This is a genomic window from Streptomyces dengpaensis, assembly GCF_002946835.1.
In the GTDB taxonomy this organism is placed as follows: domain Bacteria; phylum Actinomycetota; class Actinomycetes; order Streptomycetales; family Streptomycetaceae; genus Streptomyces; species Streptomyces dengpaensis.
This window is the reverse complement of sequence record NZ_CP026652.1, coordinates 7,032,984-7,144,941: the sequence shown is the minus strand read 5'-3', so window position 1 is coordinate 7,144,941 and position 111,958 is coordinate 7,032,984. Positions and strand designations below refer to the sequence as shown.

The window sequence follows — 111,958 nt, the reverse complement described above, 5'->3', positions numbered from 1 at the left end:
TCACGGCGCAACTCCGATCGTCGTCAGCCCGGTGGCCTCGTCGAGCCCCAGGGCGATGTTCATGCTCTGGACGGCACCGCCCGCGGTGCCCTTGGTCAGGTTGTCGATGGCGCTGATCGCGATGATGCGGTGCGCGGCGGCGTCGTACGCGACCTGGATCTGAACGGCGTTGGAACCGTAGACGGACGCCGTGGCGGGCCACTGCCCCTCAGGGAGGAGGTGGACGAAGGGCTCGTCCGCGAACGCCTTCTCGTACGCGGTCCGTACGGACTCGGCGGTGACGTCGGGCTTCGCCTTCGCGCTGCAGGTGGCGAGGATGCCGCGGGGCATCGGCGCGAGCGTCGGCGTGAAGGAGACGGTGACGGGCTCACCGGCGGCCGCGCCGAGGTTCTGGATCATCTCGGGGGTGTGCCGGTGGACGCCGCCGACGCCGTACGGGGACATCGAGCCCATGACCTCGCTGCCGAGGAGATGCGCCTTGGGCGCCTTGCCGGCACCAGAGGTCCCGGAAGCGGCGACGATCACGGCTTCGTTCTCCGCGAGGCCGGCCGCGTACGCCGGGAAGAGGGCCAGCGAGGCGGCCGTCGGGTAGCAACCGGGCACCGCGATGCGCTTGGACCCCTCCAGCGCGGCGCGGGCACCCGGCAGTTCGGGGAGGCCGTACGGCCAGGTCCCGGCGTGCGCGGAGCCGTAGAACTTCTCCCAGTCGGCCGCGTCCTTCAGCCGGAAGTCGGCGCCCATGTCGACGACGAGGACGTCCGGGCCGAGCTGTTCGGCGACGGCGGCGGACTGCCCGTGGGGCAGTGCGAGGAACACGACATCGTGTCCGCCGAGCACGTCGGGATTGGTCTCCTGGAGGACGCGGTCCGCGAGCGGCAGCAGATGCGGCTGCAGTGCGCCGAGGCGCTGGCCCGCGTTGGAGTTGCCTGTCAGGGCGCCGATCTCGATCTCGGGGTGCACCAGGAGCAGACGCAGCAGTTCCCCGCCCGCGTACCCACTTGCTCCGGCCACCGCCGCACGTACCGCCATGGAACCCTCCTCTTAGATGGCATGACTATACGTATCGCCGCACGTTTATGCAATCCGTCGTGCTCATCCGGTCGCCGCGGCTACCCTCCGCCCATGGTGGAGCAGGAGCACCCCCTCGTCCGCGACGTCTATCCCAGCCTCGTCGCCGAGCTGGTGACGCTCCTGGAGGATCAAGGTGAACGTGAGCTGGCGATCTGTGCGTGGGATCTTCGTATGGCCGGCGAGTGCGGGTGCGGCGACGACTTCTGCCAGAGCATCCGGACGGCAGATCATCCGCAGGGGCAGCCGTATGGCGCGGGCCACCGGTGCGTGCTGCTCCTGCCCTCCGAAGGCATGCTGAACCTGGACGTCGTGAACGGCCGGATCATGTACATCGAAGTACTCGACCGGGCAAAGATGCACCGCCAGGACGCGCAGCCGTGACGTTCGCGGGCGTCCGCAGCGGGCGGGCCGTGGGCCGGGATAGCGGCGATACGAGACGAGATACCGGCGATACGAAGATGCGAGGCGCTCCGTCGCGTTCCGCGATGCCGACGAGGACGTTCCCCAGCGAGCGGACAGCCCCGAGAAAGGTGATGTCCCTGCCCCGAGGCCGGTGACCGGTCTCGGGGCAGGGACATCACCTTTCTCGGGTCAGGAACGCGCGTCGCCGGACTGGGCGGCGCGTTCCGCGTTCTTCTCCTCGATGCGGTCCGCTTCCTTGCGGACCTCAGCCTGGGTGGCGCGCTCGCGCCGCAGCCACTCGGGGTCGTCCGCCTTGAGCGCCTCGATCTGCTCCGTGGTGAGCGCCTCGGTGACCCCGCCGCGTGCGAGCCCAGCGATGGAAACGCCCAGCTTGGCGGCGACCACGGGCCGGGGGTGCGGGCCGCTGCGGCGCAGTTCCTGGAGCCACTCGGGCGGGTCGGCCTGCAGCGCGTTCAGCTCGGCACGCGAGACGACACCCTCCCGGAACTCGGCGGGGGTGGCCTCGAGGTACACACCCAGCTTCTTCGCCGCGGTGGCGGGCTTCATCGTCTGGGTGGTCTGGTGCGAACTCATGGTGTCAAGGGTATCGAGCATGTGAGCCACCGCCGACCACGAGCGCGGATCACTCCGGTGCCCGCACGACCGGTAGCCTGACGAAGTGACTGGCTCCGAAGCACCCCCCTCATTCCGTCTCGCGTACGTCCCGGGGGTCACGCCCGCCAAATGGGTGCGGATCTGGAACGAACGGCTTCCCGACATCCCGCTGACCCTGGTCCCGGTGTCCACCGCCGAGGCGTTCGGCCTGCTGCGCGACGGTGGCGCCGACGCGGGCTTCGTGCGGCTGCCGGTCGACCGGACCGACCTCAGCGCGATCCCGCTCTACACCGAGACGACGGTGGTCGTGGTCCCGAAGGACCACATCGTGGCGGCGGTCGACGAGGTCTCCACGGAGGACCTCGCCGACGACATCGTGCTGCACCCCCTCGACGACACCCTCGACTGGGAGCGGCTGCCCGGGCGGCCCGCGATCGAGCGTCCCGCCACCACGGCGGACGCCGTCGAACTGGTGGCGGCGGGCATCGGCGTCCTCGTCGTCCCGCAGTCGCTGGCCCGTCTGCATCACCGCAAGGACCTCACGTACCGGCCGGTGACCGACGCCCCCGAGTCGCGCGTCGCGCTGTCCTGGCCGCAGGACGAGACGACCGACATGGTCGAGGACTTCATCGGGATCGTCCGCGGCCGGACCGTCAACAGCTCACGCGGCCGCACTCCGGCCGCAGCCCAGCCGAAGCCCAAGGCCGCACCCAAGCGCTCCGACCCAGGCAGCGGCGCCCGGCGGAAGCCCGCCACCGGCAAGAGCCCACGCGGCGGCGGCTCCGCGGGCTCCAAGGGCGGCGCCAAGCGCGGCAAGCCCCGCCGCCGGCCGTAGCCCCGAGGGCGGCGCCCGAATCAGTCGGCGATCATGCGCCCGGTGATCGCCCCGTGGGCTTGACCTGGAGTGCGCTCCAGGTCCTAGCGTGCTTGTCATGACCGAAAAACAGCCTTTCCCGCAGGAGCCGACGCTCTCGGTGAGCGGCTCCACCACCCGCGAAGAGCGCTTCAAGCACGGTCTGGAGGTCCTCAACCGCGTGGACGGCCAGGCCGGTCAGCGGGTCGTCGACGCGCTCTCGGACATCAACCCCGAACTCGGCCACCAGGTCGTCGCCTGGGCCTTCGGCGACATCTACGACCGGCCCGGACTCGCCCCGCGCGACCGCCAGTTGGTGACGCTCGGCATACTCACCGCCCTCGGCGGCTGCGAGGCCCAGCTCGACGTGCACGTCAACGCGGCCCTGAACGTGGGCCTTTCACCTGAGGAGATCGTCGAGGCCCTGCTGCACTCCGCCGTGTACTGCGGCATGCCCAAGGCACTCAACGCCACGTTCGCCGCGAAGAAGGTCTTCGCCGAGCGTGGGCTGCTGCCGGTCGGACAGCAGCCCACGGCAGGGGACAGCCCCGCTTGATCCTCAGGGACGCCGATCATCAGTTCGAACGGCAAGATGGGGAGAGGGCTGAGAGACGTCAATGGGTCGCGCAGCAACGGAAGTGACGGAGGACGGCACGGGATGGGCGAGTTCTGGCCAGTGCCCGATGTGCTGGCGTACCTGGCCGGGAGCTGGCGCGTGAAGCGGTCGGTGCGGGATCTGGCGAGCGGCGACGAGGGCCGCTTCGAAGGAACCACGATGTTCGGTCACCTCGACGGAGGCGGCCTGCTGCACCGGGAGTCCGGCACGTTCGTCTGGCGGGGCGTCTCCCGCCCCGCCGAGCGGACCCTGCGCTTCCTGCCGGGCCGGCTGCGCGGCACGGTGGACGTGCGGTTCGCGGACGGGCGCCCCTTCCACGACCTGGACCTGACCACCGGGCGGTACGTCGCCGACCATCCGTGCGCGGCGGACCTCTACCGGGGTGAGTTCACCGTCCGGGACGAGAACCACTGGCGGACCGTGTGGCGCGTGCGGGGGCCCGCGAAGGACCTGGTGCTCAGCACCGACTACGCGCGCGTGGACTGAGAGAACGCTCCGTCGAAGCGCAGGTTCCAGCGGCCCGCGCGGCCCGTGACGGTGGTCGTCGACAGGGGACGTACATCGATGTTCCAGTATGACGTGGGCGGTGCCATCAGGGCGTAGACCAGGGCGGCCCGGATCACCGAGGGTTCGGCCACGGCGACGATCCGCCCGCCGTCGTCGGAGGGCCGGGTGTCGAGCCAGGCGCCGACGCGAGCGATGAAGGTCAGCAGCGATTCGCCGCCGTGCGGCGTGGAGCGCGGGTCGGCGAGCCAGGCGTCCACGGCCGCGGGTTCGCGGGCCATCGCCTCGCCCAGGGTGAAGCCGCGCCAGCGGCCCATGTCGCAGTCGCGCAGGGCCGGCTGCACGAGCGGCGCGTAGCCCAGGGCGTCGCCGGTGGCCCGGCTGCGGGGCGTCGGTGAGCAGTAGCGCAGCTCGGCCACCGCCAGCGACACCAGCTCGGGGGCGGCGCGCTGCACTTCGTCCCAGCCGGCCTGGTCCAGTGGCCGGTCGTCCTCGAAGCGTTCCGCCAGCAGCGAGGAGCTGCGTGCGGCGGCTACGAAAGTGACCCGATGCATGCGGAGATCGTGGAACGCGGGACACCTCAGGTCAAGAGGGGTTACGCAGGGTATCTGCGGGGTCTCTGTGGGCTTGCTTAGGCGGGTGCCGCACGGTTCCGCGGGCGTCATGGGCGGTTTTCGCCCCTCCGCCCCTACCCGTCCCGTACCTGGGGGGCTCCGCCCCCAGACCCCCCTTGTCGCGCTTCGCGCTCGTCCTCAAACGCCGGACGGGCTGAGCCCCTGGTATGCCGCCCTCAGTCTCCTTACCCCCTCCTTGATCTCCTCCGTCCCCGCCGCCGCCGCGAAGCTCAACCGGAGGTGCGCGGCCGGGGGCTCCGCGCTGAAGTAGGGGCGGCCGGGGGTGACCGCTACGCCTGCGCGGAGGGCGGCGGCCACCAGGGCGGACTCGTCCGTGCCGTCGGGGAGGCGGAGCCAGAGGTGGTAGCCGCCCAACGGGATGCGCGGGAGGGCGAGTTCGGGGAGGGTCAGGCGGAGCGCGGTGGTCATTGTGTCCCGACGGGTTCTCAACTCGGCGGACACGGAACGGAGATGGCGGGGCCAGGCAGGCGAGCCGACGAGTTCGAGCGCGGCCTCCTGCAGCGGGCGCGGCACGAAGAAGGTGTCGACGACCTGGATGGCGCGCAGCCGCTCAAGTACCGGCCCCCGCGCGGCCAGTGCGCTCACCCGGAAGCTCGGCGAGGTCGCCTTGGTCAGCGAGCCGACGTGCACGACGACTCCGTCGGGGTCCTCGGCCGCCAGCGGCCGCGGCAGCGGCCCCGCGTCCTCGTGCACGAGACGGCGTACGAAGTCGTCCTCGACGACGAACGCCCCGGCATCGCGCGCGATGCGCAGCACCTCGCCCCGCCGCTCGGGGGCCAGCACGGCGCCGGTCGGGTTCTGGAACAGCGGCTGGCAGACGAAGACCCGGGCACCGGTCGCCTTGAAGGCGTCGGCGAGCAGCGCGGGTTTCACCCCGTCCGCGTCGACCGGCACGGGTACCGGCCTGAGCCCGGCCGCGCGGGCGATCGCCAGCATGCCGGGGTAGGTGGGCGACTCGACCAGCACCGGCGCACCCGGCGGGGCGAGCGCCCTCAGCGCGGTGGTCAGCCCGGACTGGCCGCCCGCCGTGATCAGCACCTCGGCGGCGGTGACCGCGCCGCCGATCCCCCGCGCGAACCACTCGCGCAGTTCCGGGAGCCCCTCCATGGGCGGCCGGGACCAGGCACCCGGGCGGCGCCCGGCCCGGGACAGGGCCGCGCCCATCGCCCGCTCCGGCTGGAGCGACGGGTGCAGATAGCCGCCGTTGAACTCGATGACGCCGGGCGGCGGGGCGGCGAGCGAGACGAGAACGCCGGACGCGTCCACCGTGCGCGGTACGAGTTCGGTGGCGGCGTCCGCGCTGAGCGCGACCTCCTGCCAGGAGGTGTCCCCGACGGGCGCGGCGCCCGTGCGCGGCTGTGCCCGGAACGCGCCGGCGCCGGGCCGGGTGACCACCAGCCCCTCGGCGGCGAGCTGCGCCAGCGCCCGTGACACGGTCACCGGGCTCACCCGGAACCGCTCGACGAGCGCTCGGCTCGACGGCAGCTTTCCACCTGGTGAGTAGCGATTCAGCTCCCGACGCAGCTGATTCGCCAGATGTCCCACACTGCTACGCTCATGCATGAGAACACAGAGTAGCGCTATCGCCCCGACCGAGATAGCGGTGAGCGCACCCACACGGGGTACGTCGGCGGACCGCCGCTCCGGCACCCTGCAGGCCGCCCTCGGTGTCACCGCCTTCTCCCTCACCTTCCCGGCGACGGCCTGGGGCCTGGAGGGCTTCGGCCCCTGGTCCCTGGTGGCCGTGCGCAGCGTCCTCGCGGCGGTGATCGCGGGCGGCTGTCTGCTGGCGCTGCGCGTTCCCGTACCGGGACGCCGGCACTGGGCGGGGCTCGCCGTCGTCGCGGCCGGGGTCGTGCTCGGCTTCCCGCTGCTGACGACGCTCGCGCTGCAGACGTCGACCACCGCCCACGCGGCCGTGGTCGTCGGACTGCTGCCGCTGACGACCGCGCTGCTGTCGGCGCTGCGCACCGGGGCGCGGCCCTCGCGGATGTTCTGGTTCGCGGCCCTCACGGGCGCGGCCGCGGTGATCGCGTTCACCGTTCAGCAGAGCGGTGGCGCGCTGACCGGCGCGGACGCGTATCTCTTCGGGGCGCTGCTGATCTGCGCGGCGGGTTATACGGAGGGCGGCCGGCTGGCGCGGGTCATGCCGGGCTGGCAGGTCATCGGCTGGGCGCTGGTCCTGTGTCTTCCGCCGGCTGTGCCGGGCGCGCTCCTCGCACTGTCGTACGAGCCGGTGCGGCTGACGGCGCACAGCGTGACGGGGCTGCTGTGGGTGGCGGCAGGGTCGCAGTTCCTCGGTCTGGTCGTCTGGTATCGCGGCATGGCGTCGATCGGGATTCCCAAGGCCAGCCAGTTGCAGCTTGCTCAGCCACTGCTCACACTGGTGTGGTCGGTACTGCTTCTTGGCGAGCAGCTCACACCGGCCGCACCCCTGACGGCCGCGGCCGTACTGGTCTGCATCGCGCTCACCCAGCGGGCGCGGGGCTGACCGGCACGCACGGGCCGGGCCAACCGGCGCCACCAGCCGTAAACTTGCGGCCACGAACCGCTACTCCCGCAGATGACGAGGAGACCGTTCAGATGCGCGCAACCGTGGGCGACCAGCTTGTGCAGCACGGCAGGGTTGTCGGGCAGCACGACAAGGTCGGGAAGATCACCGAGGTCATGGGAGCGGAAGGCACTCCGCCGTACCGCGTGAAGTTCGAGGACGGGCACGAGGGAGTGTGCTCACCGGGCCCCGATACCGAAATCCGCCACCAGAACCAGAAGAACAAGTAACACAGCGCGGAGGGTTCGCCGGCCGCTGGTAGTGGTCGGCGACGGCCCGTGCCGTCGCACCGATGCGGTCCGTCGCGACCCGGGCAGCCGCCCCCGCTGTCGCGAACCCCGACCGCGTCGCCCTCACGCTCACCGCGAACACTCGCGCGACACCCTCCCCTTTTCCGCCCCCTGCGCGACCTACGCACCGGATCCACGTCCTCATGGACCGTCTCCGCGCCCGGCATTCCGGACCCGCACGATCGATCATCGATACTTCGGAGTAACGTGCAAGCAGGCACCGAACAACGGGGCTCCTGCCAGGTCCGTAGATCAGCGAAGGGGACGATGTGACCGACATCGAACGCGTCGGAGTGGTGGGCTGCGGCCAGATGGGAGCGGGCATTGCCGAGGTGTGCGCCCGCGCCGGTCTGGACGTCATGGTCGCCGAGACCACTGGCGAGGCCCTGGAGATCGGCCGTACCCGGCTCTTCAACTCGCTCTCCAAGGCGGCCGAGCGCGGCAAGATCTCCGAGGAGGAGCTCACGGCCACCCAGGACCGGCTGAACTTCACCACGGACCTCGGCGAGTTCGCCGACCGCGACCTGGTGATCGAGGCCGTCGTCGAGAACGAGCAGGTGAAGACCGAGATCTTCCAGGTGCTCGACCAGGTGGTGACCCGGCAGGACGCGATCCTCGCCTCCAACACCTCCTCGATCCCGCTGGTGAAGCTGGCGGTCGCCACGTCGCGTCCCGACCAGGTGATCGGCATCCACTTCTTCAACCCGGCCCCGGTGCAGAAGCTGGTCGAGCTGATCCCGGCCCTCACCACCTCCGAGGGCACCCTCAGCCGCGCCCAGCTGTTCGCCGAGAAGGCGCTCGGCAAGCACGCCATCCGCGCCCAGGACCGCTCGGGCTTCGTGGTCAACGCGCTGCTGATCCCGTATCTCCTCTCCGCGATCCGGATGTTCGAGTCGGGCATCGCGAGCCGCGAGGACATCGACAACGGCATGGAGATGGGCTGCGCCCACCCGATGGGTCCGCTCAAGCTGTCCGACCTGATCGGCCTCGACACGGTGGCCTCGGTCGCGTACAGCATGTACGAGGAGTTCAAGGAGCCGCTGTACGCCGCTCCCCCGCTGCTCCAGCGCATGGTGGACGCGGGCCGGCTGGGCCGTAAGACGGGCTCGGGCTTCTACACCTACGACTGACCGTCACCCACGGCTCTGGCTGATAATCACCCACGGCAATGGCCGATGACAGCTGCGGCTTGACTGACGACAGCCGTGGATGACTACGGATCGTGAGCCTGGGGCTTGCGTGGGCCCGGCACCTGTCGCAGGTGCCGGGCCCACGCCATTCACACACCGTGTGTGCGCCGGGCCCGCATATGCCCCTCGCACACGCTCCCCACGCGTCCAGCAGGCCGGTTGACTTTCCGTGCGCATGTAAGGGATGTGACGACTACGGAAAGGAGCGGACTCGTGACCGCCGACCCCGAGCATCCCGTGGTCCCAGGGGAACTCGCAGAGTTACGCCGGTCCCTCGAAGTGGGGCTTACTCGCATCGAGGGAGGACTGGCGCTGCTCACTCAGCGCGACGAACAGACCGCCAAGGATCTCAACGACCTGAGCGCACGGGTCGTCGCCCTTGAACACACCCGCTGGCCCCTGCCCACCCTCGCGGTCGTCGCGGCCGTGGGCGCGCTGGCCGTGGCGGTCTGGCAGACTCTGGGCCACTAGACCCCAGGACGCTGTGGGGGAACGGATCAGGGCAACGCGTCCGGCCCGAGCCTGAGATGGTGCAGAAGGAGCAGTGCGGCAGCCATGTTGGCGGCCGGGACCTCGCCGCGGGCGACCATGTCGGGGACGAGTTTCAAGGGAACCCATTCCCGGCGATCGGACTCGAAGTCGTCCACGGGGTGTCCGATGTACGTGCCTTCGTCGGCCCAGTAGATGTGGTGCCGGGCGTCGGTGAGTCCGTTGGAGGGCTCGACGCTCATCAGATGCCGTAGGGGTCCCGGCCGCCAGCCGGTCTCCTCCTCCAGTTCGCGGGCGGCCGCGACGGTGATGTCCTCGCCGTCATCGACGACGCCCGCCGCGAGTTCCCATCCCCAGCTGTCGGTGATGAAGCGGTGCCGCCACAGGAGCAGCACCTCATTGGCCTCATTCACCACCGTGGCCACGGCAACGGGCCGCAGCCGTATCAAGAAGTGATCGAGGTGCCGACCGTCCGGCAGCTCCACATCTGCGAGATTGACGCTGAACCAGCGGTTTGCATACACAGTTTGTTCGTTCTGTTTCGTCCACTGCACGGTTCTGCCACCTTCCGCCGAGTAGATGGCAATATGGCAGCAGGAGCGTCTCCTAGAGCGGTACGCGCAATGCTCCGTCGATGAGTTCGGCGGCCTCGGCCGTGCCCGCGCAGTCGCTGCGCACCAGGTATTCGCGCACCGCGCGCAGTCTGTCGCGCAGTCGCTGGGACTCCATTCCCCGTGCCTGCTCGGCCATTTGGACCGCGGTGGCCACCGCTTTGTCGGCATTGCCCTGGCGCAGCTCGATCTGGCTGAGCATGGCGAGCCGGTGCACGCGTCCCCGGTCGTGGGCCGGGTTGTCGACGGCGGCCACGGCGTGCTCGCCCGCCGCGACGAGGTCGCCGAGGCTGAGCAGCGCCTCCGCCACCTGAACGTTGACCAGGCCCGGCTGGACATAGCCGGTCTCGTCGGGCTCGTAACCGCGCCGGATGCGCTCGGCTGCCTGTTCGGCACGCCGGATGCAGGACAGCGCGCTGCTGCCGTCGCCGAGGTGTGCGTACGCCTTGGCCTGCATCGCGAAGAGGTCGGAGGCGAGCGCCGGAGTGATGTGCCGTCCGGCGGCGCGCAGCGCGGCCTCGGCGAAGGCGACGGCCTGCCGGTACTCGCGCATGAACAGCGCCTGGTTGACGAGCAGGGCGATGACGTAGGCCCCAAGTCCCCTGTCGCCGCTGGCCTTCGCCAGGCGCAGCGCCTGGTGGAAGTAGCGCTGGGCGAGTCCGTGCGCGTCGGAGTCGTACGCGCAGATGCCCGCGATGGCGACCAGTCCGCCGGTCGCGCGGTGGAGTTGGCGGCCGGTGGCGTCGGTGTAGCTGCCGCGCAGCAGGGGCGCGGTCTCCGAGTTGAGGAAGCCGACTATGCGGGTGCGGGTCGCGATGCCGCCCGCCTTGCGGTACATCTGCTCGTAGTGGGCGCGGGCCGCGCGCAGCATCTCTATGTCGGCCATGCTGACGTTGTGGCGTCCGCCGCGGGAGACGTCCACGTCCTCGGGCGGGTTCTCCCACTCCCACACGGGCATCACGGCGGGCGTTCCGGTGACGGCGGGTGCGCCGAGGATGTGCGGGCGCTGCTGCTCGTCGGATCGCCACAGGGCGGTGGCGCGTTCGACGAAGCCGGAGAGCGAGGTGCCGTGCGGGGCGGACGGCTCGCCGGGCACGCCGAGGCCGATGTCGTCGAGCGTGACGGGCCGGTGCAGTCGGCTTGCGAGCACCTCGCAGATCAGGTCGGGCACCTGGCCGCGCGGCCGCTGCCCCTTCAACCAGCGTGCCACGGCGGTGTGTTCGTATCTGAGCGCGAGACCGCGCGCTCTCCCCGCCTGGTTGACATGGGCGGCGAGTCCCGCGTGCGAGATGCCGGCCTCGTCGAGAATCGCGTCGAGCAGAGTGTTGGGCTGCATGAAGGCCCCCCGGGTGGCTCGGTGCCGTCAGACTAGTGCGTCCCGTTTCACACGGGGTGTGAAGCGAGTGCCCGCATCCGCGCAGTACGTGCGCTGTCGCAGAGCGTTTCCGGCCGGTTGACTGAAATGCCTCGCAAGAGGCCGGACCGGGCCGCCGGCTCCCCCTCGTACAGTGCGGCGGCCCGGCTCCGCGCCGTCCGCCCGGCCGCCTGCCCGACACTCCGCGGCCGGGCGGACGGCGCCAGGTCGTTCCTTCACGTCACCCGGTGCGCGACGGAGGCGCCGTGCTGTACGGGGACGCGTCGGCGGTCGTTGCGCAGGACGAGCAGCGCGACGTCGTCGGCGGGCATCCCGCCGGTGTGGCGCAGGACTTGGGTGAGGACGGCGCGCAGGACGGACGGGGGTGAGACGGGCTGGACACGGACGGCTTCGGTGAGCACGGCCGGCAGCGGGAAGAACCGGCCGTGTACGTCGCGCGCGTCCTCCACTCCGTCGGTGTGCAGGAAGAGCCCCTCGCCGGGCAGCAGTTGACCGCAGTGCACGGCGGTCAGCTCAGCCGGGAGCGGGAACGGCCCCAGCGGGGGCAGGGGTTCCCCGCCCGCCAGCCGCTCGACATGGCCGCACGCGACGGCCGGTTCATCGCCGCCGGCCGGTTCGACATGGCCGCGCAGCAGATACGGCCACGGGTGACCGCAGTTGAGGGCGTAGACCTCGCCGTCGCGGCGGATCTCCAGCAGCAGCACGGTGACGAACTCCTCGGCGACCGCGCTGTCCGGATCGAGCCCCGCCGAGGGGTGCTCGGCGCGGGCCCGCTCGCGCAGATGCCGGGCCAGCGCGCGTTCGAGGCGTCTGAGGACGCTGCCGAGTTCGGGCTCGTCATGCACGGCCTCGCGGAAGCTGCCGAGGACGGCGGCGACGGTCCCGATGGCGCCGATTCCGTGCCCGCGGACGTCGCCCATGACGATCCGTACGCCGTGCTCGGTGGCGATCACCTCGTACAGGTCACCGCCGAGGCTCGCGCCCCGGTCCGCCGACAGCTGGGCCGCGGCGATGTTCAGCCCGTCGATGCGCGGAGGCAGCGGTCTCAGCAGTACGTTCTGGGCCGCGCCCGCGACCTTGCGGAGCTGCCTCACCTCCCGCAGGAGCACCCTTCTCATGTGCAGCATCAGGCCCGTACCGGCGGCGAAGAAGACGGCGCTGGTGGCGATCCGGGCGCTCATCCCGTTCTGCTGCGCGAGCGGACAGGTCATCTTGTACGTGATCGCCATCGCGCCCCAGAAGGTGGGCAGCCCGAGGCTCAGCGCCCGGCGCAACGGCCGCCGCTCGGCCCGGCGCACCGCCCGGTCGAGGCCAGAACGCGGGACTCGTGCGCGGATCAGCCGGGGCCGCGGTCCGCGCACCGCCCGGGTGAGCCCGGCTCGCAGACGGCCGCCCCGGCCCCGCGGTCCGAGGCCCGCTCGGGCCAGCGCCCGCGAATGCGTCGGGGGCGTTGCCCTGCGGGGAGCCCCAGCCTTGATACGGATCATGCCGATTGGCCCCCCAATAGGCCCTGACAGCGCAGACGGCTTCCATGAGGCCGGTCCGATTCTGTCGACCGCATGCCCCGATCGGGCCAGATCGCCCGGACTTGTCACTCGAACGGGTGAGGGGTACATCCGGACTTCCGGATGTACCCCTCAGGGTGGCTCGCAGCCGTCCGCGGACTACGCTCCGCGCAGCACCGCCTCGGTGCGCTCGGCCGCCAGCGCGACGGCGGCGTCGCGGGCCGCGGACGCCTCGTCGACCGTCAGCGTGCGGTCGGGAGCGCGGAAGCGCAGCGCGTAGGCCAGGGACTTCTTGTCCTCGCCGAGCTGCTCGGCGTTCTCGTAGACGTCGAACAGCCGGATGGACTCCAGGAGTTCACCCGCACCCTCGCGCAGCGCGGCCTCGACGTCCGCGTGCGGGACCGCCTGGTCGACGACCAGGGCGACGTCCTGGGTGGCCACCGGGAACGAGGAGATGCTCGGCGCCTGCGGGGTGCCGTCGCCCGCCTGGTCCAGGGCGTCCAGGTTCAGCTCCATCGCGCAGGTGCGCGCGGGCAGGCCCAGGGTCTTCAGAACGCCGGGGTGCAGCTCACCGGCGTACCCGATGACCCGCTCGGCGCCGTCCACGACGACCGCCAGCTCGGCCGTACGGCCGAGGTGCCAGGGCCCGTACTGGCCCTTGCGGACGATCAGTTCGGCCCCGGTCTCGCGGGCGAGAAGGCGCGCGGCCTCGATGGCGTCGGCCCAGTCGGCCGGGCGGCCCTCGCCCCACCAGCCGCCCTGCTCGCGGGCGCCCGCGAGGACCACGGCGGCATGGCGCGGCTGCTCGGGCAGCACGGCGTTCAGCGCGGCGATCTCCTCGTCGGTCGGTCTGCGGTCGACGGGCAGGTGGCCGGCGGCGGACTGCTCCTCACGCGGGTGGAAAACCAGGCCGGTCTCGAACAGCGCGAGGTCGTGCGAGCCCCGGCCGTTGTTGCGGCGCAGTGCGCCGAGCAGGCCCGGCAGCAGCGACGTACGGAGCGCGGGCTCCTCGTCGTTGAGCGGGTTGACCAGCTTGACGACGCGGCGGGCCGGGTCGTCGGCCGCCAGGCCGAGCTGGTCGAAGACCTGCTCGCTGACGAACGGGTAGTTCGGCGCCTCGACGTACCCGGCCCCTGCCAGGGCGCGGCCGGCGCGGCGGTGCAGCCGCTGCCGGTGCGTCAGACCGCGGCCCGGCTCCGGCTTGGGCAGCGTGGAGGGCAGGTTCTCGTAACCCTCGAGGCGGATGACCTCCTCGGCCAGGTCGTTCGGCTCAAGGAGGTCGGGCCGCCAGGACGGCACGGTGACGATCAGCTCGTCCTGCCCGTACACGTCGCAGCCGACCCCCTGCAGACGCCGTACGACGATCTCGCGGCCGTAGTCGACGCCCGCGACCTGGTCCGGGTGGTCGGCCGGCAGTGCGATGGTGTGCGGCCCGGAGGGCGTGATGACCTCGGTGACACCGGCCTCGGCGGTGCCGCCCGCGAGCAGCACCAGCAGGTCGGCGGTGCGCTGCGCCGCGGCGGCGGCCGCCTGCGGGTCGACGCCGCGCTCGAAGCGGCGGGACGCCTCGGAGGACAGCTTGTGGCGGCGGGCGGTGCGCGCGATCGCGACCTGGTCGAAGTGGGCGGCCTCGATGACCACGTCGGAGGTCGCGTTCTCGAGGTCGTCGTGGTCGGCGATCTCGGTGTTGGCGCCGCCCATGACACCGGCGAGACCGATGGGACCACGCTCGTCGGTGATCACCAGGTCCTCGGCGTGCAGCTTGCGCTCGACGCCGTCCAGGGTGACGAGCTTCTCGCCCTCCTGGGCACGGCGCACGCCGATGGTGCCCTGGACCAGGTTGCGGTCGTAGGCGTGCAGCGGCTGGCCGAGCTCCATCATCACGTAGTTGGTGACGTCGACGGCCAGCGAGATCGGGCGCATTCCGACCTTCTGCAGGCGGCGCTGCAGCCAGATCGGGGAGCGCGCCTCGGGGCTCAGACCGGTGACCGTACGGGCGGTGAAGCGGTCGCAGCCTGCGGGGTCGGAGACCTCGACCGGGTAGCCGAACTCGTTCGGGCCCGGGACGTCGATCAGGGCCGGGTCGCTCAGCGGCAGGCCGTAGGCGATGGCGGCCTCGCGGGCGACGCCGCGGATGGACAGGCAGTCGCCGCGGTTGGCGGTGACGGCGATGTCCAGGACCTCGTCGACCAGTTCCAGGAGCTCGATGGCGTCCTTGCCGACCTCGGTCTCCGGCGGCAGCACGATGATGCCGTGCGAACCGTCGTCGCCCATGCCCAGCTCGTCGCCGGAGCAGATCATGCCGTGGGACGTCTTGCCGTACGTCTTGCGCGCGGCGATCGCGAAGTTGCCGGGCAGCACGGCCCCCGGCAGCACCACGACGACCTTGTCGCCGACGGAGAAGTTGCGGGCACCGCAGACGATCTCCTGGGGCTCACCGGTCCCGTTGGCCTGGCCGACGTCGACGGTGCAGAAGCGGATCGGCTTCTTGAAGCCCTCCAGCTCCTCGATGGTCAGCACCTGGCCCACGACCAGCGGGCCCTTGAGGTCGGCGCCGAGCTGCTCGACGGTCTCGACCTCGAGACCTGCGGAAATGAGCTTGGCCTGGACGTCGCGCCCGGTCCGAGTCGCCGGCAGGTCGACGTACTCCCGCAGCCAAGAAAGCGGGACCCGCATCAGATCTCCATCCCGAACGGCCGGGTGAACCGGACGTCACCCTCGACCATGTCTCGCATGTCTTCGACGTTGTGGCGGAACATCAGCATCCGCTCGATGCCGAACCCGAAGGCGAATCCGCTGTACTTCTCCGGGTCGACGCCGCAGGCGATGAGCACCCGCGGGTTGACCATGCCGCAGCCGCCCAGCTCGATCCATCCCTCGCTGGAGCAGGTCCGGCAGGAGCGGTCGGGGTTGCCGACGGACGCGCCCTTGCACACGTAGCAGAGCATGTCCATCTCGGCGGACGGCTCGGTGAACGGGAAGAAGTTCGGCCGCAGCCGGGTCTTCATGCCCTCACCGAACAGCGACTGGACCATGTGGTCCAGGGTGCCCTTGAGGTCGGCCATGGTCAGGCCCTCGTCCACGGCGAGCAGCTCGACCTGGTGGAAGACCGGGGTGTGCGTGGCGTCCAGCTCGTCGGTGCGGTACACGCGGCCGGGGCAGATCACGTAGACCGGCAGCTCGCGGTCGAGCAGGGAGCGGATCTGCACGGGCGAGGTGTGGGTGCGCAGCACGACGCCCGACTCGGTACCGCCCTCCGGGCCCTGCACGAAGAACGTGTCGGCCTCGCCGCGGGCCGGGTGGTCCGGGCCGATGTTGAGGGCGTCGAAGTTGAACCACTCGGCCTCGACCTGCGGGCCCTCGGCGACCTCGTAGCCCATGGCCACGAAGATGTCCTCGATGCGCTCCGACAGCGTGGTCAGCGGGTGGCGGGCGCCGGCCGGTACGCGGTCGTAGGGCAGCGTGACGTCCACCGCCTCCTCGACCAGCACCCGGGCGTCGCGCTCGGCCTCCAGCTCGGCCTGGCGGGTGGCGAGCGCCTTGTTCACAGCGCCGCGGGCCTGGCCCACACGCTTGCCGGCCTCGGCCTTGGCGTGTGGGGGCAGGGCGCCGATCTCGCGGTTGGCGAGGGCCAGCGGCGAGGTGCCGCCGGTGTGGGCGACCTTGGCCTCCTGGAGCGCGTCGAGGTCGCCGGCGGCCGCGAAGGCGGCGAGCGCCTCGTCCCGCATGCGCTCGATCTCTTCCGGTTTCAAGGCCTCGACCTCTACAGGGTCGTACGACTTATTCGGTGCCGACATCTCTTCCCGTGCTTCCGGTTGGCTGGCTGAGGGTCCCCGTCCCGACTCGGGGGACGCGTCGTCCCTGAAACGGGGACGCAAAGGTGCCAAAGGCCGAGTCTAACGGGGGTGGGGGCCTGCACAGGACTGGCGTCCATGGGAGGCTCCCCTGCGAAGGCACCCGTGGGGGCCGCTGCGGCGCTACTGGAGATACGCCGGGGTGCCCACGGGCAACGTAAATCGGAACTCGGCGCCGCCGCCGGGGGCGCGACCGACGGTGATGGTGCCGCCGTGGGCTTCGACGATGCCCTTGACGATGTAGAGCCCGAGGCCGGTCCCACCGCGCTTGCTGCCCCGCCAGAAGCGGGTGAAGACGCGGTTCATGGACTCCTCTGGGATGCCGGTGCCTTCGTCGCTCACCGTGACCGACGTGGCTGCGTTCTCTGCGTGCTCTGCGTTCTCTGCCTGCTCCCGCTCGCGCGGGCAGTTCTCCCGCTCGCGCGGGGACGCCGCGGGCGTGACATCAATCGTGACGGTTCCCTCGCCGTGCCGCACCGCATTTTCGAGCAGGTTGCTGAGCACCTGGTCGATCTTGTCGGGGTCGGCCCAGAGGGCGGGCAGGGGGTGCGCGATGCGCAGCAGGAAGCGGTCGGCGGGCTGGCCGGCGGTGACGTACGCCTGGATGTGGCGGCCGACGGCGGCGCCGATGTCGACGGGCTGGCGGCGCACTTCGAGGCGCCCGGAGTCGATCCGTGAAATGTCGAGCAGCTCGGCGATGAGCCGCGTCACGCGGTTCGCGTCGGCGTCGACGGTCTCCAGCATGAGCTTCTTCTGGTCGTCGGTGAACCGCTCCCACTTCGCGAGCAGCGTCGCCGTGAAGCCCTTGACGGAGGTCAGCGGCGAGCGCAGTTCGTGGGCGACCGTGGCGATCAGCTCGGCGTGGCTGCGCTCGGTGCGGCGGCGGGCCTCGGTGTCGCGGAGGGAGACGACGACGCGGTGGACGGGGCCGGTGGGGTTTGTCCGCACATAGCGCGCCGAGACGAGGACCTCACGGCCGCCGGGCAGAAGCAGATTGCGCTCGGGCTGGCCGTTGCGGATCGCGAGACCGCCGTACGGGTCGGTCAGCTGCCACCATCTGCGGCCCTCCAGGTCCTCTAAGGGGAGGACCGATTCGAGCCGGTCCCCGAGCGCGTCGGCGGCGGGCCTCGCCGTGATCCGGGCGGCGGCGGCGTTGAAGCAGATCACCCGGCCGTGCTCGTCGGCGACAACGAGTCCGTCGGGCAGGTCGTCGGGGTCGATTCCCAGCCCGGCCGCGGGGTCGGTGCCGGCCTCTGTCCCGGTGGCGCGTTCACCGCGCCGGGACGCGGATGTGCCGTGCACGTCCCGTGCTCGCGGCGCCTTCTGCGCACCGCTCGTGCCGACACTCATCCCCGTACCCCACCTCTCGTCTCGCGCCGAGGGCCCCCGAGGCCGTCACCCTACTAGCTCTCGGTGACGGAACGGCACCCTCCGGAGGCGCGCTGTGCACGGGCGGACGCATAGAGACATACGGCGGCGGCCGTGGCCAGGTTCAGACTCTCGGCCTTCCCGTGGATCGGCACGCGGACGACGGCATCGGCCAGCGCCCGCGTCTCCTCCGGGAGCCCCCACGCCTCGTTCCCGAACACCCAGGCGGTGGGCCCGCCCATGGCCCCCTTGTCGAGCTCGTCGTCGAGGTCGTCGTCACCGGCGCCGTCGGCGGCGAGGATCCGCACACCGGCGTCCTTGAGCCCCTGCACGGCCCGCTCGACGGGCACACCGACGGCGACGGGCAGATGGAACAAGGACCCCACCGAGGCCCGTACGGCCTTCGGGTTGTACAGGTCCACGGACGCGTCCGTGAGGACGACCGCCTCGGCACCGGCCGCGTCCGCGCACCGCAGTACGGTCCCGGCGTTCCCGGGGTCCCGGACATGCGCGAGTACGGCGACGAGCTTGGGCTCGGCCCGGAGGATCTCCTCGAACGGAGTGTCCAGGAACCGGCAGATCCCCACCAGCCCCTGCGGGGTCACGGTCGTCGAGATGTCGGCGATCACCGCCTCGTCGGCGAGGTGCACACGGGCCCCGGCGTCCCGGGCCTCCCCGATGATGTCGGCGTACCGCTCCGCGGCCTCGACGGTGGCGAACAGCTCGACGAGCGTGGGCGTCCCGTCCACCGCATGCCCGGCCGCCTCCCGCACGGCCTGCGGCCCCTCGGCGAGAAACAGCCGGTCCTTCCCCCGGAAGTTCCGCTTGGCGAGCCGCCGCGCGGCGGTGACACGGGGAGAGCGCGGGGAGATCAGCTCGGGGGTGGCGGGGGGCATGGGGTCACCTTCGGTGGGATTGCGGGGTGGGTGGTTCGTCGCCCCCGCCGTCCCTGCCCGTCTCGACCTGGGCCCGCGGCGGAGCCGCTGATGGATGCAGCGCCCCAGACCCCGCTCCTCAAACGCCGGAGGGGCTGAACTTTTGCCGGCCGGGGCTGGAACGTTCTAGCCCGTCCGGCGTCTGAGGACGAGCGCGTCAGCGCGATGCGGGGGTCTGGGGGCGGCAGCCCCGAGGTACGGGACGGGCAGGGGCGGCGGGCGACAACACAACGGACCCGCAGGTGGCAACACCTGCGGGTCCGGTCACTTCACGTCCGGCTCAAGGCCGGCGCGAGCGTCACGCAGCCTTGGGCGCGTTGACGTCCGCCGGCAGCGCTTTCCGCGCGACCTCGACCAGCGCGGCGAACGCACCGGCGTCGTTGACGGCCAGCTCGGCGAGGATCTTGCGGTCGACCTCGACGTTCGCGGCCTTCAGACCCTGGATGAAGCGGTTGTAGGTGATGCCGTTGGCGCGGGCAGCGGCGTTGATGCGCTGGATCCACAGCTGACGGAAGTCGCCCTTGCGCTTCTTGCGGTCGTTGTAGTTGTAGACCAGCGAGTGGGTGACCTGCTCCTTGGCCTTGCGGTACAGGCGCGAGCGCTGACCGCGGTAGCCGGAGGCCTGCTCGAGGATCGCCCGGCGCTTCTTGTGGGCGTTGACTGCCCGCTTGACGCGTGCCACTTGTTAACTCCTTGTAGCGGGGCCGTGGTGGTCGTCACACGGCCCGAATTCGATTGGGTCCCGGTCCTGGCGTACGGCGCTCAGTGGCGCCCGTACGTCACTTGCCGAGAAGCTTCTTGATCTTCTTGGCGTCGCCCGGGGCCATCTCGGCGTTGCCGGTGAGGCGACGCGTCAGACGGGACGACTTGTGCTCGAGCAGGTGGCGCTTGCCGGCGCGCTCGCGGAGCACCTTGCCGGAGCCGGTGACCTTGAAGCGCTTGCTGGCACCGCTGTGCGACTTGTTCTTCGGCATAGCGCCGTTCTCTCCTCGTCAGTGGCGTTCCGATGCCCGGTCGCGAAACCGGGCACGGTGGAACGTCATGTATGTATCGATTGACATCCCTGGACGGGTGTCCCGGGACTCCGCGGACGGTTGTCCGTGAGTCCCCGGGGCCTTCGCCCTGGGATCAGGCCTCGGCGGACGCCTCGGCCGGGGCCTCGGCGGTCTCGGCTTCGGCGGCGTTCTGCGAGCGGCCGGGGTTGGCCTTCGCTTCTGCCTTGCGGGCCGCCTGGGCCTCACGGGCCTCGGCCATCGCCTCGGTCTTCTTCTTGTGCGGACCGAGAACCATGATCATGTTCCGGCCGTCCTGCTTCGGGTTCGACTCGACGAAACCGAGGTCCTGGACGTCCTCCGCGAGACGCTGCAGCAGTCGGTAGCCCAGCTCGGGCCGGGACTGCTCGCGACCACGGAACATGATCGTGATCTTGACCTTGTCGCCCTGCTTGAGGAACCGGACGACGTGACCCTTCTTGGTGTCGTAGTCGTGCGGGTCGATCTTCGGCCGGAGCTTCATCTCCTTGATGACCGTGTGCGCCTGGTTCTTGCGCGCCTCACGGGCCTTCATGGCCGACTCGTACTTGAACTTCCCGTAGTCCATGAGCTTGCACACGGGCGGACGGGCGTTCGCCGCGACCTCGACCAGGTCCAGGTCGTACTCCTGCGCAAGCTCCAGGGCCTTGGCAAGCGGAACAATCCCGACCTGCTCGCCGCTGGGACCGACAAGTCGCACCTCGGGAACGCGAATCCGGTCGTTGATGCGGGGCTCGGCGCTGATGGATCCTCCTCGGTAGCACCACACGGCGGTCTGGCGGACAGCCGCGTTGTCTCTGATGACACTGCGACCAACTGCCGCGGCATATGAAAAATGCCCCGGACGGTACACAGGCGGGGCTCCAAGAACTACCGGAGCACCGCCGCGGTGAACCGCGGGGCGCAATTTCGGGCGACTCCACCGTCCGTACGGAACGGTGGTGGCCGCCTGACCGGGTGACCCGCCGCCCCGGAGGACGGTCAGGTGGGAGATCGGAGCCTCCACTTGTGGGCCGAACACGCTGCATACCTGCTGGCGCGTCCGACCGGTCGTTACACAAGGTTAGCAGCTCCCCGAAGGAGGCGCGAACCGGTGTGCACCGGGCAGCGCCCCGGCACTCCCCCGCACGGGGCGGACGTGCCGGGGCCTATCGTGTGAGGCATGAGTGACACCCCTCCCCAGAACCCCGACTACGAGACCCTGGCCCGCGACATCGCCGAGGTCCCCGCGGTCGAGGTGATCGTGACGGTCGCCGTCAACCTGATGAGCGCCGCCGCAGTGAAGCTCGGTCTGACCGAGGAGGGCGACGAGCACAAGGACCTGGACGAGGCACGCAAGCTGGTGACCGCGCTGGCCGGGCTGCTCGACGCGAGCGCGACCGAGATCAGTTCCTTCCACGCGGCGCCGCTGCGCGACGGCCTGAAGTCGCTGCAGCTGGCCTTCCGCGAGGCGTCGATCGTCCCGGACGAGCCGGGCCAGGGCCCGGGCGAGAAGTACACCGGCCCCGTCTACGGCTAGTCCCGATCCGCGGCCAGTCCCTCTCCACGGCCGGTTCCCATCTACGGCCGGTCCCTATCTGCGACCGGTCCCGGATTACGGATCTACGACCGGTCCCGGGTCACGGCTGGTTCATGCCCGTACGTACAAGGGCTCGCCCGGAGGCGTCGCCCCGGCCGGCAGAAGTGCCAGGTCGAGGCCGCGCACCAGGCGGGCCCTCAGCGTTTCGTCGGCCGCGAGCCGCCCGGCGATCGCGCGGACGGCGTCGGCCGGGGCGGCGGACGGGTCCAGTACGAGGGCCAGGGTGCCGTCGGCCTGACCGGGGCCGAGGTGGGCGCAGAACACGGCCGGCTCGGCGGCCACTGCCCCGCGTACCGCCTCGATCACGGCCGGATCGGCGAGCGGGTCCGTCGTCGTCCGTCCCTCGGCGAGCGCCAGCAGGGCCGGGCCGGTCAGCTCGTAGGGCACGGGTCCCGCGATGTCCAGCACGATCGTGTCGGCCTTCTCGTGCGCCGCCGCCTGCAGGGCCTGGTGCAGGGGTACGGCGACGGGGCGGGCGGCCGGGTCCCAGCGGGCCAGCGACTCGGTGGACGTGAAGGCGGGCAGGGCGGTGCGGCTGCCGGCCTTCAGGGTCGGCACCGCCATGTCGCTCGTCTTCTCGTGGCGGAGGCCCTTCTCGTCCACCTCGGCCTCGCCGAGGACGGCCACGACGGGCACGAGCAGCCGGGCGCCCTTGAGCGCCTCCAGGACCGGCCGCACGGCGGTGCGGTCCTCGGCCCAGGCCGCGAGCGCAGCGCTCAGCCGGGGGTCGGCGGAGCCGTCGTCGTCGGAGAAGCCGGAGTCGGGAATGTTCTTGTTCGCCACGGTCCCGACCCTATCGGGGGGCTGCTGCTGCGGTTGTGCGGCCCCGGAAACGCGGCGGTGACGGGGCTCATGGGTTTCTCAGCCATCCCTGACACAGATCTAACGTGCGTCTAACCCCCGGCACAGCCCGGACCCCCAGCATCGCGGGATGGACCGCCACAGAGCCCTGGGCCACAACGCCCGTCCGACCCGACGCAGAACGCTCCTCTCCACGGCGGTGGCCTCCGCCGTCCTGGTGGGCGGCACGGCGGCCGGGACGGTGTACATGAAGGCACAGGCGCACGACGGCCCGAGCCCCGTATCGTCGTCCTCGGCGTCATCGTCGTCCTCGGCGTCGCCTGCCGTCAGCGAGGAGGCCTCGGTGGAACCTGCGGCGGAGCTCCCGGTGGACCGGGACGCGCTGCTCGCCAAGTCCATGAAGTCGGTGACGGTGGAGGACGGCCCCGACGTGTCGGTCGCGGTCCTCGACGCCGGCTCCGGGGAGAGCGCCGTGTACGGCGACGGCACCTTCGACACCGCGAGCATCGTCAAGGTCGACATCCTGGCCACGCTGCTGCTCCAGGCGCAGGACGCGGACCGGCAGTTGACGGCGCAGGAGAAGGCGTACGCCACCGCGATGATCGAGAACAGCGACAACACGTCGGCGTCCGCCCTGTGGCGCGCGATCGGGCAGGCGGACGGCCTGGACTCCGCCAACAAGCGCTTCGGGCTGACCGGGACGGACGGCGGCGACGGCATGCTGTGGGGCCTGACCCGGACCACGGCCGCCGATCAACTGGCCTTGCTCCAGCAGGTGTTCGGGGAGGACTCGGAACTCGGCGAGAGCTCGCGGGCGTACCTCCAGGGGCTCATGGGCGAGATCGCCGTCGGCCAGCACTGGGGGGTGTCGGTCGCGGCCGACAGCGCCCAATGGGCCCTGAAGAACGGGTGGTTGCCGCGCAGCACGACCGGGCTGTGGGTCATCAACAGCATCGGGAGGGTCACCGTCGACGGGCACGACTATCTGGTGGCGACGCTGTCTCAGGGCAACTCGACGAAGGCGAAGGGGATTTCGCTGGTCGAGGCGGCGGCACAGGCCGCGGTCGCCGCGTTCCGGGACACGGCCGACGACTGAGACGAACGAGGCGTACGCCGCCGCGGCGCCGGTGCTACACGCCGAACCGGCGTGATCCCCCACGGCCGCGCCACAGCACCACCGCCGTCGCCAGCACCACCACGCCGAGGCCGCCGGCGAGGGCGACCGCCCAGCCGGAGGAGCTGCCGTCGTCCGCGGAGGTGTCGGGGCCCGGACCGAAGTACTTGTCGCCGTACACGGCCGAGTGCAGCTCCTCGGGCTTGAGGCGGCCGCCGGCCTTGATCGCGGCGGCGGGGTCGACGAAGCCGAAGCCGTGGGAGTCGTCGTGGCCGCCGGTGGGGGCGTTGCGGGCGGTGTCCGCCAGGAGCTGCTTGATCTGGGCCGGGGACAGGCCCGGGTGGGCCGACTTGACGAGGGCGACCGCGCCGGAGACGAACGCGGAGGCCGCGCTGGTGCCCCAGCCCTCGTAGTACCGGTCGTCCGGGTCGGCGATGACGACGTCGACGCCGGGGGCGCTGACGGTGGCGTACCAGCGGCGGGTGGAGAACGAGGCTCGGGTGCCGTACCGGTCGACGGCGGTCACGGCGATCACGCCTGGGTACGCGGCCGGGTAGGAGATGTGGTCGCCCTTCTCACCGCCGTTGCCGGCCGAGGCGACGACGACGGCGCCCTTCTTCAGGGCGTACTGGACGGCCGCGTCCTCGGCGGGTTCCGGGTGGGCCGACTTGGAGTCGTCGCCGAGGGAGAGGTTGATGACGTCGGCGCCGTGGTCGGTGGCCCAGCGGATGCCCTCGGCAAGGGCGTTGCCGCGGGTGTTGCGGGCCTTCGTACGAGCGGAGTCGCCGTCTTCGAGGATGACGCGGACCGGGAGGATCTTCGCCTCGGGGGCGATGCCCAGGACGCCGTCGCCGTTGCCCGGTCCGTGGCCGTGCCCGGCGATGATGCCCGCCATGGCGGTGCCGTGCCGGGCCCACGACCGGTCACCGCGGCTCGCGCCGAAGCCGACCATGTCCTTGCCGGTGAGGACGTTGCCCGCGAGGTCCGGGTGCTCGGCGTCGACGCCGGTGTCGAGGACCGCGACGGTGATGCCCTTGCCCTTCGTGGTGCGCCAGGCCTCCTGGGTGTGCATCGCGTCGAGCGCCCACTGCTGGGCGCGGATGCCGTCGGCGTGCGCGGTGGTGGCGGGCACGAGCGCGAGGGAGGCGGCCAGCAGGGCGCTGATGAGCCCTCCGGCCGTGCGGGTGGCCTGGGCGGTCATGACGGCTTCTCCGTGGCCGAGGTTGCGGTCTTGCGGAGGCTTCGCTCGACGCGGTCGGCGAGGCCCTGTGCCTCGTGGCCGAGGCCCGCCTGCGCGGGGGCGGTCGTCGCGCCCGGCTTCATCGCGTCGGCTGCGGGCTGCGGGGAGTTGACGGCGCGGCCGTCGGCGAAGCCGGAGACGGCGTAGACGACGACGGGGACGTCGGTGAGGACCGACACCGTCCAGGAAGCGCGCTGGGCGGCGCCGAAGCCCTCGGCGTCGGTGCCCTTCGGGGCGTACGGGCGGGGCATCAGGTCGGTGCGCCGGTCCAGGCCCTCTTTCTCGAAGCGGGCCTTCAGGGAGGCCATGGCCGCCGCGTCCGCCTTGGTGAACAGCAGGCCGACGGTGGTGACATGGCTGCCGGTGACGTCCGTGTAGGTGGCGCGCAGCAGGCGCAGGCAGCCGACCGGGGCGAGGGCCTTGCGCAGGATCGGGTCGAAGGCGTCCTCGCAGCCGGTGTCCGGGGCGACGGCGACCCGGGTCCAGGTACGGTCGGCGCCGCCGGGGCCCGCGCCGTCTCCCTTCACAGTGGGCGGGAAGAGCTGGTCCACGGGCACGCTGTGCCACAACTCCCCTGCCGCCGCGAAGCCGCTTCGCGAACCGGCTCCGTCACCGCCGTCGCCGGTCAGCCAACTCCCCGTCACCGCACCGCCGATGAGCCCGAGCCCGAGCACGACACAGGCCGCGGCGGCCGCGGTACGGGGACGGGTGCGCCGCCCGTCGGCCGGCCCCGGGCGCTCGCCGCCGTCGTCGTACGTCTCCGGCTGCGCGAACGACACGTAGGGCCGCGCTACGGGGACACGGGGAGGTGCGGCGGGCTCCTGGGCCGGGATGGGCCGCAGCCGCCGGGTCGTCTCGGTGGGCCGCTCCTCGGGCACGGTGGCGCGCCGCGCGGCGTTCTCCGGAGCCACCGGGGGCGCGTCCGGGAACCGCGCGGAGGCCGCGGGCGGCGGCGGGGTCACCGAACCGGACTGCCGCTCGGGGCGCAGCTCGGGGAACCGCCGGGCCTCCGGCACGACGTCGGAGGAGTCCGTAACGGCGGGGGTGTCGAAGAAGTCATAGGAACGGGCCGGCGACGGCACACGCGACCCTCGCGGCACGGCACCGGACACCCGAGGTCCGCCCCCTTCGCCCGCCGAAGGCGGCCCCGCCGGCCGGGGCGGAAGGTTGTCACCCGACAGCAGCCCCTGGGGGCGGGGCGACGCGGCATCGCCCGTCGGCGGGGTCGCCGGACGGCGCCGGAGCGCGGGGTTGCCGCCCGAGGGCGACGCCGCCGGCCGCGGCGGAAGCGACGAGGCGTCACCCGACGACGGCTCCTGCGGACCGGGCGGAGGCGGGGGCGCCGGCCGCAGGGGATGCGACGGGGCAGCGCCCATCGGCGGACCCTGCGGGCGCTGCGACGGGGCGTAGCCCGTCGGCGGCGTCGTGGGACGGGGAGGAGCCTGCGACTCCGCCGGCGACGCGGCCGCTCCGCGCGACGGGGTCTCCCCCGCCGACGCGACGCCACGCAACCCGGCTTCACCCCGTGACGCGGTCTCGCCCAACAGCGAGGCCTGTTCCGGCGACGGAGGCTGCTCCGGACGGGGCGGGGCCGACGGGCGGGGCGGAGTCCCCGTACCGGACGGCGCCCCGGAACCGGGTGGGGTTCCCGCCCCCGGCCCCGTCGCCGAGCCAAACGGATCCCCCGGACCGAGCGGGGCCGACGGGCCCGGCGGCTTCGACGGACCAGGCAGGGTCGGCGAACCTGCCGCCGTCGACGGGCCGGACGCGCTCGACAGGCTGGACGAAGTCGACGGGCTGGACGGCGTCGACGAGCCCGGCGGCGTCGACGGGTGCGGGGGAAGGGAGGCGCGGCGCGCTTCCGTGCTCATGCACCCCCCGTTTCCTCGTACCCCGGCAATCGGACCGCCTCGGAGCTCGGCGGGGCCGTTTCACGTGCGCGAGAGGAACCCCCGCCACGGGCACGCATACCCGCGCCGGTGGACCGTCACCCCGGGCAGGGACCGTCGGGGGAAGGTCGTTCCTCCTGCGTGCGCGTCACTCTACGGGTTGACGCCGAGCCTGAGGGAATCAGTCCGGGACCCCGGGGCATCTGCCCGGAACGTCCCCCTACCCTGCGGTAATCGAGTCTGGCAGGCTTCGGCCATGACTGTCCGCGCCGCCGACAGGGCCCGCTACGACCGGGCCACCGCTCACCTCGACGCCCCCGTGGCGATCGTGGACCTGGAGGCCTTCGACGCGAACGCGGACGATCTCGTCCGCAGGGCCGGCGGCAAGCCGATCCGCGTCGCCAGCAAGTCCGTGCGCTGCCGCACCCTGCTCGAACGCGTCCTGGGCCGGGACGGCTTCGCGGGCATCATGTCCTTCACCCTCGCCGAATCCCTGTGGCTGGCGCGGTCCGGGTTCGACGACGTCCTCCTCGCCTACCCGTCGGCGGACCGCAAGGGCTACGCCGAGCTGACCGGGGACCCCAAGCTCGCCGCCGCCGTGACCGTCATGGTCGACGATCCGGCCCAGCTCCGCCTCATCGACAAGGCTCGGCAGGGCGGCACCGAAGTCGTGCGCGTCTGCCTGGAGTTGGACACCTCCCTCAAGCTGCTCGGCGGCCGGGTCCGCGTCGGCGCTCGCCGCTCGCCGCTGCACTCCCCCGCCCAGGTCGCCGAGCTGGCCCGCGCCGTCACCCGGCAGCCGGGGTTCAAGCTCGTCGGGATCATGGCGTACGAGGGTCATATCGCGGGCGTCGGTGACGCGGTCGAGGGGCGGCCCCTGCGGTCCCGTGCCATCCGGCTGATGCAGGCCACCGCCCGCAGGGAACTGGCCCAGCGGCGGGCCGAGGCCGTGCGCGCCGTACGAGCCGTGGAGCCCGGCCTCGAATTCGTCAACGGCGGGGGCACCGGCAGCGTCCAGCACACGGCCGCCGAGGACGCGGTCACCGAGATCGCGGCGGGGTCGGGGCTCTACGTGCCGCGGCTCTTCGACAACTACACCTCGTTCAGCGGGCGGCCCGCCGCGCTCTTCGCCCAGCCCGTCGTCCGTCGGCCGGGCGTGGGTGTCGTCACCGTGCTCGGCGGCGGATATCCGGCATCGGGGGCCGCCGGTGTCGACCGGCTGCCCGTCCCGCACCTCCCCGAGGGCCTCAAGTACGACCCCAAGGAGGGCCCCGGCGAGGTGCAGACGCCGCTGCTCGGCTCCCCGGCCGACGATCTGCTCATCGGCGACAAGGTGTGGTTCCGGCACGCGAAGGCGGGCGAGCTGTGCGAGCGGTTCGACACGCTGCACCTCGTGGAGGGCGACACGGTGACGGCCGCCGTCCCGACGTATCGCGGCGAGGGCCACACGTTCCTGTGATCCGGTTCACTCCTGTCCGGTTCGCTCCGGCGGTCCGATGCTGCTGCCCACGCCGCCGCCCGCGTCCGTGTCGCCGATGGGCCGTATCCCCTCGGTGATCTCGTCCATGTCGGACAGCGGCGGCCCGTCGGGGCCGGCGTCGAAGGCGAAGCGGACGATGACGAGGGACTCCGAGCCCACGCTGGACTGGAAGACCAGCGACTGGACGTAACCTCCGGGCCCCGTCGCGGTCTTGACCCGCCAGCGCACGAAGTACCCGGCGCGCCCGGCGACGGCGACCGAGCCCGCCTTCACCTGCTGGTGGGTCTCGATGCCGTCGTAGGGGCGGCTGTCGACGAGGTCGCGGTCGTACGCCCTGTTCGCGGCGTCCTCGATGTCCTGCTGGGCCAGGGCCTTCGGGGACTTCTCGTCGTTCGCGGTGACCGTGCGCGAGATGACCCGGCCGTGGCGGCAGACGCCGGGGTCGCCCGGGCAGTCGTACGTGCCGTCGGTCGTCATCACGACGTCGTTCTCGGCGACGTACTGGGGTCTGACCCAGCCGTCGGGCAACGGCAGCGTGATGCCGTTGAGTTCGTCCACGACGACGGACGGGTCCTCCGCCGAGGGCGCCGGACTGGTCACCGAGGGCGATGGCGTGGGCGTGGGGGACGACGCGACGGACGGGCCGGTCTGCGCCGCCGCTTCGCCGCCGCCGTCGCCGTCCCGGCCCAGCAGGACCGCGCCCGTGACGATCGAGGCCACGAGGACCACCCCGGCCGCGCCGAGCGCGACGGCCTTGGCGCGACCGGAGCCGCCGCCACCGGCGGATTCCGGTCGTACCAAGGGCTGTTGTGGCTCTTCGGGCTGGCGCCGGTGGTCGGTCCAGGCGGTCCCGTCCCACCAGCGTTCGACGAGTGGGTACGACGGGTCGCGGTACCAGCCGGGCGGTGGCGTCATGCTCATCCCGGCACTCTAGGACGCCCGCCGAAGATCGGTACTACAACGGGGTGACATAGGCGCCCGAAATGCCGCCGTCCACCAGGAAGTCGGTGGCGTTCACGAAGGAAGAGTCGTCGCTGGCGAGGAACGCGACCGCCGCGGCGATCTCCTCCGCCTCGGCGAACCGCCCGACCGGGATGTGGACGAGACGGCGGGCGGCCCGCTCGGGATCCTTGGCGAACAGCTCCCGGAGGAGCGGAGTGTTGACGGGCCCGGGGCACAGGGCGTTGACCCGGATGCCCTCCCGCGCGAACTGCACGCCCAGTTCGCGGGACATGGCCAGGACGCCGCCCTTGGAGGCCGTGTACGAGATCTGCGAGGTCGCCGCGCCCATCCGGGCCACGAACGACGCCGTGTTGATGATGGAGCCCTTGCCCTGGCGCCGCATGTAGGGGATCGCGGCCTTGCAGCACAGGTAGACGGAGGTGAGGTTGACCTCCTGGACGCGCTTCCAGGCCTCGAGGCCGGTCTCCAGGATGGAGTCGTCGTCGGGCGGTGAGATGCCCGCGTTGTTGAAGGCGATGTCGACGGAGCCATAGGTGTCGTACGCCGTCTTGAAGAGCGCCTCGACCTGCTCGGGGTCGGTGACGTCGACCTTCACGAAGATCCCGCCGATCTCCTCGGCGGCCGCCTTGCCGCGCTGCTCGTCGACGTCGCCGCAGACGACGTGGGCGCCCTCGGAGGCGAGCCGGCGTGCGGTGGCGAGGCCGATGCCGCTGCCGGCGCCGGTGATGACGGCGGTACGGCCGACCAGTCGGCGGCAGACGATGTCTGGAGTCTCTGAGGTCACTGAGGTCTCTGAGGTCACTGTGCGGGGCCCTCCGTGCTGATGAAGACGTTCTTGGTCTCGGTGAAGGCGGTGAGCGCGTCCGGGCCGAGTTCGCGGCCGATCCCCGACTGCTTGAAGCCGCCGAAGGGGGTCCAGTAGCGGACGCTGGAGTGGGAGTTGACGGACAGGTTCCCGGCGCGGACGGCACCCGAGACGCGCAGCGCCCGGCCGACGTCACGGGTCCAGATGGAGCCCGCGAGGCCGTACGGCGTGTCGTTGGCGAGCCGGATCGCGTCGGCCTCGTCGTCGAAGGGCAGGACCACGGCGACGGGGCCGAAGACCTCCTCGACGGCCACGCGCGCGTGGGGCTCGACGTCGGTGAGGACGGTGGGCGGGAACCAGAAGCCGGGGCCCTCGGGGGCCTTGCCGCGGATGCCGGGCGCGTCGGCGTCGACGTACGACCGTACGCGCTCCAGTTGCGCCCGGGAGATCAGCGGGCCCATCTGGGTCTGCTCGTCGGCCGGGTCGCCGACGACGACGGATTCGATCGCGGGGGTGAGGAGTTCGAGGAAGCGGTCGTACGCGGAGCGCTGGACGAGGATGCGGGTGCGGGCGCAGCAGTCCTGGCCGGAGTTGTCGAGGAAGGACACAGGGGCGGCGCTCGCGGCGGCCTCGATGTCGGCGTCGGCGAAGACGATGTTGGGGCTCTTGCCGCCGAGTTCGAGGGTGACGCGCTTGAGGAGGGCCGAGCCCTTCGCCAACACCTGTTTGCCCACAGCGGTTGACCCCGTGAAGACGATCTTCGCGACCCCGGGGTGCTCGACCAGCGCGTTGCCCGCGATGGGGCCCGCGCCCGGGAGTACCTGGAACAGCCCCTCCGGAAGTCCCGCTTCCAGGGCGAGTTCGGCCAGCCGCAGCGCGGTCAGCGGAGTCGTCTCGGCGGGCTTGAGGATCACCGCGTTGCCGGCCGCGAGCGCGGGGGCGGTGCCCCAGGCCGCGATCGGCAGGGGGAAGTTCCAGGGGGCGATGACGCCGACGACGCCGAGCGGCTCCAGGATGGTGACGTCGAGACCTCCTGGTACCGGAATCTGACGGCCGGTCAGCCGCTCCACTCCCCCGGCCGCGTAGTCGAGCAGATCGCGGACGTTGCCCGCCTCCCAGCGGGCGTTGCCGATGGTGTGGCCGGCCTCGCGGACCTCGAGCCGGGCCAGTTCCTCGATGTGGTCGTCGACGACGGCCGCGAAGCGGCGCAGCAGCCGGGCCCGGTCGGCCGGTGCGGCGGCGGCCCAGGCCTGCTGGGCGCGGCCGGCCCGGAGGACGGCGGCGTCGACGTCCTGTTCGAGGGCGCCGGGGACGGTCGCGATGACCTCTTCCGTCGCCGGGTTGAGGACGTCGAGTTCGTACGGGTGCGACAAGGGGGGGCCTCACATGCGTTCGAAGGAGCGGCGCAACTCCCAGTCGGTCACCGCGGCGTCGAAGGCGTCCAGCTCGACGCGTGCCATGTTGCGGTAGTGGGCGACCACCTCGTCGCCGAAGGCGGCCTTGGCGATCGGGCTGTTCTCCCAGAGCTCGGCGGCCTCGCGCAGGGTGGTGGGCACGTGCTCGTACTCGGCGGTGTACGCGTTGCCGGCGCACGGCTCCGGCAGCTCCAGTTTCTGTTCGATGCCGTACAGACCGGCCGCGACGAGTCCCGCGACGGCCAGGTGCGGGTTGACGTCGCCGCCGGGGAGCCGGTTCTCGAAGCGCATCGAGCGGCCGTGGCCGACGACACGCAGGGCGCACGTGCGGTTGTCGTACCCCCAGGCGACCGCGGTCGGCGCGAAGGAGCCGGGCTGGAAGCGCTTGTACGAGTTGATGTTGGGCGCGTAGAGGAGCGAGAAGTCGCGCAGCGCGGCGAGCTGTCCGGCGAGGAAGTGGCGCATGACGTCCGACATCCCGCCCGGGTCCTTCGAGGAACCGGCCATGACGTTCGTGCCGTTCATGTCCGCGAGCGAGAGGTGGATGTGGCAGGAGTTGCCCTCGCGCTCGTTGTACTTCGCCATGAACGTGAGCGAGACGCCCTCCTGGGCGGCGATCTCCTTGGCGCCGGTCTTGTAGATGGCGTGCTGGTCACAGGTGACCAGGGCCTCGTCGTACTTGAAGGCGATCTCGTGCTGGCCGGGGTTGCACTCGCCCTTGGCGGACTCGACGGTGAGGCCGGCGGCCTGCATGTCGTTGCGGATGCGGCGCAGCAGGGGCTCGATGCGTCCGGTCCCGAGGACCGAGTAGTCGATGTTGTACTGATTGGCCGGGGTCAGATCCCGGTAGTGCGCGTCCCAGGCCTGTTCGTAGGTGTCCTTGAAGACGATGAATTCGAGCTCGGTGCCGACCTGGGCGGTGTAACCGAGTTCGGCGAGACGGTCGAGCTGCCGGCGCAGGATCTGGCGGGGCGCGGCCACGACGGGGGAGCCGTCGTTCCAGGCCAGGTCGGCGATGAGCAGGGCGGTGCCCTCGTTCCAGGGGACGCGCCGCAGGGTGCTGAGGTCCGGGTGCAGGGCGAAGTCGCCGTAGCCCCGGTCCCAGGAGGACATGTCGTACCCGTCGACCGTGTTCATCTCGGTGTCGACGGCGAGGAGATAGTTGCAGCCCTCCGTGCCGTGCTCCAGGACCTCGTCGAGGAAGAAGCGCGCGGCGAACCGCTTGCCCTGGAGTCGCCCCTGCATGTCGGGGAAGGCCAGGACGACCGTGTCGATCTCGCCGCCCGCGACGAGGGCGTGCAGTTCCTCGACGGCGAGCGGGGGTGTGCGGTCTGCCACTGGAAAAGCCTCCTTGGTCAGCCGAGAGTCATAAGGTATTGCTGAGAACCATTGCTTGGGAAGGGGGCACGACCAGATGACGCGGGCGGAACCAGGCGGCGGGGCGGACGACCAACTGACGCCGGTGCTGCGGCCGGTGCGGGCGGGCAACGGTTTCGAGGAGGCGCTGGAGCAGATCCTCCAGGTCGTCCGGCTCGGCCTGGTGCCGGGCGGCGAACGGCTGCCGGCCGAGCGGGAGCTGGCGGAGCGGCTCGGGATCAGCCGGGTGACGCTGCGCGAAGTGCTGAAGGTGCTCCAGGACCAGGGCCTGGTCGAGTCGCGGCGCGGCCGCTACGGCGGCACGTTCGTGGTGCGGCGGACCCACGCGCCCGGCGAACGGGAGCTGCGCCGCCGGGTCGCCGAGGTCGACATCGAGGACGTACTGCGGTTCCGCGAGGTCCTCGAGGTGGGCGCGGCCGGCCTGTGCGCCGCGCAGGGACTCGACGACGACCAGGCCGGCCGCCTGCGCGAGGCGCTGGCCCGCACGCACGACGCGCCGCTCGCCGACTACCGGCGCCTGGACGCGATGCTCCACCTCACCCTCGCGGAACTGTGCGGCTCCCCCTCGCTCACCGCCCAGTACGCGGCCGTCCGCGCCTCCGTCAACGAGCTCCTCGACTGCATCCCCCTTTTGGTACGGAACCTGGAGCATTCCCAGCGGCAGCACACCGCCCTTGTCGAGGCGGTGCTCGACGGGGACGCGGACGGGGCGCGGGAGATGACGCGGGAGCACTGCGCGGGGACGGCGGCGCTGCTGCGGGGGTTTCTGACGTGAGCCGCGGGTGGGGCGAGCCGCGGATGGGTACCTCCCAAAGGTATGAGGGCATTCCATTGAATCGACAGGGAGCGCAGTGTGGGCAGGCCGCTGATCGGTGTGAGTACGTATCTGGAGTCCCGGGCACGGTGGGGTGTGTGGGAGCTGGAGGCCGCGCTGCTGCCTGCCGGGTACCCGCGGCTCGTCCAGGCGGCCGGGGGGCTCGCCGCGATGCTTCCGCCGGACGATCCCCCGCTGGCCGCCGCGGCCGTCGCCCGGCTCGACGGGGTGGTCGTCGCGGGCGGCCCTGACGTCGACCCCGCCCGCTACGGCGCCGAGCGCTCCCCGCGTACGGGGCCGGCCGCGCCGGAGCGTGATGCCTGGGAGCTCGCCCTGATCCGGGCCGCGCTGGACTCGGGTACCCCGCTGCTCGGTATCTGCCGGGGCATGCAGCTCCTGAACGTCGCCCTGGGCGGGACGCTCGTCCAGCACGTCGACGGGCATGTGAAGGACGTCGGGGTCTTCGGGCGCCACGAGGTGACGCCCGTGCCGGGGAGTCTGTACGCCTCGCTCGTGCCGGAGTCGTGTGCCGTGCCCACGTACCACCATCAGGCGGTGGACCGCCTCGGCGAGGGGTTGCTCGTCTCGGCGCATGCGGTGGACGGGACGGTGGAGGCCATCGAACTTCCCGGCTCCGCCTGGGTGTTGGGGGTTCAGTGGCACCCGGAGATGGGTGAGGATCTGCGGGTTGTGCGGGGGCTGGTCGGGGCCGCATCCTGACCTGGGCGGGGGCGCGGCGTCGGGCGGGCTCAAACGCCGGACGGACTAGAGACAGCCCCTCCGGCGTTTGAGGAGCGGGGGTTTGGGGGCGGAGCCCCCAAGTGACGATGGGGGTCCCCCCGCTCGAGCGAAGCCGAGAGTGGGGGAGGGCAGGGGCGGCGGGGGCGAAAAAACCCACCCGACCTACGACCCCCGCGTCAGCGACAGCAGGTCCCGGGCCGGGCCCGTAGGGCGGTGGCCCGTGGGCCAGACCGCCCGCAGGGCGCGGGTCAGCTGGACCTCGGAGAGGGGGACGCTCACCAGGCGGTGGGTGGAGAGCTCCTCGCCGAGGGCCAGTTCGCTCAGGACGGCAGGCCCGGCACCGCTCACCGCCGAGGCCTTGACCGCCGTCGTCGAGGAGAGCTCGATGAGCGGCCGGGCGAGGCCGCCCAGCGCCACGTCGAGAACCTGCCGCGTACCCGACCCCTCCTCCCGGAGGATGAGCGGCGTGGCCGCCAGCTCCGCGGCGGACAGAGGCGTCCGGCGCCGCGCCCACGGATGCCCGGGCGCCGTCACCACGATCAGCCGGTCACGCGCGACGACCGTCGAGTCCAGCCCCGCGGGGACGGAAAGACCCTCGACGAAGCCGAGGTCCGCCTCGCCGGCGAGGAGACGTTCGGCGACGGCGGCCGAGTTCCCGGCGAGGAGCGACACCGCCGTGTCGGGGCGCTGCGCGCGCAGCGCGATCAGCCAGCCCGGCAGCAGATACTCGGCGATCGTCATGCTCGCGGCCACGCGAAGCCGCGAGTCCCGACGGTCCCGCAGCGCCTGCGCCCCCGCGTCGAACGCCTCGGCCGCCTCGACCACCCGCCGCGCCCAGTCCGTGACGAGTGCCCCCGCGTCGGTGAGGCGGGACCCGCGCGGTGAGCGGTCGACGAGCGCCACGCCCAGTTGCCGTTCCATGGACCGGATACGGCTGCTGGCCGCCGGCTGGCTGATCCCCAGTTCACGCGCGGCGCGCCCGAGGCTCCCCAGCCGCGCCACGGCCAGCAGCAGTTCCAGCGCGCCCAGATCCGGCACCCGGTGCGCGATACCGCTCGCAGCAGCCGGTTCCGCGCTCGCCCCTGCCCCTCCGCTCGCCCCTGCCCCTCCGCTCGCCCCTGCGCTGCCGTTCGCCCCTGCCCCGGTCAGCCCATCCACCGTACCCATAAGCCCAGCTTATGCCCTCATAGAGCCATGCTCCCTGGTGGGGAACCCACGGCCGCGCGACCGTGGTGCCCGGTGCGGTCACGGTCCGGGTCCCCCGGGACCGGCTGGGTACGTTCCGGCCCCGGCTGCTGCCCTCGTACGCCCGCCGCACGGGCGCGCTGGACGACATGGTGATCTCACTGACCGCGAAGGGCCTGACCTCGGGCGAGATCGTCTCCCACCTCGCCCAGACCTACGGTATGACGACGACGAAGGAGACCATCGCCACGATCACCGACAGTCGTAGTGGTACGCGGGTCCCCTGTGGTCGTGACCCGATCACTGACTGATGTCCTGCGACTCGATCCCTGTGATCACCGGCTTCACGGGCTGACCATCGCGCAGGGTGCACCGGCTCCTGCGGCTCCTGCGGCTCCTGCGCGACGGTCGGCCCGTGCCGAACCCGCGAAGGCCTGCTGGAGCTCACAGTTGGGCAGTGTGACGCGTCACAGACAACACGGCGCCACTGTGGGAACTTCAAGTGCCCTTCTTGCCAGCCGAGTTACTGAAAAGCCGAGAGTGAGGTCCGGCCGACCGCACGGATTGCGTCGCTCGTCCCGTGTGTGCGTAAGAGGCGGAACCGCGGGCCGGCGAGGGAACCGAGGGGAGGGGCGGCCCGCATGTGGAGAGGATCGAATGCGCTCTTTGGAAGCCCTGACGCTTGATCAGGTAGTCGACACGGCTCGCTATCCCCTGTCGGAACTCGCGAGCGCCCGGGGACAGGCCGTGGTTTCCCGTGCCCGGCGCGACCTGTTGACTCTCGGCTGCACCGTGCTGCCGGACTTCATCCGCCTGTCGCTGCGCGATGTGCTGCGGCAGGAGTGCTCGGCCATCGCCCCCCGGGCGCACCACGACGTCGAGACGGTGAACGTCTACAACATCGCAGTGGACTCGGCGCTGCCGGAGGACCATCCGGGCCGGAAGACCTTCGAGCGGGGTAACGCGTTCGTCGCGCGGGACCGCATCCCCGCGGACTCCCTCATCAGCCGGCTCTACTCCAACATGGTGTTCCGGCACTTCATCGCCCGCTGCTTCGAACTGCCGGAGCTGCACGAGCTGGCGGACCCGCTCTCCGGGCTGGTTCTCAACGTCATCGCGCCGGGCATGGAGCACCCCTGGCACTTCGACACCAACGAGTTCACCGTGAGCATGCTCACCCAGCAGGCGCAGGCCGGCGGCGTCTTCGAGTACTGCCCGAACATTCGGACCGCGCAGGACGAGAATTTCGACGACGTCCGGGACGTAGTGGACGACCGGGGCGAGCGGTTGACCCGGCGCCTCCCCCTGCAACCGGGTGACCTGCAGTTGTTCAAAGGGCGCTACTCGCTGCACCGAGTGAGCCCGGTGCGCGGCGAGGTCGCGCGCCACTCCGCGATATTCGCCTACAGCGAGCGCCCCGGCGTCATCGGGAGCGTGGAACGGACCCGGCAGCTCTTCGGCCGGGTGCTGCCCGAGCACCTGGCGGCCGAGGGCCGGGCGGTCCGCGGCGACCGGCTCCTGGACTAGCGGGCGGCGAGAACGCGTAGTCGCCGTAGGCCGTTTCCCCCTGCGCGATCCCACGGAGGAGTAAGCCCTGTGCGTTTCGACGTGACCGGAAAAGTCTCACTCGACCACATCTACGACCAGCCCGATCCGCGAACCTATTTCAGGGTGCTGCGCCCGCTCGACTACGGCGTTCCGCAGCAGGCCAAGCCCTACTTCGCCAAGATCATCACGGAGTACCGGGAGTCCCAGCACGTCGCGGTACCGAAGGTGCTGGACATCGGCTGCTCGTACGGAGTCAACGCCGCCCTGCTGAAGTACGACGCGACCATGGACGAGCTGTACGCGCGCTACGGCGACGAGGAGCGTGCGGGTGAGAGCCGCGAGGCTTTGCTGGCCCGCGACCGGGAGCTGGTTCGGTCACGCCAACCCCCGCAAGCGATCAGCTTCGTCGGCCTCGACACCTCCGGCAGCGCGCTGTCCTACGCTCTTGAGGCCGGGTTCCTCGACGACGTGGTGCACGCCGACCTGGAGGAGCACGAGCCCACACCGCGACAGCGCGCCCAGCTCTCGGGTACGGACCTGGTGTTCTCGACGGGCTGCGTCGGCTACGTCACCGAGCGGACGCTCACGCGAGTCGTCCGGGCGCAGGGCATCCGCCGGCCCTGGATGGCGCACTTCGTGCTGCGGATGTTCCCGTTCGACTCCGTCGAGCGCGCGTTGGCGAGTCTGGGCTACCGGACCGTCCGCGTCGACGAGGTGTTCAGACAGCGGCGGTTCGCCTCCCCGCAGGAGCAGGCGCTCGTGCTCGACAGCATGTCGGCCGCAGGGGTGGATCCACGGGGCCTGGAGGCGGAAGGCTGGCTGTACGCACAGCTCTACCTTTCCCGGCCGTACGACATCACAGGTACCAACGATCCGAATCGAGAACAGAGTTGAAGACCAGTCAGGATGCGTCAGGCAACGCGACCTTCGCCCAGGAGGACAGCCTCCCGCGCGTGCCGCTGCCTACGCTGGATGCGAGCTGCGAGAGGTTTCTCGCCTGGTGTACGCCGCTGCTGACCGCCGACGAGCGGTCGGCGACCGAGGCGGAGGTTGCCGCCTTTCTCCGACCCGGTGGCCCCGGCCGGGTGCTGCATGCCGCGCTGGAGGAATACGACGCCACGGAGGGCGTGCACAGCTGGCTCGACACCTTCTGGCCGTACCGATACCTGGGCCGCCGGGACCGGATCGCGCTCAACGCCAACTTCTTCTTCCTGTTCCAGGACTCCGACCAGGCGCAGGTGGAGCGGGCGGCCGGGCTCGTCGCCGGGGCCCTCAACTACAAGCGGCAGCTCGATCAGGGGCTGATTCCACCGGTGGTGCAGCGCGGAGCACCTCAGTCGATGGTGCAGAACAAGTTTCTGTTCTCCACCACGCGTATCCCCGGCGTGCAGCAGGACACCGTCCGCGCCCCCTACACCGAGGAGTGGCCGGGCCCGTCCGAGGCCCGGCACGTCGTGGTGTTCTTCCGGGGCGGCATGTTCCGGCTGGACGTGCTGGGTCCGGACGGTGTCCCGCACAGCCTGGATGACATCGAGGCGGGGCTGCGCGCCGTGATGAAGGCCGACCCGGCCGGCGCGGACACCTCGGTGGGCCACCTCACCACCATGGCCCGCGCGGAGTGGGCGGCCGCCCGGGAGTCCCTCCTCGCCTGCCACCCCCGCAACGCCGACGCCCTTGACGATGTCGAGACCGCGCTGTTCTGCGTCGCTCTGGAGGACTTCGCCCCCGCGGACGTCCAGGACGCCTGTGACCAGCTGCTGTACGGCGACCGCGGCAACCGCTGGTTCGACAAGGCCGTGTCCTTCGTCGTCTTCGCCGACGGACGGGCGGGCATCAACGTCGAGCACTGCGAGTTGGACGGGACCACGATCCTCACCTTCACCGACGCCCTGCTCAACACCCCGGCCGAGGAGCAGTCCCGGCAGTCCGGAGCCCGCTCCCAGGGGCTGCCGGCGCTGGAGCCGATCGTGTTCGAACTGGACGACGCGCTGCGGGACCAGGCGCGCTCCGCCGCCGACGCGTTCGCGGCGTACGGGGAGAACACCGCGACCAGCACGTTGTCGTTCGCGGACTTCGGCAGCAGCGCGGCCAAGGTGTTGGGGGTCTCGCCGGACGCGTTCGTCCAGGCCGCTTACCAGCTCGCCCACCAGCGCGCCAAGGGGCACCTGGGCGCCACGTACGAGTCGATCGCCACCCGGCGGTACCGGCACGGGCGGACCGAGGCGATGCGCGTCGTCACCACCGAGATGGTGGCTTTCGTGGCGGCGATGGAGGACCCGGCAGCGGACGCGGAGGCCCGGCGCGCCGCGTTTCGGGCAGCCACGGAGGCCCATGTGGCGCGCGCGAAGGCGTGCCAGGCCGGGCAGGTGCCGGAGCAGCACCTGTGGGAGCTGGAGCTGATCCAGCGCCGGCGGGGGGCCGAGCTCGGGGTGACCGAGCAGCCCGCGCTGTACCGGACGCCGGGCTGGTTGACCATGCGGGACGACTACCTGAGCACGAGCTCCGCGCCGTCCGTCAATATCCAGTACTTCGGCTTCGGGTCGACCAGCAGCCAGTGCATCGGTGTCGCCTATGTGCTGCTTCCCGAGCGGTTCAACCTCTACCTGAGCACGCCGTTGGCGGTCGCCGCGCAGATGCGGACGTTCGCCGACCGGCTCCGGGAGGCGATGGACGAACTCCGGGAGCTGCTGGCGCCCGAGCCGCCTGAGGACTGAACGGACCCCGCCGCCGGACCGGAACTCCCGGTCGGGGACCACGGTCCGGCGGCCCGGACGGCTTCAGTGGCTGAGCCTGTCCTGAGCTGAGCTGAGAAAGCCCAGGTCAGCGTCGCCGCCGTCGCCCGCCGCGCGGACGTTTCCCGCACCTTCCTCTACGGCAATCGCGACGTCAGAGCCGCAGTCGCCACTGCCGTGGCCGAGGCCGGAGAACGCCGCTCCCAGTTGCTCGTCCACCAGGACGACGGCGCCCAGTACGCATCGAAGGAGTTCGAAGTCATCGTGCTGCCCGACCACTGACCAGGCGGCGAAGGCCCTCCCGGCCGCCTGGTCAGCAGTCGGCAGGTCGCAGCGCCTCGCCGAGGACGCGAGGCGCCGCCGCCAGGGACGGGCCGTACCACGTCAGCCGGCGGCCGTCGACGAGCGCGCAGGGCAGGCCCTCGAAGGCCTCGGGTCCGTCGGCGGCGGTGAAGCGGTACGGCTCGTCGGGCAGGACCACGAGATCCGGGGCCGCCGCCTTGAGCTCGGGGAGCGGGATGCGGGGATAGCGGTCCTGGTGGCGGGCGTACACGTTGTCCACGCCCAGGCGGGACAGCACGTCGCCGGCGAAGGTGTCCCGGCCGAGGACCATCCAGGGGCGCCGCCAGACCGGCACGATCGCGGTCGTACGACGGCCGGGCGCGGGCAGCTCCGCCCACGCCGTCTCCGCCTGGTCGAGCCAGCGCGGCCGGGTCACCGCCCCGCACGCGGCCAGCACCCGCTCCAGCTCGCGGAAGGCACCCGGCACATCCCGGACCTCGGTGACCAGGACCTCGATCCCCGCCTGCCGCAGAGCGGTCAGGTCGGGTTCGCGGTTCTCCTCCTCGTTGGCGACGACGAGGTCGGGGGCGAGCCGCACGATCCGGTCGACCGCGGGGTTCTTGGTGCCCCCGATGCGTACGACGTCGAGGTCCGCGGGATGGCTGCACCAGTCCGTCGCGGCGACCAGGGTGCCGGACACGGACACGGCCACCGCCTCCGTCAGCGACGGCACCAGCGACACGACGCGGGGCAGCCCCCGCGGTACGCGCGGTACGGCATCCGGTACGGCTCGCGGCGTCGCTGCGGACATGGCGTGAGTATCGCAGCGCGCCCCCGGGCCGAAGGCGTTCAGTGTCGCAGCGCGCCCCGGCCCGTAGGCGTTCGGCTCTCGACGCGGGGTCAGCGCTTGCCCAAGCCGTGCCGGTCCTCCACCGCGTCGATGTGGTCGGCGACCTCGACGACGATCACGCGGGTGTCCGGCACGGTCGCCCGCCACCGATGGCGTACACCGCCCGTCAGGTACATCGTGTCGCCGCGTCCGAGGCGATGGGCGCGGCCCTCCGCCTCGACCTCGACGGCGCCGTCGGCGACGTACATCAACTTGTCGTTGCGGTGCCGGAGTTCGCGCCCCTCGTCGTGGTCGCCGGTGAACTCCGTGGCGTGCAGCTGGTGGTGCCCGCGCACCAGGGGGCGCACCCGGGCTTCGGGGGGTTCGGGGAGGGCGTCCGCGCCGTCTGCGCGCACCACGTCGACGCTGCACGCCGGGTCGGCGGCGGCGAGCAGCTCGACGGCGGTGGTGCCGAGGGCGTCGGCGACTCTCTCCAGGGAGCTCTTGCTGGGCCGGGCCCGCTCGTTCTCGACCTGGCTGAGAAAGGGGACGGACAGGCCGCTGCGCTCGGCCACGACGGCGAGGGTGAGCTGCAGTGCCCGGCGCCGCCGCCGGACCGCCGCGCCCACCCGAAGTGGCTGATCTTTGTGGTCGCCCATCGCTCCGGCTCCCTCCCTTGTGTCGTCGGTCCGCTGATGCGTCGGTGCTTCGGCCCACTACTTCTGATGAGTTGTTTGCACCCTACGCATGTTCGGCAAACCGTTTCATGCACCCGTCACATCGCTGTCACATCGGGGGACTGCCAGGGTCACAGTTCTCGCCACTCCACGAACCGGCCCGACTCCCCCGGCGCCGCTGCCTCGTGCGGGACGAAAAGGCTGACCAGGGGGCCGGATGCCCGTCCGGGTCGATCAGCGGGGTTGGCGCCGGCGCGGGGGCGGCCCCGGCCCCCCAGGTCGTGAAGTCCCCGAGCATGGCCCGGAGTTGGCTGCCGGTGTCGCACCGCGCCCGTGGTGTCCGGTGAGTTCGGCCGTGGCCGTTGTACACGGAGGCGATGTCCGGTGTGCCCTCCGCACAGCGCGAGAGGGGGCGCGGGGCGCCGTACGCGTGGGCGGCGTCCCCGGACAGGAGGGCGTCGGGACCGGCCGGCCGCGTACCGCGACGGGGTTGTCCGGATCCTTCCCGTACGGCTGTACGGAGCAGACGGTGCCGTCGGCCGCGAGTACGGGCCCGGCCAGTGCCCGCGCCGGCATGGTGGCGGCGGGCCCCGGAACGCCGCGAGGGGTGGCCTTCGCCCACGGGACACGGGACCCGTGCGACGAAGACCACCCCTTGGTGCGAAGGGCCGGCGGACTACTGCGGAGCCATCCGCTCCACCATGTCCGGGTGCTCCTTCAGCCACGCGGCGACGGCTTCTTCCTCGTGGCCCTGGCCGCGCTGCTTGATCTCGCTCTCCAGGCTGCCGAGTTCGGCCTCGCTCATCCTGAAGTTCTTGATCCACTCGGTGAGCTGCGGGTACTGGCTCGGGAACGTCTTGCTGGAGATGGTCCGGATCGTGTTGCCCTCACCGAACAGCTTCTTGGCGTCCGCGAGCTTGGTGAGCTCGTACTCGCTGTAGGCCCAGTGCGGGGACCACAGGACGACCGCGATGGGCTGCTTCTTGGCGTACGCGCGCTTCAGCTCGGCGAGCATCGCGGGCGTGGAGCCGTCGACGACCTTGTACTCCTTGTCCAGGCCGTAGCCCGGAAGCACCTTGGTCTTGAGCAGGTTCATCTCGCCGGTGCCCGGCTCGATGCCGATGATCTTCCCGTCGAAGGTGCCGGCCTTGCCCTTGAGGTCCGCGAGGGACTTGACGTCCTTCACGTACGAGGGCACCGCGATCTCCAGGGAGGTCGGTTCGTACCAGGTGCCGAGGTCGGTCAGGTCGTTCTTGTGCTTGTCCCAGTAGTTCTTCTGGGCGTGCGGCAGCCAGGCGTCGAAGTTGAGGTCGAGGTCGCCGCTGGCGAGGCCCGTGTAGACGGGGCCGACGTCCATCTGCTTGAGGTTCATCTCGTAGCCGCGCCGGGCGAGGACGTTCTTCCACAGGTAGGTGACGGCGATGTCCTCGTCCCACGGGAACCAGGCGACGTCCAGCGGGCGCTTGGCCTCGGCCGGGGCGGTGGCCGCGGCGCTCTTGACGGGGGCCAGCTTGTCGACGAGCCCGGGGTTCTCCTTCAGCCAGGCGCGTACGGCGTCCTGCTGCCTGCCCTTGCCCGCCTTGATGATCTCCGCCTCAAGGCTGGTGAGCTGCTTCTCGGTCATCGTGAAGTTCTTCAGCCACTGGCCGACGACCGGGTTGTCCTGGGCGAAGCCCTTGCGGGCGAGCGTGTGCACTCCGTCGCCCTTGCCCCAGGCGCCCTTCGGGTCCTTGAGCTTCTTCAGGTCGTAATCGCTGTACGCCCAGTGCGGCGACCAGAGGGTGACGACGATGGGCTCCTGCTTGGCGTACGCGCGCTTCAGCTCGGCCAGCATCGCGGGCGTCGAGCTGTCGACGACCTTGTACTCCTTGTCGAGGCCGTACTCGCCCAGGACCTTGTTCTTGAGCAGGCTCATCATTCCGGCGCTGGACTCGATACCGCTGATCTTGCCGCCGAAGGTGCCGGCCTTGCCCTTGAGGTCGTCCAGGGAGTTGATGTCCTTCATGTACGAGGGCACGGTCAGCTCCAGGGACGTCGGGCCGTACCAGGAGCCCAGGTCCTCGAGCTGCTTGCCGTACTTCTTCCAGTACTCCTCGTGCGTGGTCGGCAGCCAGGAGTCCGTCTCGAAGTCGATGTCGCCCTGGGCGAGGGAGGTGTACAGCGGGCCCGCGTCGAACTGCTTGGCGTCGGCCTCGAAGCCGCGCTGCTCCAGGATCTCCTTCCACAGGAACGTGGAGGCGACGCCCTCGTCCCACGGGATGTAGCCGATGCTGATCTTCTTGCCCTGGCCCACGTTCTCGGCGTCCGCCGCGGTGGACGTCGTGCTCGACCCGCCGAAGATGCCCATGCCGCCCGCGGCCAGCGCGAGCACGATGACGCCCACCATGGCCACGGCGGGGCGGGGGCGGTAGGACCAGATCTTCAGGCCCTGCGCGGCGCGCAGCTTGGCGGCGGCGCGGCGGCCGAGCGGGGAGACCTGGGTGCCCAGGGAGCTGGTCATGCGGTCCAGGTAGATGGCCAGGATGACGATGGCGACGCCCGCCTCGGAGCCGAGGCCGACGTTCAGCTGGCCGATGGCCTCGTTGACGTCGCCGCCGAGGCCGCCGGTGCCCACCATGCCCGCGATGGCGGCCATGGACAGGCCCAGCATGATGACCTGGTTGACGCCGGCCATGACGGTGGGCAGGGCGAGCGGCAGCTGGATGCGCAGCAGGGTGCTGCGGGGCGTGGTGCCGAACGCGTCGGCGGCTTCCACGAGTTCCTTGTCGACCTGGCGGATACCCAGCTCGGTCATGCGGACGCCGGGTGCAAGGGCGAAGATCAGGGTGGCGACGATGCCCGCTGGGGCGCCGGTGCCGAAGAACAGGATGGCCGGGATGAGGTAGATCATCGCGGGCAGCGTCTGCATGAAGTCGAGCACGGGGCGGACGATGCCGCTGACCCGGTCGGAGCGCGCCGCCCAGATGCCCACGGGCACGGAGACGACGAGCGCGATGAGCGTCGCCACCAGGACGAGCGAGAGGGTCACCATCGCGTTCTCCCACAGTTCGAGGGAGTCGATGAAGGCGAAGCCCACGAACGCGAGGACACCGGCGGACGTGCCGCGCAGCCAGAACGCGATCAGCGCGAAGATGCCCGCGAGGAGGAGCGGATGCGGCGCCTGGAGGACGGCGTTGATCCCGTCGTAGGTGCCCTCGAAGACCATCTTGAAGAAGTCGAAGAGCCACGCCATGTGGTTCAGCAGCCAGTCGACCGTGTCGTTGACCCAGTCGCCGAAGGGGATCCTAGGCACTGGCCTTCACCGCCTCGTCTCGCTCGTCACGCGGTGTGGCACACACCTCTGGTTCGCCCTGTTCGTCGCCGAGGAAGCCGACGAGCCGCTGCCGCGGGACGACGCCGACGAGTTTGCGCGTCTTGTCGAGCACCGCGACCGGGTGCGACAGACGGGCGCTGATCGCGCAGAGGTCCACGAAGGAGGTGTCCGGCGTGGCGGTCGGGCAGTCGCAGTCCGCCTCGTCGCCGCGGAGGTCCGTGTCCATGACGGCGCCCGCGGTCAGGACGCGGGAGCGGTCGACGTCCTGGGTGAAGGAGGCGACGTAGTCGTCCGCCGGGCGCACCAGGATGTCCTCGGCCGTGCCGATCTGGACGATGCGGCCGTCGCGCATGACGGCGATCCGGTCGCCCAGGCGCATCGCTTCGTTGAGGTCGTGGGTGATGAAGACGATGGTCTTCTTGAGCTTCTTCTGGAGCTCGATCAGCTGGTCCTGCATGTCCCTGCGGATCAGCGGGTCGAGCGCGCTGAACGACTCGTCCATCAGCAGCAGGTCGGCGTCGGTGGCGAGCGCGCGGGCGAGCCCGACACGCTGCTGCATACCGCCGGACAGCTCGTCGGGCCAGGACTTCTCCCAGCCCGCGAGCCCCGCGAGTTCGAGGGCCTCAGCGGCGCGCTTGTTGCGTTCGGCGCGCGGCACGCCCTGCACCTCGAGGCCGTAGCCCGCGTTCTCCAGGACGCTGCGGTGCGGGAAGAGCGCGAAGTGCTGGAAGACCATGCTGATCTTCTTCGAGCGGACTTCGCGCAGGTCGCGGGCGCTGAGCGCGGTCAGGTCCTGGCCGTCGAAGCGCACCTGTCCCGCGGTGGGCTCCAGCAGTCCGTTGAGCATGCGCAGCAGCGTGGACTTGCCGGATCCGGACAGGCCCATGACGACGAAGATCTGGCCCGGCTCCACTGTGAAGGACGCGTCGATCACCGCGGCGGTGGTGCCGTCGGCGCGCAGTTCCTCGCGGTCGGCTCCCTGGCGGAGCCGTTCCACGGCGTCGTCTGGTCGTCTCCCGAACGCCTTGTACAGATGTTCCGCTTCTAGCCTGGATGACACGTGTGCCTCTCGTCCGAACGGTCTGAAAGCGAGCGGTGCGGGACTTCGTCGGCCGCGCCTGGCGGTTGAAAGCGCAACCGGCGTCGCTCAGTGGCCGCGCCTGCCCTGGTTAACGCGAAGCAAACACGGAAGTGGCCGAGGTCACTGCCGGTCCGGGTTGCGGTCAGTGGCGTACGGCGTGATCAGGTCGCTGTCAGTGGCGTACGACGTCATCGGGGCAGTGTCAGTGGCGTACGACGTCATCGGGGCAGTGTCAGTGGCGTACGGCATGATGCGAAGCGTGACCAGACGCCTGATGCTGCTCGACACCGCCTCCCTGTACTTCCGCGCCTATTTCGGGGTCCCCGAATCCGTGAAGGCCCCGGACGGCACGCCGGTGAACGCCGTGCGCGGGCTGCTGGAATTCATCGACCGCCTGGTCAGGGACCACCGCCCCGACGACCTCGTGGCCTGCATGGACGCGGACTGGCGCCCGCAGTGGCGGGTCGACCTGATCCCGTCCTACAAGGCGCACCGGGTGGCCGAGGAGCACGAGGCCGGTCCGGACGAGGAGGAGGGGCCGGACACGCTGTCGCCGCAGGTCCCGGTCATCGAGGACGTCCTGGACGCGCTCGGCATCGCGCGCGTGGGGGTCGAGGGGTACGAGGCCGACGATGTGATCGGCACCTTCACCGGGCGCGCCACGGGGCCCGTCGACATCGTCACCGGCGACCGCGACCTCTACCAGCTCGTCGACGACAAGCGGGAAGTCCGCGTCCTGTATCCGCTCAAGGGCGTCGGCACGCTCCAGCTCACCGACGAGGCGTGGCTGCGCGAGAAGTACGGCGTCGACGGCTCGGGGTACGCGGATCTGGCGCTGCTGCGCGGCGACCCGAGCGACGGTCTGCCCGGGGTGCCCGGTATCGGCGAGAAGACGGCCGCCAAGCTGCTCGCCGAGTTCGGTGACCTGGCCGGGATCATGGCGGCGGTCGACGACCCGAAGTCCAGGCTGACGCCCTCGCAGCGCAAGCGTCTGGACGAGTCGCGGCCGTACGTCGCGGTGGCGCCCACGGTGGTCAAGGTCGCCGGTGACGTCCCCCTGCCGGACATCGACACGGCGCTGCCGCATGCGCCGCGCGACCCCGCCGCGCTGGACGCGCTCGCCGCTCGCTGGGGCCTGGGCGGTTCGCTGCAGAGGTTGCTTGCGACACTCCACGCATAGCTGCCAGCACGTCACACATAGGTTTCCAAGAGCGAGGAGTGCTAACTTAGGTAAGCCTAAGCATGTTCACGAGGAGGCCCGTCATGGCAGAGCGCCCGGCACGCAAGCCCCGGAAGCCCCACTCCGCGCAGGTGGTGCGGACCGAGCGCCTGACCCCGCACATGCAACGGGTCGTGCTGGGCGGCGACGGCCTTGCCGAGTTCACCGCGGGATCCCGCACCGATCACTATGTGAAGCTGCTGTTCGGCCCGGAGGGTGTCACCTATCCCGAGCCCTTCGACATGGACCGCGTCCGCGCGGAGTTCCCGCGCGAGCAGTGGCCCGTGACACGGACGTACACCGTGCGCGCCTGGGACCCCGAACTGCGCGAGCTGACCCTGGACTTCGTGCTGCACGGCGACGAGGGTCTGGCCGGGCCGTGGTCGACCCGTGTCCAGCCGGGCGAGGTCGTCCGATTCATGGGCCCCGGCGGTGCGTACGCCCCCGACGCGAGCGCCGACTGGCATCTGCTGGCCGGTGACGAGAGCGCCCTGCCCGCGATCGCGGCCGCGCTGGAGGCGCTGCCCGACGGGGCCGTGGCCCATGCCTTCATCGAGGTGTCCGGCCCCGAGGAGGAACAGAAGATCGACTCCGAAGTGGAGGTCGTCTGGCTGCACCGCGGGGACCGGCCCGTCGGCGAGACCCTGGTGGAGGCCGTACGCGCCCTGCAGTTCCCACGGGGCCGGGTGCACGCGTTCGTGCACGGCGAGGCGGGCTTCGTGAAGGAGCTGCGCCACCTGCTGCGGGTCGAGCACGGGATCCCGCGCGAGGACCTGTCGATCACCGGCTACTGGCGCCTCGGGCACAACGAGGACGGCTGGCAGGCGACGAAGCGGGACTGGAACGCGCGGGTGGAGGCGGAGCAGGAGAAGACGACTCCGGCTGCCCCGGCCGCCTGAGCAAAGTCAGGCCCCGCTGAGGCCGCCTGAGCGTGAGTCAGGCCCGACCGAGCACGAGCCCTTCTGCGGCCGGCAGCCGCCGTCGTACATGACACACAGACGCGGTGGCGGCCCCACCCTCCTGAACGCTGAACAGCAAACAGTCGGCTCCTCCGGCCGTCCGAGCCGGAGGAGCCGTCTTCCCGTCGCCCGCCTTACACGGACCGCTGGTACGACCGGAACGTGCGGATCGACAGCCACACCGCCGCCACCGCGAGCGCGAGCAGCGCGCCTGTCCTGCTGAGCACGTCACCCCAGTCGGGGTGCTCGGACATCGCCGAACGGCCCGCGACCATCGCCCAGTTGAGCGGGTTGAAGTCGGCGATGTGCCGCATCCAGCCGGGCATCTGCGACGGGGCCATGAAGGCGCTGGAGAGGAACGTCAGGGGCAGCAGCAGGAAGGTGTTGATGCCGATGATCGACTCCCGCTCCTGGACGAGCATGCCCAGCGCGTTGGACAGCGCCCCGAAGACGGTGCCGAGCAGCACCGAGGCGAGGACCAGGACGGCGATGCCGCCGATCCCGCCCGGGTAGTCCGCGCCACCGGCGAGCCCGAGCAGCACGATGATCACCGACTGCAGGGCCGTGACCAGACCGTTGTTGACGACGTTGCCGTTCATCAGCGCGGCCCGGCTGACCGGTGTGGTCAGGAAGCGGTTGAGCGTGCCCCGCTGAATCTCCTCCAACGTGCCCATGCCCGCCCACATGTTGGAGCTGAGGGCGCTCATCACCACCACGCCCGGGACCAGGTAGTCCAGGTACGAGGTGGTACCGAAGCCGCCGAGTTCGACGACCTTCTTGAAGAGGTTGCCGAACAGGAACAGCCAGATCACAGGCTGGATGAGGGTGATGACCGCGTACGCGGGCTGGCGGGCGAACACCACCAGTTGACGCTGCGTCATGTACCAGGTCTGGAACAGGGCCGCGCTCATCGGGCACCTCCGGCGAGGGCGAGGGAATCGGCGCCTTCCGCTTCGGCCTCGGAGTAACGGCGCCCGGCGTAGCGGAGATAGACGTCGTCGAGCGAGGGGCGGGCGACGGTCGCGGAGGCGACACCGACGCCGGCGCGCTCCAGGGTGGCGAGGAGCAGGGGCACCGCGGCGGCTCCGTCGTCGGCGCGGACACTGATCCGGCGGCCGTCGAGCAGGACATCGTGCACGCCCGGCAGCCCGCCGAGGGAGCCGTTCAGCAGCGTACGGCCGGCTTCACCGACCGCCCCGCGCAGTTCCACGTGGACGGCGTCGCCGCGCAGTTCGCCCTTCAGGGCGTCCGGGGTGCCCTCGACCACGACGCGGCCGCGGTCGACGATCGCGATGCGTTCGGCGAGCCGGTCGGCCTCTTCGAGGTAGTGCGTGGTGAGCAGGATGGTCAGGCCCTCGTCGCCGGCGAGCCGGGCGATCTCGTCCCACATCGCGGTGCGCGCCTCGGGGTCGAGACCGGTGGTGGGCTCGTCGAGGAAGAGCACCTGGGGGCGGTGGACCAGGCCGAGCGCCACGTCGAGGCGCCGCCGCATTCCCCCGGAGTAGCCCTTGACCTGGCGCCCGGCGGCGTCGGCGAGTGTGAAGCGCTCCAGGAGCTCGTCCACCCGGCGGCCCAGGCCGGCGCCCTTCAACCCGTAGAGCCTGCCCTGGAGTTGGAGGTTCTCCCGGCCGGTGGCCATAGGGTCGGCGCCCGAGCTCTGGGCGACCACGCCGATCGCGCGGCGCACCCGGTCCGGGTGGCGCAGCACGTCGTGGCCCGCGACGGTTGCGGTGCCCGAGTCGGGGCGGGCCAGGGTGGTGAGGATCTTGACGGTCGTGGACTTGCCGGCGCCGTTCGGGCCGAGCAGTCCGAAGACGGTGCCGGACTCGACGGTGACGTCCATGCCGCTGAGCGCGGTGACATCGCCGGGATATGTCTTGATCAGCTGACGCGCCGCTACCGCGGGCGCACGGGTACTGCTCATGGCTGCTGCTCTCCTGAGTGAGCGGATCACGAAAAGGACGGACTGATCCACGTGAAGAGCGCCGGGCTATCCTGGGTGTGCCGCACCTCGATGGCCCGGTCTGCCTCACGGCGGGTCCGGTTCGGGGTTCGAGACCCCGGTGGAGCTGCTGCAACAGCCCTGCCGGGGTCTGTTTCCGTCGGGGTCATCTGTCGAAGTGGCGGTCCTCCAAGTCCTGGAACTCCGGCGGGACTTCACCCGTCTCGTGGAACGTCCGCCACTGCTGGGCGCCGTCGAGCGTGCCGTCTTCCAGCTCCCGCAGAAAGCCGCGGATCCACTCGGCCTCCGCCTCGACCATGTGCAGCTGGTACTCGGTCTCCACCAGGAAGATCCGCGGCAGGGTCTCGTACAGCTTCTCCAGGCCGCCCCGGGCACCGGCAGCCCGCACCTCCAGCGTCTTGAGCCGCTCCGCCAGCAGGCGGGCCACCTCGTCGGGGTGGAGCACCCCCATCAGCGACAGCGCGGACTCGAAGATCGGGAACTCCCGCGCAGGGACCGCGAGCAGGTCCGACAGCCACTCCGTGGCCTCTTCGCGCCCGGCGTCCGTGATGCCGTACAGAGTGCGCTCGGGCCGGTTGCCCTGCCGCTGCACCTCGGCGACCTCGACGAAGCCGTGCTTCTCCAGGTTCTGGACGACGGTGTAGAGCGAGCCGTAGTTGATCTTCAGGCTCGTGTCCTTGCCCCGCTGGCGCAGGGTCTGGGCGATCTCGTACGGGTGCATCGGCCGCTCGGTGAGCAACACCATGACCGCGAGCGCCAGCGGATTGCTCAGCTTCCGGCGTTTCGTCGCCACGACGACCTCACCTCGCCCCCGAATAGACCATGTCCGATCAGCCCGCGCCCGAGCGGGCCGCGCCCGGACCAGCCGCACCCGAACAAACGGCGTCCGAGCGGGCCGCGCCAGATCTAGCCGCGCCCGAATATCCGTCACCGAACATATCGCGTCTCCGGACCGAGCACAATACACACGACGTATCGCGATCTGCCAAGGAGCGCAAGGGCGTGAGCACTTGGGCCCGCCCCGGACATGCCGGCGTGACGCGCCCGAAACAGGCCCTCCCTAATTTCTGTCACCCGACAGGAATCCCGCGCCCAAGGCAGGTGCCGCCCGTGACCACCAGCGCCCTCTCCGACGTACGGCCCGATCCGCCGGAGTCCCCCGACGACCCCTCCCTGGCGGAGTTCGGCTACCGCCAGGAGCTGCACCGCAGCCTCGGCCGGTACGCCTCGTTCGCCGCCGGGTTCTCCTTCATCTCCGTGCTCACGACCGTCTTCCAGTTCTTCGCCTTCGGGTACGCGTTCGGCGGGCCGGTCTTCTTCTGGACCTGGCCGGCCGTGCTGGTGGGCCAGTTGACGGTCGCGGCGTGCTTTGCCGAGCTGGCCGCGCGCTATCCGATCTCGGGCGCGATCTACCAGTGGTCGACGCGTCTGTCGAACCTCTCCTTCGGCTGGTTCGCCGGATGGATCATGGTGATCGGGCAGATCGTGGTGGTCGCGGCGGCGGCGCTCGCGCTGCAGATGGTGCTGCCCGCGATCTGGTCAGGCTTCCAGCTGATCGGCAGCGATCCGGCGCCCACCAGCGCCGACGGCGCAGCCAACGCGGCCGTCCTCGGCGTGATCCTGCTGGCCCTGACCACGCTGGTGAACGTCGTCGACAACCGTGTGCTGTCCGTGATCAACCGGATCGGTGTGACCGCCGAGATCATCGGCGCGGTCCTGATCATCGTGCTCCTGCTCACCCACTCCGAGCGCTCCCCCGGCATCACCTTCCACACGGGCGAGGGCGGCACCGGCCTCCTCGGGGCGCTGATGGTGGGGTCGTTCATGGCGGCGTACGTGATGATCGGCTTCGACAGCGCGGGCGAGATGAGCGAGGAGACCCGCAACCCACGGCGTACCGCGCCCCGCACCATCCTCACCGCGCTCGGCGCGGCGGGCCTCCTCGGCGGCCTGATCGTCCTCGGCGGGCTGCTGGCCGCGCCCAGCCTCACGGACGGACGTCTGGGCGTCGACGGCCTGAGCTACGTCCTGACCAGCAGCCTCGGCGACGGGGTCGGCCGCGCGCTGCTGGCCGACGTGGTGGTGGCCATCGCGGTGGCGACGCTGGCGATCCAGACCGCCGCCTGCCGCATGCTCTTCTCGATGGCCCGCGACCACCAGCTCCCCTTCTCTCGCCGCCTCGCGAAGGTCAACCCGCGCACCGGCATGCCGAGCGCCCCCGCCATGGCCGTCGGCATCCTCGCCGCCGCCCTGCTGCTCCTCAACTTCGCCTCCCCGGAAGCCTTCCTGGCCATCGGCACCACCTGCATCGTGATGCTGTACCTGGCGTACGCGATGGTCACCGGGCCGCTGCTGGTGCGCCGCCTGCGCGGGGAGTTCACCGCCCACGGCACCGACGAGACCGGCGCCCGGCTCTTCTCACTCGGCCGCTGGGGCGTCCCGGTCAACGCGATCGCCCTCCTGTACGGCCTCTTCATGACCGTCAACCTCGCCTGGCCCCGCGCCGCGGTGTACGACCCGGCGGGCGGGCACTGGTACTTCCAGTGGTTCACCGTCATATTCTTGCTGGTCACGCTGCTACTCGGCTTCCTGTACCGGGCTGTGAGGGCACAACGAGGGCACTCGGTTGCAGAAGGGGCACCGGTGGCAGTCCCCGCAGAATCCGCCTGATCGCCTCGGCGGTCGCGTCCTCGACGGGCGCGGCAGCAACGCCGAGAATCGACTCGATGGCGGACGCCGTGGTGTCCTCGGCGGTCGGCCACAGGCCCGTGTACTTATCCAAGGTGATGCTCGGCTTGGAGTGGCCGAGTCGGACCTGAACGGTCTTGACGTTCTCCCGAGCCTTGATCAGGGCGGAGGCGTAGAAGTCGCGAAGCCCGTGGAGCGTGAGCTTCTCGGGCACGCGCACCAACGACCCGGCCGCCTGAAGCGCGCGGTTGGCGTCCATGCGCATCCGCTGCCAAATCCGCGTCCATGTAGAGCGACGGATCGGCCGGCCTTTGTCGTCGGTGAACAGCAGACGCACCGTACGCGCAACCGGCTTGAGCGGGTCCGCGCGGTCCTCCAACTGAATACCGGCCGTGGGGAAGTCCCGCCGGTGCTCAACGATGCCCGCGACCGCGGACGGCGCCAACGGCACCTCCCGATAGGACTCCGGCGTCTTCAGCAGGCCTATGTATTGCGGTCCCTTGTCCGGGGTGACGAGTTGCTGGCTCACCTCGACGGCGGCCCGCTCGATGTCCACACCGTCTTCCAGACCGAACAGCTCCCCCTGACGTAGGCCGCTGGACGCGGCGAGCCGCACGAGCGCCCGGTATCGGGCGGGGGCGACGTCGATGAGCGCCTTCACCGAGTCGGGGTGCGGGATGATCAGCTTGCTGCGGATCTCGGGCAGCGTGACGCCCTCGCATGGGTTGACGCGTATCACGCCATCGAGCACGGCCATGCGCAGCACGGTGTTCAGCACCTCGAAGTGACTACCCACGGTCGACGCCTCGTAGCGGGATGCCTGCCCCTTCACCCATGCCTGCACGTCGCTGCGCTTGATGCTGGCCACGGCGCGGTTGCCGAACGTCGGATAGAGGTGCAGGCGCAGCGTGCGTTCGACGCGCCCCTCGGTGCGCTCGCGGTGGATCGCCGAGGTACGCCACGCTTCCCCGAGAGTGCGGAGCGTTTGGCGGCCGGCGGCGCGGTCGACGTACTGCCCGCTATCGAGATCCGCCTTCACCTTCGCTGCGCGCGCGTCGGCGTCGGCCTTCCTCTCGAAGTTCTCTTTGCGCTGCTCGCCGTTGGCATCGCGGTAGCGGACCTGCCACCGCTTCCCCGTGCCGTGGTCGGCAGACGGGACGAGGCGGCGCGTACGGCTGCTGTGCTCACGGCACAGCTCGGCGCCCTCCAGCGGGCGAGACAGGTGCCACCGGTCGTAGACCTCAGCCATGTTCGGGTTCCTCGCCGCCCCCGGACTCCGGCAGCTTCACGTACCACTCATGCAAGCCAGACTGCGGATCCCAGCGCCCCTCACCAACCTGTCGGTGCTTCACAGCGAGCGACTGAACGTCGCGCGCCCACGCTGGGCGCGAGTCCAGCTCGAAACGATCTCTGTCTCCCCACGGGTCCGAGCCAGACGTAACCATGGGCACGTGGCCATCGGCCCAGAGCCAGGCAATCGATGCTTGAACCGCACCACTGGCCGTCACTTCGACCACGTCATCCGGTCTCTCCGTCCACGGGAGAAGGAGAGCCGTAGGCGAGACACGCAATGCGATCGCGAGCGCCACCAAGTCGTCAACGTCGACACGGCGCGTGCCGGCCTCGACGCGCGAGACACCAAGCGGGGGGATTGGGCGGCCCAGCTCCGCCGTCCGGTCGGCAAGCTGCTTCTTCGTCATACCGCGCGACTCACGGATGCGCGCGATGTTGGCCCGCACCTGTTCGCCAGTGGGGCCAAGCGGGTTCTTCTTCTCCTCTGCCACCCTTCAATGCTCGCATCAAAATGATGCGCACGCAATCCCACTTGTTCCCTGATCGTCTCGCGATTACAGTTCGATGTGTCGCCGCATCGAAATGATGCGTCCGACTATCGAGAGGGATTGCCATGCCTGAGCGCCTCGCGCTCCCGATAGACCCCGATGCCCTGCTCACACCCGAGCAGGTCAGCACCCTTACTCAGTTCGAGGTGCAGACGCTGGCGAACATGCGGTGGCGCAAGACCGGGCCCACTTACCTGAAGTTCGGGAACGGCCGCAGCGCGCCGGTCCGCTACCGGCGCCGCGACGTCCTCGCCTGGCTCGACTCGCAGGTCATCGCCGCATGAAGCGGGCCGTCGACAAGGCAACCGGTGTTCCCGCACCGCAACCCGCCGACGGCCCTCGCAGCACCCACAGAAACCGAAAGGACCCGGGCCAAAGCTCGCCAGCTCCCCGGGCCCCTTACAGACAGGTACCACCAGCAATGTTCGCACAGCCCAACGCCGCCGCCCTGCTCGACGCCGACCGCGCCGCCACCGATCCGGCGATAGCCGCCGAGCGCGCCACCACGTACGTGTCCGTGCCCGGCGCCGTCGAAGTCCCCACCACGGTCGCCCGGCTCGCCGAGCTGATGAAGGCGGAGGCAGACAAGTACCGCGCCGCCATGATGCGCGGCGACGTCCGCGCCGCTGTCGCCGGTCTCGCCGCCGTCGGCATCCTCTACGACGTCGCGTCGACCGAGCTCGGCGCCCACTTGGACGTGATCGAGGCCGCCCTCACCGACGCCCTCCGAGGCGCCCGGTGACCGCCGACATCCCCACCCAGCTCCGCCGCCGCCACTCCGCGGCACTGCGAACCGCCCAGCGGGATTGCGGCTGCCCCCACGCCTTCCACGCCGACCCCCTCAACTGCCTCGCGGCCCCGCCCCGCGCGTCGACGTTCAGCCTCGACGCGCGCAGGCTGATCACCGAAGTCCGCAAGCTGCGCGCCCTCGGCTGGACCCCGGACGAGATCCGCCAAGTCCTCGACCTGTCCCTCATCCTCCCCACCCCCCGCGACCCGTTGGAGTCCCTCCGTTGACCGCCGCCCCCCGGCGTCCTGGTGAATGGCCCGCGGGCGTACAGCGCCCGCGGGCTGTTCCCGCGCCCGCACAACTCGCCGCCGAGACCCACGGTGGCACCGTCCTCCCCCTCACCGGACCCCTGTACCGGCCCGAGCCTGTCGACGACGAGTTCACGACTCCAGAAGCCGTCGAGGAACAGGCCGTCGACCGGCAGCGCATCATCATCGACAGCGAGCCGGGCGGCATCGTCAACGTGGCCGAAGCCATCGAGAGCGGCGCCCTTCCCGAGACGTACGTCCGACAAGGCGCCCTCGTACAGGTTGCCCAAGTGGCCGGCGCCATCAACCCCGAGCAGGGCGTAGACCACGAGATCCGGACGCTCACCCCGGACAGCATGCGCTTCCTCCTCGCGCAGCACGCCGACGTTGTAGCCCCCCGCGGCAGCAAGGACGGCGAAGTCCGTTACGTGGCCACGTCCCCCAGCGTGAGCGTGTGCCGCGCGGTCCTCTCCAACGGTGCATGGACGTCTATCCCCGCCCTCGCCAACCTCGTATTCGCACCCGTCATCCGCCCCGACGGCACCGTGTTGCAAAAGCCCGGATACGACCCGTCGACCCGCCTCTACTACGTGCCACGGCTCCGGATCGCGCCCGTCCCCGACCGACCCACCGGCAGAGACATCGCAGAGGCGCTCGACTTGCTGCTTGGCCAGGTCCTCGCCGACATCCCATGGGACAGCGACGCCGACCGCGCGAACTACGTCGGTCTGCTCGTGTCCCTGATGCTCCGCCCGTACATCGGCGGACTGCTCCCGTTCGGCGCGTTCAGCGCGACCGAGCGCGGCAGCGGCAAGACCCTGCTGACCGACGCGATCAAGCACCTGTACGGCGCTGGTGTCCGGGCATGGGTCAGCGACGACGACGAGTTGCGGAAGTCCATCACCGCCGCCCTGATGGGCTCCAGCCCCGCAATCGTCTTCGACAACGTCGGCGAACACGACAACGTGAGCGCCCCCTCGCTCGCGAAGCTGCTGACGAACGCAACGTGGGACGATCGCATGCTCGGCCGGAACACGAACGTGAGCCTGATCAATGACCGGCTGTGGCTCGTCACCGGCAACAACATCCGCTTCGGCGGAGACATCGCCCAGCGGACCGCCCTCGTACGCCTCAACGCCCGATGCGCCCGCCCCGACCTGCGGACCGGCTTCCGGATCCCGGACCTGTTCGCATGGCTGGAGAACCAAACGAACCAGGCCGCGCTCATGCGTGCCCTGCTCATCCTGTGCCGCGACTGGATAGCGGCCGGCGCCCCGCAAGCCGACTTCCAGATGCGGAACTTCTCGCGGTGGGCACGCAACATCGGCGGGTTCCTCGCCCACCACGACATCCGCGGGTTCCTGGACAACCGCGACCGGCTCGAAGAGCAGGACGAAGAACAGACCACATGGGCCACGTTCTACGCGCAGTGGTGGGAGCTGCACACCAGCACGGCCATGACGACCGCGGAGCTGATCAAGTCGTCGCGTCCTGAGCCGTCCGCGTTCGGCCCCGGCGAGGACCCGTGGAACGGCGTATTCCTCGCCCGCTCGGACGGCAAGCCTCTGTCGGCTGTGAGCCTCGGCAAAATGCTCGCCACCCGCGAGGACCGGCACATCGGCGGATTCACGCTCACGAACCCCGGCAGGAACCGTGTCGGCGCAAGGTTGTGGAGCCTGCGGAGGGCCGCGGAGTCGACCGCTGAGGGTACGCAGGGGACGGGCAGCGCATCCCCTGCACTCAGCGCATCCCCAGCGCCGCCCTGACACCCGAGCACGCCGATTCCGGCCCATGCAGGGGATGCGTAGCCCACCGCCAGCGCATCCCCTGCGCTATCCCCTGCACCACAAGCCGCAGAAAACCGCAGCTCACAGACCCAGTGCAGAGGATGCAGAGGATGCAGAGGATGTTTTCCGATCTAACGCATTACTCCTTCTTGCCTCCATACGTGGGGGAGCGGAGGAACGCAAAACATCCTCTGCATCCTCTGCAAACCCAGCACCACACCCCGAGGAGAACCATGAAGCCCCGCCTCACCTACACCGAACACACCGAGCTGGGCCGCGTCCTCGCCGGCATCCGCGACGAACTCACCCACCGCCGCACCCAACTCCACACCGCCTACCCCAAGACCGGACACGAAGCCATACCCGCCCGCACCCTCGAAAACGCCGTACAGGCCATCGACGCCGCCCGCCAAACCCTCGAAGACCTCTGCTACCGCGAGCACCCCAACAACGCCCACACGCACACCTACTGGCCCAACCCCGAGCACCGCGCCACCATCACCACCCCAACCCACTAACCCACCCTTGTCGCCGCGCGGCACGCCCTGTCTCGCGCGCGCACGTGAGAGGAGACCCCCATCGTGACCCCCGTGAAGGGCCGTCCCGCAGCCGTTGCCGCCCTCGCGGCCGGTGAACCGCCATCCGTCGCCGCCGACCGCGCCGGCGTGTCCATCCGTACCGTGCAGCGCTGGCAGACCGACCCCGCGTTTGCCGCCGAGGTCCGCGCAGTGCGCGCCCGCGTCCTCGACGACACCGCCGGCCGTCTGTCTGCCGCCGCCGCGTCCGCCGTCGCCACCCTGCAAGCCCTTGTCGCCGACCCGGAGCAGCCGGGCCACGTCCGCGTCAAGGCCGGTGACGTCCTGCTGCGCGCGCTGCTGCCCGTACGCGAGCACGTCGACCTGGAGCAGCGCATCACCGCCATCGAGGAGCACGAGGCCGAGGAAGGAAGGCGCCGCCGATGACTCCCCGCCACCAGTTCGGCCGCCGCTTGGACGCGGTCGAGCAGAAGCACAAGGCCCGTCGCCTCATCCAGCCGTACCAGCTCACGGACGGCAGCACCGTGGAACTGTCCACGCTCGACGTCCTCGGGTTCGTCATGGCGAGTCTCGGCAGCGAGTACGCCGACCGGCACGGCCACGGCCCGGACGACCCGGACGGAGTCGACGGCCCGGAGCCGGTCGAGCCGCGCGAGGCGAAGGCCGGCATCGCCCGCACCCTCGCCCAACTCGACCCCGACCACGCGCCGTCCATGTTCGGCAACCTCGTTCGCGGTCTCGCCGCCCACGCCGTGGCCCGCGAGGACACCACCGATGGCTAGCCACATCGACGAGGCCATAGCCGCCCGTGTCGCCGCCGCACAAGCCCGCCGCGACCAACAGGCCGCCGTACGCGCCGCGTTCGCCCAACGGCGCGCCCACGGCCTCACCGCACGGCACCGCGCCAAGCTCCGACGCCAGGCTGAGCAGGAGGCCGCCGCGACGAACACGGGCACCACCAACCAACCTCACCCGCTCACCAACTCGCCACTACCGGCGAAGATCCGGTAAAGTCAGAGCCGACCCCGGCGTGCCCAGAAACAGCCGCCGCCGGGACGCCCCGAGCCTCACACCTCGGGCACTGCCGGTACCGGCAAAGACCCGCTAACATTGCCCCCGTCTCCGGCATGCCCGGAGACAAGACCATCCGACGCCCTGTCACCACATACCGGTGACGGGGCGTTTTGCATGCCCGGAGGTACACCGTGCCACCCCAGGCCACCCCCGCCGCGCCCAGCAGGCCGGCGCTCAACCTCATGTCCGTCGACGAAGCAGCCGCGCTCTTGGACCGCTCCCCTCGAACCGTCCGCCAGCTCGCCGCCGCCGGCACCCTTCCCGCCCACCGAGTCGGCGCCCGCGTCTGGGTCTTCGACCGCACCGCACTCGACCACTACCGCCACGGGAGAACCGCAGCATGACCGAGCTCGCCGCCGCCATCAGCCGCCACTACGACCAGCGCGCCGAACAGGAACCGCGCCAGGACGACGCCCTACGAGCCGCCGTCGCCCATGACTTGACCCTCGACCGGCAGCACCGCGCCGCCGGCGACAACCACCAGGAGGACACCCATGTCTGAGACCACCACCGCGCCGACCGTCGCCCAGGCCACGGCCGAGGCCCTCGCCGCCGAGCAGGAGGCCGCGGAGCTGCGCGCCGCCGTCGAGAACGGCGACGACAGCGTGACCCCGGCCGCGCTCGCCGAAGCCGAGCAGAAGGGCATCTTCGCCCGCCTCCGCATCAAGGCCGCGAAGAAGCGGGCCGCCGAGCAGGCCGAGGCTGACCGGCACAAGCGTGCGAAGGCCACCGCCGCCGACATCCGCGCCCTGATCGAGCAGGACGACACCGACGACATCGCCGCCAAGGTCACCGCCGCGGTCGACGCGCTCACCGCCCTGTACAGCACGACCGAGGCACGCCGCCTCCGCGTGCTGGAGATGGCCGGCCGTGTCCAGCCCATCGCCGCCGAGCTGGAGCGTGCGGGCTTCCACCCGATCACGGAACTGCGGGAGCGGTACGCCGTCGCCGCCGGCCACGACTCCGTGACGATCTACACCCCGCACCCCGTCGGCACCGTCGGTGTCACGGGCGCCCTCGCGGTCGCCGCCGTCGTCGGTATGGCCGTACGCGACGCCCGCGAACAGGCGAAGATCACCGACCAGATGGGCTACCTGTCGTCGCGCGTCGAGACGTTCATCGCTCAGGTGCCGGCACTGCGCGCCGTCTTCAACGAGAACGGAACCGCCAAGTGACCAGCCGCGAGCACATCACCGCGAGCGCGGGCGACCCCGCACCACGCCGCACGTACCCCGAGCAGACCGGCTACGTGTCCCCGACCGTCCGCCAGTACGCGGAGACTCAGGCCCGACTCGCCGCCGAGGCCGCCGAGGACCGCTACCGCGTGCCCGAGACGCGCGAGCAGCTGCTCGCCATGAAGTCGGCCGAGCAGGTACGTACGTACGAGCAGCACCGCGAGGTGTACGACCGGCTCATGGGCCACACCACGTGACCCGCGACCGCCGCGAGCACGACGAGGACCAGGCCGACGAACAGCCGCCCGTGTTCCGGCTGTTCCGCCCGCCGGCCACCCTCACCGAAGCGCGGCGTCTCACCGCGCCCCAGTGGTCCAGATCATGACCGAGTGGCCCGACGACTACGAACGCCTCGTCGGCCGCCCCCGCACCCGAGCATGACCCGCCCCCGGCGCCCCACAGCGCCGGGGCACCCGCATTTCCCACCTGTTGCACCCACTTGAGGCCCCAAAGGGCCGATAACTTCACACCGCGCCGCCGCGCGGCCTACCCCTTAAGGAGGCCAGCGCGCATGGCGCTGACCGTCGGCGAACTCGCCGCCACCATCACTCTCGACGACAGCGAGGCCGAACGCGGCCTCGACACCTTCCAGTCCCGCTTGCGGTCCGCCCTGTCCCGCATCACGCAGCGGGCCCGCGAGGGCGGGCAGGAGGCTGGCGATGCCCTCGGCGAGGGCCTCGAAGAAGGCGCCACCGAGGGCGCAGACGCCGCCGGTGAGAGCATCACCGGCAAGCTCAACGGCCTCGCCCTCGGAGCAGTCGGGGGCGCCCTCGGAGCCGCCCTCATTGGCGGCATATCCGAGGCCCTGAACCAGGAGAAGATCAGCGCGAAACTCGGCGCGCAGCTCGGCGCCACCGGGCCCGAGGCGGAGCGGTATGGGCACATCGCAGGCGAGCTCTACGCGGACGCCATAACGGAGGACTTCCAGGGCGCCGCGGACGCTATCAAGGCAACCATGAACGCCGGTATTGCCCCGACCGGCGCGACGAACGCACAGCTCAAGTCGATCTCGACACACGCCCACGACGTGGCGGAAGCCCTCGGTATCGACGTGGGCGAGGCCGCCAACACGGCCGGACTCATGGTCCGCAACGGTCTGGCGAAGAACGCCACCGAAGCGCTGGACATGCTGGCCCAAGCCAACGACCGCGGCGCCAACAAGTTCGGGGATCTGGCCGAGACGATCACCCAGTCCGCGAACAACCTCGCTCACTTCGGCCTGACGGGTGAACAGGCGCTCGGCACGGTCCTGCAAGGCCTCGACGCGGGCGCTCCCTCAGCCGAGGTGTTCACGGGTGCGCTGGAGGAGATGGCCGCGAACGCGGCCGACGGCGCGGAGACGTTCGATGCCCTGGGCCTGAACGGTGAGGCCATGGCGAAAGCGTTCGCCGAGGGCGGTCCGAAGGCCGGCGAAGCGCTGGATCAGCTGATGGACAAGCTTCGGCAGACGAAGGACCCGGCGAAGCGCAGTGCGGCCATGGTGTCTCTGTTTGGTGAGGAAGCCCTCACCATGCAGGACGCACTACTCGCGGTGGATCCGTCGCAAGCCACCACGCGACTCGGCGATTTCAGCGGAGCCGCGGACAGGGCCGGCGACAGTCTACGGGACAACGCCGCCACGAAGGTCGAGCAGTTCAAACGAAGCCTGCAACAGGGCGTTGTCGACTTCCTCGGCACCCACGTGATCCCGAAGCTGACGGAATTCTTTGGCTTCGTGCAGGACCATTCTGGCGCTTTCCAGGCCGCCGCACTCGGCGTCACGGCGCTGGGCGCAGCGTTCTTTATCGCCTCTCTCGGCGTCTGGGCGATGAATTCGGCGATGTTGGCCAACCCAATGTTTTGGATCATCGGCGGCATAGCCATGGCAGTAGCCGGTCTGGTGATCCTCGTCGTCACCTATTGGGATGAGATCAAGGCGGCCACGCTGCTGGCGTGGGACTGGGTCGTGGGCAAGTTGACCGAGGCCAAGGACGGGATCCTTGTCGCGGTTGGCTATCTCGCTGCGATACCGGACCTGGTGGCCGGTTGGTTCCAGGACATGAAGGACTGGGCGATACGTAAGAGCCAGGAACTCGTCACGTGGATGACGGGCCTACCTATGGCCATCGGCGTGGCGATCGGCAGTATGGGCAGCACGCTGCGTAGCGCCGCAACACGCGGCTTTCAGTCCTTCCGTGACGCGTCGGTACAGAAAGTCGCGTCGTTCATCACATGGGTTCGGGGCATCCCGGGGCAGATATCCCGCGGTATCGGATCCTTGTCAGGGCTGCTGACCGGCAAGGGCCAGGACGTTGTACGCGGCCTGTGGAACGGCATCAAAGGCATGGGCCCTTGGTTGCGGGACACGCTCATTGGATGGGCGCGGAGCATCATTCCCGGGCCGATTGCGAAGGCGTTGGGCATCGCGTCGCCGTCGCGGGTGATGCGCGATCAGATCGGCCGTTGGATTCCTGCGGGCATCGTCGAGGGCATCGAGAGTGGTTCCGGCGCGGTGGATACAACCATGCGGAATCTCGTCTCAGTGCCGACCGGCGGGCAGGCGACGGCGGCGCATGTGGCCGCGCGGACCGGCGGCGCGGTGTCCGGCGGCAGCGCACCGCAGGTCGTCAAGATCGGCTCGGACGGTACGGCGTACGGGGATCTGCTCGTTGCCGAGCTCCGCAGGGCCATCGGCGGCCGCGGCGGCAACGTCCAGTTCATATTGGGGAGCTGAGCCATGGTTGACGAGCAGACGGGATACGCAGGATTCGGGTGGAGCCCCGACAACGGCGGGGAATGGGCGCTGCACCTTGCCCGCCCCGACCTGTCCGGCCTGTCGCCGCTGTCCGTGACCTGGCCGGGCCAGGTGGGGCCGCCGTCCCTCATGCAGCGATACGACGCTCTCGCCGCGCTCGGGTACGCGGTCGTCCGCGGTGGGCCGGAAGCGTGGACATGGACTGAGGGCGCCGACGAGCAGGGCAATGTGATGTTGGCCGCGTGCACGGAGGTCCGCCCGTTGGGTGTGGAAGAGCTACCCGCGGACGGCGCAGAGCCCATACGTGGCTGACCAGGCGCCCGGCACCTCACCGCGAGGAGCCGGGCGCCGTCGTACGTCCGGTCTCAACGCAGCGCGTCGATGGCCTTCACGATCAGGGCGCGGGCACCGGCGCCGTACACGGCCATGCCGCGCAGCTCCTCGAAGGCCTTCAGGTAGAGGGCAATCTCACTGGGCTGCGTGACACGGACGCGGGCAGACAGGAGCTCCACCGACACGAGGGTGTCGTCGTACATGTGGAACAACTCCTGCGGCCACAGGACGCGTTGCGGTGTGGCGCTCGGGATGATGCCGAGCGACACCGAGGGAAGCGCACCCGCGGTCAGCAGGTAGCCAAGCTGTGCGGCCATCGCGTCGCCGTCACCCAACTGGTACCGGAGAACGCCCTCTTCGATCAGCATGACGAACCGGCGCCCCGGCTCATGGATGATCTGCGAGCGTTCGAGGCGTGCGGCCGCCGCTTCCTCGGCGTCGTCGGGGAGGTCAAGCAGGCGGGCGTTCGCGGACAGCAGGGCCCGCGCGTACCCCTCGGTCTGCAGCAGGCCGGGGACCAGCGTGGGCGAGTAGATCCGGAAAAGGTCAGTGGACCGGTACAGCTGCACGTAGCTGCCCTGCAGACGCTTCAGCCCGGCTCGGACCTTGCGTCTCCACTCGACGTACTGCGACTCGGCATCACGGGACTGGGCGAGAATGTCGGGGGCCTGGTCGGCGGCGCCGCAGGCGCGGCACCAGAGACGGATGTCCTCGGGCGTGGGGGGTGTGCGCGCGTTCTCGATGCGCGAGGTTTTCGGATGGGTCCAGCCGCAGCGAGAGGCCAGCTCAGTCCCGGTAATGCCCGCGTCTGCACGGAGTTCACGCAGACGCTGCGCGACGCGTTCGCGCGCAGCTTGGGCCGAGGATGACGGGGAGATGGGCATGAGCTGGCCTGTACGCCTTCCGCACTAGCTGATCTTGTAGTCCTGGTGTGGGGTCGCGCGCGCCCACACTGCCTCGAAGGCGTCGGCGCACAGCTTGGCCGCGGCCGGATCCTCGCTGATCTCCCCGCCTCCGGACGCGCCGTCGCCGGTGAAGTGGTTCCAGCGGATCAAGCGGCCGTCGATCAGCCAGAAGTCGTTACCCGGCAGGGCGATGTCGGATACTCGGCGGCGGGCAAGCCATCGCACCTGCTCGCCGGCCTCGACGTTGACCGGGGTTCCTGCGTGCTCGAAGCGGATGTAGTCGCTGACTGGCTCGGAGACGATACGGGCCCGGCGGACGGTCACGCCGCGGGCCACGGTGCGGCGGACCAACTGCACCCACGACGCCCAGTATGGCGAGCCGGGATCCATGTCCCGCTCGCCAGTGTTCTTCCAGTGCGCGAAGTCGTCGGCCTCGCCTGCGACACCGTAGGCGTCGCGCATCTCCAGGTGGACGGCGCTGCGCAGCGCGCCGTCCAGCAGCTCAGCGAAGCTCGGCACGTTCTGCGGCATCGCACGCCTCCCTCAAGGCCGGCACCATACGGGCCGGGATCCGGACTACTGCCTCGTGGTCGGGGATACCCGCCGCGTGTCCGGGCGCCTCGAACGCGGCGCATTCCGCTTCGAGATCCGGGCTCGGCTTCCATCCCTGAATGACCAACTCGTTCTTGCTGTCGTCGACCCACACGGTGGGGCTTTCGCCTGTTCCCGTGTTGGGGTCGATGCCGATGAACCGTAGTGTCATCGCCGCCTCCGACGCTCTTGGTGTGCACGGATGTACACCACCCTCAGTCGTCCGAGGTGAAGGGTCAAGGGTTCGAAGTCGCCAACCGCATGCCCTGTGGATTGCCGTGAACATTGGTGAACATCGCTGGATGTGGCGCACACCACGTCCTTAGCGTCGTGACCAGCGGCAGCCCACGACACTCTGCCCACGCACGCGCCGCGCACCGGTGCCTGGGCAGGCCCACGCCAGCGGAGGCACGCGGATGAAGACGACCATGGACCCGCCCATCACGCTCGAACTTCCCCTCAGCGCCCCCGACCCGGCGCCGGGCTGTGGTGTCTGCCAGGCCCTCGCTCGACAGCGGGCCGAGGCTCTGGCCGCTGGGAATGCGTCGCGCGCGACGGACTGCAACGTCGAGATCCGCAACCACCCCCACCCGACGCGGGCTGGCGGCACGTCATGAGCGCCGTCAGGCGGGAATGGCGCGACTCAGGGAGCGCGTTCGGCCACATGCAGGCGGTCGCCGACAGCGGCACGTACAGCCGCATCCAGACCGCGTACCGCGCCTACATCACACACGCCACCGCATGCGAGGGCTGCGGACACGGACAGGCGAAGTGCACGACGGCAGACCAGCTGTGGCGCGCGTACAAGGCAGCCCGCTCGTAGACCCCCGGTTCCGGCGCGACGGTGTGCCGGAGCCGGGCCCAACCCCCGCCCGTCCCCATACCCCGTGAGCTCCCGGGGGCGGGCGGGACAGGCCCCGGCCGGACCGGAATCCCGGCCGCGGCCGCTCTCGCGTGCTACGCGTCGCCGTTGTCGGGCAGGGGTGGCGCGGTGCGCGCGTAACCCTTGATCCATGCGGTGCGCAGTATGCCGCGGTAGGGGCAAACGGTCGGAGGGTCGCCTCGGCGCCCGGCCTCGGTGCCATCGATCACTGCTCGTGCAATGGACTCGCGCGTACCCATCGTCCCCCTGTCTTGACCTGCACGTATGACAGGGCCCACCCGTGTCCGACGGATGAGCCCTGCCGCGTCACACGCCCTTCTCGGCCCCGTCGGACACTGGCGCCACCGGGAACAGGTCACGGGTCCGAATGGACAGCACCGCCGGCCGCTGGCCGCCGTGAGTCTGCGCCGGATGGTCCGCGTACCGGTGCGCCTGCGCCAACAGCCGCACCGCGAACCGGACCGCGTCAGACGCCGTCATACCGCTGCCCTGCAAGACGGCCAGGTCCTCAAGGAGTTCGTCCGTCGTGCGCACCGAGAGGGCGCGCGGCTTGCTGCTCATCGGGTCTCCTGGCGGATAGCGTCAGCTTCGTCGGCGAGCCCGTCGAGGAAGGCGAGGTGGGCACGGGTGAGGGAGGTGAAGGCGTGGACGTCGTCCGGTGTGAGGGACACAATCTCGCCGTTGATCTCGACCGCGACGAGCGGGAGCGGCTCGGGCGCGAGGTTGGCGTAGGGCCTTTGAGTGATCCATGCGCGGAGGTACTCGATAGGTCCGTGCGGCCCGTCGAAGGTGGCGAAGGTCTCGGACCCGTTGTGCTCGATATCCGCCTTGGACTGGGCACGGTCGTCACGGTGCCCAAGGCACCAGCCCGGTTCGTCGACTTCCAGGCTCTTGGCAACCAAGACGTTCACGGTCACCGTGCGCGGCTCGATCATCGGCCCTCACCCCACGCGCGGTAGCCGGTGGGCGGGTGCTCGGCGAGCCGCTCACGCAGGTAGGTGGTCGTCCACTCGACGCTCGTCAGGGGGTTGTCGTCGAGGACGCTGCGCAGTGCGATCGCCGCGTGCATGGCGCGGTCGTTCAGCAGCCGGTCGTGCGCCTCGGTGTCGCCGACCGTGGCGGGGTGCGGAATGTCGAGCGCTTCGAGGACGGCCGCGAGCAAGTCGCGCACGGCGTCCGGGGTACGGTCCTGCATGGGTCTGAGCTCCCTTGATCTGGGTGGGTTCGGATCAAGGCCCCGGCCGGTGCTGTCATCACCGGTTCGGGGCCGCCGTGTCTCCGGGATAGAGACCGGCAGGAGCTGGGCGGATCGCGTGCCCTGGAGGGCACAGACAGGGCACATGAGCCCCAGATGACGAAGGAAAATGCGGGATGACGCAGGATGCGTCTCCGCAGGTCAGAGAGGGTCCAATCACGTTCCCGCAGGTCACGGCGGGGGTGCCTCCACTGGTACTTCCAGTGGTTCACCGTGCTGTTCCTGGGCGTGACGCTGGTCGCGGGAGCGGCGTACCGCGCGTACCGGGCGCGGGCCGGCGTGGCCGAGGAGGTGGTTCCGGCCTCGTACGCCTGAGACTCCTGCACGCGGCGCGGCCGGCGCCTCGTACGCTTGATCGTGATGAGACGCAAGCCCCGCATCCCGCCCTCCCCGCTGCCCCAGCGCCACGGGGTGGACCCCGTGCGGATCAAGCTGCCGCAGGGCGGGCGCCGGGGAACCGTGCGGGAGCATCTGGTGGAGCGGCTCGCGGCGGGGGCCGGGGTGATCGACGGGATGATCGGCGAGGGGCTGATCGTCGGGGAGGACGGGCGGCCGCTGACCGCCGAGACGGCGTATGTGCCGGGGATGTTCGTGTGGTTCCACCGGGAACTGCCGGACGAGGAGCGGGTGCCGTTCGCGCTCGACGTCGTGTACCGCGACGAGCACATCGTCGTGGCCGACAAACCGCACTTCCTCGCCACCACCCCGCGCGGCAGCCATGTCGCCGAGACCGTCCTCGCCCGGCTGCGGCGGGAGCTGGACCTCCCGACGCTCGGCGCCGCGCACCGCCTCGACCGGCTCACCGCCGGGCTCGTGCTGTTCACCGTGCGGCCCGAGGAGCGCGGCGCCTACCAGTCGCTGTTCCGCGACAAGCTGGTCGGCAAGGAGTACGAGGCCGTGGCCGCGTACGACGCCGGTCTTGACCTGCCGCGTACCGTCCGGAGCCGGATCGTGAAGGAGCGCGGTGTGCTGGCCGCCCAGGAGGTGGCGGGCGAGCCGAACGCGGTCAGCCGGGTCGAGTTGCGCGAGCACCGCGACGGAGTGGGGCTCTACCGGCTTCTGCCGCGCACCGGGCAGACCCATCAACTCCGGGTGCACATGAACGCGTTGGGCGTACCCATCCTCGGCGATCCCCTCTACCCGGTGGTGACCGGCCCCGTACCGGCCGGTGACTTCCGGCGTCCGCTGCAACTGCTGGCGCGGGTACTGGAGTTCACCGATCCGGTCACGGGGCACGATCACCGGTTCGTCAGTGGGCGGGGGCTCCAGGCCTGGACGTCGTACGACGCATGGGCGTCCTACGGCACGTAGGCGTCACGCGACGAGCAGGCCTTGTGCGACGGCGGGCCTCAGTCGCCGCGCCACCAGCGCAGGAAGCGCTGCCAGGCGCTGAGACGGTGGGCGGGCTCCGGTGCCTGCGCGGGCTGGACGGACACCGGCGGCGCGGCGGGCGCGGTCGGCTCCGACGGCTCCGTCGTGACCTGCCAGTCCGGCCGCGGGCGCGGCACCGCGTGCACCGCGGTCCGCTCCAGGACGTCCTGCCGGGGCCTTGGCGCGAACTGAACGGGCAGCTCCACCAGGTGGCGCGACGACATCGACGACCGCCAGCGCAACTCGCTCTCGTCGCAGTCAAGTTCGGTGTCCGGCAGGCGCATCAGCAGTGCGTCGACCCCGACGTCGGCGATGGCACGGCCGATGTCCTGGCCCGGGCACTCGTGGGGACCGCCGCCGAAGGCGAGGTGCGACCGGTTGCCCATCATGTTGGCCGCGAGGTCGGGCCGGACCCGCGGGTCGACGTTGCCCGGCGCGATCGCGAAGAGCAGTCCGTCTCCCTTGCGGATGCGCTGACCGCCCAACTCCGTTTCCTGCTTGGCGAAGTAGCCGAGGACGGCGCTGAACGGCGGCTCGTCCCACAGGGACTGCTCCACCGCCTGCGGCACCGTCATCTGCCCGCCGTTCAGCTGGGCACGGAAGCGCGGGTCGGTGAGCACCACCCGCATCACGTTGGCGATGAGGTTGGCCGTGGCCTCGTACGCGGCGAGCATGACCAGGCGAAGATGCTGGGCCACCTCGTCGTCGGTGAGCCCGGCCGGGTGGTTGATGAGGTGACTGGTGAAGTCCTCCTCGGGCTTGGCCCGCCGGCGGATGGTGTGCCGCGTCAGCACACTCATGACGTACTCGTTGCTGGCGATCGCGGTCTCGGTGCCCTTGAGCAGGTCGCGGGCGGCCTGCACGAGGCGCTCGTTGTAGTCCTCGGGCATGCCGAGGATCTCGCACAGCACGGCCATCGGCAGGTGCTCGGCGAACTGGCTGACCAGATCGGCCGTGCCGCGCTCGCAGAACTGGTTGACGAGGTTCTGTGTCGCGCGGTTGATGTGACGCCGCAGGCTGCGGAAATCGATGGTGCTCATGGCGCCGGTGACCGCCCCGCGCAGCCGCAGGTGCTCGTCGCCCTCGGCGTGGGAGCAGATGGGCTGCCAGGCGATCAGGGGCATCAGCGGGTTGTCGGGCTTCACCGTGCCGTCCTGGACGGCGTTCCACAGACGGCTGTCGCGCGCGTACTGCGCCGGGTTGCTCACCATGTGCAGGTTCTCGGTGTGGCCGAGCACCACCCAGATCGGCACGTCGTCGTGGAGCAGCACGGGGGCGACGTTGCCGTGTTCGGCGCGGAGTTTCTCGTACAGGTCTCCCAGGTCCTCCGCCTCGGGCCCGTACAGGCGGCGCAGCCCGCCGGGACCGAGGCCGTGGGCGGGGCAGCCGGGCGGTGGGCCGAGTGTGGGGTCGTCCGTACCGGTCGTGGAGTGGGATTCAGGCGTCACGGTGATCGCTCCGAAACTGAAAGGGATCCGGTGTCTGGGAAGGTGGCGTGTCCGCGGAGGTGTGCGGTACGTCGTGTCGGCGGAGGTATGCGGTACGTGTGGGTCAGGCGCGCGACGGGGAGCGCATGGCCAGCGCGTGCAGGAAGCGCATCAGTGTCATCAGGACGTCCCGGCTGGAGGCCCTGCGGCGTGCGTCGCACTTCACGATCGGAATGTCGTCGGCCAGGTCGAGCGCGGCCCGCAGGTCCTCGATCGGATAGCGGGGCGCGTCCGGGAAGTCGTTGATGGCGACGACGAACGGCACCCCGCGCTCCTCCAGGCGGCCGATCACGTCGAAGCTGACCTCCAGGCGACGGGTGTCGATCAGTACGACCGCGCCGAGCGCGCCTTCGAAGAGGCCGTTCCACAGGAACCAGAAGCGCTCCTGCCCGGGCGTGCCGAACAGATAGAGCACCAGCTGTTCCGTGATCGAGATGCGGCCGAAGTCCATGGCGACGGTGGTGGCCGTCTTGGACTCGGAGCCGTAGTTGTCGTCGACTCCGATACCGGCCTGCGTCATGGTCTCCTCGGTCGTCAGCGGCTTGATCTCGCTGACGGAGCCCACCATGGTCGTCTTGCCGACCCCGAAGCCGCCCACGATCACGATCTTGACTGCCGCCTGCGTCGTATGCGGCAGCTCGTCCTCGGCGCGAGGGCCCGTGATGGTGTCAGAGCTTTTGAAGTCCATGCATCACCGCTTCGAGGAGGGAACGGTCGGCGATCGCCTGCCGCACGATCGGAGCGCGCGCCTGTACCAGTTCGGCCGCCAGCAGCTCGGTGAGCAGGACGGTCACCACGCTGAACGGCAGATTGAGATAGGCCGAGATCTCGGCCACGGACAAAGGGGCCTTGCAGAGCCGGAGCAGCGCCGACTGCTCGGGCTGGGTCGCGGGCGGCGGCGCGTCGGCGCGCGCCACGATCAACGTGACCAGGTCGAGGGCGGCCCGGTCGCCGCTCGCGGCTCCCCCCGTGAGCACATACAGTCGCCCCGGGTCCCGCGGGTCGTCCTGGCCCTCCGGGGCGGAACCCGCCTTGGGGGGCTCCGGGGGCTCTTCCTTGGGGTATCGCCGCCGGCGTTGCGGAGGGGTCATACGGTCTGCCCGTTGCGCCGTGGCGGACTGGTCAGATGGGCGCCGATCCGTACGACGAGGTCGCGCATGCGGTTGCTCATCAGCCCGGGCTCCGCGATCTGGTCGGCGAGCACCGCGAGATAGGCGTTGGGGCCCGCCGACATCAGATAGAAGTAGCCGCCGTTGATCTCGATGATGACCATGCGCATCCGGCCGTCGCTGCGGGGGATCTCGCTCGCGACGGCTCCGGCCAGGCTCTGCAGGCCCGCGCAGGCCGCGGCGACCCGGTCGGCGGCGTCCGGCTCACCGCCGTACCGGGCGATGCGCAGTCCGTCGGCGGAGAGCACCACGATCTGCTGGATGCCCGGTACGCCGTCCGCGAGTTCCTTGAGCATCCAGTCGAAGTTGGCTCGCTGCTGGATCACTTGCGGTCCCCCTCGTCGTCGGCCTCGACAGGGGCCGGCTCGTTGTCCTTGGCCTTGGTGAACGCGGTCGGGTCCGGGTCACCCTTGAGTCCGTTCATGAACGCCTCGACCCACAGGCCCGGTTCGGGCTCCTTCTCCTCCGGGACGGGCGCGGGCGCCCACGCGGACGGCGCCGCGGCAGCAGCCGCCGCCTCGGCCCTGGCGGCCTCCGCCTCGAAGCGGGCGGCTTGGGCGTAGCGCTCGTGGTAAGGGGTCTTGTTGCGGCTGCGGCGCTGTGGCAGCCCGTTGGCCGTCCATTCGGTGACCACCGGCATCTCGCTGTCCCGGGGGCCGTCGTCTTCGCCGGGAATCCGGGGTCCCGTGGTCGGCATGCGCTTCTTGGGCTTGCGCTCCGGGCCCGGAACCCCGTCGTTGTCCAGCTTCGCCCCGTAGCCGATGCCGATGCCGTGCGCCAGACCGGTGGGGTGGTCCTTGGTGAGCATCTCGCGCGGTGCGACGAGGACGACGCGGACACCGCCGTACGCCGACTGCCGCAGCGAGACCTGCATCTTGTACATCCGCGCGAGTCGGCCGACGACGGCCATGCCGAGCCGGGGGGTCTCGCCGAGGGCGTTCATGTCGATGCCCAGCGCGGCCTTCCGGAGCAGGTCCTCGGTCTTCTCGCGGGACTCGTCGGTGAGGCTGACGCCGCCGTCCTCGATCTCGAGGGCGACGCCGGTCTGCACCTCGATGGCGGTGACGTGCACCTTGGTGTGCGGCGGCGAGTAGCGGGTGGCGTTGTCGAGGAGCTCGGCCAGGGCGTGGATGAGCGGTTCGACGTGGATGCCGTTGACGGCGACCTCGGCGATGTTGTGCAGCTCGATGCGGCGGTATTCGAGGATCCGGGACATCGCGCCGCGCAGCACACTGAACAGCGGGACGGGCTCCGGCCATTGACGTCCCGGGCGGCCACCGCCGAGTACCGCGATGGAGTCGGCGAGGCGGCCGATCAGCGCGGTGCCGTGGTCGATGCGCAGCAGGTCGTCGAAGACCTCGGGGTTGCGCCCGTGGTCCTCCTCCATCTCCCGCAGTTCCTTGTTCTGCTGGTGGATGAGCGCCTGGACGCGGCGGGCGATGTGGACGAAGGCGCGCTGCGAGGAGTCACGCATCGCAGCTTCGAGGTCGACCGTCTTGAGCACCGTCTTCAGCAAGTCGCGCTGCGACTCGGAGACTTCGGGGTAACCGGGGATACCGCGGCCCAGGGTGCGAATCACCTCTGCGGGGGAAACGCCGCTGTGCATCCGGTCGAGCGCGTCCGGCAGGACTTCCTTGTGGAGGCGCACGATCTCCTGGTCGTGGGCGGCGATGCGCTGTTCCAAGTGGGCGGTGCGCCGTGCGAGTTCGGCGCGCAGGCGCTGGGCGACGCGGCCGCGGCGTACGGCCTCGGCGCCGATCGCGATGACCAGGAGCGTCGCGATGCCGCCGCACCAGCCGACGGCGGCCCTGGCAGGGTCCGCCACCAAGGCGACGGCGGCCCCGGTCACCGCGGCCATCAGTATGGCCGGCGGCAACAGCACGCGCGCGTAGGGAAGTTCACGGCCACCGGGAGGCGATTGAACACTCACCATGTATGCCCTCTGAGACAAATCGGCTGGGGGTCGGGGAAGTGCTTGGGGAAAACGGCATGGTCAAACGGAATCTTCGGAACTTTTGGGAACAAGCGCACGAATACATCTCAACTCGGTGCGCTGCGGGCGAGCTTAGTCCGACCGGATCAACGCTGTGTCATATTCAGCAAGCGCCTGAAATCGCCCGCGCGGCAGGAGTACCCTCGGCTCATTTGCACGCTGAGACTCCATTCGCACACGGTGCGTGACGGCGTACAGGCATACGAAAACCGCACCCCGAACGGGGGGCATATGACCGGGGGCATACGACACCGCACCCCCGCAGGGTGACCGCCAGCTCCCGAAGGGAACCGTCAGACTCCGGCGATACGCAGCGCCGCGTCCGCCGTCGCCTCGGCGAACGCCGACACCGGTCGCTCCGGATCCGAGCGGTGCACGAGGATGACTCCCTCGATCAGCCCGAACAGCAGATCCGTCCGCAGGTCCAGCTCGCTCTTGGCGAGCGCGCCTCCCGCCGCCGTCGCGGCGAGCAACTGCCGGTAGGCGTCCTTGAGTTGGGCGCGTACGGCATGGAAGCCGGCGAAGCGTTCGGTGCGCACCTCGGGCAGCAGATAGAGCCCGCCGAGGTTGTACGGGCCGCCGCAGAGCAGCTCGACGTCCGTACGGCACAGCTCCCACAGCCGGCCCTCGGCCGCGGCCACGTCATCGGCGAGGAGCTCGCGGGCGAGCGTCAGCGAGGGCGTGACCGTGGACTCCAGGAGCTCGGCGAGCAACTCCTCCTTGCCCGAGACGTAGTGGTACATGGACGCCTGGCGCATGCCGGCCCGCTCGGCGACGGCGCGGGTGGTCGTGGCGGCGTATCCGCGCGTGGTGAACAACTCGGCGGCGGCGCGGAGCAGTTCGTCGCGCGGCGGAAGACCGCTGTCCGGCCGCTGCGCGGCCCGCGGCCTGCCGACCCGCCGTCCACCGCTCGTCCCCATGCGGTCGATCCTCGCACACCGCCTCCCGCGGCGATCTTCGTGAGGGATCGGTAACCGGGCGGCAACAGCCGGGCAATCCCGGCGACCCGCCTCCCGCCTAATTTCTGTCGCGCGACAGAAATCAAGACACCGGAGCCGGAGGTCCTCGATGGCGACAGCGACCACATACGGAGCCCGCGACCACGCTCGCACCCAGGACGGCACGCGCACCGAGGCCATGCCCGTCGTCCCGGCCGGAAACTGGCCGACGCCGCCCTGCGAGGCGGGCCACCTGGTGTGGGCCGAGACCGTGGCGGGCGGCAACTACACGCACAGGGTCCTGGCGCGCGGCACGGAACTGCGGCTGACCGACCTGCGCGGCGACGCCTGTGCGCATCTGCTGCTGTACGCGGCCGACCGGCCCTGGGAACGGCTGAACGTCGCCGACACGGTCAAGGTCCAGTGGAACGCGTACCTCGGCGAGGGCCGGCTGCTCCTGTCCGACCAGGGCCGCGTCCTCGCCTCCGTCGTCGCCGACACCTCCGGACGGCACGACGCGCTGTGCGGCACTTCCACGCTCGTACGCAACACGCGGCGTTACGGGGACGGGACGCCGCAGTCCGCCTCCCCCGCCGGACGCGAGCTGTTCAAACTGGCCGCCGCCAAGAACGGCCTCGCACCGCGTGATCTGCCGCCCTCACTCTCGTTCTTCCAGGGCGTGGAGGTACGGGAGGACGGCGCGCTCGACTTCACCGGCTCGGCCGGCCCGGGCGGCAGCGTGACGCTCCGCGCCGAGCAGGACGTCACGGTGCTGATCGCGAACGTGCCGCACCCCGCCGATCCACGGGACGACTACATCAGTACCCCGCTGGAGGTGCTCGCCTGGCGCGCGGAGCCGACCAAGCCCGGCGACCCGCTGTGGGACGCCGCGCCCGAATGCCGCCGTGCCTTCCTCAACACCGCCGAATTCCTTGCCGCGAGGGGGCTCGCATGAGCACGAACACGGGCATGAGCACGAACACGGGCACCAGCACGGGCACGAACACGGGCACGACCGTCGTTCCCGCACGCGCCGCCTGGTCGTCCGTCGTCCGCGCCGGCGAGACGCTCACCATCACCGACCTGCACGGCAACCAGGCCGTCGACTTCCTCGTGTATGACGCCCACGACACCGCCGTCCGCTACAGCGCGCCCGACACCATCCACGCGCAGGGCGGCATCTTCCTGACGACGGGCAGTGTGCTCCTCTCGAACGAGCACACTCCGCTGATGACCGTGGTCGCCGACGAGGTGGGCCGTCACGACACGGTCGGCGGCGCGTGCTCCAAGGAGTCCAACACCCTCCGGTACGGCCATCACACCTGGTCGCAGCACGCCTGCGTGGACAACTTCCTCGCCGAGGGTGCCCAGCACGGACTCGGCAAGCGCGACCTCGTGTCCAACGTCAACTGGTACATGAACGTGCCGGTCGAGAAGGACGGCACGCTCGGCATCGTCGACGGCCTGTCGGCACCGGGGCTGACGCTGACCCTCCGCGCGGAGCGCGACGTGCTGGTCCTCGTCTCCAACTGCCCGCAGATCAACAACCCGTGCAACGGCTTCGAGCCGACGGCCGTGGAGATGACCATCGGGACCGCCGCGCACGAGGACGCCGCATGAGCTTCGACACCCTCCTCGTCGCCAACCGGGGCGAGATCGCCGTCCGCATCATCCGCACGGCCCGCGACCTCGGCCTGCGCACGGTCGCCGTGTACTCCGATGCCGACCGCTCGGCACCCCACGTCCGGCTCGCCGACGAGGCGGTACGGCTGGGCCCCGCGCCCGCCAAGGAGTCGTACCTCGACGCCGATCTGGTCCTGAAGGCGGCCAAGGACACGGGGGCGGGCGCGATCCACCCCGGGTACGGGTTCCTCTCCGAGGACGCGGCGTTCGCGCGGCGCTGTGAGGATGCCGGGATCGTGTTCGTGGGGCCGACGCCGGAGCAGTTGGAGCTGTTCGGCGCGAAGCACACGGCGCGGGCGGCGGCGCGGGCGGCCGGGGTGCCGCTGGTGCCGGGTACGGGTCTGCTGGCCTCCGTCGAGGAGGCGCTCGAAGCGGCCGCCGGTATCGGCTACCCCGTCATGCTCAAGGCCACCGGCGGTGGCGGCGGTATCGGTATGTCGGCATGTCGCTCCGCCGACGAACTGACCGAGGCCTGGGAGCGGGTGCAGCGCGTCGCCGCGGCCTCCTTCTCCTCGGCGGGCGTCTTCCTGGAGCGCCTGGTCGAGAACGCCCGCCATGTCGAGGTGCAGGTCTTCGGCGACGGGCAGGGCCGCGTCATCACCTTCGGCGACCGCGACTGCTCACTCCAGCGCCGCAACCAGAAGGTCGTGGAGGAGGCGCCCGCGCCCGGCCTCCCTTCTCACGTACGTGACCACCTCGCCACGGCAGCCCGCGACTTGTGCGCCTCGGTCGGCTACCGCTCCGCCGGGACCGTCGAGTTCGTGTACGACGCCGCCCGCGGGGAGGCGTACTTCCTGGAGGTCAACACCCGCCTCCAGGTGGAGCATCCGGTCACCGAGGCGATCTACGGGGTCGACCTCGTCGCCTGGATGCTGCGCCTCGCGCGCGGCGAGACGGATGTCGTACGGGATCCGGGGGCGCCCCGCGGTCACGCCGTCGAGGCCCGCGTATACGCCGAGGACCCCTCGCGCGAACACCGCCCGAGCGCGGGCCTGTTGACGCGGGTCGAGTTCCCCGGCGGTGTCCGCGTGGACGGCTGGGTCGAGACGGGTACCGAGGTGACCACGTCGTACGACCCGATGCTCGCGAAGGTCATCGCGTACGGTCCGGACCGGGCGCACGCCCTGGAGCGGCTCGACGAGGCGCTGGCGAGGACCCGGGTCGACGGCATCGAGACGAACCTGGGGCTGGTGCGGGCGGCGCTCGCCGAGCGGTCCTTCCGGGCGGCAACGCACTCGACGGCGACACTGGCCGAGGTAACCGACCCGACCGCGCGGATCGAGGTCGTCTCCGGCGGAACGCTCACCACCGTGCAGGACTGGCCGGGCCGCACCGGCTACTGGCAGGTGGGCGTGCCGCCGTGCGGCCCGATGGACGACCTGTCGTTCCGTCTGGGCAACCGGGCACTCGGCAACCATGAGGGCGCGCCAGGACTCGAATGCACGCTGCGGGGACCGGCGTTGCGGTTCACCCACACCACGACCGTGTGCGTCACGGGTGCTCCCGCGCCGGTCACGGTGGACGGTGCGGCGGTCGCCCAGTGGGAGCCGGTGACGGTGCCCGCGGGTGCCGTACTGGAGGTCGGCGCACCCACCGAGCACGGCCTGCGCACGTATGTGCTGTTCGCGGGCGGCGGCCTGGACGTACCCGCGTTCCTCGGCAGCGCGGCCACCTTCACCCTGGGCCGGTTCGGCGGGCACGGGGGGCGGGCGCTGCGCACGGGGGATGTGCTGCACGGTGGCGCGGTCGCTTCCGGGAGTCCGGTCGCGTTGGCCGACCGCCCTGTGTTCGGCTCGCACTGGCACGTCGGCGCCCTCGAAGGCCCGCACGCGGCACCGGAGTTCTTCACCGAGGACGACATCCACGACTTCTACGCCGCCGGCTGGAAGGTCCACTTCAACTCGGCACGCACGGGCGTACGGCTCGTCGGTCCGAAACCCCGCTGGGCGCGTACCGACGGCGGCGAGGCCGGCCTGCACCCGTCCAACATCCACGACACGCCGTACTCGGTGGGGGCGGTCGACTACACGGGCGACATGCCGGTCCTGCTCGGCCCGGACGGCCCCTCGCTCGGCGGCTTCGTCTGCCCGGCGACGGTGGCCAGTTCGGAGCGCTGGAAGCTCGGGCAGTTCCGCCCCGGTGACACGGTGCGCTTCGCGCCCATCGCCGAGGACGGCACGGTGCGCGCGGCGATCGTGGACGGCGGGGTGCTGGCGCGGGACGGCGACGTCACCTTCCGGCGCAGCGGCGACGACAACCTGCAGATCGAATTCGGGCCCATGCAGCTGGACTTGGCCCTGCGGATGCGGGTGCACGCGCTGATGGAGGCGGTGACCGAGGCCGGCCTCGACGGCGTCACGGATCTGACACCCGGCATCCGCTCGCTCCAGATCCACACCGACCCGCACCGCCTCCCCCAACGCGAACTCCTCGCCGCCGTACGGCAGATCACGCGGACGCTCCCGCCCAGCGACCAGCTGGTGGTCCCCTCCCGCACGGTCCACCTCCCGCTCTCCTGGGACGACCCGGCCACCCGCGAGGCCATCGCCCGCTACATGGCGGGCGTCCGCGACGACGCGCCCTGGTGCCCGTGGAACATCGAGTTCATCCGCCGTGTGAACGGCCTCGACTCGGTGGCAGACGTGTACCGCACGGTCTTCGACGCCGAATACCTCGTCCTGGGCCTGGGAGACGTGTACCTGGGCGCCCCGGTGGCGACACCGCTGGATCCGCGCCACCGCCTGGTCACCACCAAGTACAACCCGGCCCGCACCTGGACCGCCGAGAACTCCGTCGGCATCGGCGGCGCGTACCTGTGCGTCTACGGTATGGAAGGCCCCGGTGGCTACCAGTTCGTCGGCCGTACGACCCAGGTGTGGTCGGGCTGGCAGCAGCGCGGCGCGTTCGAGCCGGGCTCGCCGTGGCTGCTGCGCTTCTTCGACCGCATCAAGTGGTACCCGGTGGAGCCCGAGGAGCTGCTGCGGCTGCGGGCCGACATCACCTCCGGCCGCTTCGTCCCCCGGATCGAGGAGGGCGAGTTCTCACTGGCCGCCTACGAGGCCTTCCTCGCCGAGAACGCCGACTCCGTCGCGGAGTTCCGCTCCCGGCAGAGCGCCGCCTTCGCGGCGGAACGGGACGCGTGGGAGGCGGCGGGCGAGTTCACCCGCGCGGAGGCGGCCGCCGCACCGCCGGCTCCTCCGGCCGTGGTGACGGTCCCCGAGGGCGGCCGCCTGATAGAGGCCGAATTCGCCGCCTCGGTATGGCAGTTGAACGTGCGGCCCGGCGACAAGGTGGTCTCCGGCCAGCCCCTCCTCGCCCTGGAGGCCATGAAGATGGAGTCCAGAGTGCCCGCCCCGATGAACGGCGTGGTCCACGAGATCCTGGCAAAGCCGGGAGACCAGGTGGAGGCGGGGACAGCCCTGCTGGTTCTGGCGCCAACGAGTGCGACGGTGTCTTGAAACCGCCCGTTCGTCTGTGGGCAGACGTTCCGCAGGGCGATGGGGGTCCCCCCGCTCGAGCGGAGCCGAGAGTGGGGGAGGGTGGGCACACACCAGCCACCGGACCGCAGCCGACAATCCACCCCAGGCAAGGAGCACCGATGTCGTCCCCCGCCCTCACCCGAGTCCGCATGGCGTACGCCCGCATCGAGGCCACAGACCGCCCCGAGATCTGGATCGACCTGCGCCCCCAGGCGGAGGTCGAGCAGCAGGCCCGAGCCATCGACGAGCGCGTCGCCGCAGGCGAGCGCCTCCCCCTCGCGGGCAAGCTCTTCGCCGCAAAGGGCAACATCGACGTGGCGGGCCTGCAGACCACCGCCGGCTGCCCGGCCTACGCGTACACCCCGGAGGGCGACGCCCCCGTCGTCGCCCGCCTCCGCGCGGCAGGCGCGATCGTCCTGGGCACCACGAACATGGACCAGTTCGCCACCGGCCTGGTCGGCACCCGCTCCCCGTACGGCGCGGTGCGGGGCGCCCTGGCCCCGGCCAGGGTCAGCGGCGGCTCCAGCTCGGGCTCCGCCGTGGCCGTGGCCCTGGGCATCGTCGACCTCGCCCTCGGCACGGACACCGCGGGCTCGGGCCGCGTCCCCGCCGCGTTCAACGGCATCGTCGGACTGAAGCCGACCCGCGGCCTGGTACCGACGACCGGCGTCGTCCCGGCCTGCGCCTCCCTGGACTGCGTGACCGTGTTCGCCCGTACGCTCCCTGAGGCCGAGCAGGCCCTCGCGTACATGGCGTCGCCGTCCGGCCGGGACCTCCCGGCCCTCCCCCAGCGCGCCCCCGGCCCCTGGCGCGTCGCCGTCCCGCCGACGGCACAGCTCGGCGAACTGGACGAGGGCTGGGCCGAGGCGTACGAGGCCGCCGTGGAGCAGCTCGTGGCAGCCGGGGCTGAGGTGCGCACGCTCGACCTCACGCCGTTCAGCGAGGCCGCCGCGATGCTCTACGGGGGCGCGTTCGTCGCCGAGCGCTACACCGCCGTGGGGAGCTTTGTCGACAAGGTGATCCCCGAGGGAGGCGAGGGGCTCGACCCGACCGTCGCCGGGATCATCACCGGCGCCCGGGACATCCCGGCCCACCAGCTGTACGCGGACCAGGAACGCCTGGCCGAGCTCCGCGCCCGGGCGGAGGCCCAACTCGGCGACGCGGACGCGCTGTTGCTGCCGACCACGCCGGGCCACCCCACGCTCGCCGAGGTCGCCGCCGACCCGCTGGGCGCCAACGCCCGCCTGGGCCGTTTCACCAACTCCACGAACCTCTTCGACCAGGCCGCGGTCGCGGTCCCCGCCGACACGGTGGACGGGCTGCCCTTCGGCGTGATGCTGATCGGCCCCGCGTTCACCGACGAACGCCTCGCCCGGATCGCCCGGCTGCTCCAGCCGCGGCTCCGGATCGCGGTGGTGGGCGCGCACCTGTCCGGCCAGCCGCTCAACCCTCAACTGCTCGCCCTGGGAGCGGAGTTGGACCGTACGACGACCACCGCACCCGAGTACCGGCTGCACGCGCTGTCCACCACCCCGCCCAAGCCGGGTCTGGTGCACGTCGGCGCCGAGGGCGGTGCCGCCATCGAGGCCGAGGTGTGGCGACTGCCCGCCGAAGGCCTCGGACAGCTGGCCGGCACGCTGCCCCGGCCGATGACCCTGGGCAGCGTGCTTCTCGCCGACGGAACGTCCGTCCCCGGCTTCCTGTGCGAACCGTCCGCGCTCGAAGGCGCCGAGGACATCACGGCGTACGGAGGCTGGCGCGCCTATCTCAACAACTGAGCGCGCAGCCACCCCTGCCGACGAGGGGCCGGGACACGCAGCCACTCCGGCCAGCGGGGACCCGGGACACGCAGCCGCCCCAGCCAGCGGGGACCCGGGACACGCAGCCACCCCAGCCAGCGGGGACCCGGGACACGCAGCCACCCCGGCCGGCAGGGGCCCGTAACGCGCCGTCTCACCCCACCGAGGAGTACGCCACCACCCCGCGCAACAGCCCGTCGACCGCCCTGCGCGCGTTCTTCGCGACCGTAGAGCCCCCGCCGGAGGCGGGTGCGGCGGCCGCGATCTGGCCGAGAACGTCGATGACTTGCTTGCACCAGCGCACGAAGTCACCGGCGGGCATCTCGGCCTCGCGCAGCACCTCGTCGAGACCCTTGCCGGAGGCCCACTCGTACGCGGCCCAGGCGAAGCCGAGGTCCGGTTCGCGCTGGCCGACGCCCTCGGTCTGGGTGATCCGGAACTCCTCCTCCAGTGCGTCGAGGTGGCCCCAGATCCGCACCATCTCGCCGAGCGCGGCCTTCGCCTTGCCGGACGGCACCTTCGGTGCCGTGGCATCGTCGGCGACCCGGGACTCGTACACCAGCGCCGAGACGCAGGCGGCGAGTTCGGCGGGGTTGAGCCCCTCCCAGACCCCGGCGCGCAGGCATTCGCTGGCGAGCAGGTCGAGTTCGCCGTACAGCCGGGCGAGCCGCTTGCCGTGTTCGGTGACCTCGTCGCCGCGCAGATAGTCCAACTCGGTGAGGAGGGCGACGATCCGGTCGAAGGTGCGGGCGATGGTGTTCGTCCTGCCCTCGATGCGGTGCTCCAGCTGTCTGGTGTCGCGCACCAGCCGGTGGTAGCGCTCGGCCCAGCGGGCGTGGTCCTCACGGTCGTTGCACCCGTGGCAGGGGTGGGCCCGGATCGCCGTGCGCAGCCGGGCGATCTCGCGGTCGTCGGCCGCCTCGGACCGCTTCTTGCGGTGCCGGTCGGGGACGATGTGCCCGGCCTTGGTGCGCAGCGCGGACGCCAGGTCCCGCCGGGACTGCGGCGAGCGCGGGTTGAACGACTTGGGGATCCGCATCCGCTCCAGCGCCTCGATCGGCACCGGGAAGTCCATCGAGGCCAGCCGCTTGACCTGGCGCTCGGCGGTGAGCACCAGCGGGCGCGGCCCGTCGTGCTGTTCGAAGCCGCGGTGGCCGTTGGAGCGCCCCGCGGGCAGGCCCGGGTCGAGCACCAGGGCCAGGCCCGCGTACTTTCCGGTCGGGACGTGGATGACGTCACCCGGCTTGAGCTTCTCCAGGGCGACGGCCGCCTCCGCGCGCCGCTGCGTCTGGCCCTGCCGGGCCAGCTCGGTCTCGCGGTCCTTGAGCTCGCGGCGCAGCCCCATGTATGCGTCGAAGTCGCCCAAGTGGCAGGTCATGGACTCCTTGTAGCCTTCGAGGCCCTCCTCGTTGCGCTGCACCTGCCGGGAGATCCCGACGACCGACTTGTCGGCCTGGAACTGCGCGAACGACGTCTCCAGGAGCTCGCGCGAGCGGTGCCGCCCGAACTGCTCGACCAGGTTCACGGCCATGTTGTACGACGGCTTGAAGCTGGAGCGCAGCGGATACGTGCGCGTACCCGCGAGTCCCGCCAGGTGCTCGGGGCTCATCGCGCGCTGCCACAGCACCACGGCGTGACCCTCGACATCGATGCCACGGCGTCCCGCGCGGCCGGTCAGCTGGGTGTACTCGCCGGGTGTGATGTCGGCGTGCTGCTCGCCGTTCCACTTGACGAGCTTCTCCAACACCACCGAGCGTGCGGGCATGTTGATGCCGAGCGCGAGGGTCTCGGTCGCGAACACGGCCTTGACGAGGCCGCGTACGAACAGTTCCTCGACGACCTCCTTGAACGTCGGCAGCATGCCCGCGTGGTGGGCCGCGATGCCGCGCTCCAGGCCCTCCAGCCATTCGTAGTAGCCCAGGACGTGCAGGTCTTCGCGGGGGATGGAGGCGGTGCGCTCCTCGACGATTTCGCGCACCCTCGCCCGCGCCTCGTCGTCGTTCAGCCTCAGGCCCGCGTACAGGCACTGCTGGACGGCGGCCTCGCAGGCCGCGCGGCTGAAGATAAAGGTGATGGCGGGCAGCAGCCCTTCGGAGTCGAGCCGCTCGATGACCTCGGGACGGCCGGGCGTCCACACGCGCGAGCGCTGCCGGCGCTCACGCTCGCGGTCGGCCTCGCGCATGGCGCGGCCCCGTTTGCGGTCCTGGTACGACGGCCGGGTCGCCTCCATGCGCGCCATGCGCGTCAGGTCGGGGTTGACGGCCTTCTTCTGGCCCTCGCCCTCCTCGAAGAGGTCGTACATCCGGCGCCCTGCCAGCACATGCTGGAACAGCGGGACGGGCCGGTGCTCGGAGACGATCACCTCGGTGTCGCCGCGCACGGTGTCCAGCCAGTCGCCGAACTCCTCCGCGTTCGACACGGTCGCCGAGAGCGACACCAGGGTCACCGACTCCGGGAGGTGAATGATCACTTCCTCCCAGACGGCGCCGCGGAAGCGGTCGGAGAGGTAGTGCACCTCGTCCATGACCACATAGCCGAGGCCGAGGAGGGTCTGCGAGCCCGCGTACAGCATGTTCCGCAGCACCTCGGTGGTCATGACCACGATCGGGGCTTCGGAGTTGACGCTGTTGTCGCCGGTCAGCAGACCGACCTTGTCCGCGCCGTAACGGCGGCACAGGTCGGCGTACTTCTGGTTCGAGAGCGCCTTGATCGGCGTGGTGTAGAAGCACTTCTTGCCCTGCTGGAGGGCGAGGTGGACGGCGAATTCACCGACGACCGTCTTGCCCGAGCCGGTGGGGGCGGCCACCAGCACTCCCTTGCCCGATTCGAGTGCCTCGCAGGCCTCGATCTGGTAGGGGTCGAGGCCGAAGTCATACATCTCGCGGAAGGACGCGAGCGCGGTGGCCTGCTCGACAGCGCGCCTGCGTGCTGCCGCGTACCGCTCGGCCGGTGAGAGATCCTCTGTCATCGTGCTTTCGAGACTACCCGGATGCACTGACAACAGGACGATCAATATCCCGATCCGCGGCTGTGAAACCCGCTGTTCACGCAGCTCAGAGCGCGGCGACGCGGACCGCCCCGGGAATGCACTCCGCGGTCAGCGGCAGCGGCCCGAGCGGCTCACCGTCCGCGTACCCCGTGATGTCCTCGGCGACGAGCTCGACCTTCGCGGCCCGGTGCACGGTGACCTGGGGATGGTCGAGGTGGGTGCCCTGGTAGACCTTCGGGAACACCGTGAGCAGCGTCGTACGGCTGCAGTCCCCGACGACCGTGATGTCGAACAGCCCGTCGCCCAGGTCCGCGCCCGCGCAGATCTTCATGCCTCCGCCGTACGACGATCCGTTGCCGACGGCCACGAGCGTCGCCTCGATCTCCTGGACCTCGCCGTCGTCGAGCGTGATCCGGTACGGGAAGGGCTTGAAGGCGGCCAGTTCGGCCAGCATGGCGAGGTCGTACCTGAAGCGCCCAGTGGGCCATCGCATGCGGTTGCCGCGGTCGTTGACCCGGGAGTCGAAGCCGGAGGCGAGGACGGTGCCGAACCAGGTGCCGTCCACGCGCCCCAGGTCGACGTCCCGCAGCCGCGCCCCCTTGAGGGCCTCGGCGATCAGGCGCCCCGCTGCCGCCGGGTCGCGCAGGGGCAGGTCCAGGGCGCGCGCGAAGTCGTTGCCGGTGCCGACGGCGACCACGCCGAGCGGGGTGCGGGTCCCGGCGACGGCCTGCAGGGCCAGATTCACCATGCCGTCGCCGCCGACCGCGACGAGGGCGCCGGTGCCGCCTTCGACGGCGGCACGCGCGCGCGTGAGGGCGTCTGCCGCGTCCTCCCCGAGGATCGTCCGGACGGAGAATCCCGCCGCGCGCAAGGCCGAAGCGGCCGGCTGCGCCGCGCGGGCGCCCCGGCCGCGTCCCGCGGTGGGGTTGACGAAGAGGGTGATCTCGCTGGTCACAGCCCTGACCCTACGAGGTCCGCGGGCTGCGTCAGGTCACGTCGTCATAACCGTTGACCCGGTCCGAGCTCGCCTGCTCCGGCAGCGCCCGGCTGACCGACACGGTCTCGACCTCGCCGACGTCCTCGGGGGTGAGATCCAGGTCGGAGGCCTCGTCGTCGGCGGGGCCCAGTGCGTCGCGGCGGCGCCTGCGTCGGTCATTGAGCAGCGAGAAGGCCGTCGCGCCGAAGTACAGGATCCAGATCGGTCCGGCGAGCGCCAGCATCGTCAGCGGGTCGGTGCTGGGCGTCGCGAGCGCCGCGAACACGGTGATGCCCATCATCATCGCTCGCCACCAGCCGAGCATCCGCTTGCCGGTGATCGCCCCGGTGAGGTTGAGGAAGATCAGCAGCAGGGGCAGCTCGAAGGAGAGGCCGAAGACGATCACCATGCGCGTGACGAGGTCGAGCAGGTCGTCCAGCGGCAGCAGGTTGGAGGTCCCGTCCGGCGTGAAGTCGAGCAGCACCGACGCCGTGGTCGGCAGCACCGAGTACGCGAAGTAGGCACCGCCGAGGAAGAGCGGGGCGCCCATGCCGACGAACGCGTAGGCGTACTTCTTCTCGTGCCGGTGCAGACCCGGCGCGACGAAGGCCCACAGCTGGTACAGCCAGACCGGCGAGGCCAGGACGACACCGGCCATCAATGACACCTTCAACGCGAGCGTGAAGGGCGTGAGCAGACCGTTGATCGTGATCTGCGCGCACGGCTCGGAGGAAGACGACTTCGCCAGCTGCTCGAAGGACCTTTCACAGCCGACCGAGTCGAGGATCGGCCTGGTGATGATGTTGATGATGTCGTTATAGAAGAAGGCGGCGACGACGGTGACGACGACGATGGCCAGCATCGCCTTCGCGAGCCGGTTCCGGAGCTCACGAAGGTGCTCCGCGAGGGGCATCCGCCCCTCGGGATCCTTCTCCTTGTTGCGGGCAGACTTGAGCAACCCACGTTCCCATCTCGTGCGGAGGGCCGGAGGTCACCGGCCCTGCGTCAGCGCTTGGTCGTGTCCGTCGGCTCGGTGACCGGGCGCGAGCTGGTCACGTCGCCGGGGGCGGCCTGGATGGTGCGCTGAGCCGGGGGCTGCTCGTCCGTGCTGGGCGGACCGGCCGGGGCGGAGTCCTGTCCCTCGGACTTCATCGCCTTCGCCTCGCTCTTGAGGATGCGCGCGGACTTGCCGAGGGAGCGGGCCATGTCCGGAAGCTTCTTCGCGCCGAACAACAGGATGATGACGACGAGGATGAGAATGATCTCGGGAGCTCCGAGCCTTCCGAACATAAGTCTTTACCTTCTCACCGAGGCTGCAGGGGCGGGGTGCTGTCCGATCGGTCGGACATCTGCCCGATCGTCGTGTTGACAGCGATCGTAACGCTCAGGGGTGAACGCGGGATAATCCCTGTGCGTACTCCCGGTTCGCGACCCGCGCCTCGTTATCCGGGCCGCGATCAGCAGCGTACCTGTCACGGCCGGGAAGGTGACAGGGTGATTGCCACTCAAAGCGCACGCTCCGGCGACTGGCGGGCATCGACAGAACTGGTCACAGGGCATCCACGGAGCCGGCCGTCGTCACGGCCGCGCTCTCCAGATCCTCGGCGGCCCTGCTGATGCGGCGCGCCGAGTCGGAAACCTGGCGCCCCAGACGCTCCGCCTCGAGGAAGACCCGGACGGCGAGCACGCCGAGAACGGCGATTCCCGCGAAACCCACAGCGATCGCAAACATCGGCCAGAACATGACGTCGACCCTAAGCGACGCCGGGGAAGTGCGGGTGCGTTCCCCGGAGCCGCTTAGAGGGTGGAGTGCAGCCGCAGGGTCCGCACCCCGCCCCCGGTGAGCAGCTCGACGATGCGTTCGCCCGCGGGCTTGCGTACGGCGGCGCCGCACCCGGGGCAGGTGAAGGAGTAGAAGGTGGTACGGCTGCTGGCGCCGATGACCAGCCGCAGAGCGCTCGCCGCGAGTTCGAAACCGGCCCGGCAGTCGGGGCAGGCGGCCTTGAACATCACGTCAACCACCCTCCTCATTCCGGCGAAAGCGGTCACCACCGACATTTCCGGCGCACTTAGGCGTGCACCCGACGGCGCGCCCGCCGTCCCCGGCGCACCAGACATCGACGACGTGCTCAAAGCCCCTGCTCCCGCCTGTCGTACGGCCCGTCCTGATCCCCTTGCGGCCCGTCGAGCCCGTCGTAGGCCGCGAGCGCCTCGCGGGCCGCCCGCCGGGCGCTGTCAGCGAGGTCCTGCGGCGACACGATCCGGCCGTCGCGGCCCAGGCGCAGCGCCAGCCGCCGCAGCGACGCGGGATCGGGGGTCCGCAAGGTGATACGCAGCCCGCCGTCCGGCAGCTCGTCGGCGCTGTCGTGCGGGTAGTACTCGGCGACCCAGCGTCCGCCGGGACCGACCTCGACGACCACCTCGGGGTCCTCCGCAGCGGGCTGCACGAGCCCCTCGGAGAGGTCCCGCGGCTCGATCTCCGGCGGCGCGGACGGCTCGTCGAGGATGCGGATCTCGGCGACCCGGTCGAGCCGGAAGGTGCGACGCGCCTCGGAGCGGCGGCACCATGCCTCCACGTACGTGTGGCCGACGCTGACCAGGCGGATCGGGTCGATCTCGCGCTCGGTGAGCTCGTCGCGCGAGGGCGAGTAGTAGCGGATCCACAGCCGGCGGCGCTCGGAGATCGCCCGGTCGACGTCCGCGAAGACCCCGCCCTCGGACTCGAAGGTCACCGAGAGACGGGAGCTGGCGCCCGCCGCCTCACCCGAGGCGGCCTCCACCTTGGCGGTCGCGCGCAGCAGCGCCTGCCGGTCGCCCTCGCGAAGGCCGGGCAGCGTGGAGACGGCACGCGCGGCCACGAGCAGCGCGGTCGCCTCGTCGGCGGCGATACGCAGGGGCTCCGCGACGTCGTCCGGGTTGTGCCACCAGATCCGGTCGCCATCGGTGTCGATGTCGAGCAGATCACCGCCGCGGAAGCTGGTCCCGCACAGCGGCAGCACGTCGAGGTCGGAGATCAGCTCGTCCTCGGTGATCCCGAAGGCCCGCGCGACATCGCCGACGCGCGCGCCGGGGCGCTCCCGCAGATACGTCACCAGGGAGAGCATCCGCCGGGTCTGATCGATCGCGTTGGCGGGCCTGGCCGGTTTTCCTGCCACGTTCTTACGCTCCCCCTCAGCCCTTGGCCACGGCGCGCAGCCGGTCCACGACGTCGGCCCGCAGCTCGGCGGGCTCCAGGACCACCACGTCGGGCCCGAACTCGACAAGCCAGGCATCCAGGCCGTGCCCGTACGGAATCTCCAACTCGTCCCAGCCGTCGCCCCGTTCCCGTACGGAGACGGCCTTGGCGCGCAGCGGATAGCCCGAGCCGGCGCGCATCCGGATCCGCGCGGTGCGGTCGGCGATCTCCCCCGCCCAGCCCGCGACCGTCTCGCGCACGGTGACGACGTCGGGCACCTCGGCCGTGTACCGCCCGGCGCGGGTGCGGACCTTGCCGGTGATCCGGGAGAGCCGGAAGACGCGCTCGGCGCCGCGGTCGCGGTCCCAGCCCGCCAGATACCAGTGGCCGCGCCAGCACTCCAGGGCCCACGGCTCGACGTGCCGGGTCTCGGGGTGCGCGGCGGTGGCCTTGCGGTAGTCGAAGACGACCGTGCGACGGTCGCGGCAGGCGAGCATCAGCGGTTCGAAGGCCGCCTCGTGCACGGGGATGTGCGGTTCCAGGGCGCCATGGGCCTCGTACGGGTCCACGTCCTCGGGCAGGCCCGCGGCGCGCAGCTTCTGCAGGGCGCCGCTGGCGGCACCGGCAAGCCGGGCCTGCTGCCAGACCTTGGCGACCAGGCCGAGGGCGGCGGCCTCCTCGGCGTCGAGCGTGATGGGCGGCAGACGGTTGCTGTCGCGGCGGGCGAGATAGCCGACCTCGCCGTCGAGGTTCTCCACCGTCTCGATGACCAGCCCGAGTTCGCGCAGATCGTCCTTGTCGCGCTCGAACATCCGGTTGAAGGAGTCGTCCGAGGCCGCCGCGCCCTTGCCCGGCCCGGAGGCCGCACCTCTGCCCGGCCCGAAGGCCGCACCTCTGCCCGGCCCGAAGGCCTCGACGTAGGCCTCGATGGAATCGCGCAGCTCGCGCTTGCTGAGCGGCCGCCGTGTCCCGAGCAGACACAGCGCCAGGTTCATCAGCCGCTCGGCCTTGGCAATGGCCATCGACGCCCTTCCCTATGGTGCTCCCAACCGATGACCGTACCGCCCTGAGGTGCCGCGGCAAAAGCCGAGGGCCCATGCCCGGACAGGCATGGGCCCAGGTGATCTGATCCGGTCAGACCCTGATCACACGGCGTACGCGCTGATCTCAGACGGAGACCAGGTCGCAGACGAAGATCAGCGTCTCGCCCGGGGCGATACGGCCACCGGCGCCGCGGTCGCCGTACGCGAGGTGCGCCGGGATGATCAGCTGGCGGCGGCCGCCGACCTTCATGCCCTGCACGCCCTGGTCCCATCCCTGGATGACCTGGCCGACGCCGAGCTGGAACTCGAGCGGGGTACCGCGGTTCCAGGAGGCGTCGAACTCCTCGCCGGTGGAGAAGGCCACGCCCACGTAGTGGACCTTGACGAAGTCGCCGGCCTTGGCGACCGGGCCGTCGCCCTCCCAGATGTCCTTGATCTCGAGGTCCGCCGGGGGCTCGCCGCCCGGGAAGTCGATCTCGGGCTTGTCGATGCTCACTTCATTACTCCTTGTTGCACGGCCGTCGTCACTGCGCGGCCATCGTCCCGGACAGTCTCACAGACTCTGTGATCACACCGTGCCGAGGATATCCACCACGAAGACCAGCGTGTTCTTGGCCAACTCGCTGCTGGGGTTCGCGCCGTAGCCGAGGGAGGGCGGAATCACCAGCAGCACACGGTCCCCCACGTTCTTGCCGACGAGGCCCTTGTCCCACCCGGCGATCACGGAGCCGGTGCCGATCTGGAAGGCGGTGGCACCCCCGTGGTCCCAGGAGGAGTCGAACTTCTTGCCATCCTCCCACTTGACCCCGGTGTACTGCGCGATGAGGCCCTGACCGGCCTCGACCTTCTTGCCGGTGCCCTTGATCAGCACCTGCTCCTCAAGGTCCTTGGGCGCCTTGGCGCCCTTGGGGATGGTGATGGTCGCCGCCTTCTGCGCGGGAGCCGACACCGTGGGCATACCCGGCTCGGGGGCCGCCTGCGTCCCCTTCACCTCGGCCTTGGAATCGACACTGGCGGCACCGACCGCGTCGACCACCCAGATCAGCACATCCTTGGCGGTGATACCGGACGACGTGTTCAGCCCCTCGCCGATCAGCTCACCCGCGGTGCCCTGCACCAGGATGCGGCTGCCCGTCTTCTGTCCCTTGACGGCGTCCAGGACCTTGGCGGGCAGCTGCTGGCTCGGCTTGCCGATCTGGTCGACGGACTGCTGCCGCGGCGTCTTGGCACCGGCGGTCGCCGCGGCCCAGGTGCCACCGAGCGGCTGGCTGCTTCCCCACTTCTCCACGGTCCAGTCCAGCCGGACGAAGTCGGACGCCTTGATCACGGAGCCGCTGCCTGCCGAGACCGTCTCGACCACGGTCTTGTCGGACGCCTTGCCGCCCTTGGGCACGGAGATCTCGGGCTTGTCCCCGAACGTCCCCTTGACCTGGGCGACGCCTCCCGCCGCATCGCCGGTGTCCTTGTCGTCCGATCCGCACGCGGCGGTGAACAACAGGGCGGGAACGGCCAGCAGCATGACGGCGCGTCGTTTCACGTTGTAGTTCATCAGTCCAACTGGGAGTCGGGGGTGGAGGGCAATGGCCGCCACTCTACGACCTACACGCACCCCCCACCCCCTGACGCGAAACGCGCCGTCACACAACCGCGGCAAAAACACCCGATGCCCGGAGGCGTCACCACCTCCGGGCATCGGACATCCAGGCGCCCACCGGCCCACGAGCGGACCGGAGCCGACTCACATTCCAGCGATCAGCTTCTCCACCCGGTCGTCAACCGAACGGAACGGGTCCTTGCACAACACGGTGCGCTGCGCCTGGTCGTTCAGCTTCAGATGGACCCAGTCCACCGTGAAATCGCGGCGCTGTTCCTGAGCCCGCCGGATGAAGTCACCACGCAACCGCGCCCGAGTGGTCTGCGGCGGCACCGACTTGCCCTCGAAGATCTTCAAGTCGTTGCAGATCCGCGCGGCTTGCCCCTTCTTCTCCAGCAGGTAGTACAGACCACGACGCCGGTGGATGTCGTGGTACGCAAGGTCTATCTGCGCGACCCGCGGGTGCGACATCGTCATGTTGTGCTTGGCCCGGTACCGCTCGATGAGCTTGTACTTCATCACCCAGTCGATCTCGGTGCCGATCCGGTCGAGGTCCTCGGCCTCGATCGCGTCGAGCGTACGGCCCCACAGTTCGAGGACCTGCTCGACCGTTCCGGTGCGGATGCCGCGGCGCTCGCAGAAGTCCACGGCCTTCTCGTAGTACTCGCGCTGCACCTCCAGCGCGGAAGCCTCGCGGCCGCTGGCCAGGCGCACCTTGCGCCGGCCCGTGATGTCGTGGCTGACCTCGCGGATCGCCCGGATCGGGTTCTCCAGGGTGAGGTCACGCATGACCGTGCCCGCCTCGATCATCCGCAGCACGAGGTCGGTGGCGCCGACCTTGAGCAGCATGGTCGTCTCGGACATGTTCGAGTCGCCGACGATGACATGCAGCCGGCGGTAACGCTCTGCGTCCGCATGCGGTTCGTCGCGGGTGTTGATGATGGGCCGGGACCGGGTCGTCGCGGAGCTGACGCCCTCCCAGATGTGCTCCGCCCGCTGGCTGACGCAGTACACGGCACCGCGCGGGGTCTGCAGCACCTTGCCGGCACCGCACAGGAGCTGCCTCGTGACCAGGAACGGAATGAGAATGTCCGCGAGCCGGGAGAACTCCCCGTGCCGGGCCACCAGATAGTTCTCATGGCACCCGTAGGAGTTGCCCGCCGAGTCGGTGTTGTTCTTGAACAGGTAGACGTCGCCCGCGATTCCTTCCTCGTGCAGGCGTCGTTCGGCGTCCACCAGGAGTCCTTCGAGAATGCGCTCGCCGGCCTTGTCGTGGGTGACGAGTTCCGTCACGTTGTCACATTCGGGTGTCGCGTATTCCGGATGTGATCCCACGTCGAGGTAAAGGCGGGCACCGTTCCGCAGAAAGACATTGCTGCTGCGGCCCCATGACACGACACGGCGGAAGAGGTACCGCGCCACCTCGTCGGGAGACAGGCGGCGCTGTCCCCTGAACGTACACGTGACGCCGTACTCGTTCTCCAGCCCGAAAATGCGGCGGTCCATGACTGAACATTACGCCCGATCCCCTGAGCTGAAACGGGGTTCGACGGCACGGTTTGGATCATTTTCCGATGAGACCGCGACCACCGCGCCCTTCCCGGTAGCTGCGAGAACCCGCCCCGTGGCCAGCAGAACCACCAGCGCGGCGGCACCCGCGGCACCCGGAACGGCGAAGCCCCACACCGCCCCGCCCCACTCGACCACAGGGCCCGCCAAGCCCGTTCCGACCGACGCCCCCACGGTGAACGTCGTCACAAGCCAGGAGAAAGCCTCAGTGACCGTGCCAACCGGCGCATGCCGGTCGACCAGCACGAACGCACAAGCGATACAGGGCGCCAGGAACACACCCGCGAGCGTCGTGAGAGCCGTCATGGCCACCGGACCCGGCACCAGCGTCAACGGCAGATAACACACCGCCAGAAGCGCCACAAGCACCCGCAGTCGCACCTCCGGCGCACCACTCCACTGCCGCACGCCATACACCGACCCGCCGACAAGAGCACCGAGGCCTATACCCGCCATCAGCCAGCCGTACACCACGTCCCCACCATGGCCATCGGCGTACGACACCGCCGCGACCGTGATCGAACCCAGCGCGACCCCGACGAACAGGAAGGCGCCAAGCAGCGCCACCAGCCCGGACGAACGCAACGCGCCCAGCCAGTGCGCCTCACGCGGCGCCGAGCGCCACGCGCGCGAGGGCGGCGACACCACCACGCAGAGCGCGCCCAGCACACCCACGACATTCAGGACCAGCAGCGCCGCCTGCGCGGACCAGAGCGACACGCACAGCGTCACCAGCAGCGGCCCGACCGTGAACATGACCTCCTGCGCCACCGCGTCCATCGCGTACGCGGTGTGCACCTGGTCCTCCTTACGGAGGACAGAGGGCCACAACGCCCGCAGACCACCCTCCAGAGGCGGCGTGAAGAGCCCGGCGACGGCCATCGCCGCAGACGCCACCGGCAGCGGATCCGTGCCCGAGAACGCGAACACGGCCATCCCCAGAGCCGAGACCAGCGCCGCCGGCAACTGCACGCGCGGCTGCCCATAGAGATCCACAAGCCGCCCGAGCAACGGCTGCCCCACGGCATTCGCCACCCCGTACACGGCGGCCAGCACACCCGCCAGGCTGTACGTGCCGCCCTCCGCCCGCACGAACAGCACGACGGCGATGGCCGCGGTCGCGTTCGGCAGCCGCCCCACCAGGGTGCCGACGAGCAGTCGGGCAGCATGCCGCGCCCGGAGGATCTCCCCATACCCCGCAGCCATGTGAAGCCCTTCTCGCCTCGGAGGTTTTACGTATAACGTCGCCTGCCATACGTACCATGTGCGCAGTCCACGAGTCCAGACGAGGGAGCAGGTCGACGGTGGCACCAGCCAGCACGCGCCCCACGAGCCGGGACGTCGCCCAGGCCGCAGGCGTCTCCCAGGCCGCCGTCTCACTCGTCCTCGGCGACAAATGGCGCGGCCGGGTCTCCGAGGCCACCGCCGAACGCGTCCGAGAAGCCGCCCAGGAACTCGGCTACCGCCCGAACCTGGCCGCCCGCAACCTCCGCCTCGGCCGCACCCGCACCGTCCTCCTCGTGGTCCCCGCCCTCACCACCGAATTCTTCGCCGGCGTCTACACAGGCGCCGCCCGCATCGCCGCCGAACACGGCTTCGGCGTCGTCCTCTACCCCTCCCCCGAAGGCATCGGCCCCGCCCGCAACCCCTTCGGCTCGGCCACAGCCGCCCTCGACGGCGTCATCGCCTCCTCCATGGCCGCCGACGCCCTCACCGCCATCCGCGGCGACCAACTCCCCCTCGTCATGCTCGACAGCGACCCCGAGGGCAGCCTCGGCGCGGCCACGGTCAACCTCGACATCAAGGACGGCGTACGCCAGATCGCCGAACACCTCCTCACCCTCGGCCACCGCCGCTTCCTCCACCTCGCGGCCGACATCCCCTCCTGGACCTTCGACGTACGCGCCCAAGAACTGGCCACCCGCCTCACTCAGGTCCCCGGCACCCACCTGCGCACCACCCGCGCCCCCATCTCCATCGAAGACGCCCTCACCGCCGCCGCGACCGCCCTCTCCGCCCCGGGCCCCCGCCCCACCGCCCTGATCTGCGACGACGACATACTCGCCGCCGGCGCCTACAAAGCAGCCCGCCGCCTCGGCCTCCACATCCCCGACGACCTCTCCATCACCGGCCTCGACGACCTGGCCCTGGCCAAAGCCCTCGACCCAGAACTCACCACCGTCCACCTCGACGCCGAACAATTCGGCGAACGCGGCATGCAAGCCCTCCTCGCCGTCCTGGAAGGCCGCACACCCCCCAAGCAAGACATCCCAGTCACCCTGGTCGTACGGGCCTCCACGGCCCCACCAAGCCCCCCACACACGTAGCCCAACGCACACACACCCACCCACAACCGGACGACCACAGCGACCACGGGCGGACACCCCGCGCCACACCCACAGCGATCACGCAGGGACGCCCCACGCCGCGCCCCCACCCACCCGCACCCGCCGAACGACGGGAGGGGCCGGAGCCGGAACATCACATGCCCGTCGTTTACGCCCGGATCTGGAAACAGCTCCCCATAGGCCAACGTCTGATCCACCGGCGACGGGCGGATGTACCTGCACCGGCCCCGACCCACCCACCGGCAGAAAGCGCCCACCGGCGGCGGAAAGCGCTCACCGGCGCAAAACGCACCGAAACGCGGCGCGCCCCGACCACAAAGGATCGGGGCGCGCGAAGAGCAGGGGCAAAACCGACGGGACTACTCGTCGTCGCCGTCCTCAGCCTCAGCCTCGGCCTCGGCCTCGGCCTCGGTAGCGGTCTCGGCACCGCCCGCCTCCAACAACCGAGCCAACTGCCGCCCAGCAATCCGCCTGAACTTCCGCTGCTGCGGCCGCGTCCGATCCAGCACCGCCACCTCAAGCCGCTCCGCCGGAATCTCCCGCTCACCACCGTTCGGCTCCCGCGACAGCGCCTCCACGGCCAGCTTCAAGGCCTCCGCCAGCGACATCCCGTCCTGATGACGCCGATCCAGATAGCCACTGATCTGCTCGGCATTACCACCGACCGCGACCGAACCGTGCTCATCCACGATCGACCCGTCATGCGGCAGCCGATAAATCTGATCACCCTCAGGCGTCTCGCCGACCTCGGCGACCACCAACTCCACCTCGTACGGCTTCTCAGCCGCACTCGAGAAGATCGTCCCCAAGGTCTGGGCATACACATTGGCCAGACCACGAGCAGTCACGTCATCACGGTCATAGGTGTAACCCCGCAGATCGGCGTACCGCACACCGCCGATCCGAAGGTTCTCGTACTCGTTGTACTTACCGGCCGCCGCGAAAGCGATCCGGTCATAGATCTCGCTGAACTTGTGCAGCGCACGGGACGGGTTCTCCCCGACGAACACGATGCCGTCGGCGTACTGCAGCACGACCAGGCTGCGGCCACGGGCGATGCCCTTGCGGGCGTACTCCGCCCGATCGGCCATGGCCTGCTGGGGTGAGACATAGAACGGCGTCGACACCGGCTATCCGTCCCTTTCTGTCGAAGTCAGTGGATCACCTGATAACGAAGGCGGGCTCAGAGCAGCGCGGCCCGCGGACCATCGGGCTGCTCAAGACGCCGCTCCAGAATCGAGCGGGCGATCTCGGAGGACTCCTCATCAGTCAGCTTGCGGAATCCCTCTTCGGTGATCACGGTGACGATCGGGTAGATCCGGCGGGCGACATCGGGACCACCGGTCGCCGAGTCGTCGTCGGCCGCGTCATACAGGGCCTGGACAACGAGCGTCGTCGCCTGCTGCTCGGTCAGGTCGGGGCTGTACAGCTTCTTCAGGGCACCGCGCGCGAAGATCGAGCCGGAGCCCGTGGCCGCGAAACCGTGCTCCTCCGAGCGGCCGCCGGTGACGTCGTAGGAGAAGATGCGGCCCTTCTCGCGGTCCACGTCGTACCCCGCGAACAGGGGAACCACGGCCAGGCCCTGCAGGGCCATGCCGAGGTTGGACCGGATCATGGTCGACAGGCGGTTGGCCTTGCCCTCCAGGGAGAGCTGAGCACCCTCGACCTTCTCGAAGTGCTCCAGCTCCAGCTGGAAGAGCTTGACCATCTCGACGGCGAGACCGGCGGTGCCGGCGATACCGACCGCCGAGTACTCATCCGCGGGGAACACCTTCTCGATGTCCCGCTGCGCGATGACGTTCCCCATGGTCGCCCGGCGGTCACCGGCGAGCACCACGCCACCGGGGAAGGTGGCGGCGACGATGGTCGTGCCGTGCGGGGCCTCGATCACGCCCTGGACGGGCGGCAGCTGCCGCTTACCCGGGAGCATTTCCGGCTGGTGCTCGGACAGGAAGTCCATGAAGGACGACGACCCAGGCGTCAGGAAGGCAGCCGGTAGACGCCCGGTGCTACGAGTATTGGCTTCCACGAGGATCCTTCCAAGTAGGCGGCAGCCCGACGAACCGCGTCGGGATCATCTCCCAACTTGCCGATGGCCGAATTGCAGTTGAAGCACAGTACGCCACGGACCCTACCCGTCTCGTGACAGTGATCCACATGAACGGCCGGAGCTTTCAGGCAGATCACACAGAGCCCCATCTGGGAGGCGACCATTGCGTCCCGCTCAGCTTCGGTGAGGCCGTACTGGCGCTTGAGATGCCCCTGCCTCCCCCGTGCGGCCTTACATGCCTTGCAACAAGTGGCAAGGCCGTCCGATGCCGTCGCGCTGCGATGCCACTCGCTGTGCGGCTTGGTCTCGCCACACCCGCGGCAGTACTTCTGCCTGGCAGGTACATCTACTCGCGGTCGCACGTTGCGCCCCTTGGCGACTTGCCGCTCTTGGTGGTGAGCAGCCGCGCACTCTCGGCAGTGAGCCTGCAAGCCGTCGCGCATCGCCTTGTTACTGGCGAAGGCTGCCCGCGGCTTGTGCTCCTTGCACCGCGAGCAACGCTTCACACCGTCTTCATTCTCCAATCCCAGCACCCCCGCCGCCTTCGATTCAAAGGCTACTGGCCGCCCTTCTGAACGAAACTTCGAACGAAGTCCTCGGCGTTCTCCTCTAGGACGTCGTCAATTTCGTCCAGCACAGAGTCCACGTCGTCGCTCAGCTTCTCCTGCCGCTCCTTGAGGTCCTCAGAGACCTGCGCGTCTTGCGCGGTCTCCTCGACCTCCTCGGTGGAGCGCGTCGCCTTCTGCTGTCCGCCGCCGGTGTCCTTGGTCGCCATAACCCTCACCCCGCTCGGTTCGACGTTCTTGATCAGACCCTACAAGCAGGGTCCGACATCGGCCCCGCAGTTCCCTTGTTCCCTCAACGTCCGGGGACCACCTCGATGATTCCCGGACGCCGACTTTTCCACTCTGCCGGACCGGATCGGCCCGAGCACACCTGCTCAGTTGCCTGACAGGACCCTGACCAGGTCTTCCGCCGTGCGACAGCGGTCCAGGAGTTCCTTGACGTGATTACGCGTTCCGCGAAGCGGCTCCAGGGTTGGAACGCGCTGGAGCGAGTCACGGCCGGGCAGGTCGAAGATGACCGAGTCCCAGGAGGCCGCCGCGACGTCGTCCGCGTACTGCTCGAGGCAGCGCCCGCGGAAGTAGGCGCGGGTGTCCTCCGGCGGCTTGGTGCGGGCCCGCTCGACGTCCGTCTCGTCCATGAGGCGCTTCATCTTGCCGCGTGCCGCGAGGCGGTTGTAGAGGCCCTTCTCGGCGCGTACGTCGGCGTACTGGAGGTCGACCAGGTGCAGCCGGGCGGCGTCCCAGTCGAGGCTGTCACGGCGCCGGTAGCCCTCCATGAGTTCCCGCTTGGCGACCCAGTCGAGTTCGCCGGAGAGGCTCATGGGGTCGTTCTCCAGGCGGTTGAGGGTGTCCTCCCAGCGCAGGAGGACGTCCTTGGTCTGGTCGTCGGCGTCCGATCCGAACCGTTCCTCCACGTACTTGCGTGAGAGCTCGAAGTACTCCATCTGCAGTTGTACGGCGGTCAGCGTGCGTCCGCTGCGGAGCGTGACGAGTCGCTTCAGTGTGGGGTCGTGCGAGACCTGGTGCAGCGTGCGTACTGGCTGGTCGACGGCCAGGTCCACGGCGATGAAGCCGTCTTCGATCATGGACAGGACCAGGGCGGTCGTGCCCAGTTTCAGATACGTCGAGATCTCGGAGAGGTTGGCGTCTCCGATGATCACGTGGAGGCGGCGGTACTTTTCCGCGTCCGCGTGGGGCTCGTCGCGCGTGTTGATGATCGGGCGCTTCAAGGTGGTCTCGAGGCCCACCTCGACCTCGAAGTAGTCCGCTCGCTGGCTGAGCTGGAAGCCGTGTTCGTGTCCGTCCTGGCCGATGCCGACGCGGCCCGCTCCGGTGACGACCTGGCGTGAGACGAAGAAGGGCGTGAGGTGGCGCACGATGTCGGAGAAGGGGGTTTCCCGCTTCATCAGGTAGTTCTCGTGCGTGCCGTACGAGGCGCCCTTGTTGTCGGTGTTGTTCTTGTAGAGGTGGATCGGCTGGGCGCCGGGGAGCTGGGCCGCGCGTTCTGCGGCTTCGGCCATGATGCGTTCGCCGGCCTTGTCCCAGAGGACGGCGTCGCGCGGGTTGGTGACCTCGGGGGCGCTGTACTCGGGGTGTGCGTGGTCGACGTAGAGCCGTGCGCCGTTGGTGAGGATCACGTTGGCCAGGCCGATGTCCTCGTCGGTGAGCTGGCTGGCGTCGGCGGCCTCGCGGGCGAGGTCGAAGCCTCGGGCGTCCCGCAGCGGGTTCTCCTCCTCGAAGTCCCAGCGGGCCCGGCGGGCCCGGTGCATCGCCGCCGCGTAGGCGTTGACGATCTGGGATGAGGTGAGCATGGCATTGGCGTTGGGGTGGCCGGGGACGGAGATCCCGTACTCCGTCTCGATGCCCATTACTCGCCGTACGGTCATGCGGCCCTCCTTGCCCGGCGGCGCCCTCGGTCGGGGGCGCTGCTCAAGTACCGCTGGCGCTCCGGTGCGTGTGCGGTGCCCGTCCCCGCACTGCGCGCCTCGGCGGTACGAAAGAGCCTAGAACGCCTTTGCGCTGGTGGGGAGATCATTTGCGTCATTGCTCTGCTCCAGCCGTGACCTGGAAAACAGTCGGCTGCGGGTACCCGTGGAGGGCACCCGCAGCCGCCCTGTCTTTTACAGGTACTGCCCGGTGTTGGCCACCGTGTCGATGGAGCGTCCGGTGTCTGCGCCCTGCTTTCCGGTGATGAGGGTACGGATGTACACGATCCGTTCGCCCTTCTTTCCGGAGATGCGGGCCCAGTCGTCCGGGTTGGTGGTGTTGGGCAGGTCCTCATTCTCCTTGAACTCGTCCACGCATGCCTGGAGGAGGTGGGAAACCCTGAGGCCCTTCTGGTTGTGTTCCAAGAAGTCCTTGATGGCCATCTTCTTGGCGCGGCCGACGATGTTTTCGATCATGGCGCCGGAGTTGAAGTCCTTGAAGTAGAGGACTTCCTTGTCGCCGTTGGCGTAGGTGACCTCGAGGAAGCGGTTTTCCTCGGTTTCGGCGTACATCTGTTCCACGGCGGTCTGGATCATGCCGTGGACGGTGGCCGACTTGTCGCCGCCGTGTTCTCCGATGTCTTCGGAGTGCAGGGGGAGGCGTTCGGTGAGGTACTTGCCGAAGATGTCCTTGGCGGCCTCGGCGTCCGGGCGCTCGATCTTGATCTTCACGTCGAGGCGTCCGGGCCGCAGGATCGCGGGGTCGATCATGTCCTCGCGGTTGGAGGCGCCGATGACCACGACGTTCTGCAGGCCTTCCACGCCGTCGATCTCGGCGAGCAGCTGGGGGACGATGGTGTTCTCCACGTCCGAGCTGACGCCTGATCCACGGGTGCGGAAGAGGGATTCCATTTCGTCGAAGAAGACGATGACGGGGGTGCCCTCGCTGGCCTTTTCCCGTGCTCGCTGGAAGACGAGGCGGATCTGTCGCTCGGTCTCGCCGACGTACTTGTTCAGGAGCTCGGGGCCCTTGATGTTGAGGAAGAAGCTCTTGCCGGTGGCCTGTCCGGTCACTTCGGCGACCTTTTTGGCCAGTGAGTTGGCGACGGCCTTGGCGATCAGTGTCTTGCCGCATCCGGGGGGTCCGTAGAGCAGTACGCCCTTGGGCGGGCGCAGTTCGTGCTCCTTGAAGAGGTCGGGGTAGAGGTAAGGGAGCTCGACGGCGTCGCGGATCATTTCGATCTGGTTTCCCAGGCCGCCGATCTGCTCGTAGCCGATGTCCGGGACCTCTTCGAGGACGAGTTCCTCGACTTCGCTCTTCGGGACAACTTCGTAGACATAGCCGGATCGGGGTTCGAGCAGAAGGGCGTCGCCGGGGCGGATGGTGACGTCCAGCAGCGGCTCGGCGAGCCGTACCACCCGTTCCTCGTCGGTGTGCCCGACCACGAGGGCGCGTTCGCCGTCCTCGAGGATCTCCTTGAGGGTGACGATGTCGCCGACGCTCTCGTACTCCATGGCCTCGACCACGTTGAGGGCTTCGTTGAGCATCAGTTCCTGGCCGCGCCGGAGCTCGTCGAGCTCCACGCTGGGGCTGACGTTCACGCGGAGCTTGCGGCCCCCTGTGAAGATGTCGGCCGTGCCGTCCTCGTTCGCCGTGAGGAAGACACCGAAGCCTGCCGGCGGCTGTGCGAGCCGGTCGACCTCCTCCTTGAGGGCCACGATCTGGTCGCGGGCCTCACGGAGCGTGTTGGCGAGCCGCTCGTTCTGTGCGGACACGCCGGCCAGGTTGGTCTGCAGCTCGACGATCCGCTCTTCGAGAATCCTCGTGTGACGCGGAGAGTCGGCGAGCTTGCGTCGCAGGACGGCGATCTCCTGCTCAAGGTAGGCAATCTGCCCGGTGGGGTCATCGGACCCTCGTCCCGGCCGGATGCCGCGGTTCATGTCGTCGTCGTGGGCTGCCACGGTCCTCACCTCCTCCAAGGGGAGCTGGACGCTTCCAGACCCTACCTGGGTGGGTGTCGATTGAAACCCCTAGATCACAAAGACTGTCGAGGTGTGTCCGATCTTCACCCTTGCGCTCTCCCTCACGCCAGGGGAATACCCACCGAACATGGTTGGGAAGCGGACGGAGGTAGGCTCGAAGTGTTCAACACCCGTCAGAGCTGGCCTGATTCCCGAGTCTTCGGGTCGCTCGGCGCAAGAAAACGGCAGGAGAAATGACCGTGCAGCAGGAGGCCGGATTCGGCGGCGAGGCACTCGAGGTGTGGATCGATCAGGATCTGTGTACGGGCGACGGAATCTGTGCCCAGTATGCGCCCGAGGTCTTTGAGCTGGACATCGACGGTCTGGCCTATGTGAAGGGTTCGGACGACGAGTTGCTGCAGGCCCCGGGTGCCACAACGCCCGTACCGCTTCCGCTTCTGCGCGATGTGGCGGACTCCGCGAAGGAGTGTCCGGGCGACTGCATTCATGTGCGTCGGGTTTCGGACAAGGTCGAGGTCTACGGCCCTGACGCGGAGTGACGTAAACGGCACTCCACGTCACTCACTGTCTGGTTTCTCACACCCTTCGCGGGCGGAGGGTGTTGTCGTATCCGGGGGACTTCGGAGGGTGTTCTCACACACTGCGTGCTTCGGACGGGGTGGAGCGGATGAACGCGCCGTCCTTCCACTGCCACTTGGCGCGGTCGTTCACGTCGGGGCAGCAACTCGGTACGTCGGCCGAGGAGTAGCCGAGCAGGGTGGCGGTGACGGCGCCGTCGCGCAGGGCGAAGTCCGTGACGTTCAGGCGGTCCTTGGGGTCGATGAGGGTGGCCACGACGCGGGGCTCCTGTGCGTCGGCGGCCTGGGTGAGGACGTAGATGCCGTTGGGCGGGGTGCCCGAGCCGGCGTCGCAGTGGACGACGGCCACGGTCTCGGGGCGGCCGTCGCCGTCCAGGTCTCCGGAGGCCTTCTTCTCCACGATGGCTTTGGTGGGTCCGCATGCGATGGGGAAGTCGACGCGTGCGGGGTCGGGAGCGGCGGTGGCCGCCGCGGATTTCGCTTCGGGGCCTGGCTGGGCCGCGGTCGCGGGGTCGGGCTGGAGGACGGAGGAGAGCGCGACGACGCCGGCGACGGCGGTGGCCGTGGCGACCCACTGGATGGGGCTGGTGTGCGTGTGTGCCAGTTCCGGGACGGCGGATTGCTGCACTAGGAGTGTCTCCCGTGAGGGCTGTGCCGGTGGGGGTGACCCGCATGGTGCCACACGTCACAGTGGGGTGGAACGGCGGGGTCCGGACTTCTGGCGGGCTTTTGGCGGTGCGTCAGCACAAGAGCGCGTCAACGGAAAAGCGCTGTGGCCGAGTTCCGCGACGGATGCGGGAACTCGGCCACAGGTGTGGTGCGTTGGGTTGGCCGGCGGTGGTGCGCGCCGGATGTGTCAGCGGGCAGCGCCGCCGTCGGCGTTCGGGCCGGCGTAGTCCTCGCCGTAGGCGCCCTTGGCGGGGCGGCGGCGGCGCATGGGCGGCTCGACGCCGTCGGCGAGGCGGCGGGCGGTGAGCAGGAAGCCGGTGTGGCCGATCATGCGGTGGTCGGGGCGGACGGCCAGGCCCTCGATGTGCCAGTTGCGGATCATCGATTCCCAGGCGGTCGGCTCGTTGAAGGAGCCGATCTCGCGGATGGACTCGACGGTCCGGGCGAGCTGGGTGGTGGTGGCGACGTAGCAGCAGAGGATGCCGCCGGGGACGAGTGCCTTGGAGACGGCCTCCAGGCATTCCCAGGGGGCGAGCATGTCGAGGATGACGCGGTCGACGTCGGTGTCGCTGAGGTTGTCCTGGAGGTCGCCGACGGTGAGCTGCCAGGCGGGGTGGGGGCCGCCGAAGTAGCGCTCCACGTTCTGCTGGGCGATCTCGGCGAAGTCCTCACGGCGCTCGTAGCTGTGCAGCATGCCCTGGTCGCCGATGGCGCGCAGCAGGAAGCTGCTGAGCGAGCCGGAGCCGACGCCGGCCTCCACGACGCGTGCGCCGGGGAAGATGTCGGCGAAGGCGAGGATCTGCCCCGCGTCCTTGGGGTAGACCACGGCGGCGCCGCGGGGCATGGACAGGACGTAGTCGGGGAGCAGGGGGCGCAGCGCGAGATAGGCGACGTTCCCCGTGGTGCGGACAACGCTGCCCTCGGGAGCGCCGATCAGCTCGTCGTGCGGGAAGGAACCCTTGTGGGTGTGGAAGTTCTTCCCCGCTTCAAGCGTGAACGTGTAGTGGCGGCCCTTGGGGTCGGTCAGCTGTACCTGGTCCCCGACCTTGAAGGGCCCGCGCCTGCGGGCGGCACCGGTCGGTTCGGACATGTGACCAGCCTACCGGTCCTGGAACGCGCCTTGGACCATCAGGACGGCCTGGCCATGGCCTTCACGAAGGCTCGTTCCACGTCCGCGGCCGACAGGACGCCGTAGATCTCGCCGGATTCCTCGACGACCAGGTATTCGGTGGCGGGGGTGGCGCGCAGGACGTCGAGGAGGTCTTCGCCCGCGAGTTCGGCGGAGACGCGCATGCCGTCGGTGAGGTCCTGGGCGAGGCCGCTGACCGCGACCCAGGGGCGGCGGTGTTCGGGTACGCCGACGATGGCGGCTTCGCGGACGAGGGAGAGCGGTTCGCCGTCGGCGTCGACCACGACGAGGGCGCGGGCGCCGGCGGCGTTGGCGCGGCGCAGGGCCTCCGAGAGCGGGGTGTTCGTCTCGACCGGGACGGCGCGCCGGGTGAGTGAGCGGGCGCGCAGCTCGGGGAGGTGTTCGCGCAGGCGGGCCATGCGGAGGCTGTTGCCGGCGCCGGTCCAGATGATCGCGGCGAGGATGGCGGCGAGCAGGGCGTCGGTGATGGTGTCCATGCTGCCGACGTTGTCGGGGGCGTCGCCGAGTGCTCCGGACTGGGTGAGGAGGGGCAGTCCGATCAGTACGGAGACGGCGAGGGCGCGGCCGACCCAGGCGGCGGCGATCGTGCCGTTCATCGGCTTGCCGGTGATCTTCCAGACGACGGCGCGGAGCATGCGGCCGCCGTCGAGGGGCAGTCCGGGCAGCAGGTTGAAGGCGGCCACGATGAGGTTGGAGATCATGAGGCCGGCCAGCAGGACGCCGGGGACGGTGCCGGGTTCGACGGCTTGCATGGCTGCGTAGAAGAGGCCGGAGAGGACGAGGGAGAGCAGGGGGCCGACGAAGGCCAGGATGAACTCCCGGCCCGGGGTCTCGGCCTCCTTCTCGATTTCCGAGACGCCTCCGAAGAACTGCAGCTGAATCCGGCGCACGGGCAGTTTGAAGCGGAGGGCGGCGACGGTGTGGGCCAGTTCGTGGACGAGTACGGAGGCGTAGAAGGCCACCGCGAAGAAGAGGGACACCAGGTAGCGGGCGGCGCCGAGTTCCGGGAGCACCCGGTCGAGCTGGCCGCCGAACACCCAGGTGATCAGTGCGGCGACGAGGAACCAGCTGGGCGCGACGTAGACGGGCACGCCGAAGGGCCGGCCCATGAGCAGCCCGCCGCCGGGCTCCTTGCCGCGGCGCGGCGGCCGCAGGCCGGTTGTGGACTGTGCCCGCCTACGGGCCGAGTCGGGCGATGGGGTCTGTGGGCCGGGCGCATGGTCGTCCGCGGCGCCGTACGGCTCGGATGTGTCGCCCGGGGCGCCGGTGTGGGGGGCGTCCGGCTCTGGCGTCGGGCCGGGGGGTGTCTGGGCCTTGTCCGGGGTGTCCGGCCGGGGCTCGGGATCGCTCGGGGGCGTCGGATCCGTGGGGCTGTCTTGTCGGGCCGGTCCGGGGCGCGTGGTGTCGGCGGCCGGGCCGGTGGAGGCCTGGGGCCTCTCGTGGCTCTCGGTCGCTTCGTCGGTACCGGACCGCGGCTGCCCGCTCCCGCCGCTCTCGTCCACGATGTCCCCTCGTTCGAAGCGTCCCCTGCCCCGATCATGCGGAGCGGGAGGGTCTGTGGTCGATGGTATGCGCCCGTCGCGGTGCGTTCTGCCCCGGCACCCCCTCCGTTTTCCGCGCGGTCGCCCGCACCGCGGGTAGGTCACTGTCAGTGGCGGGCCGTAAGGTCTGTCGTCATGGAGACGAGCACCGAGGGCGCCGCGCGGACGGGCACCGACGACAGCGCCGAGGCCGCCGTGCCGGCCGGGCGGACCGAAGCCGTCGCGCCCGCAGCGGCGGAAGCGGCCGGGGCGGCGGAGGCGGTCGCGGCCGTCGCCGGCGGGCGGGCCGCGGGGGTCGCGGCCGCCGTGCCGCCCGCGTCGCTCTCGCCCTCGCGCGCCAGTGACTTCATGCAGTGTCCGTTGCTGTACCGGTTCCGGGTGATCGACAAGCTGCCCGAGAAGCCGAGTGAGGCGGCGACCAGGGGCACCTTGGTGCACGCGGTCCTTGAGCGGCTCTTCGACGCACCCGCGACGGAGCGGACGGCGCCGCGCGCCAAGTCGTTGATCCCCGGGCAGTGGGACCGGCTGCGGGAGACCAAGCCGGAGGTCGTGGAGCTGTTCGCCGACGATCCGGAGGGCGAGCGGCTGGCGCGCTGGCTCGCCGAGGCCGAGCGGCTGGTGGAGCGGTGGTTCACGCTGGAGGACCCGACCCGGCTCGAACCCGCCGAGCGGGAGCTGTTCGTCGAGGCCCGGCTCGACTCGGGGCTCAAGCTGCGCGGGATCATCGACCGGGTCGACGTGGCGCCGACGGGCGAGGTCAGGATCGTCGACTACAAGACGGGCAAGGCGCCTCGGCCCGAGTACGCCGAGGGCGCCCTGTTCCAGATGAAGTTCTACGCGCTGGTGGTGTGGCGGCTGAAGCGGGTGGTCCCGCGCCGGCTCCAGCTCGTCTATCTCGGCAGCGGTGACGTGCTGACGTATGACCCGGTGATCGCGGACCTGGAGCGTGTCGAGCGCAAGCTGCTCGCCCTGTGGGAGGCGATCCGGCAGGCCACCGAGACGGGCGACTGGCGGCCGCGCCCGACCAAGCTCTGCGGCTGGTGCGACCACCAGGCGGTTTGTCCGGAGTTCGGCGGCACTCCCCCGCCGTATCCGCTGCCGGTGCGGGAGGCAGGCCTTTCATCGGCCGGGGGTCCGGCCCGCGGCGCGGCCGCCGGCTGAGCGAGCGCCCCCGGGACAGCACAGTCGCTGCCGGTGCGGGAGGCGGGCCCTTCGTCGGCCGGGGGTCCGGCCCGCGGCGCGGCCGCCGGCTGAGCGAGCGCCCCCGGGACAGCACAGTCGCTGCCGGTGCGGGAGGCGGGCCCTTCGTCGGCCGGGGGTCCGGCCCGCGGCGCGGCCGCCGGCTGAGCGAGCGCCCCCGGGACAGCACAGTCGCTGCCGGTGCGGGAGGCGGGCCCTTCGTCGGCCGGGGGTCCGGCCCGCGGCGCGGCCGCCGGCTGAGCGAGCGCCTTGGGACTGCGCAGACGCCGGCTGTGAGGGCGCCGGAGTCAGGCCGCGCCGCGCAGGGCAGAATGGGGCCGGACTAGCGAAGGAGACTTACGTGGCCATCCGCGTCCTACTGGTCGACGACCAGCCGCTGCTGCGTACCGGCTTCCGGATGATCCTGGAAGCGGAGCAGGACCTTGCGGTCGTCGGCGAGGCCGGTGACGGTCTCCAGGCACTCGACCAAGTACGTGCCCTGCAGCCCGATGTGGTTCTGATGGACATCCGTATGCCGCGGATGGACGGTGTCGAGGCGACCCGGCAGATCACCGGCCCCGGCCGGGACGGTCCGGCGAAGGTCCTGGTCCTGACGACCTTCGACCTCGACGAGTACGTGGTGGAGGCGCTGCGCGCGGGCGCCAGCGGCTTCCTCCTCAAGGACGCGCCCGCCCATGAGCTGGTGCAGGCGATCCGGGTGGTCGCGGCGGGCGAGGCGATGCTCGCGCCGAGCATCACGCGCCGGCTGCTCGACAAGTACGCGGGCCATCTGCCGTCCGGCGACGAGCCGGTTCCGGACACGCTGCACACGCTGACCGAGCGTGAGGTCGAGGTGCTGAAGCTGGTGGCGCGCGGCCTGTCGAACGCGGAGATCGCGGCCGATCTGTTCGTCAGTGAGACCACGGTCAAGACGCATGTGGGCCATGTCCTGACCAAGCTGGGGCTGCGCGACCGGGTGCAGGCCGCGGTGTACGCGTACGAGAGCGGGTTGGTGCGCCCCGGCGCGCAGTAGGACCGGCACGCACAACGGGAACGCAGGAGGACCGGCACCCACGACAGGGCGTAGCAGGACCCGCGCGCACGGCGGGTGCGCCCCGCCCCCAGTGGCACAGTGCGGAAACGGCAGGCGCCCCCTCCCCCGGAGAACCGGAGGAAGGGGGCGCCTATTGTTTGCGTGCCTGGCTGTCAGCCCTTGCTGATCTCCCAGAAGCGGAAGACGGTCGACGCGTCGAGGCAGTACTCGAGGCCGTAGACGTTGTCGCGGACGACGGCGTACTGCTTGGCCTGCCAGATGGGGATGACCGGCAGTTCGTCGGCGACGAGGTCCTGGAGTTCGCTGTAGTCGCCTTCGGTCGAGGAGCGGTTGCTCTCGGAGGCCGTCTTGGGGATGAGTTGGCCGGTGATCGTGCTGTTGGTGAAGTTGTTGCTCAGCACGTTGCCCTTGCCGAAGAAGGGGGCGGTGAAGTTGTCCGGGTCCGGGTAGTCGGGGACCCAGCCCTTCACGTACACGCCGTACTTGCCCTCGGCGATGTCCTTCTCGTACTGGTCGAAGTCGACGGACTTCACGGTCGCGTCGAACAGCCCGCTGGCGTTGAGCTGCTTGGCGATCGCCTTGAACTCCTGGTCGGTGGAGGGGCCGTAGCGCGACGGGGTCGACCAGAGCGTCAGCTTGACCTTGTCGGTGATGCCGTCGGCGCGCAGCGCGGCCTCGGCCTCGGACCGCGAGGGGCGGGCGCCGTAGGTGTCGAAGAAGGAGGTGTTGTGGCCGGTGATGCCGGCCGGGATGATCGAATAGAGCGGTGTCGCCGTGCCCTCGTAGACCTCGTCGACCAGGGCCTCGCGGTCCAGGAGATAGGCGATGGCCTGGCGCACGCCGACCTTGCCGGCGACCGGGTCGTCCATGTTGAAGACCAGGTGCTGCACTTCGGCGCTGCTGCCCTCGGCGACGTTGATGCCCTTGCCGGTGGCGCTGTCGCTCGCGATGTCGGCGATGTCGTCGGCGGCGAGGCCTCGGTAGGCGATGTCGATCTCGCCGTTGAGTACCGCCTTCTTCAGGCCGGCCTGGTCGCCGTGGAAGAACTTCAGGGTCACGCCCGCGTTGTTCACCTTGGCGGTGCCCTTGTAGCCGGCGTTGACGGAGAAGACGGCCTCGTCCTTGCTGAAGGAGTCCAGCTTGTACGGGCCGGAGCCGACCGCCTTGTTGTCCTTGCGCAGTCCGTCGGCGGAGTACTGCTTGTGGTTCACGATCGAGCCGGCGCCGGAGGCGATCTTGCTTGGGAAGGTGGCGTCGGCGTGCTTGAGACGGAAGACGACGGTCTTCGCGTCGGGGGTCTCCACCGTGTCGAGCATGGGGAACATGATCGCGGGACCGGCGCTGTCGTTGATCTTCAGCATGCGGTCGAAGGAGAACTTGACGTCCTTCGAGGTGAGCGGGTCACCGTTGCTGAATTTCAGCCCGTCCTGCAGCGTGCACTTGTAGACCTTGGTCTGGGTGTCCGCGAACACGCAGTCCTTGGCGGCCTCCGGCACCGGCTCCGTGCCGCCCTTGGGGAAGCTCAGCAGCGACTGGAAGACGTTGTTGAACAACAGCCAGGATCCGGGGTCGTAGCCGGACGCCGGGTCGGTGGCGAGGACGTCGTCGGACATCCCCATCACGACGGAGGTGCCCTCGGCCCCGGTGTCTTCGGTCTCCGAACCGCATCCGGTGAGCAGGCCGGAGGCCAGTCCGACCACGATGGGCAGGACTGGCCACTGGTTGCGCATGTTCACGTGCATGTGCCTTGTCGTCGGTGTCGAACGGGTCTCCGGGGCCGGCGTGGCCCCGGGGCAAGAGGGTCGGTCAGCCGCTGACGCCGCGGCCGAGCTCCCACAGCTGGAGCGTCGAGGAGGAGTTGAGGGCCCACTCGGCGCCGGTGATGTCGTCGCGCGTGGCGATGTACTGCTTGCCCTGCCACAGGGGCAGCAGCGGGACGTCGTCGGCCACGATGTCCTGGATGTCGGTGAGGCTCTTCGACGCGGTGAGGCGGTCGGCCTCGCGCCGGGATTCCGGGATCAGGTTGTTGATGATCTGGCTGTTCGCGTACGGCGACTTGAGGAAGTTGTCCTTGTCGAGGAACGGCGCCAGAAAGCTGTCGGCGTCCGGGAAGTCGGGGAACCAGCCCATGCCCCAGACGTCGTACTCGCCCGCCCGCTCGGCCGGGACGAACTTGTCCCAGGTCGTGCCCGTGATGCTGACGTCGAAGAGGCCGCTCTCGTTCAGCTGCTTCTTCAGGACCTCGAACTCCTCCTGGGTGGCGGCGCCGTAGTGGTCCGACGTGTAGTGCAGGGTGAGCTTCACCGGAGTGGTGATGTCGGCCTCGGCCAGCAGCGTCTTGGCCTTGGCGACGCTGGGGTCCCCGTACGCGTTGAAGAACGAGTTGGAGTGGCCGGTGATGGTGGCCGGGACCATCGAGTAGAGGGGCTCGGCCTGGGAGCCGTACACCTGGGCTATGAGCTCGCCGCGGTTGACGATCTGGGCCATGGCCTGGCGGACGGCCCGGGTCTTCACCGTCCGGGCATCGGTCTTGAAGGCCAGGTAGCGGATTTCCAGGCCGGGCATCTCGACCAGGTCGATGTCGCTGTCCGTGGCGGTGCCGAGCTTGTCGATCTGATCCGGCGTCATCGAGCGGGTCATCAGGTCGATGTCGCCCTCTTCGAGCGCGGCGCCCATGGCGTTGGCGCTCTCGAAGGTGCGCAGCTCGACCTTGCTGTTCTTCACCTTCAACTGACCCTGGTAGTTGGGGTTCTTGGTGAAGAGAAGCTTGGTGGCCTTGCCGTCCTCGACGTCGGCCTCGAAGGTGTACGGGCCGGAGCCGTCCACCTGGAAGCCCTCGCGCAGCTTGCCCCGCTCGTAGTCCTTGGGGTTGACGATGCCGGCGACCGGGGTCGACAGCTTGAACGGGAAGGTGGCGTCCGCGGTCTTGAGGTGGAAGATCACCTCGCGGTCGCCCTGCGTCTCGACGGTGTCGATGGTGGACAGCAGTGCGAACACACCACTGTCGGACTTGAGCGACAGCGCGCGGTCGATCGAGAACTTGACGTCCTTCGCGGTGACGGGGTCGCCGTTCGCGAACTTCAGGTCCTTGCGCAGGGTGCAGGCGTAGCGCTCGTTGCCGGCGTCGCTGAAGCCGCACTGCTCGGCGGCCTCGGGCTCCGGCACGCCGTCGCCGCGCGGCTGGACCATCAGAGTCTGCACGGTCTGGCGGAGAATGTTCCACGTGCTGACGTCGTACGCGTACGCCGGGTCGAGGGGAGCCGGGGCATCCTTCGATTCCGTGAACGCGTCCGTGGTACCGACAACGATGGCATCGCCGCTGTCGCTCCCGGTGCCGGATCCACCACACGCGGCGAGCACCGGGGCGAGCAGACCGACGACGGCCGGCAGCACCAAAGTCTTGCGCTTCATGCTCGAAGTTCTCCAGAGCGGTAGGTTCCGCGAACCCGCATGCGAGGGTGGTGCGGCGGGTCACGGAGGGTACGGCGATGTTCTCGCGACGACATTAGTCCGCACCACCACGGGGGCCCGCAGGGACCGGAGTCGAGTTTCCATCACGCTGCGAAACCGGACGCGGACGCACCGATATCCCGAGAGCGGAAGGATTCGTGAAGGTTTCCACCAACCGGGACACAAGGGCACGTCAGCCACCCCTGAAAGAGGGGTGGCTACACACGCCCTGGCCCGATGTCGAGCCCCTATCGAGTGATGAACGTCACAGTGTCAACTCGGCTGAGGAGTACCGGAATTCAGCCATCAGGCCAGGAAATGAATTCCCGCGCGAGGCCGCTCGCGGTTACCGCGGGAAACCCCCCGGCATTTCCCGGTATTCAGTTCCGCACGCTCGGTGATTCGATTCCGCACGCTCGGTGATTCGGCTCCGTACGTTCGGTGAACGCCTAGAGCATTTCCGTCATCAAGCCGCGGAGGAAAGTCAGGTCGACCTCTTCGAGCGAGGACACCACGGTGCGCCGCTCCGCGGCGGCGATGGGCGCGATCGACGGTACGGCGACCACGTGGCAGCCCGCGGCCTCGGCGGCGGCGACACCCGTGGCGGTGTCCTCGATGACGGCGCATCTGGCCGGATCCGCGCCGAGCCCGGCGGCCGCGAGCAGATACGGGTCGGGGTACGGCTTGGTCCGCGACACCTCGTCGCCCGCGATGGTCAGCGCGAAGTAGTGGGGGCCGATCGAGGCGAGGACGCGGTCGATGATCCGCCGGTGCGAGGCGGAGACCAGGGCGGTGGGGATGTCGTGTGCCGCCAGCTCGGCGAGGAGCCTGGCCGCGCCCGGCATCATCGGCAGTGAGTGGTCGATACGGTCCTCGAACCCCTCGTTGAGCAGCACGGTCAGCTCGGCCAGGGGGATGTTCGCTCCGGTCGCCTCGATCAGGAATCCGGCACTGCGCGTCATGGGGCCGCCGACGACGACATGGCGCCAGGACTCGTCGAGGGTGTGACCGAGGGCCTTGAAGACCTCGACCTCGACGTCCCACCAGAAGCCCTCGGTGTCCACCAGAGTGCCGTCCATGTCGAGGAGCACGGCTTCCAGGGCAGAACCTTCGGCCGTACGGGTTCCGAGCGCGGGGACCGTTGTGGTCATCCGGGCGCACCTCCTTGAGGGACGATCAGGCCGGTTGCCCTTTTTCGGCAAAGGGGCAACCGGCCTGCGGTGGACCGATAAGTGTACGACCTTTCCGATCAGCGCGCGCTGAGGCGCGCGTCACTGTGCGGCGAGGCAGTCACCGTGCGTCACCGTGCGTTGAAATACTTCGCCTCGGGGTGGTGGATCACGATCGCGTCCGTGGACTGCTCCGGGTGGAGCTGGAACTCCTCGGAGAGGTGGACGCC

Annotated in this window: 117 protein-coding genes and 1 pseudogene (2 of these 118 only partly in view); 46 read left to right on the top strand and 72 right to left on the bottom strand. The window is 70.3% G+C overall.

Features of this window, described 5'->3' with window-relative positions:
* A protein-coding gene (gene argJ, locus C4B68_RS32970; RefSeq protein ID WP_099500164.1) for a bifunctional glutamate N-acetyltransferase/amino-acid acetyltransferase ArgJ crosses the window boundary here: on the bottom strand, positions 1-4 show its 5' portion. It extends 1,166 nt beyond the left edge of the window; only the first 4 of its 1,170 coding nucleotides appear in the window; it begins with the start codon at positions 2-4; its stop codon lies off the left edge, out of view.
* Positions 1-1,029, bottom strand: coding sequence for an N-acetyl-gamma-glutamyl-phosphate reductase (argC, locus tag C4B68_RS32965; RefSeq protein ID WP_099500163.1), 1,029 nt, complete (start codon positions 1,027-1,029; stop codon positions 1-3). Before argC ends, argJ begins: the two co-directional genes overlap by 4 nt.
* Positions 1,030-1,122: 93 nt before the next feature.
* Here argC and C4B68_RS32960 point away from each other — a divergent pair, with 93 nt between their 5' ends.
* On the top strand, positions 1,123-1,452 hold the full coding sequence (locus C4B68_RS32960) for a hypothetical protein (protein WP_099500162.1): 330 nt from the start codon (positions 1,123-1,125) through the stop codon (positions 1,450-1,452).
* Positions 1,453-1,662: 210 nt separating this feature from the next.
* Here C4B68_RS32960 and C4B68_RS32955 read toward each other — a convergent pair whose 3' ends face one another.
* Positions 1,663-2,067 carry a DUF5997 family protein gene (locus C4B68_RS32955; protein ID WP_240634553.1) on the bottom strand — a complete coding sequence of 135 codons (405 nt, stop codon included), beginning with the start codon at positions 2,065-2,067 and terminating at the stop codon, positions 1,663-1,665.
* Positions 2,068-2,152: 85 nt separating this feature from the next.
* On the opposite strand from C4B68_RS32955, the gene C4B68_RS32950 reads away from it, so the two are divergent.
* The 3 genes from C4B68_RS32950 (at position 2,153) to C4B68_RS32940 (ending at position 4,043) form a co-directional block, all read left to right on the top strand.
* Positions 2,153-2,923, top strand: a complete 771-nt coding sequence (locus C4B68_RS32950) for a LysR family substrate-binding domain-containing protein (RefSeq protein WP_099500160.1) — start codon at positions 2,153-2,155, stop codon at positions 2,921-2,923.
* 139 nt (positions 2,924-3,062) lie between these two features.
* Positions 3,063-3,497: a carboxymuconolactone decarboxylase family protein gene (locus C4B68_RS32945; RefSeq protein ID WP_180289199.1), complete on the top strand. Its 435-nt coding sequence runs from the start codon at positions 3,063-3,065 to the stop codon at positions 3,495-3,497.
* A 102-nt stretch (positions 3,498-3,599) separates the two neighbouring features.
* The gene (locus tag C4B68_RS32940) at positions 3,600-4,043 is read left to right on the top strand and encodes a DUF6314 family protein (RefSeq protein ID WP_099500158.1); all 444 of its coding nucleotides are present in this window, start codon (positions 3,600-3,602) and stop codon (positions 4,041-4,043) included.
* Here the strand turns inward: C4B68_RS32940 and C4B68_RS32935 are convergent.
* Both C4B68_RS32935 and C4B68_RS32930 read right to left on the bottom strand, forming a co-directional pair.
* Positions 4,025-4,615, bottom strand: coding sequence for a histidine phosphatase family protein (locus C4B68_RS32935; protein WP_099500157.1), 591 nt, complete (start codon positions 4,613-4,615; stop codon positions 4,025-4,027). The two genes, C4B68_RS32940 and C4B68_RS32935, sit on opposite strands and share 19 nt — an antisense overlap.
* Before the next feature lie 198 nt (positions 4,616-4,813).
* Positions 4,814-6,259, bottom strand: a complete 1,446-nt coding sequence (locus C4B68_RS32930; protein WP_099500156.1) for an aminotransferase-like domain-containing protein — start codon at positions 6,257-6,259, stop codon at positions 4,814-4,816.
* Between C4B68_RS32930 and C4B68_RS32925 the strand changes: the two genes are divergently transcribed.
* From C4B68_RS32925 to C4B68_RS32910, 4 genes are all read left to right on the top strand, one after another.
* Positions 6,258-7,187 (top strand): DMT family transporter, encoded by a 930-nt coding sequence (locus C4B68_RS32925; protein ID WP_099500155.1) that lies wholly within the window; start codon positions 6,258-6,260, stop codon positions 7,185-7,187. The two genes, C4B68_RS32930 and C4B68_RS32925, sit on opposite strands and share 2 nt — an antisense overlap.
* A 92-nt stretch (positions 7,188-7,279) precedes the next feature.
* Positions 7,280-7,477, top strand: coding sequence for a DUF1918 domain-containing protein (locus C4B68_RS32920; RefSeq protein ID WP_099500154.1), 198 nt, complete (start codon positions 7,280-7,282; stop codon positions 7,475-7,477).
* A 329-nt stretch (positions 7,478-7,806) separates the two neighbouring features.
* On the top strand, positions 7,807-8,667 hold the full coding sequence (locus C4B68_RS32915; protein ID WP_167459207.1) for a 3-hydroxybutyryl-CoA dehydrogenase: 861 nt from the start codon (positions 7,807-7,809) through the stop codon (positions 8,665-8,667).
* Positions 8,668-8,940: 273 nt separating this feature from the next.
* Complete coding sequence (locus C4B68_RS32910; protein WP_099500152.1) at positions 8,941-9,198, top strand: hypothetical protein; 258 nt, start codon at positions 8,941-8,943, stop codon at positions 9,196-9,198.
* A 26-nt stretch (positions 9,199-9,224) separates the two neighbouring features.
* Here the strand turns inward: C4B68_RS32910 and C4B68_RS32905 are convergent, their stop codons facing one another.
* From C4B68_RS32905 to infC, 10 genes are all read right to left on the bottom strand, one after another.
* Positions 9,225-9,770, bottom strand: a complete 546-nt coding sequence (locus C4B68_RS32905; RefSeq protein WP_099500151.1) for an NUDIX hydrolase — start codon at positions 9,768-9,770, stop codon at positions 9,225-9,227.
* Between the two features lie 52 nt (positions 9,771-9,822).
* Entirely contained in the window at positions 9,823-11,163 is a 1,341-nt protein-coding gene (locus C4B68_RS32900; RefSeq protein ID WP_099500150.1) for an NsdA family TPR-like regulatory protein, read from the bottom strand.
* 254 nt (positions 11,164-11,417) lie between these two features.
* Positions 11,418-12,500 (bottom strand): PP2C family protein-serine/threonine phosphatase, encoded by a 1,083-nt coding sequence (locus C4B68_RS32895; protein ID WP_373682191.1) that lies wholly within the window; start codon positions 12,498-12,500, stop codon positions 11,418-11,420.
* Between the two features lie 366 nt (positions 12,501-12,866).
* Entirely contained in the window at positions 12,867-15,383 is a 2,517-nt protein-coding gene (pheT, locus tag C4B68_RS32890; RefSeq protein WP_099500148.1) for a phenylalanine--tRNA ligase subunit beta, read from the bottom strand.
* Positions 15,383-16,504 (bottom strand): phenylalanine--tRNA ligase subunit alpha, encoded by a 1,122-nt coding sequence (pheS, locus tag C4B68_RS32885; RefSeq protein WP_099500147.1) that lies wholly within the window; start codon positions 16,502-16,504, stop codon positions 15,383-15,385. The genes pheT and pheS overlap by 1 nt, the downstream gene beginning before the upstream one ends.
* A gap of 180 nt (positions 16,505-16,684) precedes the next feature.
* Complete coding sequence (locus C4B68_RS32880) at positions 16,685-17,911, bottom strand: sensor histidine kinase (protein WP_099500146.1); 1,227 nt, start codon at positions 17,909-17,911, stop codon at positions 16,685-16,687.
* 53 nt (positions 17,912-17,964) lie between these two features.
* On the bottom strand, positions 17,965-18,825 hold the full coding sequence (locus tag C4B68_RS32875; protein WP_099500145.1) for a TrmH family RNA methyltransferase: 861 nt from the start codon (positions 18,823-18,825) through the stop codon (positions 17,965-17,967).
* Between the two features lie 337 nt (positions 18,826-19,162).
* Positions 19,163-19,546 carry a 50S ribosomal protein L20 gene (rplT, locus tag C4B68_RS32870; protein WP_099500144.1) on the bottom strand — a complete coding sequence of 128 codons (384 nt, stop codon included), beginning with the start codon at positions 19,544-19,546 and terminating at the stop codon, positions 19,163-19,165.
* A gap of 97 nt (positions 19,547-19,643) precedes the next feature.
* Positions 19,644-19,838, bottom strand: coding sequence for a 50S ribosomal protein L35 (rpmI, locus tag C4B68_RS32865; RefSeq protein WP_007829094.1), 195 nt, complete (start codon positions 19,836-19,838; stop codon positions 19,644-19,646).
* A gap of 154 nt (positions 19,839-19,992) precedes the next feature.
* Positions 19,993-20,664 (bottom strand): translation initiation factor IF-3, encoded by a 672-nt coding sequence (gene infC / locus C4B68_RS32860; protein ID WP_099500143.1) that lies wholly within the window; start codon positions 20,662-20,664, stop codon positions 19,993-19,995.
* 393 nt (positions 20,665-21,057) lie between these two features.
* Here infC and C4B68_RS32850 point away from each other — a divergent pair, with 393 nt between their 5' ends.
* Positions 21,058-21,414, top strand: coding sequence for a DUF1844 domain-containing protein (locus C4B68_RS32850; protein WP_099500142.1), 357 nt, complete (start codon positions 21,058-21,060; stop codon positions 21,412-21,414).
* Positions 21,415-21,525: 111 nt separating this feature from the next.
* Here C4B68_RS32850 and C4B68_RS32845 read toward each other — a convergent pair whose 3' ends face one another.
* Positions 21,526-22,257 carry an SseB family protein gene (locus tag C4B68_RS32845; protein ID WP_099500141.1) on the bottom strand — a complete coding sequence of 244 codons (732 nt, stop codon included), beginning with the start codon at positions 22,255-22,257 and terminating at the stop codon, positions 21,526-21,528.
* Positions 22,258-22,405: 148 nt separating this feature from the next.
* On the opposite strand from C4B68_RS32845, the gene C4B68_RS32840 reads away from it, so the two are divergent.
* A complete protein-coding gene (locus C4B68_RS32840; RefSeq protein WP_099500140.1) occupies positions 22,406-23,371 on the top strand; it encodes a serine hydrolase in 966 nt (321 codons plus the stop codon).
* 34 nt (positions 23,372-23,405) lie between these two features.
* On the opposite strand, the gene mycP is transcribed toward C4B68_RS32840, so the two are convergent.
* The 3 genes from mycP to C4B68_RS44175 form a co-directional block, all read right to left on the bottom strand.
* Entirely contained in the window at positions 23,406-24,590 is a 1,185-nt protein-coding gene (mycP, locus tag C4B68_RS32835) for a type VII secretion-associated serine protease mycosin (protein ID WP_099500139.1), read from the bottom strand.
* Positions 24,587-25,711, bottom strand: coding sequence for a hypothetical protein (locus C4B68_RS32830; RefSeq protein ID WP_373682190.1), 1,125 nt, complete (start codon positions 25,709-25,711; stop codon positions 24,587-24,589). The genes mycP and C4B68_RS32830 overlap by 4 nt, the downstream gene beginning before the upstream one ends.
* 436 nt (positions 25,712-26,147) lie before the next feature.
* Positions 26,148-26,504, bottom strand: a complete 357-nt coding sequence (locus C4B68_RS44175; RefSeq protein ID WP_099500138.1) for a hypothetical protein — start codon at positions 26,502-26,504, stop codon at positions 26,148-26,150.
* A 270-nt stretch (positions 26,505-26,774) separates the two neighbouring features.
* Here C4B68_RS44175 and C4B68_RS32820 point away from each other — a divergent pair, with 270 nt between their 5' ends.
* A complete protein-coding gene (locus C4B68_RS32820) occupies positions 26,775-27,977 on the top strand; it encodes an amino acid deaminase/aldolase (protein WP_099500137.1) in 1,203 nt (400 codons plus the stop codon).
* Between the two features lie 6 nt (positions 27,978-27,983).
* Here the strand turns inward: C4B68_RS32820 and C4B68_RS32815 are convergent, their stop codons facing one another.
* The 4 genes from C4B68_RS32815 to C4B68_RS32800 are packed head-to-tail and all read right to left on the bottom strand — an operon-like array spanning position 27,984 to position 32,519.
* Positions 27,984-28,913: a DUF2510 domain-containing protein gene (locus C4B68_RS32815; protein WP_167459335.1), complete on the bottom strand. Its 930-nt coding sequence runs from the start codon at positions 28,911-28,913 to the stop codon at positions 27,984-27,986.
* A gap of 40 nt (positions 28,914-28,953) precedes the next feature.
* Entirely contained in the window at positions 28,954-29,745 is a 792-nt protein-coding gene (locus C4B68_RS32810) for a 3-oxoacyl-ACP reductase (RefSeq protein ID WP_099500135.1), read from the bottom strand.
* Positions 29,746-29,759: 14 nt separating this feature from the next.
* Positions 29,760-31,139, bottom strand: a complete 1,380-nt coding sequence (locus C4B68_RS32805) for an aldehyde dehydrogenase family protein (protein ID WP_099500134.1) — start codon at positions 31,137-31,139, stop codon at positions 29,760-29,762.
* A gap of 9 nt (positions 31,140-31,148) precedes the next feature.
* A complete protein-coding gene (locus C4B68_RS32800; RefSeq protein WP_099500133.1) occupies positions 31,149-32,519 on the bottom strand; it encodes a glutamine synthetase family protein in 1,371 nt (456 codons plus the stop codon).
* A 76-nt stretch (positions 32,520-32,595) separates the two neighbouring features.
* Between C4B68_RS32800 and C4B68_RS32795 the strand changes: the two genes are divergently transcribed.
* Both C4B68_RS32795 and C4B68_RS32790 read left to right on the top strand, forming a co-directional pair.
* Positions 32,596-33,333 (top strand): FadR/GntR family transcriptional regulator, encoded by a 738-nt coding sequence (locus tag C4B68_RS32795; protein ID WP_099500132.1) that lies wholly within the window; start codon positions 32,596-32,598, stop codon positions 33,331-33,333.
* 78 nt (positions 33,334-33,411) lie between these two features.
* Positions 33,412-34,092, top strand: a complete 681-nt coding sequence (locus tag C4B68_RS32790; RefSeq protein WP_099500131.1) for a gamma-glutamyl-gamma-aminobutyrate hydrolase family protein — start codon at positions 33,412-33,414, stop codon at positions 34,090-34,092.
* 183 nt (positions 34,093-34,275) lie between these two features.
* Here C4B68_RS32790 and C4B68_RS32785 read toward each other — a convergent pair whose 3' ends face one another.
* The gene (locus tag C4B68_RS32785; RefSeq protein WP_240634552.1) at positions 34,276-35,280 is read right to left on the bottom strand and encodes a LysR family transcriptional regulator; all 1,005 of its coding nucleotides are present in this window, start codon (positions 35,278-35,280) and stop codon (positions 34,276-34,278) included.
* Between the two features lie 71 nt (positions 35,281-35,351).
* On the opposite strand from C4B68_RS32785, the pseudogene C4B68_RS32780 reads away from it, so the two are divergent.
* The 4 genes and pseudogenes from C4B68_RS32780 to C4B68_RS32765 all read left to right on the top strand — a co-directional run.
* A pseudogene (locus C4B68_RS32780) lies at positions 35,352-35,558 on the top strand (transposase); the annotation flags it as partial.
* A gap of 397 nt (positions 35,559-35,955) precedes the next feature.
* A complete protein-coding gene (locus C4B68_RS32775; RefSeq protein ID WP_099500129.1) occupies positions 35,956-36,825 on the top strand; it encodes a HalD/BesD family halogenase in 870 nt (289 codons plus the stop codon).
* A 69-nt stretch (positions 36,826-36,894) separates the two neighbouring features.
* Positions 36,895-37,740 carry a methyltransferase type 12 gene (locus tag C4B68_RS32770; protein ID WP_099500128.1) on the top strand — a complete coding sequence of 282 codons (846 nt, stop codon included), beginning with the start codon at positions 36,895-36,897 and terminating at the stop codon, positions 37,738-37,740.
* Positions 37,741-37,799: 59 nt separating this feature from the next.
* Complete coding sequence (locus C4B68_RS32765; RefSeq protein ID WP_240634551.1) at positions 37,800-39,560, top strand: choline/carnitine O-acyltransferase; 1,761 nt, start codon at positions 37,800-37,802, stop codon at positions 39,558-39,560.
* A 331-nt stretch (positions 39,561-39,891) separates the two neighbouring features.
* Here C4B68_RS32765 and C4B68_RS32760 read toward each other — a convergent pair whose 3' ends face one another.
* The 5 genes from C4B68_RS32760 to C4B68_RS44170 all read right to left on the bottom strand — a co-directional run bounded on the left by C4B68_RS32760 (position 39,892) and on the right by C4B68_RS44170 (position 46,009).
* Positions 39,892-40,671 carry a helical backbone metal receptor gene (locus C4B68_RS32760; protein WP_099500126.1) on the bottom strand — a complete coding sequence of 260 codons (780 nt, stop codon included), beginning with the start codon at positions 40,669-40,671 and terminating at the stop codon, positions 39,892-39,894.
* A gap of 89 nt (positions 40,672-40,760) precedes the next feature.
* Complete coding sequence (locus C4B68_RS32755) at positions 40,761-41,348, bottom strand: helix-turn-helix domain-containing protein (protein ID WP_099500125.1); 588 nt, start codon at positions 41,346-41,348, stop codon at positions 40,761-40,763.
* Positions 41,349-42,042: 694 nt separating this feature from the next.
* On the bottom strand, positions 42,043-44,658 hold the full coding sequence (locus C4B68_RS32750) for an ABC transporter permease/substrate binding protein (RefSeq protein ID WP_099500124.1): 2,616 nt from the start codon (positions 44,656-44,658) through the stop codon (positions 42,043-42,045).
* Positions 44,651-45,739, bottom strand: coding sequence for a quaternary amine ABC transporter ATP-binding protein (locus C4B68_RS32745; RefSeq protein ID WP_099500123.1), 1,089 nt, complete (start codon positions 45,737-45,739; stop codon positions 44,651-44,653). The genes C4B68_RS32750 and C4B68_RS32745 overlap by 8 nt, the downstream gene beginning before the upstream one ends.
* Positions 45,740-45,880: 141 nt before the next feature.
* Positions 45,881-46,009 (bottom strand): hypothetical protein, encoded by a 129-nt coding sequence (locus C4B68_RS44170; protein WP_257217238.1) that lies wholly within the window; start codon positions 46,007-46,009, stop codon positions 45,881-45,883.
* A gap of 1 nt (position 46,010) precedes the next feature.
* Here C4B68_RS44170 and C4B68_RS32740 point away from each other — a divergent pair, with 1 nt between their 5' ends.
* A complete protein-coding gene (locus C4B68_RS32740) occupies positions 46,011-46,940 on the top strand; it encodes a 5'-3' exonuclease (RefSeq protein WP_099500462.1) in 930 nt (309 codons plus the stop codon).
* Between the two features lie 83 nt (positions 46,941-47,023).
* On the top strand, positions 47,024-47,878 hold the full coding sequence (locus C4B68_RS32735; RefSeq protein ID WP_099500122.1) for a siderophore-interacting protein: 855 nt from the start codon (positions 47,024-47,026) through the stop codon (positions 47,876-47,878).
* 194 nt (positions 47,879-48,072) lie between these two features.
* On the opposite strand, the gene C4B68_RS32730 is transcribed toward C4B68_RS32735, so the two are convergent.
* The 3 genes from C4B68_RS32730 to C4B68_RS32720 form a co-directional block, all read right to left on the bottom strand.
* On the bottom strand, positions 48,073-48,849 hold the full coding sequence (locus C4B68_RS32730; protein ID WP_099500121.1) for an ABC transporter permease: 777 nt from the start codon (positions 48,847-48,849) through the stop codon (positions 48,073-48,075).
* Entirely contained in the window at positions 48,846-49,862 is a 1,017-nt protein-coding gene (locus C4B68_RS32725; protein ID WP_099500120.1) for an ATP-binding cassette domain-containing protein, read from the bottom strand. The genes C4B68_RS32730 and C4B68_RS32725 overlap by 4 nt, the downstream gene beginning before the upstream one ends.
* 184 nt (positions 49,863-50,046) lie before the next feature.
* Positions 50,047-50,694 (bottom strand): PadR family transcriptional regulator, encoded by a 648-nt coding sequence (locus C4B68_RS32720; protein ID WP_099500119.1) that lies wholly within the window; start codon positions 50,692-50,694, stop codon positions 50,047-50,049.
* 317 nt (positions 50,695-51,011) lie between these two features.
* Here C4B68_RS32720 and C4B68_RS32715 point away from each other — a divergent pair, with 317 nt between their 5' ends.
* A complete protein-coding gene (locus tag C4B68_RS32715; RefSeq protein WP_099500118.1) occupies positions 51,012-52,571 on the top strand; it encodes an amino acid permease in 1,560 nt (519 codons plus the stop codon).
* Here C4B68_RS32715 and C4B68_RS32710 read toward each other — a convergent pair.
* Positions 52,471-53,838, bottom strand: a complete 1,368-nt coding sequence (locus tag C4B68_RS32710) for a tyrosine-type recombinase/integrase (RefSeq protein ID WP_099500117.1) — start codon at positions 53,836-53,838, stop codon at positions 52,471-52,473. The genes C4B68_RS32715 and C4B68_RS32710 overlap by 101 nt on opposite strands.
* A complete protein-coding gene (locus C4B68_RS32705; protein WP_099500116.1) occupies positions 53,831-54,373 on the bottom strand; it encodes a helix-turn-helix domain-containing protein in 543 nt (180 codons plus the stop codon). Before C4B68_RS32705 ends, C4B68_RS32710 begins: the two co-directional genes overlap by 8 nt.
* A 122-nt stretch (positions 54,374-54,495) precedes the next feature.
* Here C4B68_RS32705 and C4B68_RS32700 point away from each other — a divergent pair, with 122 nt between their 5' ends.
* From C4B68_RS32700 to C4B68_RS32640, 15 genes are all read left to right on the top strand, one after another.
* On the top strand, positions 54,496-54,714 hold the full coding sequence (locus C4B68_RS32700; RefSeq protein WP_099500115.1) for a helix-turn-helix transcriptional regulator: 219 nt from the start codon (positions 54,496-54,498) through the stop codon (positions 54,712-54,714).
* Between the two features lie 137 nt (positions 54,715-54,851).
* Entirely contained in the window at positions 54,852-55,172 is a 321-nt protein-coding gene (locus C4B68_RS32695; RefSeq protein WP_099500114.1) for a hypothetical protein, read from the top strand.
* Complete coding sequence (locus C4B68_RS32690) at positions 55,169-55,447, top strand: hypothetical protein (protein ID WP_099500113.1); 279 nt, start codon at positions 55,169-55,171, stop codon at positions 55,445-55,447. The genes C4B68_RS32695 and C4B68_RS32690 overlap by 4 nt, the downstream gene beginning before the upstream one ends.
* Positions 55,444-57,234: a hypothetical protein gene (locus C4B68_RS32685; RefSeq protein ID WP_099500112.1), complete on the top strand. Its 1,791-nt coding sequence runs from the start codon at positions 55,444-55,446 to the stop codon at positions 57,232-57,234. Before C4B68_RS32690 ends, C4B68_RS32685 begins: the two co-directional genes overlap by 4 nt.
* 254 nt (positions 57,235-57,488) lie before the next feature.
* On the top strand, positions 57,489-57,773 hold the full coding sequence (locus tag C4B68_RS44165; RefSeq protein WP_099500111.1) for a hypothetical protein: 285 nt from the start codon (positions 57,489-57,491) through the stop codon (positions 57,771-57,773).
* Positions 57,774-57,836: 63 nt separating this feature from the next.
* Positions 57,837-58,217 carry a hypothetical protein gene (locus C4B68_RS32675; protein ID WP_099500110.1) on the top strand — a complete coding sequence of 127 codons (381 nt, stop codon included), beginning with the start codon at positions 57,837-57,839 and terminating at the stop codon, positions 58,215-58,217.
* On the top strand, positions 58,214-58,573 hold the full coding sequence (locus C4B68_RS32670) for a hypothetical protein (RefSeq protein ID WP_099500109.1): 360 nt from the start codon (positions 58,214-58,216) through the stop codon (positions 58,571-58,573). The genes C4B68_RS32675 and C4B68_RS32670 overlap by 4 nt, the downstream gene beginning before the upstream one ends.
* The gene (locus tag C4B68_RS32665; RefSeq protein ID WP_099500108.1) at positions 58,566-58,802 is read left to right on the top strand and encodes a hypothetical protein; all 237 of its coding nucleotides are present in this window, start codon (positions 58,566-58,568) and stop codon (positions 58,800-58,802) included. Before C4B68_RS32670 ends, C4B68_RS32665 begins: the two co-directional genes overlap by 8 nt.
* 194 nt (positions 58,803-58,996) lie before the next feature.
* Complete coding sequence (locus C4B68_RS32660; protein ID WP_099500107.1) at positions 58,997-59,209, top strand: helix-turn-helix domain-containing protein; 213 nt, start codon at positions 58,997-58,999, stop codon at positions 59,207-59,209.
* Positions 59,206-59,367 carry a hypothetical protein gene (locus C4B68_RS42170; protein WP_167459206.1) on the top strand — a complete coding sequence of 54 codons (162 nt, stop codon included), beginning with the start codon at positions 59,206-59,208 and terminating at the stop codon, positions 59,365-59,367. Before C4B68_RS32660 ends, C4B68_RS42170 begins: the two co-directional genes overlap by 4 nt.
* The gene (locus C4B68_RS32655) at positions 59,360-60,040 is read left to right on the top strand and encodes a hypothetical protein (protein ID WP_099500106.1); all 681 of its coding nucleotides are present in this window, start codon (positions 59,360-59,362) and stop codon (positions 60,038-60,040) included. The genes C4B68_RS42170 and C4B68_RS32655 overlap by 8 nt, the downstream gene beginning before the upstream one ends.
* A complete protein-coding gene (locus C4B68_RS32650) occupies positions 60,037-60,297 on the top strand; it encodes a hypothetical protein (protein WP_099500105.1) in 261 nt (86 codons plus the stop codon). Before C4B68_RS32655 ends, C4B68_RS32650 begins: the two co-directional genes overlap by 4 nt.
* Positions 60,294-60,425: a hypothetical protein gene (locus tag C4B68_RS44160; RefSeq protein WP_257217236.1), complete on the top strand. Its 132-nt coding sequence runs from the start codon at positions 60,294-60,296 to the stop codon at positions 60,423-60,425. The genes C4B68_RS32650 and C4B68_RS44160 overlap by 4 nt, the downstream gene beginning before the upstream one ends.
* Before the next feature lie 186 nt (positions 60,426-60,611).
* A complete protein-coding gene (locus C4B68_RS32645) occupies positions 60,612-62,813 on the top strand; it encodes a phage tail tape measure protein (RefSeq protein ID WP_099500104.1) in 2,202 nt (733 codons plus the stop codon).
* A 3-nt stretch (positions 62,814-62,816) separates the two neighbouring features.
* The gene (locus C4B68_RS32640; protein WP_099500103.1) at positions 62,817-63,146 is read left to right on the top strand and encodes a DUF6303 family protein; all 330 of its coding nucleotides are present in this window, start codon (positions 62,817-62,819) and stop codon (positions 63,144-63,146) included.
* Positions 63,147-63,199: 53 nt separating this feature from the next.
* Here the strand turns inward: C4B68_RS32640 and C4B68_RS32635 are convergent, their stop codons facing one another.
* The 3 genes from C4B68_RS32635 to C4B68_RS32625 are packed head-to-tail and all read right to left on the bottom strand — an operon-like array spanning position 63,200 to position 64,835.
* Positions 63,200-64,051: a helix-turn-helix domain-containing protein gene (locus C4B68_RS32635; RefSeq protein ID WP_099500102.1), complete on the bottom strand. Its 852-nt coding sequence runs from the start codon at positions 64,049-64,051 to the stop codon at positions 63,200-63,202.
* A gap of 24 nt (positions 64,052-64,075) precedes the next feature.
* Positions 64,076-64,603, bottom strand: a complete 528-nt coding sequence (locus C4B68_RS32630; RefSeq protein ID WP_099500101.1) for a DUF6879 family protein — start codon at positions 64,601-64,603, stop codon at positions 64,076-64,078.
* Complete coding sequence (locus C4B68_RS32625; protein WP_099500100.1) at positions 64,575-64,835, bottom strand: hypothetical protein; 261 nt, start codon at positions 64,833-64,835, stop codon at positions 64,575-64,577. Before C4B68_RS32625 ends, C4B68_RS32630 begins: the two co-directional genes overlap by 29 nt.
* Before the next feature lie 244 nt (positions 64,836-65,079).
* Between C4B68_RS32625 and C4B68_RS32620 the strand changes: the two genes are divergently transcribed.
* Both C4B68_RS32620 and C4B68_RS41475 read left to right on the top strand, forming a co-directional pair.
* A complete protein-coding gene (locus C4B68_RS32620) occupies positions 65,080-65,280 on the top strand; it encodes a hypothetical protein (protein WP_099500099.1) in 201 nt (66 codons plus the stop codon).
* The gene (locus C4B68_RS41475) at positions 65,277-65,486 is read left to right on the top strand and encodes a hypothetical protein (protein ID WP_143674282.1); all 210 of its coding nucleotides are present in this window, start codon (positions 65,277-65,279) and stop codon (positions 65,484-65,486) included. The genes C4B68_RS32620 and C4B68_RS41475 overlap by 4 nt, the downstream gene beginning before the upstream one ends.
* Positions 65,487-65,620: 134 nt before the next feature.
* Here C4B68_RS41475 and C4B68_RS44475 read toward each other — a convergent pair whose 3' ends face one another.
* The 4 genes from C4B68_RS44475 to C4B68_RS32605 form a co-directional block, all read right to left on the bottom strand.
* The gene (locus C4B68_RS44475) at positions 65,621-65,785 is read right to left on the bottom strand and encodes an Rmf/CrpP fold protein (RefSeq protein WP_306511108.1); all 165 of its coding nucleotides are present in this window, start codon (positions 65,783-65,785) and stop codon (positions 65,621-65,623) included.
* A 67-nt stretch (positions 65,786-65,852) separates the two neighbouring features.
* Positions 65,853-66,107: a hypothetical protein gene (locus C4B68_RS32615; protein WP_099500098.1), complete on the bottom strand. Its 255-nt coding sequence runs from the start codon at positions 66,105-66,107 to the stop codon at positions 65,853-65,855.
* Positions 66,104-66,481, bottom strand: a complete 378-nt coding sequence (locus C4B68_RS32610; RefSeq protein ID WP_099500097.1) for a DUF6907 domain-containing protein — start codon at positions 66,479-66,481, stop codon at positions 66,104-66,106. The genes C4B68_RS32615 and C4B68_RS32610 overlap by 4 nt, the downstream gene beginning before the upstream one ends.
* Entirely contained in the window at positions 66,478-66,741 is a 264-nt protein-coding gene (locus C4B68_RS32605) for a hypothetical protein (protein ID WP_099500096.1), read from the bottom strand. The genes C4B68_RS32610 and C4B68_RS32605 overlap by 4 nt, the downstream gene beginning before the upstream one ends.
* 420 nt (positions 66,742-67,161) lie before the next feature.
* Between C4B68_RS32605 and C4B68_RS32595 the strand changes: the two genes are divergently transcribed.
* A complete protein-coding gene (locus C4B68_RS32595; protein WP_099500094.1) occupies positions 67,162-68,112 on the top strand; it encodes an RluA family pseudouridine synthase in 951 nt (316 codons plus the stop codon).
* A 38-nt stretch (positions 68,113-68,150) separates the two neighbouring features.
* Here C4B68_RS32595 and C4B68_RS32590 read toward each other — a convergent pair whose 3' ends face one another.
* From C4B68_RS32590 to C4B68_RS32565, 6 genes are all read right to left on the bottom strand, one after another.
* The gene (locus tag C4B68_RS32590) at positions 68,151-69,620 is read right to left on the bottom strand and encodes a cytochrome P450 (protein ID WP_099500093.1); all 1,470 of its coding nucleotides are present in this window, start codon (positions 69,618-69,620) and stop codon (positions 68,151-68,153) included.
* Between the two features lie 103 nt (positions 69,621-69,723).
* Complete coding sequence (locus C4B68_RS32585; RefSeq protein ID WP_099500092.1) at positions 69,724-70,347, bottom strand: GTP-binding protein; 624 nt, start codon at positions 70,345-70,347, stop codon at positions 69,724-69,726.
* A complete protein-coding gene (locus tag C4B68_RS32580; protein ID WP_099500091.1) occupies positions 70,328-70,750 on the bottom strand; it encodes a DUF742 domain-containing protein in 423 nt (140 codons plus the stop codon). Before C4B68_RS32580 ends, C4B68_RS32585 begins: the two co-directional genes overlap by 20 nt.
* The gene (locus tag C4B68_RS32575; protein WP_099500090.1) at positions 70,747-71,154 is read right to left on the bottom strand and encodes a roadblock/LC7 domain-containing protein; all 408 of its coding nucleotides are present in this window, start codon (positions 71,152-71,154) and stop codon (positions 70,747-70,749) included. The genes C4B68_RS32580 and C4B68_RS32575 overlap by 4 nt, the downstream gene beginning before the upstream one ends.
* On the bottom strand, positions 71,151-72,761 hold the full coding sequence (locus C4B68_RS32570) for an ATP-binding protein (RefSeq protein WP_099500089.1): 1,611 nt from the start codon (positions 72,759-72,761) through the stop codon (positions 71,151-71,153). The genes C4B68_RS32575 and C4B68_RS32570 overlap by 4 nt, the downstream gene beginning before the upstream one ends.
* Before the next feature lie 353 nt (positions 72,762-73,114).
* Positions 73,115-73,741 carry a TetR/AcrR family transcriptional regulator gene (locus tag C4B68_RS32565; RefSeq protein WP_099500088.1) on the bottom strand — a complete coding sequence of 209 codons (627 nt, stop codon included), beginning with the start codon at positions 73,739-73,741 and terminating at the stop codon, positions 73,115-73,117.
* Positions 73,742-73,889: 148 nt separating this feature from the next.
* On the opposite strand from C4B68_RS32565, the gene C4B68_RS32560 reads away from it, so the two are divergent.
* From C4B68_RS32560 to atzF, 4 genes are all read left to right on the top strand, one after another.
* Complete coding sequence (locus C4B68_RS32560) at positions 73,890-74,714, top strand: urea amidolyase associated protein UAAP1 (protein WP_099500087.1); 825 nt, start codon at positions 73,890-73,892, stop codon at positions 74,712-74,714.
* A 14-nt stretch (positions 74,715-74,728) separates the two neighbouring features.
* A complete protein-coding gene (locus C4B68_RS32555; protein ID WP_099500461.1) occupies positions 74,729-75,379 on the top strand; it encodes an urea amidolyase associated protein UAAP2 in 651 nt (216 codons plus the stop codon).
* Positions 75,376-78,900, top strand: coding sequence for a 5-oxoprolinase/urea amidolyase family protein (locus C4B68_RS32550; RefSeq protein ID WP_099500086.1), 3,525 nt, complete (start codon positions 75,376-75,378; stop codon positions 78,898-78,900). The genes C4B68_RS32555 and C4B68_RS32550 overlap by 4 nt, the downstream gene beginning before the upstream one ends.
* Before the next feature lie 140 nt (positions 78,901-79,040).
* On the top strand, positions 79,041-80,699 hold the full coding sequence (atzF, locus tag C4B68_RS32545) for an allophanate hydrolase (protein WP_099500085.1): 1,659 nt from the start codon (positions 79,041-79,043) through the stop codon (positions 80,697-80,699).
* A 175-nt stretch (positions 80,700-80,874) separates the two neighbouring features.
* Here the strand turns inward: atzF and C4B68_RS32540 are convergent, their stop codons facing one another.
* From C4B68_RS32540 to C4B68_RS32485, 12 genes are all read right to left on the bottom strand, one after another.
* Positions 80,875-83,733 carry a DEAD/DEAH box helicase gene (locus tag C4B68_RS32540; RefSeq protein WP_099500084.1) on the bottom strand — a complete coding sequence of 953 codons (2,859 nt, stop codon included), beginning with the start codon at positions 83,731-83,733 and terminating at the stop codon, positions 80,875-80,877.
* Between the two features lie 40 nt (positions 83,734-83,773).
* Positions 83,774-84,664: a diacylglycerol kinase gene (locus C4B68_RS32535; protein ID WP_099500083.1), complete on the bottom strand. Its 891-nt coding sequence runs from the start codon at positions 84,662-84,664 to the stop codon at positions 83,774-83,776.
* Positions 84,665-84,695: 31 nt separating this feature from the next.
* Positions 84,696-85,643, bottom strand: a complete 948-nt coding sequence (gene tatC / locus C4B68_RS32530) for a twin-arginine translocase subunit TatC (RefSeq protein ID WP_099500082.1) — start codon at positions 85,641-85,643, stop codon at positions 84,696-84,698.
* A 47-nt stretch (positions 85,644-85,690) separates the two neighbouring features.
* On the bottom strand, positions 85,691-85,975 hold the full coding sequence (gene tatA, locus C4B68_RS32525) for a Sec-independent protein translocase subunit TatA (protein WP_099500081.1): 285 nt from the start codon (positions 85,973-85,975) through the stop codon (positions 85,691-85,693).
* A 259-nt stretch (positions 85,976-86,234) separates the two neighbouring features.
* Positions 86,235-86,429: a hypothetical protein gene (locus tag C4B68_RS32520; protein WP_099500080.1), complete on the bottom strand. Its 195-nt coding sequence runs from the start codon at positions 86,427-86,429 to the stop codon at positions 86,235-86,237.
* Positions 86,430-86,482: 53 nt separating this feature from the next.
* Positions 86,483-86,803 carry a hypothetical protein gene (locus C4B68_RS32515; protein WP_099500460.1) on the bottom strand — a complete coding sequence of 107 codons (321 nt, stop codon included), beginning with the start codon at positions 86,801-86,803 and terminating at the stop codon, positions 86,483-86,485.
* Positions 86,804-86,814: 11 nt separating this feature from the next.
* Positions 86,815-87,840 carry a helix-turn-helix transcriptional regulator gene (locus C4B68_RS32510; RefSeq protein ID WP_099500079.1) on the bottom strand — a complete coding sequence of 342 codons (1,026 nt, stop codon included), beginning with the start codon at positions 87,838-87,840 and terminating at the stop codon, positions 86,815-86,817.
* Between the two features lie 16 nt (positions 87,841-87,856).
* Positions 87,857-88,882 (bottom strand): helix-turn-helix transcriptional regulator, encoded by a 1,026-nt coding sequence (locus C4B68_RS32505; protein WP_099500078.1) that lies wholly within the window; start codon positions 88,880-88,882, stop codon positions 87,857-87,859.
* Between the two features lie 145 nt (positions 88,883-89,027).
* Positions 89,028-89,399 carry an FKBP-type peptidyl-prolyl cis-trans isomerase gene (locus tag C4B68_RS32500; protein ID WP_099500077.1) on the bottom strand — a complete coding sequence of 124 codons (372 nt, stop codon included), beginning with the start codon at positions 89,397-89,399 and terminating at the stop codon, positions 89,028-89,030.
* Between the two features lie 72 nt (positions 89,400-89,471).
* On the bottom strand, positions 89,472-90,452 hold the full coding sequence (locus C4B68_RS32495; RefSeq protein ID WP_099500076.1) for an FKBP-type peptidyl-prolyl cis-trans isomerase: 981 nt from the start codon (positions 90,450-90,452) through the stop codon (positions 89,472-89,474).
* 189 nt (positions 90,453-90,641) lie between these two features.
* Complete coding sequence (gene pafA, locus C4B68_RS32490) at positions 90,642-92,003, bottom strand: Pup--protein ligase (protein WP_028801611.1); 1,362 nt, start codon at positions 92,001-92,003, stop codon at positions 90,642-90,644.
* Between the two features lie 9 nt (positions 92,004-92,012).
* Complete coding sequence (locus C4B68_RS32485) at positions 92,013-93,272, bottom strand: MFS transporter (RefSeq protein WP_099500075.1); 1,260 nt, start codon at positions 93,270-93,272, stop codon at positions 92,013-92,015.
* Positions 93,273-93,370: 98 nt separating this feature from the next.
* On the opposite strand from C4B68_RS32485, the gene C4B68_RS32480 reads away from it, so the two are divergent.
* Positions 93,371-94,393, top strand: coding sequence for a LacI family DNA-binding transcriptional regulator (locus C4B68_RS32480; protein ID WP_240634550.1), 1,023 nt, complete (start codon positions 93,371-93,373; stop codon positions 94,391-94,393).
* A 380-nt stretch (positions 94,394-94,773) separates the two neighbouring features.
* Here C4B68_RS32480 and prcA read toward each other — a convergent pair whose 3' ends face one another.
* From prcA to arc, 6 genes are all read right to left on the bottom strand, one after another.
* Complete coding sequence (prcA, locus tag C4B68_RS32475) at positions 94,774-95,541, bottom strand: proteasome subunit alpha (RefSeq protein ID WP_099500073.1); 768 nt, start codon at positions 95,539-95,541, stop codon at positions 94,774-94,776.
* Positions 95,542-95,597: 56 nt separating this feature from the next.
* Positions 95,598-96,443 (bottom strand): proteasome subunit beta, encoded by an 846-nt coding sequence (gene prcB, locus C4B68_RS32470; RefSeq protein ID WP_099500072.1) that lies wholly within the window; start codon positions 96,441-96,443, stop codon positions 95,598-95,600.
* Complete coding sequence (locus C4B68_RS32465) at positions 96,395-96,988, bottom strand: endonuclease VII domain-containing protein (RefSeq protein WP_373682195.1); 594 nt, start codon at positions 96,986-96,988, stop codon at positions 96,395-96,397. Before C4B68_RS32465 ends, prcB begins: the two co-directional genes overlap by 49 nt.
* 32 nt (positions 96,989-97,020) lie before the next feature.
* Positions 97,021-97,239: a ubiquitin-like protein Pup gene (locus tag C4B68_RS32460; protein ID WP_075027689.1), complete on the bottom strand. Its 219-nt coding sequence runs from the start codon at positions 97,237-97,239 to the stop codon at positions 97,021-97,023.
* 165 nt (positions 97,240-97,404) lie between these two features.
* On the bottom strand, positions 97,405-98,916 hold the full coding sequence (gene dop / locus C4B68_RS32455; protein ID WP_338059739.1) for a depupylase/deamidase Dop: 1,512 nt from the start codon (positions 98,914-98,916) through the stop codon (positions 97,405-97,407).
* A gap of 234 nt (positions 98,917-99,150) precedes the next feature.
* A complete protein-coding gene (arc, locus tag C4B68_RS32450; RefSeq protein WP_099500070.1) occupies positions 99,151-100,917 on the bottom strand; it encodes a proteasome ATPase in 1,767 nt (588 codons plus the stop codon).
* A gap of 254 nt (positions 100,918-101,171) precedes the next feature.
* Between arc and C4B68_RS32440 the strand changes: the two genes are divergently transcribed.
* Entirely contained in the window at positions 101,172-101,477 is a 306-nt protein-coding gene (locus tag C4B68_RS32440; protein WP_099500068.1) for a ferredoxin, read from the top strand.
* 94 nt (positions 101,478-101,571) lie between these two features.
* Here C4B68_RS32440 and C4B68_RS32435 read toward each other — a convergent pair whose 3' ends face one another.
* From C4B68_RS32435 to C4B68_RS32425, 3 genes are all read right to left on the bottom strand, one after another.
* On the bottom strand, positions 101,572-102,144 hold the full coding sequence (locus C4B68_RS32435) for a hypothetical protein (protein ID WP_099500067.1): 573 nt from the start codon (positions 102,142-102,144) through the stop codon (positions 101,572-101,574).
* 228 nt (positions 102,145-102,372) lie between these two features.
* The gene (locus C4B68_RS32430) at positions 102,373-103,275 is read right to left on the bottom strand and encodes a tRNA (adenine-N1)-methyltransferase (protein WP_099500066.1); all 903 of its coding nucleotides are present in this window, start codon (positions 103,273-103,275) and stop codon (positions 102,373-102,375) included.
* A gap of 38 nt (positions 103,276-103,313) precedes the next feature.
* Entirely contained in the window at positions 103,314-104,837 is a 1,524-nt protein-coding gene (locus tag C4B68_RS32425; RefSeq protein WP_099500065.1) for a site-2 protease family protein, read from the bottom strand.
* Positions 104,838-105,011: 174 nt separating this feature from the next.
* Between C4B68_RS32425 and C4B68_RS32420 the strand changes: the two genes are divergently transcribed.
* Together C4B68_RS32420 and C4B68_RS32415 are read left to right on the top strand one after the other, a co-directional pair.
* Entirely contained in the window at positions 105,012-106,037 is a 1,026-nt protein-coding gene (locus C4B68_RS32420; RefSeq protein ID WP_099500064.1) for a RecB family exonuclease, read from the top strand.
* 379 nt (positions 106,038-106,416) lie between these two features.
* Complete coding sequence (locus C4B68_RS32415; RefSeq protein ID WP_099500063.1) at positions 106,417-107,088, top strand: response regulator; 672 nt, start codon at positions 106,417-106,419, stop codon at positions 107,086-107,088.
* A gap of 173 nt (positions 107,089-107,261) precedes the next feature.
* Here C4B68_RS32415 and C4B68_RS32410 read toward each other — a convergent pair whose 3' ends face one another.
* From C4B68_RS32410 to metH, 4 genes are all read right to left on the bottom strand, one after another.
* Positions 107,262-108,845 carry an ABC transporter substrate-binding protein gene (locus C4B68_RS32410; protein ID WP_099500458.1) on the bottom strand — a complete coding sequence of 528 codons (1,584 nt, stop codon included), beginning with the start codon at positions 108,843-108,845 and terminating at the stop codon, positions 107,262-107,264.
* A gap of 70 nt (positions 108,846-108,915) precedes the next feature.
* The gene (locus C4B68_RS32405) at positions 108,916-110,520 is read right to left on the bottom strand and encodes an ABC transporter substrate-binding protein (protein ID WP_099500062.1); all 1,605 of its coding nucleotides are present in this window, start codon (positions 110,518-110,520) and stop codon (positions 108,916-108,918) included.
* A 488-nt stretch (positions 110,521-111,008) separates the two neighbouring features.
* Positions 111,009-111,710, bottom strand: coding sequence for an HAD family hydrolase (locus tag C4B68_RS32395; RefSeq protein ID WP_099500061.1), 702 nt, complete (start codon positions 111,708-111,710; stop codon positions 111,009-111,011).
* Positions 111,711-111,859: 149 nt separating this feature from the next.
* Positions 111,860-111,958: the 3' portion of a methionine synthase gene (gene metH / locus C4B68_RS32390; protein WP_099500060.1), read on the bottom strand. Its footprint extends 3,432 nt past the window's final position; only the last 99 of its 3,531 coding nucleotides appear in the window; its start codon lies off the right edge, out of view — the gene reads right to left on this strand; the stop codon is at positions 111,860-111,862.

Bases quoted from the DNA above. Each gene is read 5' to 3' on its own strand.
- C4B68_RS32430 (WP_099500066.1), bottom strand. From the start codon at position 103,275: ATGTCCGAACCGACCGGTGCCGCCCGCAGGCGCGGGCCCTTCAAGGTC.
- C4B68_RS32925 (WP_099500155.1), top strand. From the start codon at position 6,258: ATGAGAACACAGAGTAGCGCTATCGCCCCGACCGAGATAGCGGTGAGC.
- tatA (WP_099500081.1), bottom strand. From the start codon at position 85,975: ATGTTCGGAAGGCTCGGAGCTCCCGAGATCATTCTCATCCTCGTCGTC.
- C4B68_RS32900 (WP_099500150.1), bottom strand. From the start codon at position 11,163: ATGCAGCCCAACACTCTGCTCGACGCGATTCTCGACGAGGCCGGCATC.
- C4B68_RS32725 (WP_099500120.1), bottom strand. From the start codon at position 49,862: ATGAGCAGTACCCGTGCGCCCGCGGTAGCGGCGCGTCAGCTGATCAAG.
- pheT (WP_099500148.1), bottom strand. From the start codon at position 15,383: ATGCGGGTCCCGCTTTCTTGGCTGCGGGAGTACGTCGACCTGCCGGCG.
- dop (WP_338059739.1), bottom strand. From the start codon at position 98,916: ATGACCGTACGGCGAGTAATGGGCATCGAGACGGAGTACGGGATCTCC.
- C4B68_RS32695 (WP_099500114.1), top strand. From the start codon at position 54,852: ATGTTCGCACAGCCCAACGCCGCCGCCCTGCTCGACGCCGACCGCGCC.
- C4B68_RS32960 (WP_099500162.1), top strand. From the start codon at position 1,123: ATGGTGGAGCAGGAGCACCCCCTCGTCCGCGACGTCTATCCCAGCCTC.
- C4B68_RS32395 (WP_099500061.1), bottom strand. From the start codon at position 111,710: ATGACCACAACGGTCCCCGCGCTCGGAACCCGTACGGCCGAAGGTTCT.
- C4B68_RS32640 (WP_099500103.1), top strand. From the start codon at position 62,817: ATGGTTGACGAGCAGACGGGATACGCAGGATTCGGGTGGAGCCCCGAC.
- C4B68_RS32755 (WP_099500125.1), bottom strand. From the start codon at position 41,348: ATGGGCGACCACAAAGATCAGCCACTTCGGGTGGGCGCGGCGGTCCGG.
- C4B68_RS32665 (WP_099500108.1), top strand. From the start codon at position 58,566: ATGGCTAGCCACATCGACGAGGCCATAGCCGCCCGTGTCGCCGCCGCA.
- C4B68_RS32405 (WP_099500062.1), bottom strand. From the start codon at position 110,520: ATGAAGCGCAAGACTTTGGTGCTGCCGGCCGTCGTCGGTCTGCTCGCC.
- C4B68_RS32585 (WP_099500092.1), bottom strand. From the start codon at position 70,347: ATGGACTTCAAAAGCTCTGACACCATCACGGGCCCTCGCGCCGAGGAC.
- C4B68_RS32815 (WP_167459335.1), bottom strand. From the start codon at position 28,913: ATGACGCCACCGCCCGGCTGGTACCGCGACCCGTCGTACCCACTCGTC.
- C4B68_RS32645 (WP_099500104.1), top strand. From the start codon at position 60,612: ATGGCGCTGACCGTCGGCGAACTCGCCGCCACCATCACTCTCGACGAC.
- C4B68_RS41475 (WP_143674282.1), top strand. From the start codon at position 65,277: ATGAGCGCCGTCAGGCGGGAATGGCGCGACTCAGGGAGCGCGTTCGGC.
- C4B68_RS32735 (WP_099500122.1), top strand. From the start codon at position 47,024: ATGGCAGAGCGCCCGGCACGCAAGCCCCGGAAGCCCCACTCCGCGCAG.
- C4B68_RS32620 (WP_099500099.1), top strand. From the start codon at position 65,080: ATGAAGACGACCATGGACCCGCCCATCACGCTCGAACTTCCCCTCAGC.
- pheS (WP_099500147.1), bottom strand. From the start codon at position 16,504: ATGTCGGCACCGAATAAGTCGTACGACCCTGTAGAGGTCGAGGCCTTG.
- C4B68_RS32560 (WP_099500087.1), top strand. From the start codon at position 73,890: ATGGCGACAGCGACCACATACGGAGCCCGCGACCACGCTCGCACCCAG.
- C4B68_RS32440 (WP_099500068.1), top strand. From the start codon at position 101,172: ATGACCGTGCAGCAGGAGGCCGGATTCGGCGGCGAGGCACTCGAGGTG.
- C4B68_RS32485 (WP_099500075.1), bottom strand. From the start codon at position 93,272: ATGGCTGCGGGGTATGGGGAGATCCTCCGGGCGCGGCATGCTGCCCGA.
- C4B68_RS32730 (WP_099500121.1), bottom strand. From the start codon at position 48,849: ATGAGCGCGGCCCTGTTCCAGACCTGGTACATGACGCAGCGTCAACTG.
- C4B68_RS32420 (WP_099500064.1), top strand. From the start codon at position 105,012: ATGGAGACGAGCACCGAGGGCGCCGCGCGGACGGGCACCGACGACAGC.
- C4B68_RS32635 (WP_099500102.1), bottom strand. From the start codon at position 64,051: ATGCCCATCTCCCCGTCATCCTCGGCCCAAGCTGCGCGCGAACGCGTC.
- C4B68_RS32710 (WP_099500117.1), bottom strand. From the start codon at position 53,838: ATGGCTGAGGTCTACGACCGGTGGCACCTGTCTCGCCCGCTGGAGGGC.
- C4B68_RS32795 (WP_099500132.1), top strand. From the start codon at position 32,596: ATGACGCGGGCGGAACCAGGCGGCGGGGCGGACGACCAACTGACGCCG.
- C4B68_RS32580 (WP_099500091.1), bottom strand. From the start codon at position 70,750: ATGACCCCTCCGCAACGCCGGCGGCGATACCCCAAGGAAGAGCCCCCG.
- C4B68_RS32460 (WP_075027689.1), bottom strand. From the start codon at position 97,239: ATGGCGACCAAGGACACCGGCGGCGGACAGCAGAAGGCGACGCGCTCC.
- C4B68_RS32850 (WP_099500142.1), top strand. From the start codon at position 21,058: ATGAGTGACACCCCTCCCCAGAACCCCGACTACGAGACCCTGGCCCGC.
- mycP (WP_099500139.1), bottom strand. From the start codon at position 24,590: ATGACCGCCCAGGCCACCCGCACGGCCGGAGGGCTCATCAGCGCCCTG.
- C4B68_RS42170 (WP_167459206.1), top strand. From the start codon at position 59,206: ATGACCGAGCTCGCCGCCGCCATCAGCCGCCACTACGACCAGCGCGCC.
- C4B68_RS32670 (WP_099500109.1), top strand. From the start codon at position 58,214: ATGACTCCCCGCCACCAGTTCGGCCGCCGCTTGGACGCGGTCGAGCAG.
- C4B68_RS32930 (WP_099500156.1), bottom strand. From the start codon at position 6,259: ATGCATGAGCGTAGCAGTGTGGGACATCTGGCGAATCAGCTGCGTCGG.
- C4B68_RS32700 (WP_099500115.1), top strand. From the start codon at position 54,496: ATGCCTGAGCGCCTCGCGCTCCCGATAGACCCCGATGCCCTGCTCACA.
- C4B68_RS32610 (WP_099500097.1), bottom strand. From the start codon at position 66,481: ATGATCGAGCCGCGCACGGTGACCGTGAACGTCTTGGTTGCCAAGAGC.
- rpmI (WP_007829094.1), bottom strand. From the start codon at position 19,838: ATGCCGAAGAACAAGTCGCACAGCGGTGCCAGCAAGCGCTTCAAGGTC.
- C4B68_RS32495 (WP_099500076.1), bottom strand. From the start codon at position 90,452: ATGAACTACAACGTGAAACGACGCGCCGTCATGCTGCTGGCCGTTCCC.
- C4B68_RS32875 (WP_099500145.1), bottom strand. From the start codon at position 18,825: ATGCCCCCCGCCACCCCCGAGCTGATCTCCCCGCGCTCTCCCCGTGTC.
- C4B68_RS32625 (WP_099500100.1), bottom strand. From the start codon at position 64,835: ATGACACTACGGTTCATCGGCATCGACCCCAACACGGGAACAGGCGAA.
- C4B68_RS32615 (WP_099500098.1), bottom strand. From the start codon at position 66,107: ATGAGCAGCAAGCCGCGCGCCCTCTCGGTGCGCACGACGGACGAACTC.
- C4B68_RS32515 (WP_099500460.1), bottom strand. From the start codon at position 86,803: ATGTCTGGTGCGCCGGGGACGGCGGGCGCGCCGTCGGGTGCACGCCTA.
- C4B68_RS32565 (WP_099500088.1), bottom strand. From the start codon at position 73,741: ATGGGGACGAGCGGTGGACGGCGGGTCGGCAGGCCGCGGGCCGCGCAG.
- C4B68_RS32520 (WP_099500080.1), bottom strand. From the start codon at position 86,429: ATGTTCTGGCCGATGTTTGCGATCGCTGTGGGTTTCGCGGGAATCGCC.
- C4B68_RS32820 (WP_099500137.1), top strand. From the start codon at position 26,775: ATGACTGTCCGCGCCGCCGACAGGGCCCGCTACGACCGGGCCACCGCT.
- C4B68_RS32940 (WP_099500158.1), top strand. From the start codon at position 3,600: ATGGGCGAGTTCTGGCCAGTGCCCGATGTGCTGGCGTACCTGGCCGGG.
- C4B68_RS32775 (WP_099500129.1), top strand. From the start codon at position 35,956: ATGCGCTCTTTGGAAGCCCTGACGCTTGATCAGGTAGTCGACACGGCT.
- C4B68_RS32605 (WP_099500096.1), bottom strand. From the start codon at position 66,741: ATGCAGGACCGTACCCCGGACGCCGTGCGCGACTTGCTCGCGGCCGTC.
- C4B68_RS32550 (WP_099500086.1), top strand. From the start codon at position 75,376: ATGAGCTTCGACACCCTCCTCGTCGCCAACCGGGGCGAGATCGCCGTC.
- C4B68_RS32740 (WP_099500462.1), top strand. From the start codon at position 46,011: ATGCGAAGCGTGACCAGACGCCTGATGCTGCTCGACACCGCCTCCCTG.
- C4B68_RS44170 (WP_257217238.1), bottom strand. From the start codon at position 46,009: ATGCCGTACGCCACTGACACTGCCCCGATGACGTCGTACGCCACTGAC.
- C4B68_RS32785 (WP_240634552.1), bottom strand. From the start codon at position 35,280: ATGGGTACGGTGGATGGGCTGACCGGGGCAGGGGCGAACGGCAGCGCA.
- atzF (WP_099500085.1), top strand. From the start codon at position 79,041: ATGTCGTCCCCCGCCCTCACCCGAGTCCGCATGGCGTACGCCCGCATC.
- C4B68_RS32955 (WP_240634553.1), bottom strand. From the start codon at position 2,067: ATGAGTTCGCACCAGACCACCCAGACGATGAAGCCCGCCACCGCGGCG.
- C4B68_RS32880 (WP_099500146.1), bottom strand. From the start codon at position 17,911: ATGAGTGTCGGCACGAGCGGTGCGCAGAAGGCGCCGCGAGCACGGGAC.
- C4B68_RS32655 (WP_099500106.1), top strand. From the start codon at position 59,360: ATGTCTGAGACCACCACCGCGCCGACCGTCGCCCAGGCCACGGCCGAG.
- C4B68_RS44475 (WP_306511108.1), bottom strand. From the start codon at position 65,785: ATGGGTACGCGCGAGTCCATTGCACGAGCAGTGATCGATGGCACCGAG.
- C4B68_RS32505 (WP_099500078.1), bottom strand. From the start codon at position 88,882: ATGGCCATTGCCAAGGCCGAGCGGCTGATGAACCTGGCGCTGTGTCTG.
- argC (WP_099500163.1), bottom strand. From the start codon at position 1,029: ATGGCGGTACGTGCGGCGGTGGCCGGAGCAAGTGGGTACGCGGGCGGG.
- C4B68_RS44165 (WP_099500111.1), top strand. From the start codon at position 57,489: ATGAAGCCCCGCCTCACCTACACCGAACACACCGAGCTGGGCCGCGTC.
- C4B68_RS32555 (WP_099500461.1), top strand. From the start codon at position 74,729: ATGAGCACGAACACGGGCACCAGCACGGGCACGAACACGGGCACGACC.
- C4B68_RS32570 (WP_099500089.1), bottom strand. From the start codon at position 72,761: ATGGTGAGTGTTCAATCGCCTCCCGGTGGCCGTGAACTTCCCTACGCG.
- pafA (WP_028801611.1), bottom strand. From the start codon at position 92,003: ATGGACCGCCGCATTTTCGGGCTGGAGAACGAGTACGGCGTCACGTGT.
- C4B68_RS32935 (WP_099500157.1), bottom strand. From the start codon at position 4,615: ATGCATCGGGTCACTTTCGTAGCCGCCGCACGCAGCTCCTCGCTGCTG.
- C4B68_RS32840 (WP_099500140.1), top strand. From the start codon at position 22,406: ATGGACCGCCACAGAGCCCTGGGCCACAACGCCCGTCCGACCCGACGC.
- C4B68_RS32920 (WP_099500154.1), top strand. From the start codon at position 7,280: ATGCGCGCAACCGTGGGCGACCAGCTTGTGCAGCACGGCAGGGTTGTC.
- C4B68_RS32760 (WP_099500126.1), bottom strand. From the start codon at position 40,671: ATGTCCGCAGCGACGCCGCGAGCCGTACCGGATGCCGTACCGCGCGTA.
- C4B68_RS32595 (WP_099500094.1), top strand. From the start codon at position 67,162: ATGAGACGCAAGCCCCGCATCCCGCCCTCCCCGCTGCCCCAGCGCCAC.
- C4B68_RS32630 (WP_099500101.1), bottom strand. From the start codon at position 64,603: ATGCCGCAGAACGTGCCGAGCTTCGCTGAGCTGCTGGACGGCGCGCTG.